Genomic DNA, 90,233 nt, shown 5'->3' on the forward strand with positions numbered 1-90,233 from the left:
TTTGTAAGAATTGTGGATTGATTTCAAATTCAGATAATAAAGGATTAACATCAATGATTCCGGACCAAGCTTCTTGAAAACTATCGAGAGCCCGATCAAATAGATTACTTAACAGTTTTGTTTCGATTTCCGTTAAACTTTCAATTTTATTGATGCTTTCTCCACGGCCGCCGAGTATACGGTCTAACATTGCATATGCTATATTGGGATTCACTTCCATAATGACACGCCCATCAAGCGGCGGCATTTCAATCACATTTAATACAGTCATCTTGGGAACAGACCGGATAAACTCTTCATATGGGATTTGATCGGCCGAAGCCACCGTTATTTGTACAACCGTACGCAGCCTTGCCGATAAAACGGTTGATAACATGCGCGCAAAGTTTTCATGAATGCGCGTTAAACTTCTAATTTGGTCTTTTGAAAAACGTAGTGCCCGCTTAAAATCGTAAGTCTTCACTTTTCGCTCTTGTTCTTCACTTTTCAGCTGTTCTGCATTCATTTCCCCTGTTGATAGTGCAGACAACAAAGCATCGATTTCACTTTGCGATAATACTTCGCCAGCCAACATCCTCACCTCCTCAAAGCATCATGATCATTACTGCAGCATTTTGGAGGTTGTATACACTTTTACAACTTGTCCTTCTTGCATGAGTTCATTAATTTTGATTTTCAGTCTTTCTTCCAATTCCATAATTCCTTTTTTACCCTGGAATTGCTCCGCTTTCATATCGGACAATTCTTTAATAATGATGTCACGAACTTGAAAGTCGCGCATTTCCAATTCTTTTTTCGCATCTTTGCTGTCCGTTTGGATCGTAAAGGACATGCGAATGAATTGGTTGCTAAGTAAATTCGTCGTGATTTCCTCTATTTTGACAGTTGACTCCACCACTTCTTTGGCACTTGGCTCTTTCGTCTCATCAACACTAGTAAATTTTAATACGACGATGACAGCCACAGCCCCGACAAGGGTTAGAGCCAATAACATAATGAGCATAATATTGACTAGCTTATTTTTAAACAAAAGACTACCCCTCCACGCTATCTTGCAATCCTAATACATTTATTTTGCGATAATAAGATGTAATAAGATTGTTCACTTCTTCTGTTGACTCGCGAACAACGAATTTTTTCCCGTTCGTTAACGTGATCGTCGTGTCGGGAAATGATTCAACTTGCTCAATATAAAGGGCATTTAACATAAACGGTTTTCCATTCAGTCGCGTCAATGTAACCATGTTTTATAGGAACTCAGGGAGATTCACTCTCCCTGAGCATTTACCTCCTTTAGCCTATTAAACTATCGTTTCAGGTTTACAAGTTCCTCTAAAATTTGATCGGACGTTGTAATGATGCGTGTATTGGCCTGAAAACCGCGCTGTGCCACAATCATTTCCGTAAATTCTTCCGAAAGGTCCACGTTGGACATTTCAAGTGTGCCGGCTACGATACTGCCCGCTCCGTCTGAACCCGGAATATCAAGCTCGGCTAATTCTAATCCATCACTATCCGTATCTGGAGAACCGGAGTTAGCGGTATTTTTAAACAGATTTTGTCCAATTTTCTCTAAACCATCATTATTTGAGAATTTAGCTACCCTTATAACACCGGCCGTTTTTAAATTGCCATCTTTGTCTACATAATTTACCGTACCGTCTGAACCAATGCTAAAACTCTTAGCATCTGTTGGAACTTTTATTTTACCAACCTTATTAGAAGCTGTGTTTGAAGAGTTATTATTGATAGTATAAGCTTCTCCCATCAAATAGTACCCATCGGCATTTACTATGTCACCATTTTTATCAAGATAGAAGTTTCCTGCACGAGTAAACATCGGATTATTTACGGTGGTGCCACTTCCAGGATCATTTCCAAGCACAAAAAAACCATCCCCCGAAATAGATAAATCCAATGTTCTGCCAGTCGTTTGCAAGCTCCCCTGCGTATGCACTGTATCAATCGTTCCCATTTGGGCTCCCAAACCAACTTGCTTCGGGTTCACACCGCCTCGTCCATTTCCCGGTGCACTTGCCCCTGAAATTTGTTGGCTCACCATATCTTTAAAAGTCGTTCTTCCTTTTTTGAATCCATATGTGTTGACATTTGAAATATTATTGCCGATAACATCCAGCTTCACCTGGAAGTTTTTCATTCCGCTGATTCCTGAATACATGGATCGTAACATAATCGCTTTCTCCCTTCGTTATGACGGCTGCTTCAGTCAGTCTGCAGCCTAAGCCTCCTTATATAAGGTCCGGCTTATTCAATGACTATTGTCCCATTGATATTTGTAAAAATTTGAGATTTTGTCTCATCTCGATTCATGGCTGTTACAATCGTGTTGTTTTTGGCACTTACAATGAGCGCCACATCTTTCATTAAAACGAGCGAGTCATTCACTCCCTTTTTTCTTGCTTCCATTACCTTTTCCTCAAGCTCATTCCATTCGTTATCCCCAATTTGTATATCACGTTCATTCATTCTCTCCCTGGCATGCTTGCTGATTTTCAGCTCTGTTTTTTGCATTTCGGAACAAAACTGGTCTTTGAACGAGTGGTTAGAGATTCCTACATTTTTCTTGATGGAAGGTCTGGGAATCGGAGTTGTGTGAAAGCTATGAGCAATTCGTCTATCCACCAACACACCACCTTTAGTGTCATTGACTAATTTTCATCACTTGGTCCACCGTAATGTTTGATTGATTATCGTCATTCATCACAAATGTCGCTTTCCCGTTTTTAAAGATGACAGAAGATACTGCAGCTTCGTGTTCTGCTCCATTCCCATCTTGCCAAGTAAGCTTTTTATTAATGAGCTGACTTGCTTGCACCATACAATTTTCAATCGGCATCTCATGGACTTCCGATATATTGGCAGGTGTTAAAGTTGTCCCGTCCGTCAAAGCAAATACAACAGAACCGTTTTCATATAAAAGTGATTGTACAACACCCGTGCCTGTTTCTATATTGGAATTTCCCTCTTCATCTTCTGCTGTTTTATGCCATTTGATCTCTTTTCCTATCATTTGTTGATATGTAACCAGATTCGTTTCATTTTGCCGCTGGACAAGGGCATCAAAAGATTGCGCCATGTTTGTAATCTGTTCAAGGGTAGAGAAAGTCGCCATTTGGGCAATAAAATCCTTATCCTGCAACGGATTCATAGGATCTTGATGTTGCAGCTGTGTCATTAAAATTTTCAGGAAGTCATCTTTTCCTAAATTACTGTCACCAGTTTTTCTCTCTTTCTTTTGATACGATGATAAAAATAAATCAGGGCTTATTTTACTCGTCATCTCATCACCTAGATATTCAAATTTAGCAATACTTCTTCAAAGGAAGCGGCAAAATTGGATTCACTTTGCTCTTCATCTTTTCTCTCATCTTCTTTTTGCTGCTTTTCCTGTTCGCGGGACCCGTCTTTAAGCAAGTGGTTTAAAGATTGATCGAGCGGCTGGATTTGCTGAATTTCGATTTTATCCACTTGAACATTTTGATGGATAAAGGCTTGTTTCAAAGAGGATAATTGTGATTCCAACAGCTCCTTCGCTTGTTGGGTGGACGCAACGAACTTGGCGGTCATGCCATGTTCGTTCTTTAATAATTCAATGTGTACGGCACCCAAATGCTCCGGATATAGCTTTATCGTTAATTTTGTTTGTTGACTGTTTTGGGTAAGCACACTTCGTGATAAAATTTGCTGAAAATCTTTCGTTAGCTTTTCTGCCTCTTGACCTTTTTCTCCTTGACCCAGGTGCAGAACATACTGTTCGACTTTACTCATCGGTGCGCCAATCGAAGAAGCCTGCTGATTGTTAACCATACTTGTTTCTTCTGTTTTTAGCGTTGTCTCATATGTATTCGTCAAGTTTTTCAAGTCCGGCGTCAGTTTCGAAAACAAAGGAGAAGACGACGGAGGCTTTGGTGTATCTTTTTGCACTCTCTCTTCCACGTTTTGAATAAGGTAGTCAAGCTCTGAAACACTAGGTAAGACGGATTGCTTGATGCTGCTTTCCATCAATTTGAACTGACGTCTAAACTGATCATCGACTTTCTCTAATCCATTCATCAATAGAAAGGTAGTTAAGAAAACCTTTTCCAAATCCGGATTTCCCGTCAATCCGGATATATCCTTGACGTTTTGCCATTGGTCCAACGGTATAAGTCCACTTGGCATCATCAATGATGAACGGTTTGTTATTTCCTTTATAGAACTAAGCATCTCTTTAATAGATTGATTGTTCCCTTTAGATACGGTCAGCTTTTCTACCCTGTCCGATAAAAAATCGAATAATGTGACAGCTTTATCATGTTCTTCTCCCTTATCAGTTCCATTCACATCAACAGAATGATCGGGGATTTGCTCAAACATTAGTCCGTTTAACAGAAGAAGGAATTCGGCCTCTCTGCCTTCCATCTCTCCGGATTCATCCTGCTTCTGTACCGGTGTTAAAAATTCTTCCGATTGAACTTGCTCCAAAACAGAACCAAAACCATTTGGGTTCTTCATCGACGACAGGCCCTGACTAAAAGGATTATTCACCTTTGCGGCACCTGGTGCCAATACTTGCAATATCATTTCATTCACCCCCTTTCAGCTTCTACTCAACCTCTTCACTCACTTTCTCTGATAACAATACTGTATAGCGAGCCGCAACAGCCGGTTCCATTTTTTCTAGAATCGCTGTGCGTTGGTCCGTTTTGAGTTTCTCCAGCAGGAGGACGGCTTTGTCTGCCTCTAGCTCCGAAAGGATAAGGGCCGCTTTTTTCGGCGTCATTTTCTCGTAAGTGTTGACCACTTCCTGCATTTTTATTTCTTGCTCTTGTTTATTTGCTTCTGCTTCCTTTAATTGCTCCTTTAGCTGCTGCACTTGAACTTGCAGTTGTTCAACCGCCATTTCTTTTTCATTTACAGTGTCCATCAAATTGTGCACTTTCTCATTTTTCTCCTGTAAGGCTTGTTCAAGCTGTTTGATTTCTTTTGATTTTTGAACTGCTTGCTCTTCTACATTTTTTTCTTCCTTACTAGAAGCAACAAAAGGAATATGTCCGCTTGCCGTTTTTATTTTTTCTGTGATGTTGATGTCGGCCACCGTTAAAATCGTATATATTAGAGCAATAGAGAATAGAGTCGGGATGAAAATGACAAAGAGAAAAACTTGACCTTTACTATGCTGACGTTCTTCCTCTATTCGTTCAGTTGTTTTACTCATGTTTCCACCTAATTCCCTCTAATCATATATTGCTGGATCGATACTTCATCCATCTGCCTTGACTCCATTTCGTTTTGCCACTCTCTATATCTTTGAAAATCTTTTACTTTCATTTTTTCGAACTTCTTCACTTCCATGTTCTTGTCGCGAAGTTTCACTTCGGCCATCTGCATCCTCTGGCGGGTGGTCGTCACTTTCTGCTGGCACATGCTGATCATTTTCTCCAGGTTTTCAATAAATAACTGAAATTGTTTAATTTCCGTAATAGACAGGCCTTTTCCCATTTTTTCAGCATGTTGGTCGATTAGCTGTTCTTTTTGCTTTAAATATTCGTACAATTGTTGCCCCGCTTTTTCAAACTTTTGAACCGCTTCGTTATATTCGGCTGTTAAGCGATCTTTCTCATTTTCTTTTATCGACATAACCCGAGCAAATTTATATTGGTAACTCATAAAAATCACTCACCTTCCTGAACAAGACGGTGAAGTATTTCGATGCTTTCATGAAAGGAAATCTTCTGATCTGTCCCTTGTTTCAAAAACGAGATAATTTTAGGATAGTAGCGAATGGCTTCGTCTATCTCAAGCGATGATCCTCTTTTATAAGCCCCGATGCTAATTAAGTCTTCCGAATTAATATAAGTCGATAATAAATCCCGCAATTTTTCAGCGGCCTGCCGATGTTCGGATGATACGATATTATTCATGACACGGCTGACACTTTTTAAAACATTAATGGCAGGATATTGCCCTTTATTAGCCAGATTTCGATCAAGCACAATATGTCCGTCTACAATCCCCCGGACTGTGTCTGCAATCGGTTCGTTCATATCATCTCCGTCTACGAGCACTGTATAGAAAGCCGTAATAGAACCGTATTGATTTGTACCTGTTCTTTCCAACAATCGGGGTAAAATCGCAAACACGGAAGGTGTATACCCTTTTGTTGTCGGCGGTTCACCGATCGCAAGCCCTATTTCACGCTGGGCCATCGCTACGCGGGTTACCGAGTCCATCATAAACATCACATTTAACCCTTGATCCCGAAAATATTCAGCAATGGCTGTAGCCGTATAGGCCCCCTTAATCCTCATTAGGGCCGGCTGGTCAGATGTGGCTACAATGACGACGGAACGATTTAATCCTTCAGGGCCTAAATCGTGTTCGATAAACTCACGCACCTCGCGTCCGCGTTCTCCGATTAAGGCAATGACATTTAAATCTGCTTTTGTGTTTCGTGCAATCATTCCCATCATGGTACTTTTACCAACACCACTTCCCGCAAAAATCCCGATTCGCTGTCCTTTTCCAACCGTCAAAAGACTGTCAATGGTACGAATACCTACTTCAATCGGCTCGGAGATCGGTGGACGTTCAAGCGGGTTAGGTGGATTTTGTTCTGTTAAAACCGGCGTTAATCCTCTCGACAAACCACTTCCATCCATTGGTGTACCTAAGGAATCGAGTACTTTTCCGATGAGCCCTTCCCCTACTTTAATTTGCAGCGGTTTGGCTGTCGTTTCCACTATACACCCTGGAGAGATATCACGAACAGAGGTATATGGCATTAAGATGACATGCTCTTCCTTAAACCCTACCACTTCAGCTTGAATTCGCTTGCGTTGATTGTGGTGACCGACGTAAATGTAACAAACATCTCCAATGGATGTAGCGGGTCCTCTTGATTCAATCATTAATCCCACAACTCTTGTTACTTTACCGTAACGTTTAAAGGAAGGAATCTGTTTGACCTCACTGATTAAATCTCTAACCTTCATGCCCACTCTCTTCCTTTAACAGCTCTAATAATTGTTTTTTTATTTCAGCAAGCTGAGAATCTACACTTGCATCAATGCGGCCAAACGACGATTCAATGATACAAGCCATTTCAGATAACTCTTCATCGGGATAAATGAACAAATTCATTTCCCCGTTTAGCAAAGACAACAATTCTTCTTTCTTTTCATGTACAACTGAGTAATAGCATGTAGAAACAAACAGGTGGATTTCTCTATGTTCTCTTACTTCCTTTATTGCCGTTTTGACAAGGGGCAAAAATTTCTCTCTATCTTGTTCTAGCTGCTGACCGATAATTTTTTCCGCTATCTCAAAGCCGAGATTTAAAATAACTTCTTCTGAAGACTGTATATAAGAGTGATAATCTCGTTTTGTCTGGTCGATCATTTCTTTCGCCTCGGCCAACAAAGCACGATAAGCCTGCATCCCTTCTTGTTTTCCCAGGCGAAGTCCTTCATCATACCCTTTTCGCTTGGCGTCTTGAGCCATTTTTTGCTTCTCTTCTTCCCACTGTTGCTTATCCGCATCCAGTTGACTTCTTGCCTGTTGCAACATAGATTGCGCTTGCTGCTTAATGGATTCTGCTTTCGCCAGTGCTTCCTGGATGATTTGTTCCGGGTGGGTCTGCTGTTCTTCAACTGTCTGTTCCTCCCGTTCAACGGATCCAGCAGAAGCGAAATGTTTAATTTGAATCGTTTTTTTCTGTACTACATGGTCTTTTGTATATTGAGACTTGATGATACTAGACAATAATATCGTCTCCTCCACCACGGGCTATGATAATTTCACCAGCTTCTTCTAAACGGCGAATTGTTCCCACAATTCTTGACTGTGCCTCTTCGACGTCCTTTAAGCGTACAGGTCCCATAAATTCCATCTCTTCTTTGAAGGTGTCGGCCATCCGCTTTGACATATTTCGAAAGACAATTTCTTTGACCTCTTCGCTCGCGACTTTCAGGCTTAGAAGCAGATCTTCATTGTTCACATCACGAATCACCCGCTGGATAGAGCGGTTATCTAGAGTCACGATATCTTCAAATACAAACATTCTCTTCTTAATTTCTTCTGCCAACTCCGGATCTTGAATTTCGAGAGCGTCTAGAATTGTACGCTCCGTCGCCCGGTCTACACCGTTCAACACTTCTACGACGGACTCGACCCCGCCCGTTTGTGTATAGTCTTGAGTTACGGTCGTAGAGAGCTTTCTCTCCAAAATTTGTTCGACTTCATTGATGACATCTGGTGAAGTGCTGTCCATTATGGCAATTCTTCGTGCTATATCTGCCTGCTGCTCTTGAGGAAGTGCTGACAGAATTTGTCCCGCTTGGATGGGCTCTAAATATGACAATATCAGCGCAATCGTTTGTGGATGCTCATTCTGAATAAAATTCAAAATTTGTTTTGGGTCCGCTTTACGGGCAAAATCAAACGGGCGCACTTGTAACGAAGAGGTTAGTCGATTAATGATCATCGCGGCCTGCTCAGAACCAAGCGCTTTTTCAAGAACGGTTTTGGCATACCCGATTCCCCCCTGCGCAATATAGTCTTGCGCAAGGGCAATTTGTTCAAACTCTTCCATGATTGTATCTTTAATGCTTGAATCAACTTTTCTCATTGCTGAAATCTCAAGAGTCAACCGTTCAATTTCCTCTTCTGATAGATGCTTATATACTTGTGCTGACACATCAGGTCCAAGTGAGATAAGTAGGACGGCAGCCTTTTGTCTTCCCGTCAATTCCTTTTTTTGATCTGCTTTTCCCAATGGTTTCCCCCCTCTTAATCTTCAGCAATCCAAGTACGCAATAACTTCGCGAATTCTTCCGGATGCTCTTTTGCCAGCTGTTCTAATTTTTGACGGCGCTGCTGCGACTCTGTCAACGGCTGTTCTTCTTCCTCAATCATGTCATCCAATGGAACGAATGCCTCTTCATACTCTTCCATTTCATCTTCTTTGCGCTTTCTTCTAAATAATAGGAATAATAAAATGAGAATAATAAGAACTAAACCTGCTCCTACTATATACATCCATACTGGAATTTTTGCTGTTTTGTTCGTTTCCATCTTCGGTTTGCCATTAAACGGCTGAACAGATACGACAACACGGTTTCCAATCTCTTCATCTGTCAATTTGTCTTCTGTTCCCTCTTGTTGAACGGTTGTGCGTACAATCGTGCCTAATATTTTGGTAATATCATCAACCCGTTCTTGTGATAAAGAATTTGGATTTTTCGGATTTGGCGGTTCGACCATTACTTGAATGCCCAAATCACGAACTTTGTACGGACTTTCCACAATTTCTTTTCGAATGCGGTTCACATCGTTATTAATTCGTTCTTCCACTCGTTCATAATCACCATTAGAGCCTGAGGTTGTGGATTGTTGATAATTCGGGATGTCCGTTTCACCCGTTCCTTGAACACCTCCTGCAGCTTGAGCCCCATCTCCCGTATAGGTTTCTGTAATACGCTCGACACTGACAGCAATGCCTTCCATGTTTTCTTTATCAACTGGTTCTACTAAATTCTCTTCACGATTTTCCTTTGTAAAGTCTACATCTGCCGTCACTGATACGACTACTTTGTCATACCCCATCATCGTTCCAAGCATTTGCTGCACTTGTCGTTGAACATCACGCTCTATTTCTTTTTTTATTTCATGTTGCGCAACAAAAGAACTAGATTCCAGAAAATCTCCTTCTTTTTTTAGGTCAAAATACTCAAAATACTGATTCATGATGACGACATTATCAGTAGGTAAATTAGGAACACTTTTCGACACTAAGTGGTAAAGAGATTTTACTTGCTGTTCATCGAATTGATACCCTGGTTTTGTATTTAAGACAATGGAAGCAGAGGCTTCCTGATCTTTTTCGTTCACCCAGATGCTTTTTTCCGGCAGTGTAATCATAACGTTCGCATCGTTTACACCATCGATATTTTTAATTAGGTTCGCAATTTCGGTTTGCATTGCCTCTACTTTTAACACATTGAATTCATTATCTGTCATACCGAAACCGGCATTTTTGCTAAAAAACGAGTAATCGATGCTCCCGCTTTTGGGAATACCTTCAGCAGCCAGCTCGACTTTTAACGTATCAACTACCTCTTGCGGCACAGAAATCGTTTTCCCATCATCAGAGATTTGGGATTTCACTCCCCTGCCGTCTAACTCTGCTTTAATTTGACCGGTTTCTTGAGGTGATAGATTACTATAAAGCGGAACAAAGGTATCTTTTGTCATGATATATGTAAGGATTGCCGCAATGGCTATCATTCCGATTGGGCCGCCTATCAATAACCCTTTTTGCCACTTTGTTCGATTACTCCAATAGGCTTTTATCTTTTCTTTGTAAGCTAACAGTTTCTCGTTCATCATAATCCCCCGGTTATTTGTTCTCTATCTAATAACCGCTCACAGGCTAGTCTAGTAAATGGAAAAGATTCATTATACTTGCATTCTCATCATTTCTTGATACGCTTCCACTGCTTTATTACGGACTTCTATTGCGGTTTGAAGCGTAATACTTGCCTTTTGTGATGCAATCATTACCTGGTGTAAATCAATCTGTTCCCCTTTTACCAGCTTCTCGGTCGCCACATCAGAAGCAACTTGTGACTTATTCAATTCGCTGATCGATTGCTTTAAAAATGAGCCAAAAGATTTTGTTGTTTCGTTGACCGACACAGCCGGTTTCATATTTATTGATGGAATAGATGCTGTGCTGCTGTTATTCATAACTGACTGAATCATTTATCTTCTCTCCTATTTACCAATTTCCAATGCTTTTATGAGCATCCCTTTTGTCGCATTCAGTACGGTTACATTTGCTTCATAAGAGCGTGTGGAACTCATCAAGTCGACCATTTCCTTTAATGGATCGACATTAGGCAATTTTACATATCCTTGTTCATCAGCATCCGGATGTTCAGGATTATATACTAGTTTGAATGGAGCTTGATCTTCTACAATTCCAGTAACTTTTACCCCGTTTCCTATACCACGTTCACCGCTGTCGAGTGCATGATTCAAAACGCTTGAAAAAGACTCATTAGGCTGTGTCACAACCATCTTCCGGCGATACGGTTCCCATTGACCGTTTACAAGCTTCCCTCGTGTTGTATCAACATTGGCCATATTTGAAGATATAACATCCATTCTCAACCGTTGTGCAGTTAAAGCAGAGGAAGTAATATTCATACTATGAAAAATTGACATGCTTATCTTCCTCCTCCAATGACGGTTTTTAATGAATTAAACTTGCCGTTTAAACGATCTGCCAAAGCTTGATAATAAATTTGATTTTCGGCCAATTCCGACATTTCGTGATCTATATCCACACCATTGCCATTATGCTGATATGAATTATTTTTTCGAATAATGACGGAATTGGAAGACGAAGAAGAAGTAAATTCATAATGTCTGGGATCAGTCCGATTCGCTCTCATTGAACTTTGTACAGCTTGTTGAAAAGCGTTTTTAAATGAAACATCTTTCGCTTTATAATTAGGCGTGTCCACATTGGCGATGTTTTGTGAAATCGTTTTTTGTTTTAACGCCGAATAATCTAATCCCTGTTCCAACGTCTGAAATGTATTTGAAAAAAGTTTCACTAAATTCTCCCCACTTATCGCCAAATTTTGTATTTTTTTTGACAAAATTCGACTTCTCGTTATTCCCTCATATTGTAAAGAAATTAGATGGAAATGTCTATGAGTTTTAGTGATTTTTTACACTATCGCCACAAATTTTAGGACTAAATTTACAATTCGATTCTACAAATAGTTCTTTTTCCTTAGTAAATAAATCCTTTTTCAAATTGAATTTTCTCATTATGGCCAAAAATCGTTCAGATGACCGTGATGTTTATCATCATTTCCTCTTAACAAAATGGAGATAACAGGAAATATATACTGGTAAAAATCCCCTAACTTCCCAATTGATCAAATTCCCGCACAAACATAAATAAGAGGCAATCCTGCATGTCAGTACCATACAAGGATTGCCTCTTTACGATTAGTTAGATTTTAATTTTGCGAGCTCTACCAGGAATTTATCGTTTAATACTTTGATATACGTACCTTTCATACCTAAAGAACGAGATTCGATTACACCCGCACTTTCTAATTTACGCAGAGCATTTACGATAACAGAACGTGTAATTCCCACACGGTCCGCGATTTTACTTGCCACAAGCAAACCTTCATTTCCATTTAGCTCTTCGAAGATGTGCTCAATTGCTTCTAGTTCACTATAAGAAAGTGAACTGATCGCCATTTGCACAACTGCTTTGCTGCGTGCTTCAACTTCGATTTCTTCCGCTTTTTCACGCAGGATTTCCATACCCACAACCGTTGCTCCGTATTCAGCTAGGATTAAATCATCATCTTCAAATCTTTGTTCAAGGCGGGCCAAGATTAAAGTACCAAGACGTTCACCACCGCCATTAATCGGAACAATTGTTGTTAATCCTGATTGGAACAGTTCTTTGTTTTCTACAGGGAACGCCGTGTATTCACTATTTACATCAAGGTTAGAAGATGTTTCGTTGATGTTAAATAAGTTTTTTGTATATTCCTCCGGAAATTGACGATCCTCAAGCATTTTTTTCATACGATCATTTTCAATTTGCTGTTTAATGGCGATGCCTAATAATTTCCCCCGGCGACTTACAACAAATACGTTTGCTTCAATAACTTCACGCAGTGTCTCAGCCATTTCCTTGAAGTTTACCGGCTTTCCTGCGGCTCTTTGTAACATTGCATTAATTTTTCTAGTTTTTGATAATAAGTCCATCTTTTCTGTTCCTCCTGAGATTCTTCCAATATAAAAATTTACGCATTATCCCGTTCTAACGGGCGGTATAGCTCCTGATTCTGCAAAAGGAGAAAACCGCTCCTAAGAACCCTTAGTTTAACTAACCACCAGAGAGCCAAACCCCACTGATGGAAATTTCATCTTATAAAATAAATTGGCTTAAGTCTTTATTTTTTGCAATCGTTCCTAGTTTCTCCTCAACATATTGCGGAGTAATCACGATTTTTTCCAGTGTCACATCCGGTGCTTCAAACGATAGATCTTCTAGTAGTCGTTCCATGATTGTATGTAAACGGCGTGCACCAATGTTATCTGTATCTTGGTTCACTTGAAATGCCACTTCGGCAATCTTACGTATAGCATCGTCAGAAAATTCAATTTGTATACCTTCTGTTTCCAATAATGCTTGATATTGCTTAAGAAGGGCATTATCGGGCTCAATTAAAATCCGTATAAAGTCTTCTACCGCCAATTTAGTAAGTTCGACCCGAATCGGGAAACGGCCTTGGAGCTCCGGAATTAAATCCGATGGCTTGGAAAGATGAAACGCTCCCGCAGCAATAAACAACACATGATCGGTTTTCACTGACCCATACTTTGTCACAACTGTGGAACCTTCTACAATCGGCAAGATATCGCGCTGTACCCCTTCGCGTGATACGTCAGCAGAGGAAGACTGCGTGTTTTTACCGGCTATTTTATCAATTTCATCAATGAAGATAATACCGTATTGTTCTGCACGATATACGGCCTCCTGCGTTACTTCATCCATATCGATCAACTTTTGGGCCTCTTCATTCGTCAGAACTTTACGGGCTTCTCGGACTGTCAGTTTTCGTTTTTTCTGTTTCTTAGGCATCAAGCTTCCTAAAGCATCTTGAATGTTCATGCCCATTTGTTCCATACCCGAACCTTGGAGCATGTCAAACATAGAAGGTTGTTGTTCTTCCACTTCAATCGTCACGTAATGATCCTCCAACTCTCCTAACGCAAGCTGATGAGCCAATTGTCTCTTCTTCATTTCAACTGTAGCATCTTCATTTGTTGAATCTTGTGTTTGTTGAGTCGTTTGATTTTGTCCGAATAACATTTCAAAAGGATTCTTAAAGTTTTGCTGCTTACGGTCACCCGGAACAAGCAGGTTAACGATTCGTCTATTCGCATTTTCTTCTGCTTTATCACGTACCGAGTGCATTTTTTCTTCCTTTATAAGACGCACAGACGTTTCTACAAGATCGCGAACCATCGATTCAACATCTCTTCCTACATACCCAACTTCCGTAAACTTTGTGGCCTCTACCTTTATAAAGGGCGCACCGACTAGTTTAGCGAGGCGGCGGGCAATTTCCGTTTTCCCTACCCCCGTGGGACCAATCATCAAAATATTTTTCGGGACGACCTCATCCCGCAAATGTTCAGCAAGCATACTGCGGCGATAACGATTGCGAAGAGCCACCGCCACGGCTTTTTTTGCTTTTGTTTGACCTACAATGTACTGATCTAGTTTTTCAACAATTTGTCGTGGAGTTAAATTTGTTTTCACAGCAAATCCTCCCTTCTTACAGTTCCTCTACAATAATGTGCTCATTTGTATATACGCAGATTTGACCGGCAATTTCAAGTGCGGCTTTTGCAATCTCTTTCGCTGATAAATGGTCACCTGCATATTGTTTTAAAGCACGGCCTGCCGATAAAGCATAATTGCCTCCGGAACCGATCGCTAAAATTCCATCATCTGGTTCGATGACTTCACCGGTGCCTGAAATAAGCAATAAATGCTCTTCGTTCATGACGATAAGCATGGCTTCCAATTTACGAAGGACTCTATCACTGCGCCATTCTTTCGCTAGTTCTACAGCAGCTCGCTGCAAGTTCCCATTATATTGTTCAAGCTTAGCTTCAAACATTTCAGATAATGTAAATGCATCGGCTACAGAACCCGCAAAACCTGCTAACACTTTTCCTTGAAACAAACGGCGTACTTTTTTGGCTGTATGTTTCATCACCACTGCATTCCCAAACGTAACCTGCCCATCACCGGACATAGCACATTTTCCATTATGGTGAATGGCAAAAATCGTTGTCGCATGAAAGGTTGACATAAAACGCCTCCTTTTGATTTATCCCGCTTTAGCGAACGGGAAATTTTCTGCATCTTCAAAAGAGAATGACCCGCCCTAAGAACCCGATCCGTTCAGCTAACCCATTCTATATTGCAGACCAAAACTAAAAACCTCAACTCTGAACGTCCTGCAAAAATGCTATTTCTACTATCTTCTATACGCTGAAACAACGTCTGAAGTTTCAAGTTATGCACGAGGATGATGATTCATATAAATCGTACGCAATCTCTCTTTTGTAACATGAGTATAGATCTGAGTAGTAGATAAATGCTCATGTCCTAACAGTTCCTGCACCGTACGTAAATCTGCACCCTCATTTAACATATGCGTGGCAAATGTATGCCTTAACACGTGTGGACTAATATGAACGGTCTCTGCCGTATTTTTAATTAAACGATCAATGATAAGACGGATCCCTCTTGTTGTTAATGGTCCTCCGCGATGATTCAAAAATAATGTTTTTGTATCGGAAGACGATATCTGCAACAATTCAGTCCGCCCATCCTCTATATACTTTTCTAAAGCACTTTTAGCATAGCTGCCAAACGGTACATAACGCTGCTTATTTCCTTTACCGTGAATAAGGATTGTTCGAAAGGAGAAGTCAATATCTGGTAAGTGAATCTTTGCACATTCGCTTACGCGGATTCCTGTTGCGTACATAAGCTCCAAAATTGCCTGATCCCGCTGTCCGAGAGGGGTAGACAAATCTGAAGCCTCAAAAAGCTTTTCTACTTCCTCTTCATAAAGAAACTTAGGGTTTTTATGTTCTTTTTTCGGTAGAGAAACAAGTGAAAACGGATTTTCTTTCACCATCTTTTCCCTTAGCATAAAACGATAAAAGCTTCTCAATGAAGAAATCTTTCTGGCGATTGAACGCTTTGAGTAACCCTTATCATATAATCTGGTCAAAAAAATTCGAACGTCCGAGTATGTAACATCTTGTAAACAATCAATACCTTCCTCTTTTAGAAATTCAATAAAAAAAGCAGTATCTTGCTCGTAACACACAATTGTATATTTTGAATAATTTTTTTCTATTTGTAAATATTCTAAAAAGGAATTTAAAAAAGTTTTAACATTATTAATTCTTCTCACCCCATAAGAGCTACTAAATATTATCACACTTTAGCAGCCCTTGCAAATGATTTTTCTTATTTTTTTACAAAATTCTGAATTGTCTGCAAGGCGCGTTCAGCATATTGAGCATATCGCTCTTGCTTATTTTTGATTCGAACGTCAAGCTCTTTAAAAATCCCGAAATTAGCGTTCATCGGCTGAAAATTATCCGGGTTTGCATTTGTAATATAATGGGCCATGCTTCCAATTGCCGTTTCTTGAGGGAGAACCACTAATTCCTGACCCAAAATTAGACGAGCTGCGTTCATCCCTGCGACCAATCCGCTTGCCGCTGATTCTACATACCCTTCAACACCTGTCATTTGGCCCGCAAAAAACAGATCATTGCGTTCACGGTATTGATAAGTGGGTTTTAACAATCGCGGCGAGTTAATAAACGTATTGCGGTGCATGACACCATACCGAACGATTTCTGCATTTTCCAGACCCGGGATTAAGCGAATGACTTCTTTTTGTGCTCCCCATTTCAAATGAGTTTGGAAGCCGACGATATTATAAAGTGTTCCTGCTGCATCATCTTGGCGAAGCTGCACAACGGCAAACGGGCGTTTACCCGTTTTGGGATCTTCCAATCCGACCGGTTTCATTGGCCCGAATAGCATTGTTTTCTTCCCTCTTGCACCCATTACTTCAATCGGCATACATCCTTCAAAATAAATCTCTTTTTCAAATTCTTTTAAAGGGACTGTCTCAGCAGAAATCAAAGCTTCATAGAAGCGGTCAAATTCTTCTTCCGTCATCGGGCAGTTTAAGTAAGCCGCTTCCCCTTTATCATAGCGGGACTTTAAGTATACTTTGTCCATATCGATGCTTTCTTTTTCAATGATCGGTGCCGCGGCATCATAAAAGTATAAATAGTCTTCTCCCGTTAGAGATCTCAGTTGTTCAGATAAAGCTTTTGACGTTAAAGGACCTGTGGCGATGACTGTCGGTCCATCCGGAATAGCAGTGATTTCTTCATTAAAAACCGTTACATTCGGATGGTTTTTTACCGCTTCGGTAACACGTGCTGCAAATTCATGGCGGTCTACGGCAAGGGCTCCGCCCGCAGGAACCGCGCACTCATCCGCGGAACGAACGATTATGGAATCGAGCTGACGCATTTCTTCTTTCAACACACCAACCGCGTTTGTTAATGTATTGGCACGCAATGAGTTACTGCATACCAGCTCAGCGAATTTATCTGTATGATGGGCAGGTGTTTGCTTAACCGGTCTCATTTCATATAAATGTACTTTGATTCCCCGTTTTGCAATTTGCCAGGCAGCTTCGCTTCCTGCAAGACCTGCTCCAATGACATTTACTACTTGTTCACTCATATAAAATCCTCCAACTATTTCGTCTATATATAAAATCCACCTAAGGGACATATAAAGAGGTGAGCAAAAGATGTGCTCACCACGTATGCTAACCTTGAGTTTCTTCTTTATAGTCACAGTTTGTACAAACGACCTGCATTCCATTCTTTTGCTTTTTCTCAACAAGCAGATGCTCGCACTTTGGACACTTTCGTGCAATCGGCTTATCCCAAGAAACAAAGTCACACCCAGGAAAACGATCACAGCCGTAGAAGGTTCTTTTCTTCTTCGATTTTCTCTCTACGATGTTTCCTTCTTTGCACTTCGGACATTCTACACCAACGTGTTTGATAATTGGTTTTGTGTTTCGGCATTCCGGGAAATTGGAACAAGCCATAAACTTGCCGTAGCGCCCCATTTTATAAACCATTTCCGAACCGCAAACTTCACAGTCCTCTCCGGCAGGCTCATCTTTTATTTCGACTTCTTTCATTTCTGCCTCAGCTTTTTTGAGGTTTCCTTCAAATCCTTTATAGAAGTCATCAATAACCTTCACCCATTGTACTTGACCATCTTCAATATTATCAAGACTTGTTTCCATTTTCGCGGTAAACTCCACATCAATAATCTCCGGGAAAAACTCTAAAATGAGTTCCAGTACAATTTCCCCCAGCTCTGTTGGAATAAACCGTTTGTTTTCTAATGCTACGTATCCCCGCTTTTGGATGGTATCAAGTGTCGGGGCATATGTAGACGGGCGTCCAATCCCTAACTCTTCCAGTGTCTTTACTAAGCGGGCTTCCGTATAGCGCGGAGGCGGCTGCGTATAATGCTGTTTTGATTCAATATCTTTGGAGTAAGCGGTTTCTCCTTCTTGCATATCCGGGAGCATATTTTCTTTCTCTTCTACTTGATCATCGCTTCCCTCAACATATACCTTCATAAACCCTGGAAACTTCACTTTAGAACCGTTGGCACGGAATACAACGCCTGAGTTCATCAAGTCAACAGCCATCGTATCCATTACGGCGGATGCCATTTGGCTTGCTAAAAAACGTTCCCAAATCAGTTTATATAGACGATATTGATCCCGTGATAAATATTCTTTGATATCACTTGGCTTTCTTAGAGTAGAAGTCGGGCGGATCGCTTCGTGCGCATCCTGGGTATTGGATTTTTTCTTCTCTTTTCGCTTTTCTTGACTCGCATATTCTTCACCAAATGCTTTGAAGATGTAATCGCGTGCTTCAGACTGTGCCGTTTCGGAAATACGTGTTGAATCTGTTCTCATGTAAGTAATTAAGCCGATTGTTCCTTCTTTCCCGAGATCGATTCCCTCATATAGCTGCTGAGCGATCATCATCGTCTTTTTAGCCCGGAAATTCAACTTTCTTGCTGCCTCCTGCTGTAAAGAAGAGGTTGTAAACGGCAAAGCTGGATTTCGCTTTCTTTCCTTTTTAGCAACCGCCGTAATTTTGAATTCATTTCCTGTGATGTTTGTTAAAACGGCTTTGACATCTTCTTCTTTGGACAGCTCTACTTTTTTACCATTGTACTCTATCAGACTAGCTTCAAACTGCTCTTTGTCTTTTTGGAAAGAGGCATTTACGGTCCAATACTCTTCAGGTTCAAATTCGTTAATTTCCTTTTCACGTTCAATAATTAAACGAACAGCAACAGATTGAACGCGCCCGGCGCTTAATCCCTTTTTGACTTTCTTCCATAAAAGAGGGCTAATATTATACCCGACCAAACGGTCTAAAATACGGCGGGCTTGCTGGGCATCGACTAAATCCATGTTAATGGCACGAGGATGTTTAAATGAGTCTTTGATCGCATCTTTCGTAATCTCATTAAAGACGACCCGGCAATCAGATGTAATATCAATGTCTAATGTATGGGCCAAATGCCAAGCAATTGCTTCTCCTTCACGATCGGGATCGGCTGCAAGATAAATCTTCTTTGCCTTTTTGGCTGCTGATTTTAATTCTTTTAAAACAGGACCTTTTCCTCGAATGGTAATATACTTTGGTTCATATTCATGTTCAATGTCAATCCCCATCTGACTTTTTGGTAAATCACGAACATGTCCCATAGAGGCTTTGACTTTATATTTTTTTCCTAAGTATCGTTCAATTGTTTTGGCCTTTGCAGGCGACTCTACTATTACTAGGTAGTCAGACATCAATGCTCCTCCTCAAGAGGTAAAATAAAATCTTCATTATTATTAAATATTCGTATACGGTTTGTCAAACAAGAATTCATAAAAATTTATTAAAATGTTCTATCGAGGAGCGGTTCGACAAAAAAAAAATTTCGCCTCCAAGATACGGTGCCTGCTCCTTATTCAACGCTTATATCCCTAATTCCTCTTTTCTTCATTATAAAGTCGAAACGTTTTTTCTATACATATTATTTTTCTCTCGACCCTTTTACTTTTAGCAGCCGTGTAACAAATTGCGCTTTAAATATATCCAATTGACATGAACGTTTTTTGTTCATGTCAATTGATTTACGTGGATTCAAGTACCACCTTATCATTAAATGAAACATTTCGACAACTTGTTTACTTGTTGTCATACTCCACATATACATGCAACTCGGATAAAACATCTTCAGCTGTCAAGACAAGCTTGGCTCCTTGCTGAATTAAACGGTTAGTACCAGCCGAACGCTCATCCAAAACAGGACCAGGGATAGCGAATACTTCTCTTCCTTGCTGAATGGCTTGTTCTGCGGTAATGAGCGACCCGCTTCGTTCTTTTGCTTGCACAATAATGGTTCCCCGAGTCAAACCGCTAATAATGCGATTTCTCATAGGAAAGGCCCAGCGGTTCGGTTTTTGATGGGGTGGATATTCAGAAAGCAGTAAATGATCCCTACTTATATCTTCTGCTAACTGTTCATTTTGCTTTGGGTAAATATGATAAAATCCGCTGCCTAATACAGCAATTGTTTTGCACTTTGACTCTATTGCCAGTCGGTGGGCTGCACTATCGATCCCAATAGCTAAACCGCTTACAATACACCAATCATCGACCAGAAGAGGCATTAAAATCTTTTGCAATGATTGGTAACCGTACAAGGAAGGGTCCCTCGTACCTACTACACTGATCTTCTTACCATGTTCTAAGATGCTTATATTTCCTTTGGCGTACAAAATCCACGGCGGATCATAGATTGTTTTCAATAATGAAGGATACTCTTCATCAAAATAAGATATACAATAAATTTGTTCTCTCGTATATTTATTTAGAATATCTTGGATTGGAATAGTTTGCAAATCTTTTTTAAATTCATTGAAATGATAGATAGGCAGTTGAAGAATATGTTGAAGTTTTTCAGAAGATAAAGAATAGAGGTTTTGTAAAAAGGGATCATACTTCAGCAACTTTAAAATTGATTTCCATCCAACTCCCCGGCAATGGGTCAAGTGGATGAGTCTCGTTTTAAATTCATCATTCATAAAAACAGAGACCTCCTTAAAACGATAAGAGTTTGGCCATATCATCCATTTTGTTCTGCCATGTATTGAATTTGAATTGAAATGGACCCCATCACTAAATGGTTGTCATGCCAACCAATTAACGATAAGGTCCATTTCATGAGGATATGCCAACAACCTTTTACTTAAGAGTTTGGCTGTTGGCGTATTCTCGTGTAATGATTAATGAGTTTTACATTTTTCGTAAAGACCTTTTTCTTTTAAAACAGAGATTAACGTTTCACCCATTACTGAAGGTGTATCCGCTACTTTAATGCCGCATTCATTCATTTTCTTAATTTTTTCGGCAGCTGTTCCTTTGCCGCCTGAAATAATGGCACCCGCATGGCCCATGCGTTTTCCAGGAGGTGCAGTTTGACCGCCGATAAATCCTACTACCGGCTTCGTCATGTTTGCTTTAACCCATTCAGCTGCTTCTTCTTCCGCTGTTCCGCCAATCTCACCAATCATAATAACCGCATACGTTTCTTCATCTTCATTAAATGCCTTTAATACATCAATGAAGTTTGTACCATTTACAGGGTCTCCGCCAATACCGACCGCTGTCGATTGACCGATTCCTGCCTGTGATAGTTGATGTACCGCTTCATATGTCAGCGTACCAGAACGCGAAACGACCCCTACATGGCCTTTTGTATGAATGTATCCTGGCATAATACCAATCTTACACTCTTCAGGTGTAATAACGCCCGGGCAGTTAGGCCCTACAAGACGAGTCTTCTTCCCTTCCATGTAACGTTTAACTTTGACCATATCCAATACCGGAATATGCTCTGTAATGCAAATAACAAGGTCTAATTCGGCATCTACCGCTTCCAAAATGGCATCTGCCGCAAACGGAGCTGGAACATAAATAACAGAAGCGTTGGCACCTGTTGCTTTAACTGCTTCTTGAACTGTGTTGAATACAGGCACCCCTTCAACTTCAGTACCGCCTTTTCCTGGAGATGTACCGCCGACAATTTTAGTACCGTATTCAAGCATTTGTTTTGTATGGAATAAAGCTGTTGAACCAGTGATCCCCTGAACAATAACTTTTGTATCTTTATTAATGAAAACGCTCATCAATAGTCCCCTGCCTTTCTTATCCTACGAGTGAAACGATTTTTTGTGCACCGTCTGCCATCGATTCAGCAGCTGTTATGTTTAAACCGGATTCTTGTAAAATTTTCTTTCCTAAATCAACGTTTGTTCCCTCTAAACGAACAACCAATGGAATCTCCAAGCCTACTTGTTTCGTAGCTTCAACAACACCTTGGGCAATCACATCACATTTCATGATTCCGCCGAAGATATTGACAAAAATTCCTTTTACGTTTTGATCTGAAAGAATAATTTTGAAAGCTTCCGTTACTTTTTCAGCCGTAGCACCGCCACCCACATCAAGGAAGTTAGCAGGTTCTCCGCCATAATGTTTAATGATGTCCATTGTTGCCATCGCAAGACCGGCACCATTGACCATACATCCAATATTTCCATCTAATGAAATATAACTTAAGTCGTATTTAGATGCTTCGATTTCTTTTGGATCCTCTTCCTCTAAATCGCGGTATTCCAACACATCTTTTTGACGGTATAAAGCGTTTGAATCAAAGTTCAGTTTTGCATCAAGCGCCATCACCTGGCCGTCACCAGTCGTAACAAGCGGGTTAATTTCAGCGATAGAGCAGTCTTTTTCGATAAACACTTGGTATAAGCCCATCATGAATTTAACAGCTTGTCCAACTAGTTCTTTTGGAATATTGATATTAAACGCTAATCTGCGAGCCTGGAAGGGCTGTAATCCTACTACCGGATCAATGACTTCTTTAAAGATTTTTTCAGGCGTTGCTGCCGCCACTTCTTCGATTTCTGTACCGCCTTCTTCAGATGCCATCATCACAACACGAGAAGTTGCACGATCCAGTACTAAGCCGATGTAATATTCTTTTTTAATATCGCAGCCTTCTTCGATAAGTAAACGCTTAACTTCTTTTCCTTCTGGACCCGTTTGATGAGTCACAAGCGTTTTACCTAAAATTTCACTGGCATATGTACGAACCTCATCCAAATTTTTCGCAACTTTAACGCCACCCGCTTTACCGCGGCCACCTGCGTGAATTTGTGCTTTTACAACGCAAACTTCAGAGCCTAGTTCCTTTGCAGCCTCTACTGCTTCTTCTACTGTAAAAGCTACACGACCGTTTGGAACCGTTACCCCATATTTTCTAAGGAGTTCTTTTCCTTGATACTCATGGATATTCATTTCCCATCCTCCTGACCATATGTAACCAAAATAATTCACTGCGCTTTCATTGTATAAGAATCTTCATCTAATTGTCTACTATTCTACGAAAAATTATGAATGTTTAACAAAAAAATCGCCCTCTTGTAAAGAAGGCGATTTTTTTTGTCAACGCCTCCAAGACCTGTCTTAGAGACATCTAAAATCTTTAAAAAGATTATACAAAAATAATTAAATAACAATAAAGGTAATAACTGCTTGTATTTCCTCTTTACGGAAAAACAGAAACAAATTGAATGATCGTATCCCAATAATACAAAAGCAGGACGAGCAGGGCGGTGACCAGGATTCCCGGAAGGAGATTGGCCACCCGAATTGCTGTGATTCCGATTAAATTAAGGCCGATGGCTATAATCATAATACCGCCCGTGGCGGTCATTTCCACAATAAAGGCATCCATTAACGCCGAAGGAATCCAGCGGCTGATTTGTGTGGCAAACAGCGCGATGAGCCCTTCATAAAGAAACACCGGTACAGCGGAAAAAAGAACGCCGATTCCTAGTGTTGTCGTTAAAATTAAACTAGTAAATCCATCAATGATGGATTTTGTATACAAGACTTTATGATCTGCGCGCAGACCGCTGTCTAATGCCCCTATAATGGCCATTGCTCCAATGACAAAAATCAATGTGGCCGTGACAAATCCCTTGGCTATCCCACCTTCCTCAGAAGCCCCTACTTTTATCTCGATCCATCTCCCAACTTTATTCAACTTGTCTTCTACTTTCCATAACTCGCCCAGTACTGCACCGAACACAAGACTAAAAATAACGATCAAAAATCGTTCACTCTTCAGCCCCATCTGAATGCCGAGCATTGTTACAGCAAGCCCGATTCCATGCATGACGGTCGATTTCATCTTTTCAGGAATGCGATGGAACAGCTTCCCTAAGAGCGTTCCGGTAATGATACATATCATATTCACAAAGGCTCCTAATAGTACCACAAACATCTCTTCTTTCTCTGGTATGTATATTTTTTCAATCCTTATCTTTTGCTTGCTGGTCCATCCGATAAATAAAGGCAAATATTTCGGCAACAGCCTGATATAACTCTTCTGGAATTTTTTCGTTAATTGTCAGCTGGCCTAAAAGCTCTACAAGGGAGCGGTCTTCTTGAATGGGAATGTGATGTTCATGAGCCCTTTCGATGATTTGCTCAGCAACAAAGCCTTTTCCCTTTGCCACCACTTTCGGGGCATCTTCTTTAGCGGCTTCATAAGATAAGGCGACAGCTTGTTTTTTTTCCTGGTTGAGACTCATACTTTTAAATCGACTCCTGAATATGGACTAGTTTGTTGGTAAACAGGCGCACGTTTTGTAAGAAAGCCACGATTTTTTTGTTCTTGAACCGATTTCACAACTTTTATATCTGATAAATGATAATGTATGGCTGAGAGGTTTTCTTTTAACGCAGCCCCCAGCTTTTTCGTTAAGGCAGATAAGCATGGATGGTCATTAATGATGGCAATGTTGACAATTCGATTTTGAACCGTCACATCGACAACGGTATCTTTTAGATGAGCAAGGTGTAAATAAAATAAAATTCGACAATAGCTTGGATCAATTTCACCATTCCCTTTTTGACGCCCTTCCCACTGCATAGAGACGTCATATACCTCTTTCCCTAATAACACGGGCAGTTGCATATACATACTTGTCACAGGACCATCCTCTCGTGTTAATAATTGATAACCCGTAATTTTGTGAATAAGAGGATCAACAAGCTCCCGCTCCTCCCCGGAACCATGCTGATGCTGAAATTGAAGCAAAAGCGCCTTCAAAGAGGGAAATTCTCCCTTTAACGCTTTGTCATCCCCGCTCTTAAAATACTGATTGATTTCTCTCTCATGCTCTAGTCCTAACGATTGTAAAATATACTTAAAAGCTTTTGTCAGTTCTTTTGCTTCGTTTACCTCTCCCAGCCCTTTTTCCCCTCTCAAAAGGGCGGGATTTTCTGCTGCCGCCTTTTCCTGATTGGTTAAGCCGGTGAGTCCAGAAAGAGTGCCGCCAACTTCTGTTCCCTTTTCCCATTGCAAAGGGAACAGAAGGCGGCTTATAGCCTCCTTCAACTGCAGCTCTTCCCCCGTTAATGCCTGTTTATTTTCCAAAAAGGAAAATAGTGTTTGCAGCTGCTGCGTAAATGACGATCCGTCATGCAAAGAACGAATCGATAAAAAAATTTCCTTTGTAAAAGGAAGTTTCATCTTAATTATTTGCTCAATGGCCTGAAAATCTGAATCGGCCTTTGAGCCGGAAGACAGCCAATCAGAAATCGCCGGCATTTCCTTTTTAGGTAAAGGAAGGCCTTTTTCTGTCAGGGATAGCACCAGCTTTTCATTGATCTTTGTTACCGGTAAATGCAGCTCTTTGAGCAAGGGCATGACGTTTTCTCCCTCCACTGCCAAGCTTTGAGGAGTTGTCAACACCTTCAGTTGCAGCTGGCCATTTACTTTTGGTCGTACTTCAAACCAGTAAGCGGTATGGTTCATAAGTGGAGCATGAAGCTTGGCAACTAAGGGGGATCCGTTAAACTCCACAACAGCTGTTTGATTAGGAAACAGCTTGATCACTTTCCCCCTTATGATATCTCCAGGAGCAAACTCCACTAATTTCGCTTGACTCCCATTCACATAATGAAATAACTTGTCAACAGAAGAGAGAATCACACTATATCCCTCCTTTTGGATATATCAATTTTCCACCATATTTTTAATAGGAGCAAAAGATTTTCGATGCTCCTTTAAAACCCCATACTGCTCTATAGCCTCTAAATGTTGTTTCGTTCCGTATCCCATATGTTTTTCAAAACCATATGGCGGATATTTCTCACCTAATTCTTTCATCATTCTATCACGGGTCACTTTCGCTACAATGGAACTTGCGGCAATCGAAATACTTGTTGCGTCCCCTTTTATGATGGATTGCTGTGGAATAGGCAGCGGCAAGGCCATTGCATCAATCAATAAATGTTCCGGAGTAACCGGAAGCTTAGAAACAGCGTTCATCATCGCTTTTTTTGTAGCTTCATAAATATTGATTTCATCAATAACTGCTGCCGATATAATTCCAACGCCTATCGCGACCGCTTGTTTTTTAATGGCTACATAGTATTCTTCACGCTTTTGTTCACTCAGCTTTTTGGAATCCGTAACACCCGGCAAGTAAAAATCTTTCGGCAAAATGACGGCTGCCGCTACAACAGGCCCTGCAAGCGGGCCTCTGCCCACTTCATCCACACCGGCAATAAATTGAACGTTTTGCTCATATAGGGCTTCTTCATATGTCCTCATTTCGTAAAACTGCTGTTTTAATTTTTCTTGTTCAACAAAAAATTTTAATTTTTGAGCGAGAAGCTTTTGAACACCTTTTCGCCCATCTTTTTCACACTCTTTAAAAAACGGATCTTCACATGTTTCAACATTTGCTAATAGCTGTTTTATTTCTTGAATCGTTTTTTCCATATGTTTCACTCTTTCTTAATGTAAATATCGGTCATTCCTAAAAAAAGATAATATCCAATCTTTTATCTTAAAAACGGGATTAAAGAAAATGAATCTGAAAAGGACCTTTTATGTTATCTCAGGCAAGCTAACATAAAAGGTCCTTTTTAAGCGGCATGAGTTCACGGCCTGGTATTAGGCCTCCGGCTCATCATCTTCTCTATAGTCTTCAGGGTGTTCGAATGACAAATGTCCCAGTTTTTCCGAGCGAATCTCTCTTAGCACGAGTTCGGCCGTCTTATCATAATCGGTCATCCCTCCTGACACTATGCACCCTCTTTTTTTGCCGATGGCATCAAAAAGCTCCACAATGTCTTCAGGAATCTCCGTTAAACTGTAACGTTCTTTTAAGTTGTCGGGATAATGGGCAGTCAAAAATCTTAACGCATATACAGCCACATCCTGGAGATTTAGGATTGTATCTTTAATCGCCCCTGTTGTGGCAAGCTTCAAACCGACAAGTTCATCTTCGAATTTTGGCCATAAAATCCCCGGCGTGTCGAGCAGTTCTAATTCCTTTCCGACCTTGATCCATTGCTGTGCTTGAGTAACCCCTGGACGATCGCCTGTTTTCGCAATATTTTTATTGGCTAATCGGTTAATTAACGTTGATTTTCCAACATTGGGAATTCCAACAATCATAGCACGAATAGCACGCGGATTCTTAATTCCTTTTGCCTGCATGCGATCAAACTTTTCCTTTAAAATCTCTTTGGACATAGAGACAATCTGCTTCATTCCTTTTCCGGCCTGAGAATCGATAGCAAGTGCCGGAATGCCTTTTGAACGGTAATATGCCAGCCATTTCTCCGTTATTTCTTTATCCGCTTTATCTGCTTTGTTCAGCAATACGAGTCTTGGTTTATTGGAGATAATCTCATCAATCATCGGATTTCTGGATGATTGAGGAATTCTCGCATCGACTAATTCATACACGATATCAATTAATTTTAGCTTTTCCGTTACTTGCCTTCTTGCTTTGGCCATATGTCCCGGAAACCATTGAATCGCCATTTTCATCACCTACTTTTCATCTGCAAGATCCTCTTAGTCTGCACGGAGGCGGTCCCAAAGGTGTAAACACCCACCTTTGGGACCGCCCCACGAAATGGAATATATCCGGTTTAGATACATGTAAACCTGCCCACTTTACCGAACCATCCATTTCACCTTTAAAAACTTCCGCTGTTTTTAAAGTGGCCTGTAAGTTCGTCCTTTATTCTGCTATACGCGCTTCAGAAAGCGGCCAGTACACAATGCTCGTCTCTCCTAATACTTCATCTATTGAAACAAAGCCGATTTGGCGGCTGTCTTTACTATAACGGCGGTTATCTCCCATGACGAATAAATGGCCTTCCGGTACCGTCGTTTGACCGCCTGTAATGTCCTCCAATTTAAAATCTTCCGTAAGAGGACCATCAATGACCTGTTTTTTATATTCGTCTAAATAAGGCTCTTTATAAGCTTTGCCATTCACATAAAGAACATCATTTTTATACTCGATGTGGTCGCCTGGAAGCCCAATAACACGTTTTATGTAATCTTTATGCGCCTCCGCGTGAAACACAACAATATCAAAACGCTCAGGTTTGCCAATTTTATAGGAAAATTTGTTTACAATCATTCGGTTTTGATCGTGCAATGTTGGCATCATTGACAGACCATCTACAACAATCGGTGCAAATAAGAAATAACGAATAACAGCTGCTAACAAAACAGCAATAACAATGGCTTTTACCCATTCAAAAAATTCACTTTTTCCTCGGGCCATCCTTGAGTCCCCCAACCATTATGAAGTCTAGCTATATTGTAACCGACGAGAATAACTTTTTAAACTCACATTTATCACAAAATGAACCTTCCATCAGCAGGATCTTCTCCATTCCCAATGATGGTTATTAGTCGAAAAATACGATCCTCATAGGCAGTAATTCCCCGCTTGGCTCTGCCTGAAGTAAAAATTCCACTCCCCGTTGGAGCAGGGCAATTTGAAAAAAGGAGCTTGTTTAACAAGCTCCCTTCTTATCATTATCGAATTTCTTTGATACGTGCCGCTTTACCGCGAAGGTTACGTAAGTAGTAAAGTTTCGCACGACGTACTTTACCGCGACGAATTACTTCTAACTTCGCAATTTTTGGCGTATGAACCGGGAATGTACGCTCAACACCTACACCGTAAGAGACCTTACGAACTGTGAATGTTTCGCTGATTCCACCACCACGACGCTTAATCACAACACCTTCAAAAATCTGAATACGCTCACGGTTACCCTCAACAACTTTTACGTGTACACGTACAGTGTCTCCAGGACGGAATTCAGGAAGATCTGTTCTTAATTGTTCTTTTGTGATTTCTGCAATTAATTGTTGCATCGCTTAATTCAACTCCTCCCACAGATGCTCATGTAGACTTGTGTCATTACAGCGGAACATCGTTTTACCGACATCAGCAAGAAAACCTGCCTCAGTCACAAGGAATATCTTATCATAACCTGAAACGAGATGCAATATCCTTGAATAAACTTTTCAATTCAGAAGTTCAAGGGTAAGCAAACGTTCTTTTTAGTGCAAAATGGATCGTTAACAAAAACCCCTGGTTTTATTTCAGTTAACATGGCGGTCCATTTTAAGAAGGCAGCTTAAAGGAGTGACTCCCCCTTCTTTAAGCCGCCCTCTTTCTTGAATTCCTCGATCCATTTACGCTGTTTATCATTAAGCTCTAACATTTTTAACATATCGGGACGGCGCATAAAAGTACGCTTCAATGATTCCCGTTCGCGCCATTCATCTATCTTTTTATGATCACCTGAAAGCAAAATATCAGGCACTTTTATCCCGCGAAAATCAGCTGGTCTTGTGTATTGAGGATGTTCCAGCAAACCTGTACTGTGAGAATCATGAAGGGCTGAAGTCTTGTTCCCCAATACATCTGGAAGCAAGCGTACAACACTGTCGATCACGACCATCGCTCCAAGCTCTCCCCCGGTCAACACATAATCCCCAATTGATATCTCATCTGTTACGACATGCTCTCGAATTCGTTCATCATATCCTTCATAATGACCGCAAATAAAGATAAGATGTTCTTCCTTTGCAAGTTCTTCTGCTTTTTTTTGCGTGTATCGTTCACCTTGAGGACACAGCAAAATAACACGCGCGTTGTCCGAATGAGTTTTCAAATCCGCCACTGCATCGAAAATTGGCTGTGGCTTTAATACCATGCCTGCTCCGCCGCCATACGGATAATCATCAACGGTTTGATGCTTGTTGTCAGCATAGTCTCGAAAATTTACGACATTAAATACAACTGCCTCTTTTTCTTGAGCCTTTTTTAAAATGGATTCACCCAATACTCCTGTAAACATTGAAGGAAATAAGGATAATACATCAATTCTCATTAGTCCAATAACCCTTCCATCACGTGGATTTTCACTAGTTTATCTTCTATATCGATCTCTTTTACCACATCTTCGATATACGGCAATAAAAGATCTTTTCCACCCTTTCGCTGAACGACCCACACATCGTTTGCACCAGTAGATAAAATTTCTTTGATTTTACCAATTTCTTCTCCTGCTTCTGTCACAACACGGCAGCCGATAATTTCGTGATAATAAAACTCACCTTCTTCAAGTTCCTCGAGCTGACTCTCGGGAATTTTAATGATGCCATCCTTAAACTGCTCTACTTGATTGATGTTGTTGTAACCTTCAAAGGTTAATAAATCAAATGATTTATGCTGACGATGACTGGCCACAATCACTTCGACCGGCTCTTCATGCTTTTCTTTAAATATGTATAATTTATTACCTGGTGTATAACGTTCCTCGACAAAATCCGTTTTCGAGATAACACGGACTTCTCCCCTTACGCCGTGAGTATTCACGATTTTTCCGACATTAAACCATTTTTCCATTTGCCATTCACCTCTAACGAATCTCCACAATTATTCCGTCTTTAACAATAATCGTTTTGGCAGCATTGACATCTTCCCAGCGATCGCCTACTTTAACGTCCGCAACGCCTTCCATTTCTTTTTCGACTAACTCACTGCCAACAGGCAGCTTCTGCAATTGATCCATTTGAAAATCCAAGATGCGGATTTTCTCAAGACGACTTTCCTGCTCTTTCTCAAAGCGTGATTCAAGTAAAGAGGAAGACCATTTCTTATTTTTCTCTATCTTTTTCATTTGAAACCGCAATTGATCAATTTCTTTATGCAATTGCTCTTTTTGCTCTTGAAAACGATTGAATAAAGCATCCTTGCTTTTCTCCGTCAATATTTGCTTGACAATAACCTTTTGAAGCAATCTCATTCTCTCTCCTCCTATACATTCAAGTATAGTAGAGAAAATTTGAAAACGCCAAGGTTTTAAAAAGGTTAATAAAAAAAGGGGAGGTTTCCCCCTCCCCTTTTTAGCCGCTAATTTCGACATATACTCTTTTGTCATGTTGAGATGCTGCTGAGCTGACAACAGTTCGAATAGCTGTTGCGACCCGGCCTTGTTTCCCGATCACTTTCCCTATGTCGTCAGGGTGAACAGTAAGCAAATATGTCACTTTTTGTTCATCCGCTTTTTCGATAATATGCACATGGTCTGGGTAATCAACCAGGGCCTTTGCAATCGTCTCAATTAATGATTTCATCTGAGTATGATTACTTGCTTAACTTTGCGTTATGGAATTTTTCCATAATGCCTTGTTTAGAGAAAAGGTTACGAACTGTGTCAGATGGTTTCGCCCCATCCTGTAACCATTTAAGAGCCAATTCTTCATTGATGTTAACTTCAGCCGGTTGAGCTACTGGATTGTAAGTACCAACTGTTTCAATGAAACGTCCATCACGTGGAGAACGAGAATCAGCAACTACGATACGATAGAAAGGAGATTTTTTAGCTCCCATACGTTTTAAGCGAATTTTAACTGCCATTTTAAAAAGCACCTCCGAATATATTTCACACAAGATAATATGATAGCAAAAACCTCAAATAGTTGTAAAGGTTTTTTTCTTAACAGTTTATTTTTTAAATGGATAAATTTCCATTAACTGCTTCCAATTTGAATATAATGCCTGACATTAAGACATAAACGGGAATTTGAATCCTTTTTTCTTACCTTTTGTCATGTTTGTCATTTGCTTCATCATCTTTTTCATGTCTTCAAATTGCTTTAACAAACGGTTGATCTCTTGAACTGGTCTTCCGCTTCCTTTCGCAATCCTTTTTTTACGGCTTCCATTAATGATTTCAGGACGAAGCTTTTCTTCTTTTGTCATTGAGCGAATGATGGCTTCTACATGGGCAATTTGTTTTTCGTCCACTTGAAGGTCCTTCAGCCCTTTGATTTTGTTCGCACCAGGCAGCATTCCAAGCAGCTCATCAAGCGGTCCCATTTTTCGGACTTGAGCCAACTGGTCTAAAAAATCCTCAAACGTAAATGAAAGTGTGCGAAGTTTTTGTTCCAGCTCTTTCGCTTTTTCTTCATCTACTGATGCCTGCGCCTTTTCAATGAGGGTTAATACGTCTCCCATGCCTAAAATACGGGATGCCATACGTTCCGGGTGAAATGGCTCTAAAGCGTCCATTTTTTCACCAAGACCGACGAACTTAATGGGTGTATTCGTTACGGCGCGAATCGATAAGGCTGCCCCGCCTCGCGTATCACCATCTAGCTTTGTTAACACAACACCCGTTAAGCCAAGTTGATTATTAAAGCTTTCGGCTACATTGACGGCATCTTGACCGGTCATGGCGTCTACTACAAGGAAAATTTCATGAGGTTTAGTGAGTTCTTTAATTTGCTGTAACTCGGCCATTAAATTTTCATCAACATGCAAACGACCGGCTGTATCAATCAATACGTAGTCGTAATGCTGTTCTTTTGCATGGGCGATAGCTTGTTTTGCAATCTCTACAGGATTGACTTGATCACCCAGGGAGAAAACAGGCATGCTGAGCTGTTTTCCTAGTGTTTCTAATTGCTTGATCGCGGCTGGACGATAAATGTCGGCTGCAACAAGCAAAGGATTGCGATTATATTTTTTACGTAAAAGATTGGCAAGCTTTCCTGTTGTCGTTGTTTTACCGGCCCCTTGCAAACCGACCATCATGATGACAGTCGGCGGCTTTGTCGCAGCAGCAATTTTGCTTTGCTCTCCACCCATTAGCGCCGTTAATTCTTCTTGTACCACTTTTACAACTTGCTGGCCAGGTGTTAAACTTTTTAACACTTCCTGTCCAACAGAGCGCTCATTGACACGCTTGACAAAGTCTTTTACGACTTTGAAGTTAACGTCCGCTTCCAATAAAGCAAGACGAACTTCGCGCATCATTTCTTTTACGTCTGCTTCCGTTACTTTACCTTTTCCTCGTAACCTTTGAATCGTACCTTGCAATCGGTCGGCTAATCCTTCAAATGCCATTTATGCCGCCCCCTACTCTAATTTCTCAAGCGAATCAATGAGGGAAAGTAATGTTTCATCTCCGCATTTACTCGTCTGAAGAGTCTCTTTTAACTGCCGTAAAATGCGTTGACGGTCCTGAAACCTTTGAAACAAAAGCAGTTTCTCCTCATATTGTTCGAGCATTTGCTCAGTTCGTTTGATGTTATCATAAACAGCTTGACGACTAACATCATACTCTTCGGCAATTTCACCAAGGGAATAATCGTCCAAATAATAAAGGGACATGTAGCTGCGCTGCTTTGGTGTTAACAACGATTGATAGAAGTCATATAAATAATTCATTCTTGTCGTTTTTTCAAGCATACACCGGCCCTCCCGTGTTAAGTGAATTGCCTTTACAAGTAATTAGTCTACATATTTTATTTTATGTTGTCAAGTTTTTTTCTTAACACTCACCTTAAATGGAGACATTAAGGGTCCGGTCCTAAGCATGCGAGCCCCCCTTTACGCGAACGGTCTCGCATGCTTAGAAAAACAAAAGGTTTATTCCGTTTGTTCTTCCGCTTCGACCATATTGGCAAACAAGCCGTACACATATTGTTCTGAATCGAATTGCTGCAGATCGTCCATTTTTTCGCCGAGCCCGACGAATTTAACAGGGAGGCGAAGCTCGTTGCGGATAGCAAGGACGATACCGCCTTTAGCTGTGCCATCAAGCTTTGTTAATACGATACCCGTTACGTTTGTCGCTTCGGAGAATGTCTTTGCTTGACTCATGGCATTTTGGCCGGTTGTGGCATCAAGAACGAGTAATACTTCATGTGGAGCTCCTGGAATTTCACGTTCAATGACACGTTTTACTTTTTCAAGCTCTTTCATTAAGTTGACCTTATTTTGAAGGCGTCCCGCAGTATCACATAGCAACACGTCCGCTTGGCGCGCTCTCGCTGCTTGAATAGCATCATACATAACCGCTGCCGGATCGGAACCAGCTGACTGTTTGACAACATTCACCCCTACTCGTTCTCCCCAAACTTCAAGCTGTTCAATCGCACCGGCACGGAATGTATCGCCCGCTGCCATAAGAACGGATTTTCCTTCTTGCTTAAATTTATGGGCAAGCTTGCCGATTGTCGTTGTTTTCCCAACGCCGTTTACGCCAACGAACAGGATAACGGTTAGATCGTCCTTTTGCATATTCAGCTCTGATAAATCTTCTTCTCCTGCTTCATAAATTTCAACGAGTTTCTCAGAAATGATAGCCTGTACTTCTTTTGGATCTTGAACGTTGCGGCGCTTTACTTCCATTTTTAATTCATCGATTAAATCCATAACTGTCGCAACGCCCACATCAGCGCCGATCAGAATTTCTTCGAGTTCCTCAAAAAAATCTTCGTCCACTTTGCGATAGCGCGCTACAAGGTCATTCATCTTTCCGGTAAATGAAGTACGTGTTTTTTCAAGCCCATTCTTGAATTTTTCTGTTACAGAATCGGTTTGCTGTGTGATTTTCTCTTTTAAACGTTTAAAAAAACTCATGCTATTCATCCTTTCTTACTGTGCATATTCTTTTGACTCTTCCATTCGAACAGACACCAGTTTGGATACACCAGACTCCTGCATTGTCACACCATATAAAACATCCGCTTCTTCCATTGTCCCTTTGCGATGGGTGATGACAATGAATTGTGTCTCATCGCTGAAGTTTCGCAAATACTTGGCAAAGCGCTGTACATTTGCTTCATCTAAAGCGGCTTCGACCTCATCCAGTACACAGAATGGTACAGGACGTACTTTTAAGATTGAAAACAATAGAGCAATGGCAGTCAATGATCGCTCACCGCCAGATAAAAGACTTAAGTTTTGAAGTTTCTTTCCAGGCGGCTGTGCGATTATATCAACACCTGTACGCAGCAAGTCTTTTGGATCGGTTAAAACTAAATCTGCTCTTCCGCCCCCGAACAACGATTTAAATACAAAGTCAAACTGTTCTTTAATACTATAAAATGTCTGAGAAAAGCGTTTTTTCATTTCCTCATCCATTTCTTCGATAATTTGATAAAGAGTATTTTTCGCTTCTTCCAAATCATCTTTTTGAGAGCTTAAAAAGTCGTATCGTTCTGAAATCCGATCATGCTCATCGATGGCCCCAATATTGACAGTGCCAAGCTCTTCAATCGCAAGCTTGACTAACTTCATTCGTTTGCGGGCTTCCTCAATACCGATTTCGAGTTTATGAGTTTGTTTGGCGCCTTCAAAACTTAATTGATATTCCGCACTTAATCTCTCAAGACGGTTGTCAAGCTCCACTTCAAGTCGGTTTATTTTCACTTCTTCATCTTGTAAGGCTTGGACCACTTGTTTGTGCTGTCTTTTTAGTTCCTTTGAATTATTATCAAGTATTTCAACTTGCTCTTGCAGCTTGACACGCTCTTCGCGGCGATTCGTTAATCTATCCGCTAATTCGTTTTTCTCCTGCAGCTTTTTCTTTGCCGCTGACTCAAGCTGGGATTCCCCGGAATCATTGTTAGTCATCTCACTTGTAAGCAATGATAAATCTTCCTGCACTTCTATTAAGCGCTTTTCTGTTTGTTCCAATTCAAATCGAAGCCTTTCAAATTTTTCGCGCTGGTTCTTCAATACTTCCTGCTTACTTGCAAGGACAACCTTTAATTCGGTCAATTCGTTTTGAACAGTTTCTTTTGAAGTCTGCTGCTCGCTTTTTTGTTTTGTAACCATTTCGATTTCATGCTCGATGGCGCCCAATTTCATTGAGCTGTCTTCAATCGTTGATTCCAGTTCTTTTAAACGGATGTGAATGCGCTGCTTATCCGAATCAAAACTTTCCATTTCATGATCATATAAAGAAAGACGATCATTCAATGTTTTTTCTTCCAATTCGATTTGACGCACTTCTGTTTTTAAGTCCTGATGTTTTGTGCGCAATTCTTCTCCCGCAGATTGGGATAGCTGAATATCTTGCTCCAGCGCTTCCATTTGCCCTTTCAGCTCTTTCACTTGTGTTTCAAGCTGTATCGTTTTTTCTTCCATCTCACCCAACTTTGCTGTCATGTTCTCAAGCTCCCGCTGACGCCCTAAAAGGGAGTTTGTTTTTTGTCTGACCGTACCGCCCGTCATTGAGCCGCCCGGATTTACCACATCTCCCTCAAGTGTGACAAAACGATAGCGGTGCTGAACATATTTAGCAAGTTCATTTGCTCCTTGCAAATCTTTGGCGATGATGACCGTCCCTAATAAACTGCCGATTACCTGCTGATATTTAGAGCTGAATGAAATCAACTGTGAAGCTACCCCAACGAATGAATCATGCTGCTGCAGCAAGTGAAGGTGGGAAGAGGAAAGCTGCTTTTCCCTGACGGTGGATAACGGCAAGAATGTCGCTCTGCCATAGGAATGACGTTTCAAAAATTGAATGGCAGAACGGGCGCTTTGCTCATCTTTTACCACAATATGCTGGGTTGCAGCACCAAGGGCAATTTCAATGGCCGTCTCATATTCTTTCGGGACTTGAATCAACTCAGCAACCGCTCCTTCAATGCCTTGAAGCCGTTCATCACGCGCTTTTAGTACTTCCTTTACACCCTGGAAATAACCGGCGTAATCCTCTTGCATTTCTTCCAACATTTCTTTCCTTGACTTCGTCTGCTGTACATATTGATATGCTTGATAAAGCGTTGACTCTTTTTTACGATACCGCTCTCGTAACGTCTCAAGCTGCTGTTGCTTTTGTCTAAAAGAATGGATAAACGTTTCTAATTCAGTTGTACAAGCTGTTAGTTCAGACGCTAACTTCTCTTTTCTTTCTGTTAGCTCCTGCCTCTCCTGCAGAAACTTTTGATTGGAAGCACCCAATCGCTGTTGTCTCTCCTCATTTTGGATGATTTGCTGCTCCAAAAATGCTTTTTCGTTTCGTGCAGATGTTTGTTCATTCAGCAGCTCAAAATAATCGCTTTTTAACTGCTCCAGCTTTCCCTCTAAATTTTCGCTGTATGTCGCAAATAAAGATTGTTTCTCTTGTAAAGCCTGTTTCATCTCTACAACTTCTGTTTCATAGATTTTCAGAAGTTGATATTCTCTTTCTTTTAATTCTGCCAACTCAATTGACTTTTGTTGGTACTCCCCGATCAACTGCTCTAGCTGTTGTTTATTTTGCGCAGCATTTTTCTTCCGCTCTTTTAACACTTCTTTACGGCCTTCCAGCTTCTCAAGCTCTTGACTTGTTAAAAGCAAACGCTGCTGTACGGCATGCAGATCTTCATCAATCACTTGAATTCGGGAGCGAAACTCTTCAATTTTCGATTCACGTTCTTGAATATTATTGGATAGAGACGACTCGAGGGATTGATGCTCTTCAAAAAGCCGCTTTAATTGTTCCCATTTTTGATGCAGCTCTTCAATCTCATACACCGTCACAGCTATATCGATTTTTTTGAGTTCCTCTTTTTTCTCTATGTAATCCCTCGCAATGGAAGCTTGAATTTTCAACGGTTCTAACTGCCCTTCGATTTCATGCAAAATATCCATCACACGGTTTAAGTTTTCCTGTGTTTCAATTAACTTAATCTCCGCTTTTCGTTTTCTCGTTTTATATTTTAACACACCAGCCGCTTCTTCAAAGATGCTTCTTCGTTCTTCTGCCTTATTGCTTAAAATCTCTTCAACTTTCCCCTGACTGATAATAGAAAAAGCTTCTTTTCCTAATCCGGAATCCATAAATAAATCGATAATATCTTTTAAGCGGCAAGGTTGTTTATTAATCAGAAATTCGCTGTCCCCTGATCGATAGACACGACGGGTAACACTGACTTCATGATAATCAATCGGTAGAAATTGATCTTCATTTTCTAATGTAAGGGTTACTTCTGCCATATTGAGCGGTTTACGGGTATCGCTGCCGGCAAAAATGATATCTTCCATTTTCGCACCGCGCAGTGATTTAGCGGACTGCTCCCCCAAAACCCATCGAATCGCATCCGTAATGTTACTTTTTCCGCTTCCGTTTGGACCGACAACGGCTGTGACGCCCTGTACAAAGTCGACGGAAATTTTCTCTGCAAACGATTTAAAACCTACAATGTCCAACCGTTTGAGGAACATATACATTCCTCCCTCAAGTTTTCATTCCTGACTGTTTGTTGCCAAACCAAATATATTCATCTGAAATATTCTAAAAGAAACCGCCCTTTCCTTTTATATCATTCACTACGAAGAAAGGTGCGGCTTCTCTTATTTCATTCTAATGGGCGGTCACGCACCGCTTCTTTAAGCGGGGCATCACCACCCATTAGCACCTGATTGGTTCAACTCAGCATCTATTTAAGCTTAAGAAGCATTCATTGATTTTAATTTAGCAATGGCTTCTTGCGCTGCCTTTTGTTCAGCTTCTTTTTTAGAGCGCCCTACTCCGGTTCCTAACACCTCGCCATTCAGTGATACGCGAGATACAAATTCCCGATTATGAGCAGGACCTTTTTCTTGCAATACTTTATATTCCAATTGACCAGCACCATCTCTTTGAACCATTTCCTGTAATTGGCTTTTGTAATCCATCACATGAGAAAAAGCACCTTCATTGATCTTCGGAAAGACAACCTTTGATAAAAAATCATTGACGGTCTCAAGACCTTTGTCAAGATAAAGCGCTCCTATGAAAGCTTCGAATACGTCAGCCAATAAAGCCGGACGCTCTCTTCCCCCTGTCATTTCTTCCCCTTTTCCGAGCAAGACAAGCTGTCCAAACAAAAGCTCATGGGCAAACGTAACAAGGGAAGGTTCACATACAATCGCAGCTCGCAGTTTCGTAAGCTCCCCCTCGCTCATAGTCGGATATTTTTTAAACAAAAATTGGGATACTGTAAGTTCCAACACAGCATCTCCCAAAAATTCCAGGCGTTCATTATCTTCATAAGGTCTTCTGCGATGCTCATTCACATAGGATGAATGTGTAAAAGCTTGGATTAGCAACGCTTCGTTATCAAACGTAATGCCAATCCGCTCTTGAAACTTTTTAAAATTTTGCTTTATTTTTCCACCTAAACGCCGCTCACGGCCAATGTAATTCTTAGGCATAAGTACCTCCACTTCTATCCTGCAACAAAAGTTCAACATCTATGTCTAGCTGCGGCTCCAAAAGCTACATTCTACGGTCACTTCACCGCCTCCCGCGAAGTCAAAAAGCGACTTCTCGTCGGCGGTTCCAGTTCCCTATGAGCATAAACGAGCTTGCTCCACTTTTCTTTACTTGTCCAGCTTCGCAAGCTATGCTCTACGGTCACTTCACCGCCTCCCGCGAAGTCAAAAAGCGACTTCTCGTCGGCGGTTCCAGTTCCCTATGAGCATAAACGAGCTTGCTCCACTTTTCTTTAACATATACCATTATAAAACGTCTTTGAAAAAAAGATACGGTTTGTTTATAAAAATAAAGGATTTTTTTCATTCCACCCACGTATGTTACCAACAAAAAATATAACAGACACGTTAGGCTGTTGAATAATAAACAGGTTCATTTGTACACTTTCTGTATCCTGACCTTTTAGGGTCGTGTTCAATATGCTAAGGAAATCACCTAATTGAAACATATCATTTCTCTTCCATGAAAAGCAAATACGGCCCATCAAAAAGCTTTTTAACAGCAGAGAAAGCCCCGTTGAATAACGGGGCTTCAAAGCAGATTATACAGCTTATTGTTTGCTCTGTATGTAATTAACAGCATCTCCAACTGTTGCAATTTTTTCTGCATCCTCATCAGAGATTTCCATGTCGAACTCATCTTCAAGTTCCATTACAAGCTCAACAACATCAAGGGAATCTGCACCAAGGTCATCTTTGAAGGAAGACTCAAGTTTCACTTCACCTGCGTCAACACCAAGACGGTCTACAATGATTTTTGTTACACGTTCTAAAACGTCTGCCATTATCCTTCACCTCCCCTCAAGCTATTATAGATGATTTCTGTTAAAAATACTAGGACAGGTCCAAAAGAGACCTTTGTTACATAACCATTCCACCGTCAACACGGAGCGTCTGCCCTGTCATATAGCGGCTGCCTTCAGAGGCTAAGAATGAAACGACATGCGCAATATCTTCCGGCTCGCCAAAGCGGGCAAGCGGAATCTGCTTCAGCATTTCCTGTCTTACATCTTCCGGTAACTTATCTGTCATATCCGTCGTAATGAATCCAGGGGCGACCGCATTGACCGTGATATTACGGCTCGCCAACTCTTTCGCTGTTGTTTTCGTCAAACCAATAACACCAGCTTTTGCTGCTACATAGTTGGCTTGGCCCGCATTGCCGCTCACCCCAACAATGGAAGCGATATTAATGATGCGGCCGTTTCGCTGTTTCATCATTTGGCGAGTAACAGCTTTCGTACAAAGGAAGACACCTTTTAAGTTGGTCGAAATAACATCGTCCCATTCATCTTCTTTCATACGCATTAATAAATTGTCACGTGTAATGCCTGCATTATTCACTAAAATGTCCAACGAGCCGAATGTCTCAACGACTTGCTTCACCATATTTTGTACAGAGTCTGCGTCGGCTACGTTTGCCTGAATGGCAATAGCCTCACTGCCCAATGCCTTGATCTCATCCACTACTTCTAACGCTTTCGCTTCACTTCCTGCATAGTTGACCGCCACTTTAGCGCCGAGTTTGCCGAGTTCAAGAGCAATGGCTCTGCCGATTCCGCGTGAAGCACCTGTCACAAGGGCCGTTTTTCCTGTTAACATGATTTCTCCTCCTTTATCGCTTCAATCGTTTGATTCATAGACTGTAAATCATAGACTGAAAAGACATTGGCACGGCGATTAATTTTTTTAATAAGTCCAGCCAATACTTTTCCCGGACCAATTTCAATAAACGTATCTACTCCGTTATCCAGCAAAGTTTGGATGGACTCTTCCCAACGTACAGGAGAATACAATTGCTCTACTAGTCGCTGCTTAATTTCACCCTTCGTTGTCATCGGCTCTGCCGTTACGTTCGAAATAACAGGGACCTCCGCATCAGTGACCGTCACCTCATTCAACACTTGTTCAAGTTTTTGAGCTGCCGGCTTCATTAAGCTGGAATGAAACGGTCCGCTCACAACAAGAGAAATGGCTCGCTTGGCCCCTCTTTCCTTCGCAAGGGCAGACGCTTTTTCAACTCCTGCCGTTGTTCCGGAAATCACGATTTGACCAGGACAGTTGATGTTTGCCAATTGAACAACATCACCTTGATTGGTAATTTCATCTGTTACTTCTTTTAACGCCTGTGCTTCCATCCCTAGAATGGCCGCCATCGTTCCTTCTCCTGCCGGAACTGCTTCATCCATAAACTTCCCGCGCAGATAAACAGCTTTCACTGCATCAGGGAAAGAAAGGGCACCTGCCGCTACAAGTGCACTATACTCTCCTAAACTATGACCTGCTGTATAGTCCGGGGCAATGCCTGATGTTTTAAATTGTTCCAACATCACCATGCTCGTTGCCAAAAGAGCAGGCTGCGCATGGTATGTAAGCGTCAATTTTTCTTGCGAACCGTTAAAAATAATGTCTGTCAGTTTAAAGCCAAGGACGTCGTCCACTTGGTTATACATGCTCCCAGCGACTTCATATTGGTCCGCAAAGTCTTTTCCCATCCCCACCGTTTGAGAACCTTGCCCTGGAAATACAAACGCTAACTTCCCCATCATTTTCGCTCCTTTATCCTGTTCTAACGGGCGATCTCCTGTTGATAGAGGCTTCACCCTATACAGTTTCAATTTGAAACTTTTCAATTGCTGCTTTAATCGTTTGCGGAACTTGTTGTTCTACCATATTGACCGCTTGCTTAACAGCATTGAAGACCGCTGTAGCATCTGACGATCCATGTGCCTTGATGACAGGTGCTTTTAAACCGAATAAGCCAGCCCCGCCGTATTCGCTGTAATCCATTTTCGATTTCAACCCTTTTAACTGAGGTTTTAAAACGGCTGCAGCCATTTTGCTTTTAAAGCTGCTTGTCAATTCTGCTTTTAACATGGAGAAGATCGATAAAGCCGTTCCTTCGATCGTTTTTAAAGCGATGTTACCTGTAAATCCATCGGTCACCACCACATCAGCTACTCCATTTAATAAGTCTCTTGATTCAACATTTCCAGCAAAATTCAAGTTAGCTTCTTTTAAAAGCTGGAAGGTTTGCTTCGTTAAATCATTCCCTTTTTTATCTTCTGTTCCAACATTTAAGAGACCAACACGCGGGTTGGTGATTCCTCTTACTTTTTCCGCATAGATTGCCCCCATAATGGCATATTGGAGCAAGTGTGTTGGTTTCGCATCAACATTTGCCCCTACATCCAGCATTAAAAATCCTTTTCCATCTAATGTTGGCAAAGTCGGAGCTAAAGCCGGCCTTTCGATGCCTTCAATTCGTCCGACCACAAACAGCCCTGCTGTCATTAAAGCTCCCGTGTTCCCAGCGGAAATACAAGCGTCTGCCCGACCTTCCTTTACTTCGTTTGCCATTAAAACCATTGACGCATTCTTCTTTCTTCTAACTGCACGAACGGGTTCATCGGTTGCTTCAATTACTTCTTCTGTATGTATAATATCCACTCGCTCCGATGATTGCAAATGTTGTTTGATTTGCTCTTCATGGCCAATAAGTGTAATGTGTAAATCAGGGAAATGTTGAATGGCTTTTGCTGCCCCGGCAATAATTTCTTTTGGAGCATTGTCGCCTCCCATTGCATCAATTGCGATTCTCATGCTGCATCTCATCCTTTTTTACATTTTTTGAACGGTACATTTTAAATCGGCCGGAAAATACCAATTCCTGTCCAACAAAACTATTAACTTCTACAATCGTACGACCGCTCTCTTCTTCCATCCCTTTCACTTTGGCCTTTGCTACTACACGCTCACCGAGTCTTACTTGTTGATGGAAATGGAGAGAGGCATCCGCAGTTAAAGCCAGTTCGTCATTAATCACAGCGACGGCAAGCGAATTCGCTTGCGCAAATAAATGATGTCCGCGCGCGATTTGATTTCGTCTGAAGACATGTTCTTCCCTTACATCAAAGATAGAAATTGCCGAATCATCTAATTCCAGGTCAATCACTTCCCCAATGACTTCTTCTAACGGCAATGAACGAACTTCCGTCTGAAGCTGCCTTGACGCTACATGTTTAATGCGTTCACGAAGTTCGGGAATGGATAATTCAAGACGATCTAACCGAATCGTTTGAACACTGACCGAAAAGCGTTCTGATAGTTCTTCGTCCGTAACAAAAGGATTTTCTTCAATCGTTGCTTTTAGGAGCCGCTGTCTCTCCTTTTTATTCCGTTTCATTATTCACCATCCGCACTTTTAATACTAGGTACTAATAGCAGTATATAATCATTAAAACTATTTTGCAACCATAATTTTTTAAATCACTGAAGTTTAGATGGATCATTTTAATTTTCTTAAGGGAACGTGCAAAAAGCCGACCGCCCCTTCTATTTAACGGGATAGTCGGCTTTTTATGAAATAGAAAATACTTATTTGCAAGTCGTTAATCGAGCTTTTCTCCATTTAGTGCTCCTGTGTCTTCCAAATAAGAACGCAGTAGTGCATACTGCTCTTCTTTCCAAAAAGACTCTGAGTTGACAAGAAGAGCCGCGTCATCACGCGCCACTTCCAATGCACGATAATCATGAACCATATCGGCTACTTTAAAATCGGGCAGTCCGCTCTGTTTTCTGCCAAAAAAGTCTCCTGGCCCGCGAAGCTCAAGGTCTTTTTCCGACAAAACAAACCCATCGTTCGTTTCAGTCATAATCCGCATTCGTTCTTTTCCATTTTCCGACTTCGGGTCTGCCATCAATACACAATAAGACTGCTCACTTCCGCGCCCTACGCGGCCGCGCAATTGATGAAGCTGGGAAAGACCGAAACGTTCCGCATCATAAATCAGCATGACTGTTGCATTTGGAACGTTGACTCCAACTTCAACAACAGTGGTAGAAACGAGAACCTGGACATCATTTCCACTAAACTGATGCATGACGGCTTCTTTCTCTTCGGCCGAGAGACGGCCATGCATCAGACCTATTTTCCACTTCCCATGGTAATGCTGGGTTAAGGTCGCATGAACGTCAATTGCATTTTGCACATCGAGTTTATCGGATTCTTCAATAAGAGGACAAATAACGTATGCCTGTCTACCATGCGAAAGCTCTTTATCAATGAATTGCAAGATTCTCTCGAGCATGTCGTGCTTCACCCAATAAGTCTCAATGACTTTACGGCCCGCCGGCATTTCATCAATGATCGAGACATCCATTTCGCCAAAGACGGTAATGGCGAGTGTTCTAGGAATTGGGGTAGCTGTCATAAATAACACATCAGGATTTTCTCCTTTTTCCCGCAGTACCCTTCGCTGCTCCACCCCAAAGCGATGCTGCTCATCCGTTATGACAAGGCCAAGCTTATGAAACTGGACTTCGTCTTGAATTAACGCATGTGTGCCGACAACGACGTGTACATCACCGGCCTGTACTTTTTCCAACAATTCCCTACGCGATTTTCCTTTCACCGAACTTGTTAATAAACCGACCCTCACCCCCACTTTTTCAAGCATGGTTTGCAAAGACTGAACATGCTGTTCCGCTAAGATTTCGGTTGGAACCATGAGCGCTCCTTGATATCCGGCTAAAACGGTCGCATACAACGCGATGGCAGCCACAACCGTTTTCCCTGATCCCACATCTCCCTGCAGTAATCGATTCATTCGATAAGGGGATTTCATATCCTTTGCAATTTCGGTCACTACACGTTTTTGTGCATTTGTAAGCGGAAACGGCAGCGTTTGAATAAATGCTGCAAGCTGACCGGAATCAAATCTTTGTTCAATCCCTGGAGCTTGCTCCCGTTCCATTTTTCTTAACGCCTGCATTTTTAGCTGAAATAATAAAAATTCTTCGTAAACAAAACGACGGCGTGCCTGTTTTAGCTGCTCATGGCTTTGCGGCAAATGGATGGCCTTTAAAGCTTCTTTGCGTTCCAGCAGCTTGTAGCGCATCCTTATAGCAGGAGGAATCATATCGTCAATATGTTCACTATATTGCTTTAAGGCAAGCGAAACGAAGCGCCTTAACCCTTTCACGGTCAAATCGCCTTTCGTCGAATAAATCGGGTCAATCTCTTGATTGCGCTTAAACGGAGAAAACTGCAATTCTTGAACCGTAATAGCCTGGCGATGCTGATCCCATTTACCGGTCACCGTGACCGTCTGCCCCATTTCCAATTTGGTCTTGTAATAAGGACGATTAAAACAAATGACGGTAATTAAATAACGTCCCACGAGCAAACGAAATGTTAATCTTGAACGTTTCTTCCCATAATAAGCGAGAGAAGGCTGACTATGAACCTTCCCTTCTACTGTTGCTTTCTCTTCATGCTTTACTTCAGCCAAGTCCTTTAGCTGATAGTCTTCATACCTAAACGGAAAATACTCTAGTAAATCTTGAACAGTATGAACCCCTGCCTGCTGCAAAGACTGAGCGGTTTCTTCACCAATCCCTTTTATAGACGTTACAGGAAACTGTTTTAAATTACTCACCTTTTGTTAACGGTATACCAAAGATCTTCGCTTCCAGCTCCCGACCTGTTGGTGTTGCCGCCAAACCTCCTTGTGCTGTTTCTTTTAATGCGACCGGCATCGTTTGGCCGATTTTAAACATCGCATCAATGACCTCATCGCACGGGATACGGCTCGTTATGCCCGCAAGCGCCATATCTGCTGCAACCATGGCGTTAGCGGCTCCCATTGCGTTTCGCTTTACGCACGGCACTTCCACTAATCCCGCTACCGGGTCACATACTAATCCTAACATATTTTTAAGTGTTATGGCCATTGCTTCGGCTGCTTGGGACGGCGTTCCGCCTGCCATTTCCACAATTGCCGCTGCCGCCATGCCGCTTGCCGATCCCACTTCGGCCTGACATCCTCCTGCCGCACCTGAAATGGAGGCGTTATTTGCCACGACAAATCCAAACGCACCTGACGTAAATAAAAACTCAATCATCTCCTGGCGTGTTGGATTTAGTTTATTTTTTACCGCAAACAAGGTCCCCGGAACCACTCCCGCCGAACCAGCCGTCGGTGTAGCACAAATCGTCCCCATTGCCGCGTTCACTTCATTTGTGGCTACCGCTTTGCTGACTGCATCCAAGACGAGTTCTCCAGAAAGCGATTTTCCACTTTTAATATAGTTTTGCAAAAGGACAGCGTCTCCGCCCGTTAAGCCTGAAACCGAGTGTACGCCTTTTAATCCGCGTTCAACCGCCTGTTCCATGACCGTTAAATTTTGGTCCATCTTCCGAATGATTTGTTCTCTTGAAAGACCCGTTACATCCATCTCTTGCTGAATCATAATCTCGGCAATTTTGACATTTTTACTTTCCGCCAGCTCTACCAATTCCGCCACATTACGAAACATACGCTTCTCCTCCCAGTTGCCTATTCAACCATTCTCATTACTTGTGAAATGTTTGGAAGCATTTTGATTTCTTCCATGACCGCTTCATCGATATTTTGATCGGTTTCAATAGCCATCAAGGCTATTTCCCCTTTTTCTTTACGCGACACTTCCATATGACCGATATTGATGCGATACTTTGTTAAAAGGTTGGTTACTGACGCAATCGCTCCATAACGGTCATTATGAACGACAAGGATAGCCGGATGTACACCTGACAGTTTTAAATCAAATCCGTTTAACTCCGTAATTTGAATTTTTCCGCCACCGATTGAAATCCCCACGACCTCGATTGTCTCATTTTCATCCGACATTCTGACTCTTGCTGTATTCGGGTGGTCCGTAATTGCATCCTCCTCAATGAAAACAACTTCGATTCCGGCTTCCTTTGCCAGTTTAAGAGACTGCGGAATTCGCGGATCATACGTGTCAAAGTCTAAAATACCGCCGATGATCGCTACATCCGTCCCATGCCCTTTGTACGTTTTGGCAAATGATCCGTATAACGATACAACAATTTTCTTTGGTTGTCGGCCAAACAGTGTTCTTGCAACCCGGCCAATGCGAGCTGCTCCGGCTGTATGCGAACTCGAAGGTCCAATCATAATTGGACCAATAATATCAAACACTGATTTATATTTCATTGCATTGTCTCCTCCGTTCTTGTATTACAAGCAACTTACAGTCTAATAGATTTTGGTCTAATCACCGCAACAATTGTGTCACCCATTTTAGAAAACGCTTTCTTTGCCGTTCAAAAAAACTCAAGATAGGATGATCTATTCACTTGTTCCCATTATATAATAAAAACTTCAAACCCTTTTCTTTTTTATATTTTTAAATTTTTCAAATAATACGAATGGACTTTCAGACAACAAAAAACTCTCTATCTAGAGGGAATAGAGAGTTTTCTTATTATTCAACAGCAAAGATGAAGGAATAGAGCGGTTGTTCGCCTTTATGAACTTCAACTTCCACATGGTCGAATTGTGATTCCGAATATTTTGTTAAAGCTTCCATCTCTTCGTCTGTAACATCTTCACCTTGTAAGATGGTTAAGATTTCAGCAGCTTCATCGATCATTGCCGCCAATAATTTTTTGGCAGCTTCAAGCTTATTCGTATCTTTCACGGTGATTTTCCCATCGAAGATTCCCATGAAATCGCCTGTTTCGATATCTAATCCATCAATGTGCGTGTCACGTACTGCATACGTAATTTGTCCTGTCTTTACATGACTTAATGCTTCGGTCATGTTCGCTTCATTCTGCGCTAAGTCTACCCCTGGATTAAACGCCAATAACGCTGCCATACCTTGAGGAACGGTTTTAGACGGAACAACGATTACTTCTTGATCCACAACATCGGCAGCTTGACGTGCTGCCATTACGATATTGCTGTTGTTTGGTAAAATGATCACTTTTTCAGCATTTACTTCCTGAATGGCCCTTACTATATCTTCCGTGCTTGGATTCATCGTTTGTCCGCCTTCGATCACAGCTTTTGCCCCGATACTTCTAAATAAGTCAGCGATTCCCGAACCCATCGCTACCGTGACAATCCCATACTCCTCTTTCTTTGTCACTGGCTCAGCAGGAACGGTTTTCATTTCAGCATGATCCTCCGCAACGATGCTGCTATGTTGTTCACGCATGTTTTCTACTTTAATTTTCATAAAGCTGCCGTATTTTTGGCCATAGTTCAATACTTCACCCGGATGCTCCGCGTGAATATGAACTTTTACAATCTCATCGTCCGACACTACAAGAAGAGAGTCTCCCCACTCACTTAAATCGTTGCGGAATTTCTCTTCGGAAAAGGGATTATCTTTCAGCTTATCTTTTTCAAATCGAACCATGAATTCCGTACAATAACCGAATTGAATATCTTCTGTGCTCATATGACTTTGCACACTTTTATGATGCTCGGCACTTACAAGCTCATCCATGGAAGGAAGGGCAGTCGATATCTGTGGAAGTTCCTCACCTTTTAGGACCGCTAAGAAGCCTTCATAAATAATGACAAGTCCTTGACCGCCGCTGTCCACTACTCCTACTTCCTTTAAAACAGGGAGAAGATCCGGTGTACGGTTTAAGGATGCTTTCGCTTCTGTTACGACTTCATCCATTAGCTTCACGATATCCGGTTGTTTTTTAGCCACAGCTGTTGCCTTTTGGGCAGCATCCCTCGCTACCGTCAGGATCGTTCCTTCTATAGGCTTCATAACCGCCTTATAAGCCGTTGCTACACCCGTTTCAAGAGCTTGGGCAAATTCGACGCTATTAATGACTTCTTTTTGTTCAATCGATTTCGCAAATCCGCGAAACAGCTGTGATAATATAACGCCCGAGTTACCGCGCGCACCCATTAACAATCCCTTTGCTAATGCCTGTCCGACTTTTCCAATATGGCCGGATACATTATTTTTCACTTCTTTGGCACCAGAAGTGATGGATAGATTCATATTTGTTCCTGTATCACCATCTGGAACTGGAAAAACATTTAGCGCGTCTACCATTTTGGCGTTATTCGTTAGATGCTGTGCTCCCTGTATCACCATCTCCGCGAAACGTTTTCCGTCTAAAGTTGTAACTGACACACATTTTCCTCCTTACTACAAGTTCGTTACACGAACTCCCTGCACATAAATATTTACGGAATCGACCGTTAAACCAACCGTTTGCTCGAGAGTATATTTTACTTTGGATTGAACATTATGTGCGATTTCAGATATTTTTGTTCCATAACTTACAATAATATACATGTCAATATGTATTTCGTCGTTTTCTTGACGAACAATTATGCCGCGTGTAAAGTTTTCTCTTCGAAGGATTTCTGTAATTCCATCTTTGATTTGTTTTTTGGAAGCCATCCCTACAATTCCATAGCAATCAATTGCTGCTCCACCTGCAATAGTTGCGATTACATCTGTAGAAATATCGATTTGGCCGTACTTTGTTTTCATTTCGATGGACATACTTCTACCCCTTTCTTTTTCAAAACATCAGAAATTAGATATGAACCCTTTTCTGTCATGTCCAGCTGCACGAGCCAGCTCCTACGGTCATTTTCGAAGAACAGGATGTTCAAGCGTCGACGTTGGTCACAGGACGTGACCGCTCTTAGTCGACAATCCTTTAAATGAAGCCAAAAGCGCTTCTTTGTCAGGAGTTCCAATGCCCTATGGAGGAGAGCCATGGATGGCGAGAGTTACAGCGTTGCTCACAGGACGTGAGCGTTCTTAGCTGTAACTTGGCTCGTTCCGCTTTTCTTATAGACTACAGACATTTTACTATAAGTAAAATATTTTTAAAAGAATATTCGTCTTTTGGCCCATTATGGATACTCCTTATTATACAACATGGTTTAAGTTTATATGTCAAGGGAAATTTCTTGAAAGCTTTTGTGAAGAACTATTGCATTCTCACAATGCCTGTGATAAATTAATATAGTATTTCTGAAAACAGAAGTTGATTAGTTTCGTTTGAGTTAGGAGGGAATTTGAACATGGCACGTAAATGTGTAGTAACCGGGAAAAAAACTCGTTCAGGTAACGCGCGTTCTCACGCTATGAACGCTACAAAGCGTACATGGGGTGCTAACCTTCAAAAAGTGCGTATTTTAGTTAATGGTAAACCAAAACGTGTATATGTATCAGCTCGAGCTCTTAAATCTGGTAAAGTAGAGCGCGTTTAATTACAGGAGAAAAGCACCATATTATGGTGCTTCTTTTATTTTAACGATATGTATGAATCATGATCTATAAAAACAGGACGCTCCCTTAAAAAGGGAGACGTCCTGTTTTATTCTTTTTTGAAAGAATTCAGCACTGCCCGCACAAGGCCGCCTAAAAATTTTGGGAGTTTAATCGTATAGAATTTCATACTTCCCCTCCTAACTATCTCTTCACGTTCCATTTTCATGAAATCGTTTCTATTCATCCCGTATATTATATTCAAGGCTTTTCAAAGAAGTACCAACAAACAATGAGTTAATCATTGCTTCTTATCATCATTAATATGCCTGCCGCAAATGAAAAAGTACCTCTTTGTTGAATAAGTTCATTACTTATGCAGAGCGTCGAACCCCACGTGATGATATGGTTAGTAAGAGGATATTTGAACCCTTCAAGCGTCAATCCCCGGATCTCTTCGGAAAATGGCACAAAAGAAATATAACCATAAGCGGCATCTTGTTCCACTTCATGGCACCCGGGTAAATGCATGGATACTATGTTCTGCCGATCAATCATTTGAATGGGTATATCGGCATTCAATCCTTTATACAACAACTGGACAGCACCAAACATATGGTCCATTCTACCGCCTGTGGCCCCAAAAATCCGAACGAGTGAAGGGTTTTGTTCAACCGCCCAATTCAAGGCAAGTTCCAGATCAACCTCGTCCTTCTCCGCTGGAGATATTTCTAAACTACGCAAGCGTTCTCTCACAAATGAAAGTTCATTTTGTGTAATAGAATCGAAATCGCCAAATGCTTTAGAAGGCTGAATATTTTGCTGCAATAAACGAAGAACTCCCCGATCCACCCCGACCCATACATCATCTTGCCATTTTTTATCTGTTAAAGAAGGTAATCGGGTTTCCGGCCCACCCGCTAAGATATTTATAATCATAGACATCCCTGCTTCCATTTCTATCTCTGGCTCCCTTCCACAAATAGAAGGAAAGGGGGCCGCTCAATCAAAAGGTCACCCCTCTATATGATAAAACTCTTTTAATCAAATGAATCGCCACGAAAACCCTTAACTTTACCGGATTCTCTGTGACGATTCACTTGACTCGATGTCTCAAAACCGCTATTGGCGCAGCATTAGACATACATCTTTAATAGGCACCGCGAATCTCTTGGATGGCGGCTTTTCGATCTGCTTGATTGTATATAGCTGAACCGGCTACAAGTACGGTTGCACCTGCTTCTACACATTGTTTTGCCGTTTCAGGGTTAATTCCCCCATCCACTTCTACATCAATGGAAAGGTGACGAATTTGAATCAATTGTGAGATTTGCTCGATTTTTTGCAACACATTCTGAATGAACACTTGCCCGCCAAATCCCGGGTTAACGGTCATTAGCAATACCAGGTCCAAATCTTCTAAAATATGTTTCACTTGATCGATCGGCGTTGCTGGATTCAAAGCCACTCCAGCTTTTACTCCATGCTGTTTAATCAATTGGATGGTGCGATGCAAATGCGGGCATGCCTCCACATGTACGGTGATAATATCCGCACCGGCCTTTGCAAATGCGGGAATATATTGATCAGGATTTTCAATCATGAGATGAACGTCCAGCGGTAATGCTGTCACTGGACGAATCGCTTCCACTATAAGCGGTCCGAAAGTTAAATTCGGTACAAAATGACCATCCATGACATCTACATGTATATAGTCAGCTCCTGCTGCTTCTACTTCTTGAATTTCTTCGGCCAACTTCGAAAAATTAGCGGACAAAATGGAAGGTCCAATCTTTACCATGTTTAATACCTCGGCTTTCTTTGCTTAATTTCTTCGATAAAACTTGTATAATGCTCATAACGATAAGGCGGAATGTCCCCTTCTTCCAAAGCGGACTTCACTGCGCACTTTGGTTCAGAAAGATGCAGACATCCCCGGAACTTGCAATTCTCGCTTAAGCGATCCATTTCCGGAAAACAAGTGGATAAGTCTTCAAGCTCTATATTGATAAATTCCAACGAGCTGAATCCCGGTGTATCCGCTACAAGCCCCGTCCCAACCGAAATGAGTTCAACATGTCTTGTCGTATGTTTCCCCCGACCGAGCGAGGCTGATATATCATTAGTTTTAAGCTCTAATTCCGGCTTGAGTGCGTTCAACAAAGATGATTTGCCCACACCCGATTGACCGGCTACAACTGTTACACATTCATTTAAATAAGGAAGTAAGTCTGATATACCGTCTTCAGTGATGGTGGACGTCAACAACACATCATACCCAATGTTTCGATAATCTTGCGCATATTTTTCAATGCCTGGCCTTTTTTCGTCGCTAACCAGGTCTATTTTCGAAATGCAAATAAGCGGCTTAATACCGTTTGCTTCAACTAACACTAAAAAACGATCCAGCAACAAAGGGCTGAATTCCGGCTCGATGGCCGAGAAAACGAGTACAGCCTGATCGACATTGGCAATAGGAGGACGAATCAATTCATTTTTCCGTTCTTCAATATCTAAAATATAGCCTTCTAACTCGTTTTCTGCTTGAAAAGTAACATAGTCCCCTACTAACGGGCTGACTTTTTGTTTGCGAAATACCCCTCTTCCTCGGCATTGAGTTATCTTCCCGTCACTTAAAACATAATAAAAACCGCTCAAGGCTTTAATGATTCTGCCTTTAAGCATATCCTCACTCCTTGTATGACACTATTGTTGTGAATATGGTACCTCTGTCTCTTCGATCACATTATTATCCCGCACAATTTTATATTTCGCTGTCCCATTATAAGGGATGACAAGCTGAATTTGTTTTTGGATTGTTTCCGTCAACGGCAATGTTTCAAAAGGCACTTGATAGTCATAATTCAAATCATCCACATAAATTTGCACTTGCTGCTGCTGCCCTGGCTGCACTGGTTCATAAGGAATGGTTACGTCTACTTTCACATTTTTAGGCGGTTGTTGTTCCGATCCTTTGGAAAGTGTAATAGTAAGAGTATCCCCTTTTTGTATGGCTGTTTTCGATGCAGGCTCCTGTGATATCACGAGACCTTTTGGTACAGTATCCGAATATTCTTCCTTCACTTTAACCACTAATTCATAATCTGAAACATAATCTCGCACACTTTTTTCCGTCCAACCCGACAAATCCTTCAATATAATGGCAGGCGGACCTTGACTTACCCAAAATGTGACATCCGTTTCCTCGGGAACCCTTTCTTCCCCTTCTGTCGGATTTTGATCGATGATTGTCCCTGCCACTTCATCACTGTCAACTTTCACGATGCCAACAGTCCGATATCCTTTTTGCTCTAATAACCGCTTGACAGCATTGATTTCTCTTCCTATATAGCTTTCAAACGGGATCTTTTCTTTACCTGAGCTTTGATAGATTTTAATTTTAGTTCCTTCTTTTACGACTTCCCCTGAATTTGGGATCGTTCGAACGACCTTCCCTTCTTCAATCTTCTCATCGGATATACGAACAGGGTCATCGACGGTAAATCCAAGAGAAACAAGTTTGGTAACGGCCGCTTCATAATCTTCATCGCGCAAATTAGGAACCGTTACATCTTTCGGTGCTAACAAAGAAGGCACAACGGTGACAGCAGCCACTCCTGCACTTGCCAATACAAAAAATAATATGAGCAATGATAACAACCATTTATTCTTTTTTCGCTTTTTCTTTTTTGGGGCCTTCTTTGAATTCTTTTTTGAAGCCTTTTTAGACGGCTCCTTAGCCATTACAGGGATTGGAACAGTTTTGGACATTGGTCTTATAATTGTTTCATCCGTTGCGTTATCTATGTAATCATCGGTTATGATCGGAATGGCTTTTGTTGCTTCATCATCATCCGGAACTTCAAACTTTTTCTCATTCAGACGTTCTGGATTCATAGCTGTTTCTAATGCAGCCTGCATTTCCTCTACAGAATCATAACGATAAAAAGGATCCTTCGCCGTGGATTTCAATACGATATTTTCCACACTCTGCGGAATGGACGGATTCCATCTTTTCGGCGATGGAGTTTCTGTTTGTAAATGCTTTAATGCAATGGAGACCGCTGACTCTCCAGAAAATGGTACTCTCCCCGTCAACAGTTCAAATAACACAATCCCCAACGAGTAGATATCAGACTTCTTATTTGCCAACCCCCCCCTTGCCTGCTCAGGAGATAAATAATGAACAGAGCCTAAGACAGAGTTAGTTTGTGTAATCGTTGTAGAACTTAGCGCAATGGCAATCCCGAAGTCCGTGACTTTTACCGTTCCGTTATCATCAATTAAAATGTTTTGAGGCTTTAAATCCCGGTGAATAATACCAAATTGATGAGCATGTGCAATGGCAGATGTAATTTGCGTCATAATATCTACTGCTTTTTCTACCGGAAGGGGGGCATGTTGTTGAATATATTGCTTTAATGTTTGCCCGGGAACGTATTCCATTACAATATAATAAATATCTTCCTGTTCTCCCACATCATAAATGCTCACGATATTCGGATGAGCGATGCTTGTTGCCGATTGTGCTTCACGATGGAACCGCTTAATAAACGATTCATCGTTTGCGAAATCTAGACGAAGAACTTTTATGGCTACGTCCCTGTCCAAGATAACATCCCTTGCCAGGTAAACGTTCGCCATCCCTCCACCACCGATGACTTTCAAAATTTTGTAGCGGTCATTCAAGCGTCTGCCAACTAGCACCGCTATCACCCACTTTCATTTGCAAAATCCACTATAATGAGTGTGATATTATCCTCTCCCCCAAGATCGTTCGCCAAATGGATAAGACGTCCGCCTTTTTCATTCAACGTATCGTCCGCTGAGAGAATTTCCTTTAATTTTTCATCTGATACTTTATTTGATAAACCATCGGAGCATAATAATAATATATCCCCCTGTTCCACTTCAATCGACTTAACATCAATGGCTACCCGCTCTTCTGTTCCAAGAGCGCGCAGCAAAATGTTTTTTCGTGGGTGGTTTTCTGCATCCTCTCTTGAAATCTGCCCGCTGCGGACCAGTTCATTGACAAGAGAATGATCTTCTGTAAGCTGGGAAAAACCATTTTCATTCAAAATATAGCCTCGACTATCCCCAATATGTCCAATTGTACAAAAACTATCTGTACAAATGGCTGCGACCAATGTCGTTCCCATTCCTTTGCACTCATCATGCTCGCTTGAATGATTATACAACACTTCATTAATTTTGTTCACTTGCTCGATCATCCACTTACGCGCAGCATCTGGGGATGAAATGTTTTCACTTTCCTCCCAATGTTTCTGCAATTGCTGAATGGTCATCGTGCTGGCTACATCACCCGCACGATGGCCTCCCATACCATCAGCTACAACAGCAAGCCTGCTGCCACTGCCATTATAAAATACCCCTCCGGAATCCTCATTATGCTGCCGGACCTTCCCGCGATCTGTCATAAAGACAGCTCCCATGCTATCACCTCGTCTCTTCTTTGCGCTCCTTTGCACGCAATTGACCACATGCAGCGTCAATATCATGGCCTTGTTCACGACGAATCGTGACATTGACCCCATGGTCTTTTAAAGTACGTTCGAATTTAAAGATTTGCTCTTTTGGTGTACGTACATAGTCCCGTTCTGGCACATAGTTGACAGGAATTAAGTTGATGTGACATTTCAATCCTTTCACCAGCTTGGCCAGCTCTTCGGCATGCTCGACTTGATCATTTACCCCGCCGAACAATCCGTACTCAAAGCTCACTCGTCTTCCCGTCTTTTCAATATAATACTTGACCGCTTTCATTAAATCAGGCAGTTTATATGCACGGTTAATCGGCATTAAGCGAGAACGCAGCTCTGTGTTCGGTGCATGCAAGGAAATTGCAAAATTAATTTGTAACTTTTCATCAGCAAACTGATAAATTTTTGGAATTATTCCACTTGTTGATACGGTAATATGGCGAGCTCCGATGTTTAAACCATCATCAGAATTAATGATTTTTAAAAATTGTATCATAGAGTCGTAATTGTCGAAAGGCTCACCTATTCCCATAATTACGACATGGCTGACACGTTCTCCTTGTTCATCCAAAGCCTTTTGCACTTTTACGACTTGAGCCACGATTTCGCCCGCTTCAAGGTTGCGTTTTAGCCCGCCTAACGTAGATGCACAAAACGTACAACCGATGCGGCACCCGACTTGTGTGGTCACACAAATGGAATTCCCGTACTCGTGTCTCATAAGGACCGTTTCAATCGTATATCCATCATGAAGTTCAAATAAAAATTTCATCGTCCCGTCTGATGATGTTTGCTGAACAGCTGTTTTTAATGTTGTAAGGACAAAATGATCTGCCAGCTTTTCTCGAAGATCTTTTGATAGGTTGGACATCTCCTCAAATGACGTCGCTCTTTTTTTGTAAAGCCAGTCATAAATCTGTTTGCCGCGGAATTTCTTTTCTCCGTTTTCTACGAGCCACTTTTCTAGTTCCTGTAATTCATATGAATAAATGGATGGCTTTTGAGTTATTTCTTTTGTTTCATTGTCTATTAATGTTTTTTCCATTATTGCACCTTCTTTCGTAAACAAGCGATGTAAAATCCGTCCGTCTGAAAATCATCCGGAAACAGTTGAATTTGTCCATCCTTTACTTTTTCTGAAACGGCTTGGGGCAAACGATTGGTTAATGTATCATCTGGCCCAAAGTCAGGATGATGCTTTAAAAACGCCTCAACAACTTCCTTATTTTCCTCCTGGTCAATGGTACATGTACTGTAGATCAATGTACCGCCCTTTTTCAGAAGCGGCTCTACCGCTTCCAAAATCTGCAGTTGAATGCGGGCGAGCTGTAAAATATCTTGTTCGGTTTTTGTATATTTCAAATCGGGCTTGCGTCTCATGACTCCAAAACCTGAACATGGCGCATCCACCAATATTTTGTCGAAGCTTTCTTTTCCAAAATGCCCATTCACCTGACGGCTGTCCATTGCAATAGCGGTTACATTTGGAAGCTGTAAGCGTTCCACTTGTTCATTGATCAATTTTACTTTGTGATCATGAATATCTAAAGATACTACAGCACCCGTATGGTAAAGCTTTTCGGCAATATGAGTTGTCTTGCCTCCGGGAGCAGCACAGCTATCTAACACCTTATCACCTTCAGCTGCTCCTACAGCATGCGCCACAAGCATGGAACTTTCGTCTTGAACAGTAAACATTCCGCGTCTAAATGCTTCTGTGTGAGCGGCGTTTCCTTTTTGAACTTCCAATGCCTCAGGAGCAAGCACGCCTCGCTTAACCTCGATTCCTTCTTCTGCCAGTTTCTCGATGACTTCTTCCAAAGTGAATCGGGATGTATTCACACGAATGGTTTGCTTAGGCGGCAAAAGACTCGCTTCACAAATTTGACGGGTTTTATCGAGTCCATATTGGTCAGCCCACCTTTGAACAAGCCATAATGGATGACTCGTCTCCACCGCTAATTTTTCAACAGGATCTTTAATGGAGCCAAGAGACGGTATCCCTTGTCTCTGAACATTTCGGAGTACCCCGTTTACCATAGAGGAAATTCCTCTATGCCCTCTTTTTTTCGCGATTTCAACCGCCTCATAAATCACGGCATGCTCCGGTACACGATCTAAATAAACGATTTGATAAAGGGATAAACGCAATAATACTTTTACCCATGCCTGCATTTTTACGGGATTTTTAAGAAAAGGCTGTAAATAGTAATCCAGCGTAATTTTGCGTTGAATCGTACCATATACAATTTCCGTTAACAATCCCGCATCTTTGCCTGCCAGCTTATGCTTCTGAATGTTCTTGTTCAGCAGCAAATTGCTGAATGCCTGATTCTTCTCAATGGATAATAAAATATCCAGCGCTATTTCTCTTACATTGTACTTACTCATGTTTATCTCCTAATTGTACACCTGGTTCCAAAGAGGTGCCGCGTAAAAATTGTCCGGCATCCATGCGTTTTTTACCTGATGGCTGCAGCTCTGTAATTTTAATCGCCGTCTCATTGCCAGTAGCTACAATAAATCCATCAGCTTCAAGGTCTAATACTGCACCAGGTGCTCCTTTTTTGGAAGAAACCACTTTTTCTCCCCACCAGATTTTCATCACTTGACCATTAAGAGTCGTATACGCAACAGGCCAAGGATTTAATCCACGTATATGATTGTATATTTCCTCCCCTGTTTTGCTCCAATCGATCTTCTCTTGCTCACGCTTAATGTTGTAAGCAAACGTTGCTTCCTCATCATTTTGTTTGATTGGCTTAATTTCTCCCCGAATAAGTGACGGAATGGTTTTCGATAACAGTGTTGAACCTGCAGCGCTTAGTTTGTCATGCAATGTTCCGACATTGTCTTTTTCGTCAATCGGTACTTCCACCTGTGTTAAAATGTCACCTGCATCTAGTTTCTCCACCATATACATAATTGTCACGCCCGTTTTTTCTTTTCCTTGTAAAATAGAATAGTGGATAGGCGCACCGCCGCGAAGCTCCGGCAATAATGAGGCATGAACATTGATGCATCCGTATTTCGGTGCCTCTAAAATTTCCTTCGGCAAAATTTGTCCGAACGCAGCTGTTACGATTAAATCCGGTTTGTATGCCAATACTTTTTCGTATTCTTCCTGAACACGAATTTTTTCCGGCTGCAATACTGGAATTCCATGTTTTTCTGCCTCTACCTTCACCGGGGGGGGAGTCAATACTTTTTTACGGCCTACAGGCCTGTCTGGTTGTGTAACAACAGCCGAAATATGATAGCCGTCTTTAATTAGTGTTTGTAACACCGGTACAGAAAAATCCGGGGTTCCCATAAATACGATATTTAACATCTTACCATTCACTACCCTTCTAATTCTCCTTCTTCATAATAGCGCGTTACTTTGGAAGTGAATAACACGCCGTGAAGATGATCGATCTCATGCTGGATGGCTCTCGCCAAGAAACCCTTGGCCTCAACGACATATACTTTTCCGCGTCTATTTTGTGCTTTTACTTTTACATACTGGGCACGTTCAACCTCACCAAAAAGGTCCGGAAAACTGAGACAGCCTTCTGGACCCGTTTGTTCACCGCGCTGTTCTAGAATGACAGGATTGATAAGCTCAATCTTGCCATGACGGTCACCCACATCTACAACCGCAACTTGTTGGGTCACCCCGACTTGAGGTGCTGCTAAGCCCACCCCATCTGCTTCGATCATTAAATCATACATTCCATTCAACAATTTTGCCAATTTATTATCAAACTCTGTGACACGTTCACATTCTTGTTCCAGAATAGGATCAGGATAATAAACGAGTGATAGTTTAGTCAATGTGTTTCCTCCTGAAAAGTTATCATTCATTTTTTTCAACTTGCTTGAACCCTAGTCTTTATTAAGAAACCTCTGTATGGACTCAGTGATGAAAAGCTATGTTAAAGCCTACCGTATAAAGAAAATCGGTATGGTTCTTTAACAAGGTCTCGCTCGAAATACCAGCCTTGCGTTCTCCATGTGCAAACATCACATCATGGAATATGGCTGCAGATCAACCGTAATGGAGAGCTGCTGTTGCTGCATTTCCCGCTGATAACGGTCCAATATAAACTTTAAAGATGGGATCAGTTCTGGTTCCAGCTTGTATTTTATCATGCATTGATAACGATATCTATCTTTTACCTTCGCAATCGGCGAGGCGACAGGACCGAGAACAACCGTATTGTTTGAAAGCTTTTGCCGTAAAAATTGGGCAATTTTATCGGTGACGGCCACGACCTTTGTCAGTTCTTCATGTGAAACCGTTACTAACGCTACATAATAAAAAGGGGGATACTGATGCATCTTTCTTGCCATCATTTCCTGCTGATAAAATGCATCAAAATCATGCTGGCCCGCCAGCTGAATGCTATAATGTTCCGGCGTATATGTTTGAATTACGACTTCTCCGGGAAGATGATGTCTTCCTGCACGGCCGCTCACCTGGGTCAACAGCTGAAATGTTTTTTCAGACGAGCGAAAATCAGGAAGATGAAGCATTGTATCAGCAGATAACACTCCAACTAATGTGACGTTTGGAAAATCAAGACCTTTTGCAATCATCTGTGTCCCTAACAAAATTTGTGCTTTCTGTTCTGCAAATTGATCCAGCAGCCGTTCATGCGCTCCTTTTCTGCTTGTCGTATCTACATCCATCCGAATAACGCTTGCCTCAGGCAATAATTTCGTTAATTCTTCTTCCACCTTTTGAGTGCCTGTGCCGAAATAACGAATATGTTCACTATTACACTCCGGACATGTGACAGCGGCAGGCTGTTCATATCCACAATAGTGACATTTCAATAAATGATTATACCGATGATACGTAAGCGATATTTCACAATGGGGGCATGTATGGACGTAACCGCAGTCGCGGCACATAACAAAAGATGAGTGACCCCGTTTATTTAAAAGCAGAACGATTTGCTCTCCCTTTTCAAGCCGATCCTGCATTTTCTCAAATAACAATGTCGAAAACATGGACCGATTACCGCCGCGCAGCTCTTCTCTCATATCTACGATATCAACGGCCGGGAGTGCGGAATCATTCATTCTTTTCCTTAGCGTTAATAACTTATATACACCTTTTTTTGCGCGTGCAAATGATTCTAATGTAGGAGTGGCACTTCCGAGAACAACCGGGCATTCGTGGTGTTTCCCCCTGTAAATGGCCACATCACGTGCATGATATCTCGGAGTTTCTTCCTGTTTATAGCTTGTTTCATGTTCTTCATCAATAATAATAATTCCGAGATTTTGAAACGGAGCAAATACTGCCGACCTTGCCCCTACAACCACCGACACTTCTTTTCGCTGGATTTTTCGCCATTCATCGTACTTTTCTCCCGATGACAGCCCACTGTGAAGAACGGCCACTTTGGAGCCGAATCTCCCTTTGAACCGTTTGACCATTTGCGGAGTTAACGAAATTTCAGGAACAAGGACAATGGCTTCTTTTCCTTCTTTTAATACTTGATCGATCGATTGAAGGTACACTTCTGTCTTCCCGCTTCCAGTCACTCCGTACATTAAGAAAACATCATGCTTAGCCTCTTCTATTGTTTGTAGAATAGGGGTGATGGCCTGTTCTTGTTCTTCCGTCAACGGAAAAGCACTCGTTTTCCCAAAGGCCTCTTCATCATACGGCTGGCGATACACCTCAATGTTTGTTTCTCCCAGCACCCCTTTATTAACGAGCGCCTTTACAGGGGCTTGTGTAACATTTAACTGTTCGCATAACTCCTTCAATGCAATTTCACCGGGATGTTTCAAGAAAAAGGCTAAAACGTTTTTTTGCTTTTCAGCCTGCTTCGGCATTTGTTCCGCCAGTTGTTGAAGTTGCACAGCCGCGTATAAGGGTTTGATCCCTTTTACCGTCTTTTTTCTGGCACGGTTTTTCACGATGTAAATGACTTCCAAATACCCCTTTTGAATATCCCGGTAAAAAGAAGAAAGATGATCTTGGTGGACACCGCTTAATAGGACGGCATCTTCTTGTTTAAAATACTGCTGCACATCCTCATGCAATAAGCTCATATCTTCTGGATAAAGAAGCCTGACTTCCTTATCATATGTCGCCTTCATGGCCGCAGGCAGCATCGCCTGGAAAGCAGAAATCGCATAACATAAGGTCTTTTCAGTCAGCCAATGTCCGAGCTGTAACAATTCTTCCGTTAACACAGGGTACGGATCAAGCAACTCGACAATCGGCTTTAGTTTTTTGAATTCCGAATGTTCTTTCAAACCGACCACAAATCCTTGAACTTTCCTCGGTCCAAAGGGCACGATCACACGCATGCCTTTTTGAAGCACATCGGCCCATTTTTCAGGAATGAGATAATCAAATGTACGATCTGTTTGTTTGGCAGCTACATCTACAATGACGCTGGCAATTTTCATACTTGTCAACCTTCTAACATATTCTGTATTTCTTCCAATATTTTTTGGGCAACTTCTCTTTTTGAAAGTAAAGGAAGTTCTTTGATTTCACCTGTCCGCTTGTACATCGTTACAATGTTTGTGTCTCCGCCAAAGCCCGCTCCTTTTTTACTGATGTTATTGGCAATGATCATATCGACATTTTTTTCGCGCAATTTCTTTTGGGCATATTCCGCCACCTTCTCGGTTTCGGCCGCGAAACCGATTAAAAGCTGCTTTTCTTTTTTCTCTCCTAAAGTTTTTAAAATATCCTTCGTCCGCTCAAGCTCGATTACTGCATCACCCGGCTGTTTTTTCATTTTTTGCTCATGAACGTTTTTCGGTCGATAATCGGCAACTGCCGCTGATTTGATGACAACGTCCATGTCAGGATAATGTTTTATGACTTGTTCATACATCTCTTGGGCGCTTTCAATCTGGATGACATGAACTCCTTTTGGATACGCCACATTCGTCGGTCCGGTTACGAGCGTTACATCAGCCCCTAATTCTCTCGCTTCTTCAGCAATCGCATAACCCATTTTTCCGGTGGAATGATTCGTAATAAATCGAACGGGATCAATCTTCTCTCTCGTTGGTCCGGCTGTAATAAGAATATTTTTTCCTTTTAGAGGCCGATTGGATTCCCGCTGAAAAAGCTGCTGGACAAGTGTCACTATATTTTCCGGTTCTTCCAACCTTCCTTTTCCCACATACCCGCAGGCAAGATATCCTTCCGACGGCTCTACAAATTCATAACCGTGCGAGGACAATGTTTCAATATTTCGTTTTACTGCAGGGTGATCATACATATGGACATTCATGGCAGGAGCAATCCATACTTTCGCCGTTGTCGCAAGAAGCGTGGTTGAAATCATGTCATCAGCAATTCCATTCGCCAATTTACCAATTATATTCGCTGTTGCCGGTGCCACCAGAACAAGATCCGCCCAATCGGCAAGATCGATATGGGCGATGACTGCCGGGTTTTTCTCGTCAAATGTATCTGTATAAACCGGGTTTCTCGACAGTGACTGAAATGTAAGAGGAGTGACAAATTCACTCGCAGACTTTGTCATCATCACTTTTACTTCAAAGCCGGCCTGCACAAGCTTACTTGTTAAAGCAGCTGCTTTATAAACAGCAATTCCTCCTGTTACACATAACAAAATCCGTTTTCCCTTTACCATTCTTCTCCCACCTATTCCATGTATCATGATGAAAAAAATAACAACCTGCAGTAGGTTGTTATTTTCTTAAAACAGCGATTATCTTTCTAAAGCAGAATCTTCATTGTCTTGCTTTTGTGCTTTTGTATAACTTAATAACTCAGCGTCAATCTCTTCTAAGGCCTTGCCCACATATTTACGGGAAACAGGCTTTCCAATCATTAAATCGTCATTTAGCTGAAGCTGACGGGCTCTTTTTGCCGCTACAGTTACAAGCGTATACTTAGAATCTAACTTTCTCATTAATGAGTCAATGGATGGATAAAGCATAAATTATTCTACCTCCAGCATTCTTTTATAACGGGCTGCTATTCTGTCACGACGGCAATGTTCAGCCGTGACGATGGCTTTGATTCGATCACAGGCATGTTCCACCTTGTCATTTTCAACGACATAATCGTAAGCATCCATCATATCGATTTCTTCTTTCGCTACTTTCATGCGGTTGTTGATCAAGTCTTCGCTTTCCGTTCCGCGGTTCACAATACGGTTTTTCAATTCCGAAAGGCTTGGCGGTGCCAGGAAAATGAACAAGCCTTCCGGAAAAGCATTTTTCACTTGAAGAGCGCCCTGTACTTCAATTTCAAGAAAAACGTCTTTGCCTTCCGATAAGGTTTTCTCTACATAATCAATCGGCGTGCCATAATAATTGCCTACATATTCCGCCCATTCAAGCAGCTTATTTTCTTTAATCATCGTTTCAAACTCTTCACGACTTTTAAAGAAATAATCAACACCGTTTACTTCACCTTCACGCGGCTTTCTCGTTGTGGCTGAAATGGAGTATTCAAAATTTGTATCTTCCTGCGAAAATAACGCTTTACGCACCGTTCCTTTCCCTACGCCTGACGGTCCTGAAAGAACGATTAATAAGCCTCTCTCTCTCATTGTGCCCAAATGACCTACCCTTCTGATAATTGTTCTTCTTTATTTGTAATTCGATGTGAAACCGTTTCTGGCTGAACAGGCGCTAAAATAACATGATCGCTGTCCATAATCACAACCGATCTCGTTTTCCTTCCCAACGTTGCATCAATCAATGTACCTCGTTCTTTCGCATCTTGAATCATACGCTTAATCGGAGCTGAATCAGGATGGACGACAGAAATAATGCGATGCGATGAAATAAAATTTCCAAATCCTATATTAATCAACTTGCCGCTCATCTACAAGCCTCCTAATGGGTTATATTGTAACCGTCTTGGCGGTAACCTAACCCCACTTCCATTATTCAATATTTTGAACTTGTTCTTTAACTCGTTCTACAGCGGTTTTCATCTCCACAACAAACTGAGCAATCTCCCCATTGTTTGCTTTCGCACCAATCGTGTTCATCTCACGATTCAACTCTTGAACAAGAAAATCAAGCTTCCGCCCCATCGCCTCTCCTTCCCGGATTGTTTGGATAAATTGGGAGAGGTGGCTTTCAATTCTTGTTAATTCTTCGTTAATATCCGCTTTATCAGCAAAGATGGCCGCTTCCGTCACTATCCGCTGTTCATCTATTGCGCCACCCGCCAAGTCTGCCAATCGTTTTTGCAAACGATGGCGGTATTGCTCAACCACTTGTGGAGCCAATAAGACAATCTGTTCACGAGCACGTTTAATCTGCTCTAGATGTGCAAGAACATCTTGTACTAACTGCTCTCCTTCCAATCGTCTCATTTCCACTAATTGTACAACGGCCTGCTCAGCCGCTTGAAGAACAAGATCATAAATCGGTGAATGGTCCGCCTCTTCTTCAAAAGTTGTAAGGACATCTGGCATCTTTAACAAATCATACACACGAATATCATCTTTCAAGTTATATTCATCTTTTGCCTTTTGCAAATTTTGCATATATTCTTGTAACAGCTGCCAATCCATCTGAACTTTTTTCTTTGTGATGTTCTCACCTGATATGGCAACAAAAACCTCTATCCGTCCACGTTTTATGTATGCTTGAATCAGTTTTTTTATTTTATCTTCCATTTGAAGTAATGGTCTTGGCATGCGAATCACCATCTCACAAAAACGATGATTGACAGATTTCATCTCCACTATCACCATGTATTGGGAAGATTCCGCTTTACCTCTGCCAAAACCTGTCATACTATAAACCATCTTATCACATCCACTATGTACATATCTTACACAAAATAATGACGAAAGGAAAGATAAAGAAAAGTTGGCTTGCACCAAGAAAGATGACACTTTCTAGTAAACCAAAAGAAAAGGTAATAGAAGCGTCTTCTATTACCTTTTGCATTATAACATAGTTTAAGACGATTTTCTTGTTAAAAGTGAACCTGCCAGTAAAAAAGTTGGTACACTTGCTAATCCCAGAATAACGAGCCACTCCCGCGGAGCAATTGCCATCGTATGGAAAATCGGCTGCAGCGGCGGATAGTAAATGACGATCAATATCAATAAAATGGAAGATAAAACAGCCCCGACTAAATAAATGTTTTCAAACGGATTGCGGTCAAAGATCGATTTGTCGCTGCGGCAATCAAACACGTGAATAAGCTGTGCCATTACAAGAGTGGCAAATGCGATTGTTTGGGCATATGCCAGTTTTTCAGGTGTATTATCATACACGATCATAAACGCGGCCAGCGTAACGGCTCCTATCAAGAAGCCGCGGCTAATGACTTTCCAGCCCAATCCGCGTGCAAATACGCCTTCTTTTGGATGACGCGGTTTGCGTTTCATCACATTTTCTTCCGGTTGATCGAGCCCTAACGCCATTGCCGGCAATCCGTCTGTCACGAGGTTGACCCACAAGATTTGAATCGGTACCAGCGGCAGCGGCAAGGCTAAAATCATCGCGAACAGCATCACTAAAATCTCCCCTACATTGGAAGCCAGTAAATAACGGATAAATTTGCGAATATTTTCGTAAATGTTTCGTCCTTCTTTGATGGCGGATTTAATGGTCGCGAAGTTATCATCAAGCAGCACAAGGGCCGATGCTTCCTTCGCTACATCCGTACCCGTAATCCCCATGGAGATTCCGATATCGGCTGCTTTGATGGCTGGCGCATCGTTGACGCCGTCTCCCGTCATGGCGACTATGTGGCCTTTTGCCTGAAGGGCTTTTACAATCTTCAATTTATGTTCGGGAGATACACGAGCATATACATATACATCGTCCACCATTTCCTCGAGCTCTTCGACACTCATTTTGGATAACGTATAACCGTCTAACACCTTTCCTCCCGGCTTCAAAATGCCTAGCTGTGAAGCAATCGCTTTCGCTGTAATAACATGGTCTCCTGTAATCATGACCGTTTTGATCCCCGCTTCACGACACTCCTTTACCGCTTCTTTTACTTCCGGTCTCGGCGGATCGATCATCCCTTGCAATCCGATAAAGACAAGTTCTTTCTCCGCTTCCCGTTCATGCCCGAACGTCTCGTCCATAAGAGGGCGGTAAGCGATGGCAATCGTCCGAAGTGCTTGGCTTGCAAGCTGATCAATGGCTGTTTTTACTTCGTTGCTCATTACAAGAGATAGTGATTGCAGCTTATTGTCCCATAATATTTTGGTGCTGTTTGTCAATAATACATCGGGTGCTCCTTTTGTTACGACATATCGTTTACCATCTTTTTTGTCTTTTACAACGACACTCATCATTTTCCTTGTCGAATCAAACGGAAACTCCTGCATAATTTCAAACTGCTGTACAAGGGATTCCCTCTTAAATCCGGCTTTCATTGCCGCTACAAGTAAAGCCGCCTCTGTCGGGTCACCGTCAACGGCATAATCCTTTTCTTGCCTGATCAAATCCGTTTGGTTACAAAGCATTCCAAACATTAATAACTGTTGCAACGGCTTTGCCTGATTAGGATTGACTTCTCTCTGACCTAAGTAAAATCGGCCTTCCGGATGATATCCTGTTCCGCTTACATTCCATGTGGTGCCACCTGACCAAATGTGGGTAACCGTCATTTTGTTTTGGGTCATCGTTCCGGTTTTATCGGAACAAATAACCGACGCACATCCAAGAGTCTCTACAGCCGGAAGCTTGCGCACAATGGCATTTTTCTTAATCATGCGCTGTACGCCAAGAGACAGTGCAACCGTCACAATAGCCGGCAGGCCTTCCGGAATGGCAGCCACAGCCAGCGACACACCGGCCAAAAACATTTCATATAACGCATGTCCTTGAATCACACCGATTGCCACTACCAACACGGTCAGCAATAATGCAACGCCAATCAGGATTTTCCCCAATTGTTCGAGCTTTCGCTGTAACGGCGTCATCATCGTTTCTGCATTTTGCAAAAGGTTCGCGATTTGCCCCATCGCTGTATTCATACCTGTTCCCACGACAATACCGATACCGTTGCCTCTTGTCACCAACGTTCCCATAAACGCCATATTGTCCTGATCGCCAAGAGGTATATCTTCACCCTTCAAAGGAGCGGTTTGTTTTTGAACCGGCAGGGATTCCCCCGTTAACGCCGATTCTTCGATTTCAAGACTCTTTGCTTCCAGTACACGAATGTCGGCTCCTATGCGGTCCCCGCTCGTGAATTTTAATACGTCCCCTATCACTAATTCCTTTGACGGAATTCGCTTCCACTCCCCATCCCTTAATACCATTACGTGAGGAGCCGACAGCTCTTTTAAGGCGTCCAGTGATTTTTCGGCCCGCCTTTCTTGAAAAAAACCTAAGAAACCGTTTATAATGACAATTGCAATAATCGCAATGGCGTCTATGTACTCTCCAAGCAGCCCGGAAATAAGCGTTGCTGCAAGCAGCACAAGCACCATAAAGTCTTTAAATTGCTCCAAAAACAAAAGCAAAGCCGATTGTTTTTCAGCTTCTTGGAGCTCATTCAGCCCATATTGCTTTTGCCTCGCCTTTGCCTCCTTACTTGCTAGACCTGTTTCTTTTGTCGATTTCGTCATTTGCAAGACGGCTTTTTCACTCAGTTCATACCACTTCATGCCATTTCTCCACACCCTTTGCCTTCATTCTCTATATCGTAAGCTTATTCAGACTCGTCCTAAAACATGCTATCTCAATCCACATAAATCATGTGACATGGATAAAGAACATCCATGTCACATGATTTACGTATAAGCGGGGGGCCATTTCCCCTGCGGTACCTGGCCCCCCGCTTATACGAAGACCCTTTTAGCTTATGCAGGCCGGGAAAACCAAAAGCATAAAATAAAGAGATTTAAGGAGAAGACCTTTTCGCTGATCCGAGGCAGAAAAACTAAAAGGACATGAAGATGGTCGCAAAACGAATTAATGTTGAAAAATTAAGTGGGACTTATATATACTTTTTTCAAAAGAATTTGATTAAAATGTTGTAAAATAGATTGAACAATTACGTTTAAAGAAATAAGGAAGTGGAAGATATGTCATTTGATGGAGTGTTTACATATGCGATGCTGCAGGAATTGAAGGCCAGCCTTGAGACAGGTCGTATTAACAAAATACATCAGCCCTTTTCAAACGAGTTGATTTTTCAGGTGCGGGCAAACGGAGTAAACCGAAAATTATTGATTTCCGCCCATCCAAGTTATGCGCGTGTCCACTTTACGAATGAAGCGTATGACAATCCCGCTGAGCCTCCGATGTTTTGCATGCTGCTGCGCAAACATTTGGAAGGAAGCATCATTGAAAAAGTACGCCAGCATGAACTGGACCGTATTTTAATTATCGAAACGAAAGGACGCAATGAAATCGGCGATGTCGTCGAAAAACAACTAATCATTGAAATCATGGGGCGTCATAGTAACATCGTCCTCATTGATAAAGATAAAAACGTCATTATTGACAGCATCAAACATATCCCGATCTCCTTGAACCGCTACCGTACTGTTCTTCCAGGGCATCCCTATGTTTTGCCTCCGGAACAAGGGAAAACGAATCCTATGGAAGCGACGGAAGAGACCGTCCTTAAAAAAATCGATTTTAACAGCGGCAAATTGTCGCAGCAACTCGTTCAGGCTTTTGAAGGACTTTCACCGCTGCTGGCAAATGAAATTGTCTATCGTGCAGGAATTGCAAACCGCACCTCCCTTCCGAAAGCGTTTGTAGAGACGATGAAAATCATCGAAACACATCAATTTTCCCCGTCTCTTATCACAAGCCGCGGCAAGGATCATTTTTACATCATGCCGCTTGAACATTTGGACGGCCAAACTCAAACGTTCGATACGATTAGTAAATTGCTTGACCGCTATTATTACGGCAAAGCGGAACGCGACCGGGTAAAGCAGCAGGCAAATGATTTGCTGCAGTTCATTTCTAATGAGAAAAAGAAAAATGAAAAGAAAATCAAGAAGCTTGAGCAAACATTAAAAGATGCAGAAAAGGCGCAGCAATATCAATTGTACGGGGAACTGTTGACAGCCAATATGTACAATATAAAACAAGGCGATAAGGAAATAGAGGTAATCAATTACTATGACGAAAATGGAACCACTGTGACCATCGCATTGGATCCGCAAAAATCCCCATCACAAAACGCGCAGAGTTATTTCCAAAAATACCAAAAAGCCAAAAATTCCGTTGCCTTTGTAAAAGAGCAAATCGAAAAGGCAAAAGAAGAAATCTCCTATTTCGAAGGCCTGATGCAACAAATGGAATCGGCTTCGTCTAAAGATATTGCGGAAATTCGGGAAGAACTGGTCGAAGAAGGATACTTGCGAAACCGTCTAGGAAAACAACAGCGAAAAAATAAACCGCAAAAACCAGTGTTAGAGCATTATCAATCGAGTGATGGAACGGAAATTTTAGTTGGTAAAAACAATAAACAAAATGAGTACTTAACAAATCGACTGGCAGGAAGGGACGAGATTTGGCTTCATACAAAAGATATACCGGGCTCTCATGTTGTGATCCGGAGCCATACACCTTCAGAAGAGACGATTCTAGAAGCGGCTCACTTAGCTGCTTATTTCAGTAAAGCGAAAAGCTCCAGCTCGGTTCCCGTCGATTATACAAAGGTTCGTCACGTTAAAAAACCAAGCGGCTCAAAGCCGGGTTTTGTCATTTACGAAAACCAGCAAACGGTGTACGTCACGCCGAACGAAGAACTTGTTTTAAAACTTCGAAGCCTAAAATAAGAAATTTGCTGACATTTAGTTTTGATTTCTGGTCCCATTCGCGCAAAATAGCTAGTGGAAAGAATCAACATCGCTAACACAATCAACATAAAAAAGAAGCCGGTATCCAGAAAGCCGGACAAAAAAAGGGAGGAGATCCTGCGTTTCACGCTATCTCCTCCTCTTTTCTCTCTTCCACACAATCCCTCCTGGCCGAAAGCCTTTCCTCTTGATGATAACGGTTTTCCGTGTGCAAGCTGTGTATTCCAAAGATGCCCTAAAAGCCTCTTGTTGGAGCCTTTAGGACATTCTCTCTTTATCCTTATCTGCATCTATATAGAAAGTTCATTTTCCTGGTTTAATTGATGAGCCCATTTCTTTTGCTGGCGCTTGTTTTTATATTTTGCTAGTACCATATATAAAGACGGTACAACCACTAATGTTAATACTGTAGAGAAGATTAAACCAGAGATAATGGTGACAGCCATCGGCTTAAAGAGCACATCCCCTTCAATCGCAATTGGCAAGAGGCCTGCAATAGCTGTCATAGTGGTCAAAAGGATCGGCCGGAAACGCGCTTCGCCTGATTTAATAATGGCCTCTGTTAGTTCTACCCCTTCATGTCTTGCCTCTTCAATAAATTCAATTAATACAATTCCGTTCCGAACAACAATTCCCGCTAATGAAATAATCCCCATTACCGTCATAAAACCAAGCGGCGTTCTTGTGATGAATAGCCCAATAATCGCCCCTGCCGCCGCAAGGTAAACAGTACTCATAATAATAACGGGAATAGACAGCGAGTAAAACTGCATCGTAATCAAAATAAGAATTAAGAACACAACAACAATGGATAATTTACCCATATTCACAAAAATTTCTACTTGGTCGGACGTTTCACCGCCCGCTTCCCATGTATAACCATCCGGTAAACTCATAGAATCCAGCTCCCGTTCAATTTCCTTCATTACTTCGGTAGCCGTGCGGTCTTTTACTTCAGCACTTACTGTAACCGTTCGAGCTAGATTATAGTGAGCAATTTTTTGAATAGAGAAGGATGGTTTCATTTGAGCAATTTGTGATAACGGAATTTGCTCTCCTCTTGCGTTTGTTACACTTAGCTTCTGGAATAGCAAAGCGGGATCTTCGTCCTCATTTTTTAAATAGAGTTTTATGTCGAGAAGATCTTTTCCTGTGTCAAATTCACTAACATTTACCCCCTCGCTAATAAGCCGAAGTGTACGCGATAAATCAGTGTAATTGACAAGGTTTTGATCCATAAATTCCTTGTTAACTGCAAATTCGAGTGTATATCGTTCAATACCAAAGTCATCTTGAATATCATATGTTCCGCTTGTATCAGCAACGATTCCTTTAATTTGTTCGGACACTCTTCGCAACTTCTCCAGGTCTTCCCCGTAAAGGCGAATGGAAACCGGTTTTCCGACAGGCGGTCCGCTCTGCAGTGTTTGTGGAACAACCGTAATTCCCGGATACCTCTCCTTAAAGGCTTCTGCCCACTCATCTGCAGTCTCTTTTACCTCGAACCCTTCCTCTGCAAAGACAGCCAATTGTCCGGAGGTCGGTCCGCTGTCTCCTGAGACGCCGCCGCCAAACATAGCAGGAGCTGCACCGCCGGTATAGGCGCCGACTGATTCAATTCCCGGCTGCTTTTGAACCCAATCAGATACATCTTTGACGACACGGTCTGTCTCTTCAATCGATGTTCCAAGCGGCAAACGGACATCGATTAAAAACTGAGGACTGTCATCCATCGGGAACAGCTCGATAGGCGTAAACGGAACTAATCCGTACGCGGAGGTCCCGATTAAAAGCCCAAGTAATCCGACTAACAGCGGACGTTTTAACACTTTTGGCATTAATTTTTTTGAATATGCCTGTGTTAATGCGTGTATTTGTTTTCCTAAGAAACCAGCCGTCTTGTTGTATCCCTCTTTATTTTTACGGGCCCGACTTTCATACCACTCCCGGAAAATAGGAATAATCGTAAGAGACATTATCATTGATGCCAGCATCGTTAACGTGATAATAGTCGGAATCGGCTTAATAAATTGTCCTGCATCCCCCTCTAAAAACATAAGGGGAGCAAATGCCGCAATTGTCGCAAAAGTCGCCGTAATAATGGATACCGACACCTCTTTCGCTCCATTTACTGCTGCTGCAGACGGTCCTTCCCCCAATACGGTTAATCGGCGCTCAATATTGTCATTCACGACAACAGCATCATCCACTAAAATTCCCAACACAATAATCAAGCCAATGACTGAAATAAAGTTCAGTGTAATTCCTAAATAAGGAAGGAAAAGTAACCCGACCGCAATGGAAATTGGGATCGCCAAGGCAACCACAGCAGAGGTGACAAAATTTAATCCCAATGTACAAATTAAAATAACCGCTGCAATCGCAATAAAAGTTTCTCTTGATAAATCGGCAAAGATTTCATCTACCTGCTCCTTTTGGGCATATAGTGATTCAAGCTTAGTCCCTTTTGGCAAGCTTTTCTCAAGCTTTTTCATCATTTTGTTTACATTCTTATGCACTGTCGGAACGTCACTGCCTGTTTCAGCACTGATGCTCAGTGAAACAGCGGGCTTGCCATTATAATATGTAATGTACTCAGGCTTCATGGTCGTAAGCTTAGCCTCACCTACATCTTGTAAATAAATAGGAAATCTATCTGCCGTTCTTGCAATAATCGTTTTGTTTAGTTCTTCTACATCCTCTATCTCATTCACTTTCAGCTGATATGTACGTGCTCCATGGTCCAAATTCCCGATTGGCACTTTTTCATTTTCCGTTTTAACGGCCTGCATCAGCTGTTCCCATGAAATGCCGTACTGCTGCATTTTTTGTGTATCAATATCAATCCGGACTTCCTGCTCAGGAATCCCCTCAATGGCTACTTCTGACACACTTGGAATCGTTCTTAGCTGATCCTTCCACGACTTCATTAAGTCATTTAATTTATAAACCTCTTCCTTGGAATCAGCAAAAATGGTGAAGGTCTGTATAAACGATTTAGTTAAATCATCATTGATATTGGGCTGGTTGGCATCCTCCGGCAGCTCCGCTTCCGCATCCTGCACTTTTTTGCGAAGCTCGTCCCATTTTTGCTTTGCGTTCTCTCCATCTTTTAACTCAACCATAACACTTGACGTTCCGCTACTCGAAGTGGAAGTAATTTTAGCGATTCCCTGCATTTCTTTAATCTTTTGTTCAATTTTCTTCGTGACCGTTTGTTCTACTTTCTCCGGTGTTGCTCCCGGATAAGTAGTAGTGACAATGGCTTGCGAGATAACAATATCAGGGTTTTCCTGCTGCGGCAGCTGAAAGAAACTCAAGCATCCGACAAGCACGATGAGCATAAAGAAAAGTAGAGTGATTTTCCGCTTCTTGACGATATATTCGATCATTCCTTTTTACCCCCAGCTGTCTTTACCGGATCGCCGTCAAACAACAAGTCCGCCCCTAGGGTTACAACTTTATCGCCTTCTTTTAAGCCGTTTATAATATGAATCTTGTTGTTAATTAATTCTCCCGTTTCTACCACCGTTTTGACAGCCTTTCCATTTACCGCTTTAAACACATAAGGCTTATCCCCATTGCTGATGACTGCTTCAACAGGGACAAGGATGCCGCTGTTATCAGAAGAAACCCGATTCGCTTTTACTACCTGGCCCGGGAACCAATCAAATTTGGTATTTGGAATTACTACTTCAACACTGATCGTTCCTGTGCTAGCATTTGTTAACGGATAGATTTTGTTCACTTTTCCTTCTTTCACTTGATCATATAACGCAACATTTACTTCCTGTCCAACTTTCCAATCCTTGATTTCCTTATCCAGCACAGGAAGAAGAACCTTCAGCTGGTCTGTACGGCCCAATCGGTAAACAGATGTTCCGGCATTGACCATTTGACCGTTAGAAACGAGCTTTTCTAATACAACACCCGAAATTGGAGCCTTCAATACCGTTTTAGAAAGAGTAAACTCCGTCAGTTCTTTCCCGACAAGGGCCTGTTCATAAGCCGCTTGCGATTGTCCTTTGGCAGCTACCGCTTGTTGTTTGGAAGCAATCGCCTGCTCCTTTGAAGCCATTGCTTGCTCCTTTGAAGCCATTGCTTGCCCCTTTGAAGCAACCGATTGTCCTTTGGCGGCTACTGACTGTCCCTTTCCTGCCTCAGCTTGTTCCTTTCCTGCTTGTGCTTCTTCCAATGATGCATACACTTGCTTGCGCTTCTCTTCAGTTGCTCCCTCTAAAAGCAATGATAATGACTGCTCGGCGTTTGCCACGTCTTTTTGGGCATTGGAAAGCTGGAGCTGCACCTCTTCATATTCTTTTTTCGATACAAGACCTTCTTCATATAAACCTTTCATACGCCCGGCGTCGGCACTTACTTTGTTGTAGGCATCTTTCGCTCTTTCAACCGCAAGTCTTGCTTGAGTCTTTTCTTGTTCGCGCGCTCCTTTATTCAACTCTTCCAAACTCGCTTGTACACTATGTATACATGAATTCGCCGCCTTTATATTTGCCTCTGCAGACTTGATGGCCTCATCCGCAGTTTGAATGCCTCCATCCGCAGTTTGAATGCCTGCATCCGCGGATTGAATGCCTGCATCCGCAGATTGAACTCCTGCATCCGCAGACTGGATCGCCGCATCCGAAGAATTTAGGGCTGCCTGAGCTTCAAGAATCGTTTTATTCGCTTTCTCTACTTGAAGCCGATATTCAGTTGGGTCCAATCTCGTTAGAACGCTCCCCTTCTTGATGGAATCGCCTATCTTAGCGCTCATGTCAATAATTCGACCTCCCACCTCAAATGAAACGACTGTTTCATCATAAGGCAGGAGCGTTCCTGAAAGATTAGAGATAACATCCAGCATTTCCTTATTTACAGTTGCTACTTCTACATTTTTTGCTTCTTTCTTTACTTCCTGAACACCGCTCGTTTCCTTTGCCGAACAAGCTGCCGACACAAAAGTCAAACTCACGGCTGTCATAATTAAAGGCCAACGTTTTCTCACCTTCTTTTGCTCCCCCTCTATTTTTCTATGAGTTAAAAAGCCTCCATTTTTCCCCTTAATCACTTGGAGATGAGTGTTTTAACAATCACCCATAATGCAAAACAGACCTGATGGTCATTTTATACCTACTAGTTCCCAAACTGAATTATAGATTTTCGGTTTTTATATGTAAATAAATTGTTAAAATACCATTTAATTACATATACTATCCTTTACGGACCGGGTATAAAGTAATGAAAATCCAGTTTAGGGAAAAGAATATGGGGAAGGGAGAAGCGGGCCGAGGGCACAGGTCATCTTAACAAGCCTTTCCATCGTTTCCGAGTAGAATCACAATGAAATAAACAAATCCATCAGAACGAGTCCCTGCCTAAAAAGACAAGGACTCGTTCTGATGTTTATGAAAATATAGATAAAGTCCCTTTCTGTTAAGATTTCTAGACAGAAAGGGACTTTTCAATGTCTCTGTAAGGCAGTTTTTTATGCCATCCAATCCTCTGATGATGGATTTTCACGCCATTTAATCAATTTTATATAATCTTTTTCTTGGATATATCCTTCCTCAATCGCTTTTTCGATTAAAGAAGAATAATCCGTGAGTGAAAAAGCTTTAATACCTTCCTGTTTAAATAGTTGATTTGCCCGTTCCATCTCGTAAGTAAAAATGGAGACGACACCAAGCACTTCACACCCAGCTTCTCTCAAGGCGTTCACGGCTGTCATCACGCTTCCGCCCGTGGAGATCAAATCTTCCACTACAACTACCTTTTGCCCCTCTTCTACTTTTCCTTCAATTTGATTGCCCCGTCCGTGCCCTTTCGCCTTGCTTCGCACGTAACACATGGGCAGCTCAAGCGCTTCACTTATCCAGGCAGCATGAGGGATACCTGCTGTTGCCGTACCCGCAATCACTTCAGCATTTCCAAAATACGTTCGAATTAAATGCTGCAATCCTTTGGCAATCTCCTTGCGAACAGCCGGATACGATAATGTTAAACGATTGTCGCAATAAATGGGGGATTTAATGCCTGATGCCCAAGTAAACGGTTCGTTTGGATTTAAACAAACAGCTTTGATGTCAATTAAATGTTTTGCGATTTCTTTTTTCATACTTGTACACCTTCCCATTCTTGTTTTACTTGCTTATATGCTTGCAGCGGCTGCTTTGCACCAGTAATGGCACGTCCCACGACAATGGCACTCGTCCCGTTCATTCTCGCCGTTTCCGGTGTCGCCACCCTTACTTGGTCATCCACTCCTTGATTCGCAAGGCGGATGCCTGGTGTAACTGTTAAAAACTTGTCTCCTACTTTCTGACGAATCATTGGAACTTCAAGCGTCGAGCATACGACGCCGTCCAATCCGCTTTTCTTCGTTAATGCCGCATAATGAAGAACAACTTCCTGGAGTTTATGCCCGATGAGTTGTTCTTGCTGCATCCGCTCTTCTGACGTACTCGTAAGCTGGGTAACCGCTATGCATGCCGGACGTTGCTGACCGGATGGCGTTCCTGCTTCCAGTCCTTCTAACGCCGCTTCCATCATCGCTTTTCCTCCAAGGGCATGGACATTGACCATATCCACTTCATAAGAGGCAAGTGACTTCATGCCGTTCTTCACCGTGTTCGGGATGTCATGAAGTTTTAAATCAAGGAAAATTTGATGCTGCTGCTCTTTTAAATACGTTAAAATTTGCGGCCCTTCTTTATAAAACAGCTCCATTCCGACTTTGACAAACAATTTTTCTCCATCGAATTCATTCAAGAAACCCTTGACCTCTTGCAGGCCCGGAAAATCAAGAGCAATGATTAATGGCTTGTTCACGTTGTTTCCAGCTCCTTCCGATACATTCTGAGATGTGTTCATAACCGTACGTTTCCAGTACACGAGGCAACTCTTCAATGATATTCGGACATACATATGGATCCACAAAGTTAGCCGTTCCAACCGCTACCGCACTTGCCCCTGCATAGAAAAATTCGAGTACGTCTTCTGCATTCGTAATTCCACCCATTCCAATAATCGGAATTTTGACTTGCTGACTAACCTCATGAATCATTCTAATCGCTACAGGTTTAATCGCAGGACCGGATAATCCTCCTGTACCATTCGCCAAAATCGGCTTGGCTGTTTTTAAATCCAGTCTCATGCCAAGCAATGTATTGATCATTGTTAAGCCGTCTGCACCCGCTTGCTCTATCGCTTTAGCCATCTCGACGATATTGGATACGTTTGGTGACAACTTCACATACACAGGAACGGCTGACACTTCTTTTATTTTTTTCGTTAAGTCCGCTGCAATTTGAGGATCAACCCCAAAGGTGATGCCGCCTTTTTTCACATTCGGGCAGGAAATGTTCAATTCAATGGCTTTCACATTCTCAATGGTTGAAATTTCTTTTGTCACATTGACGTACTCTTCTACAGATGAACCTGCTACATTTGCAATAATCGGCACATCGTACTGTGCAAGCCATGGTAATTCCTGGTTCATCACCTTATCTAATCCAGGATTTTGTAACCCGATGGCATTCAGCATTCCTGAAGGTGTTTCCGCTACCCTTGGTGTCGGATTACCGAAACGCGCCTCATGAGTTGTCGCTTTAATCATAATGGCACCGAGCACATCGAGGGGATAAAATTGCGCGTATTCCCGACCGAAACCAAAGCATCCTGATGCCGGCATGATGGGGTTTTTCAATGATAATCCCGGCAACTCCATCGCTAACATACTCATAATAATACCTCCCCGGCTTTAAATACTGGTCCATCACTGCACACTTTTTTATAATTGGCCGTTTCGTGATCGACACGGCATACACAGGCGAAGCAAGCTCCGATGCCGCATCCCATACGCTCCTCCAGCGATAAATACACCTTTTTATGAGGATATGCCTGCTCAAGTGCCTTCAACATCGGGGTCGGCCCGCATGAGAACAGCGTATCGAACTGAAGACCATACTGATTAATGACATCTGTCACAAACCCTTTTGTTCCGCACGTTCCATCGACCGTCGCGATATATGTTTCTCCTAATCTTGAAAACTTCTCTTCATAAAATGTATCCTCGCTTGATTGAAATCCTAAAACATGAATGACATTTACACCTTTTGCGGTTAACTGTTTAGATAGTTCATAAAGAGGCGGTACTCCGATTCCTCCGCCTACAAGCAAGGCAGTTTCATGTTTCTCCACCGCATCTGTCGGAAATCCGTTTCCTAAAGGACCCAGCACGTCCACTTTATCACCCGGCTTCTTTTCTGCCAGCTTTTTCGTGCCCGCTCCTTCAGCACGGTAAATCATCGTGAATTGATGTTTCTCACGATCGATTGCAGAAATGCTGATTGGACGCCTTAATGTCGGAAGGTAATCACCGTTTACGCGTAAATGTACAAATTGTCCAGGCTGCTCCATTTGCCCGACAAGCTGACCTGTTAAGGTCAACTCGTAAATATGGCGGGCAATGTTCTTTTGCTCGACGATCTCCATTAATTCCGTTTTCTTCATGAAGGCACCACCTCACGTGTCGTTTCGGCTTTACGCATTGGCGCTGTATGGAAGCCCATCGTTTCAAGCACTTGTAAAATCGCTACTGCTGTATCTAATGATGTTAAGCATGGAATACCATTTTCAACCGCTTCACGTCTGATTTTAAAACCATCTCGTGCAGGCTGTTTTCCTTTTGTTAATGTATTAATGACAAGCTGTGCTTCCCCTTGACGGATGGATTGAAGCAAGTTTTCTTCATCTTCGCCAATTTTGTTCACAACTTTTGTCGGAACGCCTTCTTTTTCAAACACGGCTGCTGTTCCTTCTGTGGCTAAAATGCGATAGCCGATATTGTTGAAGCGTTTTGCCAGCTTGATGGCTTCAGCTTTATCTTTATCTGCCACCGTGATAAGAACCGACCCATAAGGCTTGATAGAGATGCCGGAACCGATTAATGCTTTGTATAATGCTTTTTCAAGGGTTGTATCCTGTCCCATAACTTCCCCTGTGGATTTCATTTCAGGGCCTAATGTAATGTCCACTCTTCTTAATTTCGCAAATGAGAAGACCGGTGCTTTCACGTACACGCCTTCTTCTTCCGGATGAATACCTGTTTCATAGCCGAAGTCTGGTAATTTTGCCCCTAAAATGACTTTTGTTGCAATATTAGCCATCGGAACTCTTGTAATCTTGCTTAAGAACGGCACTGTACGGCTTGATCTTGGGTTGACTTCCAGCACATATACCTCACCTTTAGAAAGAACAAACTGGATGTTTAATAATCCGACAATTTTTAAGCCTTTTGCAAGACGAATTGTATAATCGACAATCTTTTCTTTAATTTCAGCTGATAACGTTTGAGGCGGATAGACCGCAATTGAATCCCCGGAGTGGACTCCTGCACGTTCGATATGCTCCATAATACCAGGGATATACACGTTTTCTCCGTCAGAAATTGCGTCTACCTCAATTTCTTTTCCTGTTAAATAGCGGTCAATTAAAACCGGGTGATCAGGGTTTGCTTCCACGGCATGTTCCATGTAGTGAAGAAGCTCTTCTGTTTTATAGACGATTTCCATCGCACGGCCGCCCAATACATAAGATGGTCGCACTAATACCGGATAGCCGATGCCTTCAGCAATTTTAACTGCTTGCTCTACAGAAGTAGCTGTCTTGCCAAGCGGCTGCGGAACACCGAGCTCCACAAGCATTTTCTCAAATTTATCGCGATCTTCCGCCGTATCGAGACTTTCTAAGGATGTACCAAGAATACGGACACCGCGGTTTGATAATTCTTCTGCCAAATTGATCGCTGTTTGACCGCCGAACTGTACAACTACACCGTATGGTTTTTCCAGTTCAATGATGTGCATCACATCTTCTACCGTTAATGGTTCGAAGTAAAGTTTGTCAGAGATACTAAAATCTGTCGAGACTGTTTCTGGATTGTTATTGATGATGATCGCTTCATATCCAGCTTCACGAATTGCCCAGACACTATGAACCGTCGCATAATCGAACTCGACGCCCTGACCGATGCGAATCGGACCGGATCCTAGGACAATCACACTTTGTTTGTCTGTCACGATGGACTCGTTTTCCTCTTCATATGTGCCGTAGAAATAAGGCGTCTCTGATTCGAATTCCGCTGCACATGTATCAACCGTCTTATAGACCGGTATAATGCCATGTTGTTTACGATAATCATAGACTTCACGTTCACTCATATTCCATAACTTGGCGATTGTTTTATCGGAGAAGCCCATTCTCTTTGCTTCTTGTAAAACTTCAACTTCACCAACAGCTTGTTTTAAAGATTCTTCAAGTTTCACGATATTTTCCATTTTCACTAAGAAGAAGAGATCGATTTTGCTCCATTCATGCAGTGTTTGGATGCTAATGCCGCGTCTGATTGCTTCTCCAAGGTAGAATAAGCGCTCATCTCCAGCCACTCGAATACGTTTTTCAAGTAATTCGTCATCGATTTGGTCAGCATCTTTTAATTCAAGGTGATATACTTTCGCTTCCAGCGAGCGAACAGCCTTTAACAATGATTCTTCCAATGTGCGGCCAATTGCCATGACTTCTCCTGTTGCTTTCATCTGCGTGCCTAACTTACGGTTGGCTGCTTCGAATTTATCAAACGGCCAGCGCGGGATTTTACTTACTACATAATCCAATGCCGGTTCAAATGATGCATATGTTTTACCTGTGACAGGGTTCATCATTTCATCAAGCGTTAATCCTACCGCAATTTTCGCTGCAAGCTTCGCAATCGGATAACCTGTCGCTTTGGACGCAAGCGCAGATGAACGGCTGACACGGGGATTCACTTCAATGATGTAATAGTTGAAGCTGTATGGATCCAACGCAAGCTGAACGTTACAGCCTCCTTCAATTTGTAAGGCACGAATGATTTTTAACGAAGCATTTCGAAGCATTTGGTATTCACGGTCACTTAACGTTTGGCTTGGAGCCACAACGATCGAGTCACCTGTATGAATTCCGACCGGATCGATGTTTTCCATGTTACAAACGACAATCGCGTTGTCGTTGCTGTCACGCATCACTTCGTATTCGATTTCCTTAAAGCCAGCGATGCTTTTTTCCAGTAAACATTGAGTAACCGGGCTGTGTTTCAATCCGCTTGTCACAATTTCAATCAATTCTTCTTCGTTCTGGCAAATTCCGCCCCCTGTTCCTCCGAGTGTGTATGCTGGACGAACGATAACCGGATAGCCAATTTCTTCAACGAAGGCATATGCTTCTTCTAATGTATGGATGATCGTGCTTGGCGGTACCGGTTCATTTAATTCGTTCATTAAAGAACGGAACAGTTCACGGTCTTCCGCTTGCTCAATTGCGCTTAGCTTTGTTCCTAAAATCTCTACTCCCAGCTCATCCAGCACACCGGATTTTGCCAGTTCTACAGCAAGGTTTAGCCCTGTCTGGCCTCCTAATGTCGGTAAAAGGGCATCCGGACGTTCTTTACGGATGATGGAAGTTAAAAACTCAGGTGTAAGCGGCTCTATATAAACTTTATCCGCGATTTCAGAGTCTGTCATGATAGTGGCAGGGTTCGAGTTGACAAGAATCACTTTGTATCCTTCTTCTTTAAGAGCGATACATGCCTGTGTACCCGCATAATCAAATTCTGCTGCTTGCCCGATGACGATTGGTCCTGATCCGATTACTAAAATGGTGTTAATGTCTAAGCGTTTTGGCATAACTCATTCCCCACTTTCTTGTTTGTTTCCATTAATTCGATAAAACGATCAAATAAGTAGTTCGCATCTTCCGGCCCTGGTGATGCTTCCGGATGGTACTGCACTGTGAATGCCGGATGTATACCATGCTTTAGGCCCTCTACCGTTCCGTCGTTCAAGGCTACGTGAGTGACAGATAACCCTGTTCCTGGCAGCGATTCTTCGCGTACTGTGTATCCATGGTTTTGCGATGTAAGAGAAACGCGGTTTGTTGCTAACTCCTTCACCGGATGATTGGATCCGCGGTGGCCGAACTTCATCTTTTCCGTGTCTGCTCCGCAAGCAAGCGCAAAGAGCTGGTGTCCTAAGCAAATGCCGAATAAAGGAACCTCCCCTAACACACCTTGGATCATTTCGATTGCCTCAGGAACATCTTTCGGATCTCCAGGTCCGTTGCTTAACATAATGCCGTCTGGATTTAACCGTAAAATTTCATCAGCTGTTGTGTTGTAAGGAACAACCAATACGTCGCAGTTGCGCATCGTTAGTTCTCGTAAGATGCCGTGCTTCATTCCAAAATCCACAAGGACAACTTTATGTCCGCGTCCCGGACTAGGATAAGCGCGTTTTGTGGAAACTTTTTTCACTTGATCCGTCGAGAGCTCCGTTTTCTTTAATGAATCAACGATTTCCTGTACATTGACATCCATACTGCACATTTTTCCTCTTAACGTTCCGTGCTGGCGAATCTTTCTTGTCAGCTTTCTCGTATCAATCCCGGCTAATCCCGGAATGTTCTTTTGCTTTAAAAACTCATCCAGTGCCATCGAACTGCGGAAATTGGATGGAGCATCACAATACTCTTTCACGATTAAGCCGTTTACAACAGGCTCAATGGATTCGAAATCATCGCGGTTGATTCCGTAGTTTCCGATTAACGGATATGTTAACGTCACGATTTGTTCACAATAAGAAGGGTCTGATAAAATCTCTTGATAACCAGTCATCCCTGTATTGAACACAACTTCACCAGTTAACCCGATTTCACTGCCAAATCCTTTTCCTACAAATACGGTACCATCTTCTAAAATGAGTTGACGTTTCATACCGTTACACTTCCTTTCTCCCATACGCATTTTCCATCTACAATTGTCATCACTGGCCAGCCTTTGCAAGTCCAATCCGTAAACGGTGTGTTTTTCCCTTTTGATACAAAGTTTGCTGGATCAATTTTTTCTTCATGATTTAAATCAATGATTGTAATGTCGGCGGGACTTCCGATTTTTAAACATCCGGCCGATAGCCCAAATGTGTTGGCTGGTTTGATTGCCATCCACTCAATGAGCTGTGCTAAGCTGCAAACGCCTTTTTGTACAAAGTTTGTGTACATGAGCGGAAAAGCCGTTTCCAACCCGACAATCCCAAACGGAGCCAGTTCCATTCCTTCCGCTTTTTCCTCTGCTGTGTGCGGGGCATGATCTGTGGCGATGAAATCGATCGTGCCGTCCAGTAGCCCTTCGATTAATGCTTGTTTATCCTCATTTGCCCTTAAAGGCGGATTCATTTTAAAGTTAGGATCCAATCCTGGAATATCATCTTCACTTAGCAATAAGTGGTGCGGCGTCACTTCTGCCGTTACACGGATGCCCGCTTTTTTCGCATCGCGGATGACACGGACGGATTCCTTCGTGCTCACATGGCAAACATGATAATGGCAATCAGCCGCTTCTGCCAGCAAGACATCTCTCGCAATTTGCAGTGACTCACATATAGATGGGATGCCTCTTACGCCATGTTTTTTCGCAAATTCCCCATCATGTACGCAGCCTTTGTTGATGAGTTCATTATCTTCACAGTGGGCAACGATTGCCATATCAAGCTTTGAAGCTTCCTTCATTGCTTCAAGCATCATTGCTGAAGACTGTACGCCTACCCCGTCATCTGTAAAAGCGAATGCTCCCGCTTCTTTTAACTGCTCGAAGTTTGTTCGTTCTTTTCCCGCTTGTCTCACGGTGATGGACGCATACGGCAGCACACGCACATGAGCAGTGTCGGCTATTCTCTTTTGCATCCATTCCATTTGTTCTTTCGTATCCGGCACCGGTCTTGTGTTCGGCATTGCTGCAATCGTCGTAAAGCCGCCTTTTGCCGCCGCCAGTGTTCCCGTTTCAATCGTTTCTTTATGTTCACCACCCGGTTCTCTCAGGTGGACGTGTACATCTACAAAACCAGGAGCGATGAACTTTCCTCTTGCATCAATCACTTTATCTGACACAGTTTCATCCAAGCTCGAACTGATTTCTGTGATTCGGTTTCCTGTGATTTTGATGTCTACTTTTTCAAGTTCTCCTTGTTTATTGAGCCACATGCCATTTTTGATAACGATTGTCATTGTTCATTCCCCCTTCAATTGTTTGCAAAGCTTTTGCTAATACGGCCATGCGAACAAACACACCGTTTTGCATTTGCTTGAAGATTCTTGAGCGTCCACATTCCACTAATTCATCCGCAATTTCTACTCCTCTGTTCACAGGGGCTGGATGAAGAATGATGCTTTCTTTTTTCATTTGTTTTTCCCGCTCTACTGTCAATCCGTATAAAGAGTGATAGTTCTTAGCAGCTTCTGTTTGCTGTCCATGGCGCTCGAATTGAATTCTTAAAAGCATGACGATATCAGCTTCTCGAATCGCATCATCCATCTCTACATATGTTCCATACGGAATGTTTTCATCGTGCCACTCTTTTGGGCCGGATAAATAAACTTCTGCGCCGAGTTTTGTCAGCATTTCCGCGTTCGAGCGGGCTACGCGGCTGTGGCGCAAATCCCCCACAATGGCCACCTTCAGCCCGCTGAAGGTGCCGTATTCCTGGCGGATGGTCATTAAATCCAACAAACATTGTGTAGGATGCTGTCCGCACCCGTCGCCTGCATTAATGATTGGAATGGATACTTTGCCCATCAAATTTTCATAATAAGCATCTTGCGGATGACGAATGACCACAGCGTTAACACCAATGGCAGCAAGCGTTTCAATCGTGTCATAAAGCGTCTCTCCCTTTTGGACGCTTGATGTCGACACCTCAAATGGTATCACGTCTAATCCGAGTTTTCGTTCAGCCACTTCAAAGCTGCATTTCGTTCTTGTGCTCGGTTCGAAAAACAAGTTAGAAATAAACATTTGTTGACGCGGCTCCCACACCATTCTTCCTTGTCGGTAATGCTCCGCTTGGTTTAATAAGTGCATGATTTCATCCGTTGTTAACGATGAAACGGTCAGTAAGTGGTTCATATCCATTCCTCCTATTAAGATTTAGGCACAAAAAAACCCTTTCCAGAGTTGGAAAGGGTGTGACAAAGCTGAGCCGACTAGTTCATCAGCTTTCCGCACACTCACCCTTCCAAGCCTCTCTGGACTTATTTAAAAGGTGCTTAACTATGAAGCGTATGTTTTTGGTGTTGTATTTTCAGAAGTGGTTGTCTCTTTTTGCTTCGCCCCTTTTTCATGCGGTAGTACTATGTTTAAGATGACTCCGACAATCGCCGCCAATGCCATACCGTGAATTTCAAGTTGATCTGAAACCCGGATGACTGCTCCTCCTATCCCCAGCACAAGGATGACAGAAGAGATTACAAGGTTTCTCTTATCGCCTAAATCAATTTTTGATTCAATCATCATGCGTAGTCCTGAAGATGCAATGATTCCGAATAACAGGATCGATACACCGCCCATGACCGCCGATGGCACACTGGAAATCAAAGCAGTGATTTTGCCGATGAAACCGAACGTGATGGCAATCACAGCGGCACCGCCGATTACAAACACGCTGAATACTTTCGTGATGGCAAGGACCCCGATGTTTTCACCGTAAGTGGTATTTGGAGGCCCGCCGATGAGCGCAGCAACCATTGTCGCCACACCATCTCCTAAAATCGTGCGATGCAATCCAGGATTTTTGATGTAATCTCGATCTACTACTTTATTGAGTACAAGCAAATGGCCAATGTGTTCTGACAGTGTTACAATTGCCACCGGAACCATGATCAAGACAATTCCCCAAGAAAATTCAGGTGTGTAGGAGACGAATGGGATATAAAAATCCGGTACTTCAAACCATGCGGCTTCTTTTACCTTAGAAAAATCCATGATGCCCTGTGTGTAAGCAAACAAGCTGCCGCCGACGATGCCGATTAAAACCGGGATCAGGTTCATAAACCCTTTGAGATAGATAGAACATATAATCACAATTCCCAGTGTCACTAAAGCCGTTAAAATGTGTGGCGTACTGTAATTTCCGTTTGTATCGTTTGTTGCCATTCCTACTGCTGTATTGGCCAGGCTAAGACCAATAACGATAATGACAGGTCCTACTACAACCGGCGGGAGCAGCTTCATCAGCCATTTGATTCCCGTTCTCTTTATGATTAAAGCGACAATCCCGTAAACAAGACCTGCCAGGAAGCTTCCCATCATCGCAGCAGCCGGACCTCCCGACGCTTTAGCAGCTAAAATCGGGGCAATGAAGGCGAATGATGAACCTAAGTAAGCTGGAACTCTTCCTTTCGTAATTAAAAGAAATGCTAGTGTTCCTAATCCGCTTGCAACTAAAGCGACAGCTGGATTCGTTTTCGTTAAGTATGGAACAAGAATCGTTGCTCCAAACATCGCAAACAGGTGCTGCAAACTTAAAATGAACCACTGTGATGCTTTTGGTTTATCTAAAACATCTAAGACAATATCTTGTTTTTTATTCATTTGTGTTTCTCCTCTCCCTGACATATTTTCAGCCATAAAAAAACCTCTTTATGCCTATGTAGGTGCACAAAGAGGGTAACATACACATGCACTCATCATACTTGCGCTGATTGCACAAGCTGACTCGCATTTGTATTGCTCCTTTTGCAGCCTCACAGGACCACCTTTAAAAGGATTTCTTATTCTTTTTCGTAAATGCTGACTTGATCTATTTCGTCTACTTCCGTTAATTGAACAACGATTTTTTCACTACTTGCCGTTGGAACGTTTTTCCCTACATAATCGGCGCGAATCGGTAATTCACGATGCCCGCGGTCCACTAATACGGCCAATTGAATTTGGCCAGGTCGGCCGATGTCCATGAGCGCATCCATTGCAGCCCGGACTGTTCGGCCTGTATATAATACATCATCGACTAAAATGACCTTTTTGTTGTTAATCTCCACCGGAATATCAGAACCTTTTACGAGCGGCTCATCATTATTCGTTACCTTTGTCAAATCATCACGGTATAATGTGATATCCAACTCTCCTACCGCAATGGATCTGCCTTCAATTTGTTCGATGCGTTCAGCCAATCGTTTTGCTAAATGAATGCCCCTCGTTTTAATTCCGACTAGCACACAACTATCGATTCCTTTGTTGCGCTCGATAATCTCGTGGGCAATACGTGTCAAAGCACGCCGAATGGCTTGTTGATCTAGAACCGTTGCTTTTATATTCACGACCATCACCTCGTTTACCTTCTTAGCTGCTAAAAAGCCCTCTCACCTAGAAGGCGAGAGGGCACAGTTATCTTCCTAGTGGACATACCTATAGTATATCCAAACCGTTTCCTTCTCAGCCTCACGGGACTGTTCTTAAAGGGTCATTTACTCAACTACATGTATTATTGCATGGATTTCATTTTACGTCAACTTCTTTTTTCCAGTAATTCAAGCATGTCTTGAAAATCTTTCGGAAGGGGAGCCTCAAATTCTTTGTATTCACCTGTGCGCGGATGCGTAAAACCTAGAATGCCTGCATGTAACGCTTGTCCATCTATCGGCAGCGTTTTTTTCGGACCGTATTTCGGGTCGCCCGCCAACGGATAACCGATATACTTCATATGCACACGGATTTGATGTGTACGCCCGGTTTCTAATTGACACTCTACAAAAGTGAAATCATTAAAACGCTTAAGAACATTAAAATGAGTAACGGCCTCTTTTCCGTTTTCATCTGTGACCGTCATGCTTTGACGGTCATGTCTATCTCGGCCGATCGGGGCGTCAATCGTTCCATGGTCATGGGGAATCACTCCATGAACAATGGCTTTATAACGTCTCGTAACGGTTTTGTTCACTAGCTGGTTAACGAGCGATTCATGAGCCATATCGTTTTTGGCAACCATCAATAAACCCGATGTATCTTTATCAATGCGATGGACAATTCCCGGTCTTAAGACTCCATTAATGCCGGATAAATCTTTGCAATGGGCCATCAACCCATTAACCAATGTCCCTGTCATATGACCGGGTGCTGGATGAACAACCATTCCTCTTGGTTTATTAACGACAAGCACATCCTGATCCTCATAATAAATATCCAAATCCATTTCTTCCGGTATGACATCTAACGGCTCCGGCTCGGGTATTTCAATGACGATCCGATCGTTAATCTTGCATTTATAGTTCCCTTTGACAGCATTTCCGTTTACTTTAACGACTTCATCTTTAATCCATTGTTGAACTTGTGTTCTCGACCATTCTGAATTTATGGTGGATAACACTTTGTCAAGACGTTCATTTTGCTGTTGTTCATCAATGGTTAGTTCAATTACTTCCATTAATTGTGCTCCTTTTTTGTTTTTCCTTCAAATAAAATAAGGACAAAAATAAGCCCTACTCCAATTACCAACGCGGAATCCGCCACATTAAAGATCGGGAAATCATACGTAAAAATGTATGTATTAATAAAATCTACTACCTCTTTACGCCATACTCGATCAATAAAGTTTCCAACTGCTCCTCCAAGCATCAATCCAAGAGCAATTCCGAGCCATCTCTCCTCTTTTTTCAGCCGTTGAATATAGATGACAAGAGCCACAATGACGAGGATGGTGATAATATAGAAAAACCACATTTTCCCTTGTAAAATGCCCCATGCAGCTCCGCGATTACGGTGAGAAGTAATGTAAAGGAAATTCGGAATAATTTCAATGCTCTCCCCTAGTTCCATCTGCTTTACAACCATCCATTTTGTGATTTGGTCAAGGGCAATAATCAAAACAGCAATCATATAATAAAGCACGCTCGTTCCCCCTATTAAAAAATGACGAATATGTCCTAATGCATTTTAGCATAATTGTTCTCTCTATTTAAAGGGATTGTTCTTTTAAAGCTATTTTTAATGTATAAAATAAACATCTTTTTCTGTTCTTGCTGTCGGCAGCACTTTTAATTTCTTTAAAGGGATTTTATCTCCTGTTGCTTCATCTATTCCAAACAAACCGATTTGAAACTTAAATAAAGCCCTCTCTACATCATCTAAATCATCTTTAATATATTGGACAACATCCGGCCGCTTGCCATGTTCATTCCATAAAATTTCCGTTTCGTGCCTTCTTAAAGAAGCGGTAAGTTCTTGCTTCATCGTTTCAAGCTCTGTTTTAAGCAGTGAATATGGATGATTTTGCATGATCGATTGTACCTCCTTCTTTGCTGTGCACGTTCGATGAACGAGGGAAAAATAAGTTCATGTTAACTTAGTTAACTTAACTGCTTTATCAAGATAGTATCTATATTGTATCCGTGCTTTTTCTTTGCCTCACTCACAACTTTTACCTAATGAAAAAGAAGGCGCTTGTAAAGGTGTTTGCCAATTTACTGCAGCATTTCTAATGCATAATGAATTCACGTAAATAATGGCACACGGAAAAAATATCCGTGTGCCATTATTTACGTATAAGCGACTGACAAGCTCCCTTACAGGTTCTTGTCAGCCGCTTATGTAAGAACCTTTGTAAGTTTATTCAAGTCGAGAGAACAGAATGACCATGAAGAAGATCGAAGCCAAGAGATAGCGTTAAAAAATGAACATAATTTGTTAAGAGTCTCCATTGTTTTTCAACAAAAATACTGGACAGTAAAAGGGGGTGACTCAAAAGGAGAAAAATCGCCCCTTTTGAGTCACCCCACGCAAAATGGACCGTTATATAAATCCAGTAATACCAAGGGTTTTGATTAACGGT

88 protein-coding genes (1 of these 88 only partly in view) are annotated in these 90,233 nt (G+C 42.0%); 2 read left to right on the top strand and 86 right to left on the bottom strand.

The features are described 5' to 3' along the window. The 53 genes from fliM to ACFOU2_RS03545 form a co-directional block, all read right to left on the bottom strand. On the bottom strand, positions 1 to 571 hold the 5' portion of the coding sequence (gene fliM, locus ACFOU2_RS03285; protein WP_377912156.1) for a flagellar motor switch protein FliM. Its footprint begins 428 nt before the window's first position; only the first 571 of its 999 coding nucleotides appear in the window; the start codon lies at positions 569 to 571; its stop codon lies beyond the left edge, outside the window. A gap of 30 nt (positions 572 to 601) precedes the next feature. After that, positions 602 to 1,030: a flagellar basal body-associated protein FliL gene (fliL, locus tag ACFOU2_RS03290; RefSeq protein ID WP_377912158.1), complete on the bottom strand. Its 429-nt coding sequence runs from the start codon at positions 1,028 to 1,030 to the stop codon at positions 602 to 604. A 4-nt stretch (positions 1,031 to 1,034) separates the two neighbouring features. Beyond that, positions 1,035 to 1,244, bottom strand: a complete 210-nt coding sequence (locus tag ACFOU2_RS03295; protein ID WP_377912160.1) for a flagellar FlbD family protein — start codon at positions 1,242 to 1,244, stop codon at positions 1,035 to 1,037. Positions 1,245 to 1,306: 62 nt separating this feature from the next. Beyond that, a complete protein-coding gene (gene flgG, locus ACFOU2_RS03300; RefSeq protein ID WP_377912162.1) occupies positions 1,307 to 2,191 on the bottom strand; it encodes a flagellar basal body rod protein FlgG in 885 nt (294 codons plus the stop codon). A 74-nt stretch (positions 2,192 to 2,265) separates the two neighbouring features. Further along, positions 2,266 to 2,643, bottom strand: coding sequence for a TIGR02530 family flagellar biosynthesis protein (locus tag ACFOU2_RS03305; protein ID WP_377912164.1), 378 nt, complete (start codon positions 2,641 to 2,643; stop codon positions 2,266 to 2,268). Between the two features lie 19 nt (positions 2,644 to 2,662). Next, on the bottom strand, positions 2,663 to 3,301 hold the full coding sequence (gene flgD, locus ACFOU2_RS03310) for a flagellar hook assembly protein FlgD (RefSeq protein WP_377912166.1): 639 nt from the start codon (positions 3,299 to 3,301) through the stop codon (positions 2,663 to 2,665). A gap of 8 nt (positions 3,302 to 3,309) precedes the next feature. Next, positions 3,310 to 4,584 carry a flagellar hook-length control protein FliK gene (locus ACFOU2_RS03315; protein WP_377912168.1) on the bottom strand — a complete coding sequence of 425 codons (1,275 nt, stop codon included), beginning with the start codon at positions 4,582 to 4,584 and terminating at the stop codon, positions 3,310 to 3,312. A gap of 22 nt (positions 4,585 to 4,606) precedes the next feature. Continuing rightward, positions 4,607 to 5,218, bottom strand: coding sequence for a MotE family protein (locus tag ACFOU2_RS03320; RefSeq protein ID WP_377912170.1), 612 nt, complete (start codon positions 5,216 to 5,218; stop codon positions 4,607 to 4,609). Positions 5,219 to 5,226: 8 nt separating this feature from the next. Continuing rightward, on the bottom strand, positions 5,227 to 5,670 hold the full coding sequence (fliJ, locus tag ACFOU2_RS03325; protein ID WP_377912172.1) for a flagellar export protein FliJ: 444 nt from the start codon (positions 5,668 to 5,670) through the stop codon (positions 5,227 to 5,229). A gap of 5 nt (positions 5,671 to 5,675) precedes the next feature. Then, positions 5,676 to 6,995: a flagellar protein export ATPase FliI gene (gene fliI, locus ACFOU2_RS03330; protein WP_377912174.1), complete on the bottom strand. Its 1,320-nt coding sequence runs from the start codon at positions 6,993 to 6,995 to the stop codon at positions 5,676 to 5,678. Next, positions 6,985 to 7,764, bottom strand: a complete 780-nt coding sequence (fliH, locus tag ACFOU2_RS03335; RefSeq protein ID WP_377912176.1) for a flagellar assembly protein FliH — start codon at positions 7,762 to 7,764, stop codon at positions 6,985 to 6,987. The genes fliI and fliH overlap by 11 nt, the downstream gene beginning before the upstream one ends. Next, a complete protein-coding gene (fliG, locus tag ACFOU2_RS03340; protein WP_377912178.1) occupies positions 7,757 to 8,776 on the bottom strand; it encodes a flagellar motor switch protein FliG in 1,020 nt (339 codons plus the stop codon). The genes fliH and fliG overlap by 8 nt, the downstream gene beginning before the upstream one ends. A gap of 14 nt (positions 8,777 to 8,790) precedes the next feature. Further along, complete coding sequence (gene fliF / locus ACFOU2_RS03345; RefSeq protein ID WP_377912180.1) at positions 8,791 to 10,386, bottom strand: flagellar basal-body MS-ring/collar protein FliF; 1,596 nt, start codon at positions 10,384 to 10,386, stop codon at positions 8,791 to 8,793. Positions 10,387 to 10,458: 72 nt separating this feature from the next. Beyond that, the gene (fliE, locus tag ACFOU2_RS03350) at positions 10,459 to 10,710 is read right to left on the bottom strand and encodes a flagellar hook-basal body complex protein FliE (RefSeq protein WP_377913554.1); all 252 of its coding nucleotides are present in this window, start codon (positions 10,708 to 10,710) and stop codon (positions 10,459 to 10,461) included. Positions 10,711 to 10,776: 66 nt separating this feature from the next. Then, positions 10,777 to 11,229, bottom strand: coding sequence for a flagellar basal body rod protein FlgC (flgC, locus tag ACFOU2_RS03355; RefSeq protein WP_377912182.1), 453 nt, complete (start codon positions 11,227 to 11,229; stop codon positions 10,777 to 10,779). Positions 11,230 to 11,231: 2 nt separating this feature from the next. Further along, positions 11,232 to 11,624, bottom strand: a complete 393-nt coding sequence (flgB, locus tag ACFOU2_RS03360; protein ID WP_377912184.1) for a flagellar basal body rod protein FlgB — start codon at positions 11,622 to 11,624, stop codon at positions 11,232 to 11,234. Positions 11,625 to 12,027: 403 nt separating this feature from the next. After that, positions 12,028 to 12,807, bottom strand: a complete 780-nt coding sequence (gene codY / locus ACFOU2_RS03365) for a GTP-sensing pleiotropic transcriptional regulator CodY (protein ID WP_377912186.1) — start codon at positions 12,805 to 12,807, stop codon at positions 12,028 to 12,030. 163 nt (positions 12,808 to 12,970) lie between these two features. Further along, positions 12,971 to 14,371 carry an HslU--HslV peptidase ATPase subunit gene (gene hslU, locus ACFOU2_RS03370; protein ID WP_377912188.1) on the bottom strand — a complete coding sequence of 467 codons (1,401 nt, stop codon included), beginning with the start codon at positions 14,369 to 14,371 and terminating at the stop codon, positions 12,971 to 12,973. A gap of 16 nt (positions 14,372 to 14,387) precedes the next feature. Further along, a complete protein-coding gene (hslV, locus tag ACFOU2_RS03375; RefSeq protein WP_377912190.1) occupies positions 14,388 to 14,930 on the bottom strand; it encodes an ATP-dependent protease subunit HslV in 543 nt (180 codons plus the stop codon). Between the two features lie 207 nt (positions 14,931 to 15,137). Beyond that, positions 15,138 to 16,040: a tyrosine recombinase XerC gene (gene xerC, locus ACFOU2_RS03380; RefSeq protein ID WP_377913556.1), complete on the bottom strand. Its 903-nt coding sequence runs from the start codon at positions 16,038 to 16,040 to the stop codon at positions 15,138 to 15,140. Positions 16,041 to 16,105: 65 nt separating this feature from the next. Continuing rightward, the gene (trmFO, locus tag ACFOU2_RS03385; protein WP_377912192.1) at positions 16,106 to 17,410 is read right to left on the bottom strand and encodes an FADH(2)-oxidizing methylenetetrahydrofolate--tRNA-(uracil(54)-C(5))-methyltransferase TrmFO; all 1,305 of its coding nucleotides are present in this window, start codon (positions 17,408 to 17,410) and stop codon (positions 16,106 to 16,108) included. A gap of 88 nt (positions 17,411 to 17,498) precedes the next feature. Further along, positions 17,499 to 19,574, bottom strand: coding sequence for a type I DNA topoisomerase (topA, locus tag ACFOU2_RS03390; RefSeq protein ID WP_377912194.1), 2,076 nt, complete (start codon positions 19,572 to 19,574; stop codon positions 17,499 to 17,501). A 381-nt stretch (positions 19,575 to 19,955) separates the two neighbouring features. After that, positions 19,956 to 20,855 (bottom strand): DNA-processing protein DprA, encoded by a 900-nt coding sequence (gene dprA / locus ACFOU2_RS03395; RefSeq protein ID WP_377912196.1) that lies wholly within the window; start codon positions 20,853 to 20,855, stop codon positions 19,956 to 19,958. A 201-nt stretch (positions 20,856 to 21,056) separates the two neighbouring features. Then, a complete protein-coding gene (sucD, locus tag ACFOU2_RS03400; RefSeq protein ID WP_377912198.1) occupies positions 21,057 to 21,959 on the bottom strand; it encodes a succinate--CoA ligase subunit alpha in 903 nt (300 codons plus the stop codon). A 19-nt stretch (positions 21,960 to 21,978) separates the two neighbouring features. Next, a complete protein-coding gene (gene sucC / locus ACFOU2_RS03405; RefSeq protein ID WP_377912200.1) occupies positions 21,979 to 23,139 on the bottom strand; it encodes an ADP-forming succinate--CoA ligase subunit beta in 1,161 nt (386 codons plus the stop codon). A 250-nt stretch (positions 23,140 to 23,389) separates the two neighbouring features. Next, on the bottom strand, positions 23,390 to 24,124 hold the full coding sequence (locus ACFOU2_RS03410) for a DUF554 domain-containing protein (RefSeq protein ID WP_377912202.1): 735 nt from the start codon (positions 24,122 to 24,124) through the stop codon (positions 23,390 to 23,392). Positions 24,125 to 24,158: 34 nt separating this feature from the next. Beyond that, the gene (locus tag ACFOU2_RS03415; RefSeq protein WP_377912204.1) at positions 24,159 to 24,440 is read right to left on the bottom strand and encodes an EscU/YscU/HrcU family type III secretion system export apparatus switch protein; all 282 of its coding nucleotides are present in this window, start codon (positions 24,438 to 24,440) and stop codon (positions 24,159 to 24,161) included. After that, entirely contained in the window at positions 24,437 to 25,846 is a 1,410-nt protein-coding gene (locus ACFOU2_RS03420) for a hypothetical protein (protein WP_377912206.1), read from the bottom strand. Before ACFOU2_RS03420 ends, ACFOU2_RS03415 begins: the two co-directional genes overlap by 4 nt. Before the next feature lie 24 nt (positions 25,847 to 25,870). Next, positions 25,871 to 26,641 (bottom strand): ribonuclease HII, encoded by a 771-nt coding sequence (locus ACFOU2_RS03425; RefSeq protein WP_377912208.1) that lies wholly within the window; start codon positions 26,639 to 26,641, stop codon positions 25,871 to 25,873. A 174-nt stretch (positions 26,642 to 26,815) separates the two neighbouring features. Continuing rightward, positions 26,816 to 27,694 (bottom strand): ribosome biogenesis GTPase YlqF, encoded by an 879-nt coding sequence (gene ylqF / locus ACFOU2_RS03430; RefSeq protein ID WP_377912210.1) that lies wholly within the window; start codon positions 27,692 to 27,694, stop codon positions 26,816 to 26,818. 202 nt (positions 27,695 to 27,896) lie between these two features. Continuing rightward, complete coding sequence (gene lepB / locus ACFOU2_RS03435; protein ID WP_377912212.1) at positions 27,897 to 28,451, bottom strand: signal peptidase I; 555 nt, start codon at positions 28,449 to 28,451, stop codon at positions 27,897 to 27,899. Between the two features lie 257 nt (positions 28,452 to 28,708). Then, positions 28,709 to 29,053, bottom strand: a complete 345-nt coding sequence (gene rplS / locus ACFOU2_RS03440; RefSeq protein WP_377912214.1) for a 50S ribosomal protein L19 — start codon at positions 29,051 to 29,053, stop codon at positions 28,709 to 28,711. Positions 29,054 to 29,319: 266 nt separating this feature from the next. Next, positions 29,320 to 30,078: a tRNA (guanosine(37)-N1)-methyltransferase TrmD gene (trmD, locus tag ACFOU2_RS03445; RefSeq protein WP_377912216.1), complete on the bottom strand. Its 759-nt coding sequence runs from the start codon at positions 30,076 to 30,078 to the stop codon at positions 29,320 to 29,322. Continuing rightward, positions 30,078 to 30,596, bottom strand: coding sequence for a ribosome maturation factor RimM (gene rimM / locus ACFOU2_RS03450; RefSeq protein ID WP_377912218.1), 519 nt, complete (start codon positions 30,594 to 30,596; stop codon positions 30,078 to 30,080). Before rimM ends, trmD begins: the two co-directional genes overlap by 1 nt. Before the next feature lie 13 nt (positions 30,597 to 30,609). Next, positions 30,610 to 30,996 carry a YlqD family protein gene (locus tag ACFOU2_RS03455; protein ID WP_377912220.1) on the bottom strand — a complete coding sequence of 129 codons (387 nt, stop codon included), beginning with the start codon at positions 30,994 to 30,996 and terminating at the stop codon, positions 30,610 to 30,612. Positions 30,997 to 31,096: 100 nt separating this feature from the next. Beyond that, on the bottom strand, positions 31,097 to 31,327 hold the full coding sequence (locus tag ACFOU2_RS03460; RefSeq protein ID WP_377912222.1) for a KH domain-containing protein: 231 nt from the start codon (positions 31,325 to 31,327) through the stop codon (positions 31,097 to 31,099). Positions 31,328 to 31,337: 10 nt separating this feature from the next. Then, complete coding sequence (gene rpsP / locus ACFOU2_RS03465) at positions 31,338 to 31,610, bottom strand: 30S ribosomal protein S16 (protein ID WP_377912224.1); 273 nt, start codon at positions 31,608 to 31,610, stop codon at positions 31,338 to 31,340. Between the two features lie 147 nt (positions 31,611 to 31,757). Further along, the gene (ffh, locus tag ACFOU2_RS03470) at positions 31,758 to 33,101 is read right to left on the bottom strand and encodes a signal recognition particle protein (RefSeq protein WP_377912226.1); all 1,344 of its coding nucleotides are present in this window, start codon (positions 33,099 to 33,101) and stop codon (positions 31,758 to 31,760) included. Between the two features lie 12 nt (positions 33,102 to 33,113). Then, entirely contained in the window at positions 33,114 to 33,446 is a 333-nt protein-coding gene (locus ACFOU2_RS03475; RefSeq protein ID WP_377912228.1) for a putative DNA-binding protein, read from the bottom strand. Between the two features lie 180 nt (positions 33,447 to 33,626). Further along, entirely contained in the window at positions 33,627 to 34,622 is a 996-nt protein-coding gene (gene ftsY, locus ACFOU2_RS03480) for a signal recognition particle-docking protein FtsY (protein WP_377912230.1), read from the bottom strand. Between the two features lie 15 nt (positions 34,623 to 34,637). Beyond that, positions 34,638 to 38,201 carry a chromosome segregation protein SMC gene (gene smc / locus ACFOU2_RS03485; protein WP_377912232.1) on the bottom strand — a complete coding sequence of 1,188 codons (3,564 nt, stop codon included), beginning with the start codon at positions 38,199 to 38,201 and terminating at the stop codon, positions 34,638 to 34,640. 225 nt (positions 38,202 to 38,426) lie between these two features. After that, positions 38,427 to 39,173, bottom strand: a complete 747-nt coding sequence (rnc, locus tag ACFOU2_RS03490) for a ribonuclease III (protein WP_377912234.1) — start codon at positions 39,171 to 39,173, stop codon at positions 38,427 to 38,429. A gap of 77 nt (positions 39,174 to 39,250) precedes the next feature. Beyond that, positions 39,251 to 39,379 carry a hypothetical protein gene (locus ACFOU2_RS03495; protein ID WP_377912236.1) on the bottom strand — a complete coding sequence of 43 codons (129 nt, stop codon included), beginning with the start codon at positions 39,377 to 39,379 and terminating at the stop codon, positions 39,251 to 39,253. 405 nt (positions 39,380 to 39,784) lie between these two features. Beyond that, positions 39,785 to 40,018: an acyl carrier protein gene (gene acpP, locus ACFOU2_RS03500; protein ID WP_377912238.1), complete on the bottom strand. Its 234-nt coding sequence runs from the start codon at positions 40,016 to 40,018 to the stop codon at positions 39,785 to 39,787. 76 nt (positions 40,019 to 40,094) lie between these two features. After that, a complete protein-coding gene (fabG, locus tag ACFOU2_RS03505) occupies positions 40,095 to 40,835 on the bottom strand; it encodes a 3-oxoacyl-[acyl-carrier-protein] reductase (RefSeq protein WP_377912240.1) in 741 nt (246 codons plus the stop codon). Further along, positions 40,829 to 41,779: an ACP S-malonyltransferase gene (gene fabD, locus ACFOU2_RS03510; protein WP_377912242.1), complete on the bottom strand. Its 951-nt coding sequence runs from the start codon at positions 41,777 to 41,779 to the stop codon at positions 40,829 to 40,831. The genes fabG and fabD overlap by 7 nt, the downstream gene beginning before the upstream one ends. A 58-nt stretch (positions 41,780 to 41,837) precedes the next feature. Beyond that, on the bottom strand, positions 41,838 to 42,836 hold the full coding sequence (plsX, locus tag ACFOU2_RS03515) for a phosphate acyltransferase PlsX (RefSeq protein WP_377912244.1): 999 nt from the start codon (positions 42,834 to 42,836) through the stop codon (positions 41,838 to 41,840). After that, positions 42,820 to 43,419: a transcription factor FapR gene (gene fapR / locus ACFOU2_RS03520; protein WP_377912246.1), complete on the bottom strand. Its 600-nt coding sequence runs from the start codon at positions 43,417 to 43,419 to the stop codon at positions 42,820 to 42,822. Before fapR ends, plsX begins: the two co-directional genes overlap by 17 nt. A gap of 205 nt (positions 43,420 to 43,624) precedes the next feature. Then, a complete protein-coding gene (recG, locus tag ACFOU2_RS03525; RefSeq protein ID WP_377912248.1) occupies positions 43,625 to 45,673 on the bottom strand; it encodes an ATP-dependent DNA helicase RecG in 2,049 nt (682 codons plus the stop codon). Further along, positions 45,666 to 46,553 carry an L-serine ammonia-lyase, iron-sulfur-dependent, subunit alpha gene (gene sdaAA / locus ACFOU2_RS03530; protein ID WP_377912250.1) on the bottom strand — a complete coding sequence of 296 codons (888 nt, stop codon included), beginning with the start codon at positions 46,551 to 46,553 and terminating at the stop codon, positions 45,666 to 45,668. Before sdaAA ends, recG begins: the two co-directional genes overlap by 8 nt. 20 nt (positions 46,554 to 46,573) lie before the next feature. Next, positions 46,574 to 47,236 (bottom strand): L-serine ammonia-lyase, iron-sulfur-dependent subunit beta, encoded by a 663-nt coding sequence (sdaAB, locus tag ACFOU2_RS03535; protein WP_377912252.1) that lies wholly within the window; start codon positions 47,234 to 47,236, stop codon positions 46,574 to 46,576. Positions 47,237 to 47,507: 271 nt separating this feature from the next. Next, on the bottom strand, positions 47,508 to 49,190 hold the full coding sequence (locus ACFOU2_RS03540) for a DAK2 domain-containing protein (protein ID WP_377912253.1): 1,683 nt from the start codon (positions 49,188 to 49,190) through the stop codon (positions 47,508 to 47,510). A 15-nt stretch (positions 49,191 to 49,205) separates the two neighbouring features. Further along, positions 49,206 to 49,568 (bottom strand): Asp23/Gls24 family envelope stress response protein, encoded by a 363-nt coding sequence (locus ACFOU2_RS03545; RefSeq protein WP_377912255.1) that lies wholly within the window; start codon positions 49,566 to 49,568, stop codon positions 49,206 to 49,208. Positions 49,569 to 50,098: 530 nt separating this feature from the next. On the opposite strand from ACFOU2_RS03545, the gene rpmB reads away from it, so the two are divergent. Next, positions 50,099 to 50,287 (top strand): 50S ribosomal protein L28, encoded by a 189-nt coding sequence (gene rpmB / locus ACFOU2_RS03550; RefSeq protein ID WP_377912257.1) that lies wholly within the window; start codon positions 50,099 to 50,101, stop codon positions 50,285 to 50,287. Positions 50,288 to 50,394: 107 nt separating this feature from the next. On the opposite strand, the gene spoVM is transcribed toward rpmB, so the two are convergent. The 17 genes from spoVM to ACFOU2_RS03635 all read right to left on the bottom strand — a co-directional run bounded on the left by spoVM (position 50,395) and on the right by ACFOU2_RS03635 (position 68,391). Then, positions 50,395 to 50,475 carry a stage V sporulation protein SpoVM gene (spoVM, locus tag ACFOU2_RS03555; RefSeq protein WP_377913558.1) on the bottom strand — a complete coding sequence of 27 codons (81 nt, stop codon included), beginning with the start codon at positions 50,473 to 50,475 and terminating at the stop codon, positions 50,395 to 50,397. A 107-nt stretch (positions 50,476 to 50,582) separates the two neighbouring features. Further along, entirely contained in the window at positions 50,583 to 51,224 is a 642-nt protein-coding gene (locus tag ACFOU2_RS03560) for a thiamine diphosphokinase (protein ID WP_377912259.1), read from the bottom strand. Positions 51,225 to 51,435: 211 nt separating this feature from the next. Beyond that, on the bottom strand, positions 51,436 to 52,086 hold the full coding sequence (gene rpe / locus ACFOU2_RS03565; protein ID WP_377912261.1) for a ribulose-phosphate 3-epimerase: 651 nt from the start codon (positions 52,084 to 52,086) through the stop codon (positions 51,436 to 51,438). Between the two features lie 2 nt (positions 52,087 to 52,088). Further along, a complete protein-coding gene (rsgA, locus tag ACFOU2_RS03570) occupies positions 52,089 to 52,970 on the bottom strand; it encodes a ribosome small subunit-dependent GTPase A (RefSeq protein ID WP_377912263.1) in 882 nt (293 codons plus the stop codon). A 21-nt stretch (positions 52,971 to 52,991) separates the two neighbouring features. Continuing rightward, complete coding sequence (gene pknB, locus ACFOU2_RS03575; RefSeq protein WP_377912265.1) at positions 52,992 to 54,992, bottom strand: Stk1 family PASTA domain-containing Ser/Thr kinase; 2,001 nt, start codon at positions 54,990 to 54,992, stop codon at positions 52,992 to 52,994. A gap of 5 nt (positions 54,993 to 54,997) precedes the next feature. Then, positions 54,998 to 55,741 carry a Stp1/IreP family PP2C-type Ser/Thr phosphatase gene (locus ACFOU2_RS03580; protein ID WP_377912267.1) on the bottom strand — a complete coding sequence of 248 codons (744 nt, stop codon included), beginning with the start codon at positions 55,739 to 55,741 and terminating at the stop codon, positions 54,998 to 55,000. Between the two features lie 4 nt (positions 55,742 to 55,745). After that, a complete protein-coding gene (rlmN, locus tag ACFOU2_RS03585; protein WP_377912269.1) occupies positions 55,746 to 56,834 on the bottom strand; it encodes a 23S rRNA (adenine(2503)-C(2))-methyltransferase RlmN in 1,089 nt (362 codons plus the stop codon). Next, entirely contained in the window at positions 56,834 to 58,180 is a 1,347-nt protein-coding gene (rsmB, locus tag ACFOU2_RS03590) for a 16S rRNA (cytosine(967)-C(5))-methyltransferase RsmB (RefSeq protein ID WP_377912271.1), read from the bottom strand. The genes rlmN and rsmB overlap by 1 nt, the downstream gene beginning before the upstream one ends. Next, on the bottom strand, positions 58,173 to 59,120 hold the full coding sequence (fmt, locus tag ACFOU2_RS03595; protein WP_377913560.1) for a methionyl-tRNA formyltransferase: 948 nt from the start codon (positions 59,118 to 59,120) through the stop codon (positions 58,173 to 58,175). Before fmt ends, rsmB begins: the two co-directional genes overlap by 8 nt. Before the next feature lie 11 nt (positions 59,121 to 59,131). After that, a complete protein-coding gene (gene def, locus ACFOU2_RS03600) occupies positions 59,132 to 59,605 on the bottom strand; it encodes a peptide deformylase (RefSeq protein WP_377912273.1) in 474 nt (157 codons plus the stop codon). A gap of 189 nt (positions 59,606 to 59,794) precedes the next feature. Then, complete coding sequence (gene priA, locus ACFOU2_RS03605) at positions 59,795 to 62,206, bottom strand: primosomal protein N' (RefSeq protein ID WP_377912275.1); 2,412 nt, start codon at positions 62,204 to 62,206, stop codon at positions 59,795 to 59,797. A 5-nt stretch (positions 62,207 to 62,211) separates the two neighbouring features. Continuing rightward, complete coding sequence (gene coaBC, locus ACFOU2_RS03610; RefSeq protein WP_377912277.1) at positions 62,212 to 63,414, bottom strand: bifunctional phosphopantothenoylcysteine decarboxylase/phosphopantothenate--cysteine ligase CoaBC; 1,203 nt, start codon at positions 63,412 to 63,414, stop codon at positions 62,212 to 62,214. A gap of 78 nt (positions 63,415 to 63,492) precedes the next feature. Next, entirely contained in the window at positions 63,493 to 63,723 is a 231-nt protein-coding gene (rpoZ, locus tag ACFOU2_RS03615; RefSeq protein ID WP_377912279.1) for a DNA-directed RNA polymerase subunit omega, read from the bottom strand. Positions 63,724 to 63,726: 3 nt separating this feature from the next. Then, entirely contained in the window at positions 63,727 to 64,341 is a 615-nt protein-coding gene (gene gmk / locus ACFOU2_RS03620) for a guanylate kinase (protein WP_377913562.1), read from the bottom strand. A 14-nt stretch (positions 64,342 to 64,355) separates the two neighbouring features. Then, positions 64,356 to 64,619 (bottom strand): DUF370 domain-containing protein, encoded by a 264-nt coding sequence (locus ACFOU2_RS03625; RefSeq protein WP_377912281.1) that lies wholly within the window; start codon positions 64,617 to 64,619, stop codon positions 64,356 to 64,358. A 61-nt stretch (positions 64,620 to 64,680) separates the two neighbouring features. Continuing rightward, positions 64,681 to 65,556 (bottom strand): YicC/YloC family endoribonuclease, encoded by an 876-nt coding sequence (locus ACFOU2_RS03630; protein ID WP_377912283.1) that lies wholly within the window; start codon positions 65,554 to 65,556, stop codon positions 64,681 to 64,683. Between the two features lie 156 nt (positions 65,557 to 65,712). Next, a complete protein-coding gene (locus ACFOU2_RS03635) occupies positions 65,713 to 68,391 on the bottom strand; it encodes a calcium-translocating P-type ATPase, SERCA-type (RefSeq protein WP_377912285.1) in 2,679 nt (892 codons plus the stop codon). A 420-nt stretch (positions 68,392 to 68,811) separates the two neighbouring features. On the opposite strand from ACFOU2_RS03635, the gene ACFOU2_RS03640 reads away from it, so the two are divergent. Continuing rightward, positions 68,812 to 70,527 (top strand): Rqc2 family fibronectin-binding protein, encoded by a 1,716-nt coding sequence (locus ACFOU2_RS03640; RefSeq protein WP_377912287.1) that lies wholly within the window; start codon positions 68,812 to 68,814, stop codon positions 70,525 to 70,527. A 311-nt stretch (positions 70,528 to 70,838) separates the two neighbouring features. Here ACFOU2_RS03640 and ACFOU2_RS03645 read toward each other — a convergent pair whose 3' ends face one another. The 16 genes from ACFOU2_RS03645 to ACFOU2_RS03720 all read right to left on the bottom strand — a co-directional run. Further along, entirely contained in the window at positions 70,839 to 73,940 is a 3,102-nt protein-coding gene (locus ACFOU2_RS03645; protein WP_377912289.1) for an efflux RND transporter permease subunit, read from the bottom strand. Then, entirely contained in the window at positions 73,937 to 75,553 is a 1,617-nt protein-coding gene (locus tag ACFOU2_RS03650; protein WP_377912291.1) for an efflux RND transporter periplasmic adaptor subunit, read from the bottom strand. The genes ACFOU2_RS03645 and ACFOU2_RS03650 overlap by 4 nt, the downstream gene beginning before the upstream one ends. 480 nt (positions 75,554 to 76,033) lie before the next feature. Continuing rightward, positions 76,034 to 76,663, bottom strand: coding sequence for an orotate phosphoribosyltransferase (gene pyrE, locus ACFOU2_RS03655; protein ID WP_377912293.1), 630 nt, complete (start codon positions 76,661 to 76,663; stop codon positions 76,034 to 76,036). Further along, entirely contained in the window at positions 76,660 to 77,418 is a 759-nt protein-coding gene (gene pyrF / locus ACFOU2_RS03660) for an orotidine-5'-phosphate decarboxylase (protein WP_377912295.1), read from the bottom strand. The genes pyrE and pyrF overlap by 4 nt, the downstream gene beginning before the upstream one ends. Beyond that, positions 77,348 to 78,289: a dihydroorotate dehydrogenase gene (locus ACFOU2_RS03665; RefSeq protein ID WP_377912297.1), complete on the bottom strand. Its 942-nt coding sequence runs from the start codon at positions 78,287 to 78,289 to the stop codon at positions 77,348 to 77,350. The genes pyrF and ACFOU2_RS03665 overlap by 71 nt, the downstream gene beginning before the upstream one ends. Next, positions 78,286 to 79,059, bottom strand: coding sequence for a dihydroorotate dehydrogenase electron transfer subunit (locus tag ACFOU2_RS03670; RefSeq protein WP_377912299.1), 774 nt, complete (start codon positions 79,057 to 79,059; stop codon positions 78,286 to 78,288). Before ACFOU2_RS03670 ends, ACFOU2_RS03665 begins: the two co-directional genes overlap by 4 nt. Then, positions 79,056 to 82,268, bottom strand: coding sequence for a carbamoyl-phosphate synthase large subunit (carB, locus tag ACFOU2_RS03675; protein ID WP_377912301.1), 3,213 nt, complete (start codon positions 82,266 to 82,268; stop codon positions 79,056 to 79,058). Before carB ends, ACFOU2_RS03670 begins: the two co-directional genes overlap by 4 nt. Beyond that, the gene (locus tag ACFOU2_RS03680; protein ID WP_377912303.1) at positions 82,253 to 83,353 is read right to left on the bottom strand and encodes a carbamoyl phosphate synthase small subunit; all 1,101 of its coding nucleotides are present in this window, start codon (positions 83,351 to 83,353) and stop codon (positions 82,253 to 82,255) included. The genes carB and ACFOU2_RS03680 overlap by 16 nt, the downstream gene beginning before the upstream one ends. Then, a complete protein-coding gene (locus tag ACFOU2_RS03685; protein ID WP_377912305.1) occupies positions 83,350 to 84,639 on the bottom strand; it encodes a dihydroorotase in 1,290 nt (429 codons plus the stop codon). The genes ACFOU2_RS03680 and ACFOU2_RS03685 overlap by 4 nt, the downstream gene beginning before the upstream one ends. Continuing rightward, the gene (locus tag ACFOU2_RS03690; RefSeq protein ID WP_377912307.1) at positions 84,602 to 85,537 is read right to left on the bottom strand and encodes an aspartate carbamoyltransferase catalytic subunit; all 936 of its coding nucleotides are present in this window, start codon (positions 85,535 to 85,537) and stop codon (positions 84,602 to 84,604) included. The genes ACFOU2_RS03685 and ACFOU2_RS03690 overlap by 38 nt, the downstream gene beginning before the upstream one ends. A gap of 144 nt (positions 85,538 to 85,681) precedes the next feature. After that, positions 85,682 to 87,001, bottom strand: a complete 1,320-nt coding sequence (locus tag ACFOU2_RS03695) for a solute carrier family 23 protein (protein ID WP_377912309.1) — start codon at positions 86,999 to 87,001, stop codon at positions 85,682 to 85,684. A 179-nt stretch (positions 87,002 to 87,180) separates the two neighbouring features. After that, positions 87,181 to 87,726 carry a bifunctional pyr operon transcriptional regulator/uracil phosphoribosyltransferase PyrR gene (gene pyrR, locus ACFOU2_RS03700; RefSeq protein WP_377913564.1) on the bottom strand — a complete coding sequence of 182 codons (546 nt, stop codon included), beginning with the start codon at positions 87,724 to 87,726 and terminating at the stop codon, positions 87,181 to 87,183. A gap of 188 nt (positions 87,727 to 87,914) precedes the next feature. Beyond that, positions 87,915 to 88,829, bottom strand: a complete 915-nt coding sequence (locus tag ACFOU2_RS03705) for an RluA family pseudouridine synthase (protein WP_377912311.1) — start codon at positions 88,827 to 88,829, stop codon at positions 87,915 to 87,917. Beyond that, a complete protein-coding gene (gene lspA, locus ACFOU2_RS03710) occupies positions 88,829 to 89,293 on the bottom strand; it encodes a signal peptidase II (protein WP_377912313.1) in 465 nt (154 codons plus the stop codon). Before lspA ends, ACFOU2_RS03705 begins: the two co-directional genes overlap by 1 nt. Positions 89,294 to 89,389: 96 nt before the next feature. Then, positions 89,390 to 89,680, bottom strand: coding sequence for a TraR/DksA family transcriptional regulator (locus tag ACFOU2_RS03715; RefSeq protein ID WP_377912315.1), 291 nt, complete (start codon positions 89,678 to 89,680; stop codon positions 89,390 to 89,392). A 334-nt stretch (positions 89,681 to 90,014) separates the two neighbouring features. Further along, the coding region (locus tag ACFOU2_RS03720) for a hypothetical protein (protein WP_377912317.1) at positions 90,015 to 90,233 on the bottom strand (219 nt) is incomplete at its 5' end.

Source organism: Bacillus songklensis (assembly GCF_042649685.1).
GTDB lineage: Bacteria > Bacillota > Bacilli > Bacillales > Bacillaceae_H > Bacillus_BA > Bacillus_BA songklensis.

Excerpts from the sequence above, each read along its gene's own strand:
- fabD (WP_377912242.1), bottom strand. The coding sequence starts at position 41,779 with ATGGGGAAGTTAGCGTTTGTATTTCCAGGGCAAGGTTCTCAAACGGTG.
- flgG (WP_377912162.1), bottom strand. The coding sequence starts at position 2,191 with ATGTTACGATCCATGTATTCAGGAATCAGCGGAATGAAAAACTTCCAG.
- rnc (WP_377912234.1), bottom strand. The coding sequence starts at position 39,173 with ATGCCTAAGAATTACATTGGCCGTGAGCGGCGTTTAGGTGGAAAAATA.
- ACFOU2_RS03645 (WP_377912289.1), bottom strand. The coding sequence starts at position 73,940 with ATGATCGAATATATCGTCAAGAAGCGGAAAATCACTCTACTTTTCTTT.
- trmD (WP_377912216.1), bottom strand. The coding sequence starts at position 30,078 with ATGAGAATTGATGTATTATCCTTATTTCCTTCAATGTTTACAGGAGTA.
- acpP (WP_377912238.1), bottom strand. The coding sequence starts at position 40,018 with ATGGCAGACGTTTTAGAACGTGTAACAAAAATCATTGTAGACCGTCTT.
- pyrE (WP_377912293.1), bottom strand. The coding sequence starts at position 76,663 with ATGAAAAAAGAAATCGCAAAACATTTAATTGACATCAAAGCTGTTTGT.
- priA (WP_377912275.1), bottom strand. The coding sequence starts at position 62,206 with ATGAAAATTGCCAGCGTCATTGTAGATGTAGCTGCCAAACAAACAGAT.
- sdaAA (WP_377912250.1), bottom strand. The coding sequence starts at position 46,553 with ATGTTTCGTAATGTGGCGGAATTGGTAGAGCTGGCGGAAAGTAAAAAT.
- rpoZ (WP_377912279.1), bottom strand. The coding sequence starts at position 63,723 with ATGCTTTATCCATCCATTGACTCATTAATGAGAAAGTTAGATTCTAAG.
- ACFOU2_RS03665 (WP_377912297.1), bottom strand. The coding sequence starts at position 78,289 with ATGAGTATGTTAGCGATGGAGTTGCCGGGATTATCATTGAAAAACCCC.
- ACFOU2_RS03685 (WP_377912305.1), bottom strand. The coding sequence starts at position 84,639 with ATGACAATCGTTATCAAAAATGGCATGTGGCTCAATAAACAAGGAGAA.
- fliI (WP_377912174.1), bottom strand. The coding sequence starts at position 6,995 with ATGAAGGTTAGAGATTTAATCAGTGAGGTCAAACAGATTCCTTCCTTT.
- codY (WP_377912186.1), bottom strand. The coding sequence starts at position 12,807 with ATGGACTTATTATCAAAAACTAGAAAAATTAATGCAATGTTACAAAGA.
- spoVM (WP_377913558.1), bottom strand. The coding sequence starts at position 50,475 with ATGAAATTCTATACGATTAAACTCCCAAAATTTTTAGGCGGCCTTGTG.
- ACFOU2_RS03715 (WP_377912315.1), bottom strand. The coding sequence starts at position 89,680 with ATGCAAAATCATCCATATTCACTGCTTAAAACAGAGCTTGAAACGATG.
- pyrF (WP_377912295.1), bottom strand. The coding sequence starts at position 77,418 with ATGAACACATCTCAGAATGTATCGGAAGGAGCTGGAAACAACGTGAAC.
- coaBC (WP_377912277.1), bottom strand. The coding sequence starts at position 63,414 with ATGGTAAAGGGAAAACGGATTTTGTTATGTGTAACAGGAGGAATTGCT.
- ACFOU2_RS03680 (WP_377912303.1), bottom strand. The coding sequence starts at position 83,353 with ATGAAACGTCAACTCATTTTAGAAGATGGTACCGTATTTGTAGGAAAA.
- ACFOU2_RS03695 (WP_377912309.1), bottom strand. The coding sequence starts at position 87,001 with ATGAATAAAAAACAAGATATTGTCTTAGATGTTTTAGATAAACCAAAA.
- ACFOU2_RS03640 (WP_377912287.1), top strand. The coding sequence starts at position 68,812 with ATGTCATTTGATGGAGTGTTTACATATGCGATGCTGCAGGAATTGAAG.
- fliJ (WP_377912172.1), bottom strand. The coding sequence starts at position 5,670 with ATGAGTTACCAATATAAATTTGCTCGGGTTATGTCGATAAAAGAAAAT.
- ylqF (WP_377912210.1), bottom strand. The coding sequence starts at position 27,694 with ATGGCGATTCAATGGTTTCCGGGACATATGGCCAAAGCAAGAAGGCAA.
- lepB (WP_377912212.1), bottom strand. The coding sequence starts at position 28,451 with ATGGCCCGAGGAAAAAGTGAATTTTTTGAATGGGTAAAAGCCATTGTT.
- ftsY (WP_377912230.1), bottom strand. The coding sequence starts at position 34,622 with ATGAGTTTTTTTAAACGTTTAAAAGAGAAAATCACACAGCAAACCGAT.
- ACFOU2_RS03455 (WP_377912220.1), bottom strand. The coding sequence starts at position 30,996 with ATGAGATTGCTTCAAAAGGTTATTGTCAAGCAAATATTGACGGAGAAA.
- sucC (WP_377912200.1), bottom strand. The coding sequence starts at position 23,139 with ATGAATATCCATGAGTATCAAGGAAAAGAACTCCTTAGAAAATATGGG.
- fabG (WP_377912240.1), bottom strand. The coding sequence starts at position 40,835 with ATGTTAACAGGAAAAACGGCCCTTGTGACAGGTGCTTCACGCGGAATC.
- rpsP (WP_377912224.1), bottom strand. The coding sequence starts at position 31,610 with ATGGCAGTTAAAATTCGCTTAAAACGTATGGGAGCTAAAAAATCTCCT.
- rsgA (WP_377912263.1), bottom strand. The coding sequence starts at position 52,970 with ATGCTTAAAGGCAGAATCATTAAAGCCTTGAGCGGTTTTTATTATGTT.
- ACFOU2_RS03475 (WP_377912228.1), bottom strand. The coding sequence starts at position 33,446 with ATGCTTGAAAAAACGACAAGAATGAATTATTTATATGACTTCTATCAA.
- sdaAB (WP_377912252.1), bottom strand. The coding sequence starts at position 47,236 with ATGAAATATAAATCAGTGTTTGATATTATTGGTCCAATTATGATTGGA.
- sucD (WP_377912198.1), bottom strand. The coding sequence starts at position 21,959 with ATGAGCGTTTTCATTAATAAAGATACAAAAGTTATTGTTCAGGGGATC.
- rpe (WP_377912261.1), bottom strand. The coding sequence starts at position 52,086 with ATGGTAAAGATTGGACCTTCCATTTTGTCCGCTAATTTTTCGAAGTTG.
- fapR (WP_377912246.1), bottom strand. The coding sequence starts at position 43,419 with ATGAAACGGAATAAAAAGGAGAGACAGCGGCTCCTAAAAGCAACGATT.
- carB (WP_377912301.1), bottom strand. The coding sequence starts at position 82,268 with ATGCCAAAACGCTTAGACATTAACACCATTTTAGTAATCGGATCAGGA.
- fliF (WP_377912180.1), bottom strand. The coding sequence starts at position 10,386 with ATGAACGAGAAACTGTTAGCTTACAAAGAAAAGATAAAAGCCTATTGG.
- fmt (WP_377913560.1), bottom strand. The coding sequence starts at position 59,120 with ATGTTAAATATCGTATTTATGGGAACCCCGGATTTTTCTGTACCGGTG.
- ACFOU2_RS03320 (WP_377912170.1), bottom strand. The coding sequence starts at position 5,218 with ATGAGTAAAACAACTGAACGAATAGAGGAAGAACGTCAGCATAGTAAA.
- ACFOU2_RS03690 (WP_377912307.1), bottom strand. The coding sequence starts at position 85,537 with ATGAACCACTTACTGACCGTTTCATCGTTAACAACGGATGAAATCATG.
- fliE (WP_377913554.1), bottom strand. The coding sequence starts at position 10,710 with ATGAAACCGGCTGTGTCGGTCAACGAAACAACAAAATCTTTTGGCTCA.
- ACFOU2_RS03295 (WP_377912160.1), bottom strand. The coding sequence starts at position 1,244 with ATGGTTACATTGACGCGACTGAATGGAAAACCGTTTATGTTAAATGCC.
- ACFOU2_RS03560 (WP_377912259.1), bottom strand. The coding sequence starts at position 51,224 with ATGATTATAAATATCTTAGCGGGTGGGCCGGAAACCCGATTACCTTCT.
- ACFOU2_RS03460 (WP_377912222.1), bottom strand. The coding sequence starts at position 31,327 with ATGAAATCATTAATTGAGACGATTGCAAAGGCCCTGGTTGATTACCCA.
- ACFOU2_RS03580 (WP_377912267.1), bottom strand. The coding sequence starts at position 55,741 with ATGGGAGCTGTCTTTATGACAGATCGCGGGAAGGTCCGGCAGCATAAT.
- ACFOU2_RS03630 (WP_377912283.1), bottom strand. The coding sequence starts at position 65,556 with ATGGTTTATAGTATGACAGGTTTTGGCAGAGGTAAAGCGGAATCTTCC.
- trmFO (WP_377912192.1), bottom strand. The coding sequence starts at position 17,410 with ATGAGTGAACAAGTAGTAAATGTCATTGGAGCAGGTCTTGCAGGAAGC.
- ACFOU2_RS03545 (WP_377912255.1), bottom strand. The coding sequence starts at position 49,568 with ATGTCCATCGAAATGAAAACAAAGTACGGCCAAATCGATATTTCTACA.
- rlmN (WP_377912269.1), bottom strand. The coding sequence starts at position 56,834 with ATGGAAAAAACATTAATAGACAATGAAACAAAAGAAATAACTCAAAAG.
- flgC (WP_377912182.1), bottom strand. The coding sequence starts at position 11,229 with ATGTCAATTTTTCATAGTATGAATATTACTTCCTCTGCTTTAACTGCA.
- ACFOU2_RS03415 (WP_377912204.1), bottom strand. The coding sequence starts at position 24,440 with ATGAGTCTCAACCAGGAAAAAAAACAAGCTGTCGCCTTATCTTATGAA.
- dprA (WP_377912196.1), bottom strand. The coding sequence starts at position 20,855 with ATGAATGATGAATTTAAAACGAGACTCATCCACTTGACCCATTGCCGG.
- ACFOU2_RS03425 (WP_377912208.1), bottom strand. The coding sequence starts at position 26,641 with ATGGAAAAAACGATTCAAGAAATAAAACAGCTATTAGCAAATGTTGAA.
- ACFOU2_RS03635 (WP_377912285.1), bottom strand. The coding sequence starts at position 68,391 with ATGAAGTGGTATGAACTGAGTGAAAAAGCCGTCTTGCAAATGACGAAA.
- topA (WP_377912194.1), bottom strand. The coding sequence starts at position 19,574 with ATGTCTGACTACCTAGTAATAGTAGAGTCGCCTGCAAAGGCCAAAACA.
- ffh (WP_377912226.1), bottom strand. The coding sequence starts at position 33,101 with ATGGCATTTGAAGGATTAGCCGACCGATTGCAAGGTACGATTCAAAGG.
- hslV (WP_377912190.1), bottom strand. The coding sequence starts at position 14,930 with ATGTCAACCTTTCATGCGACAACGATTTTTGCCATTCACCATAATGGA.
- flgD (WP_377912166.1), bottom strand. The coding sequence starts at position 3,301 with ATGACGAGTAAAATAAGCCCTGATTTATTTTTATCATCGTATCAAAAG.
- rplS (WP_377912214.1), bottom strand. The coding sequence starts at position 29,053 with ATGCAACAATTAATTGCAGAAATCACAAAAGAACAATTAAGAACAGAT.
- ACFOU2_RS03625 (WP_377912281.1), bottom strand. The coding sequence starts at position 64,619 with ATGAGCGGCAAGTTGATTAATATAGGATTTGGAAATTTTATTTCATCG.
- rimM (WP_377912218.1), bottom strand. The coding sequence starts at position 30,596 with ATGGAAAAATGGTTTAATGTCGGAAAAATCGTGAATACTCACGGCGTA.
- smc (WP_377912232.1), bottom strand. The coding sequence starts at position 38,201 with ATGTTCCTCAAACGGTTGGACATTGTAGGTTTTAAATCGTTTGCAGAG.
- rpmB (WP_377912257.1), top strand. The coding sequence starts at position 50,099 with ATGGCACGTAAATGTGTAGTAACCGGGAAAAAAACTCGTTCAGGTAAC.
- rsmB (WP_377912271.1), bottom strand. The coding sequence starts at position 58,180 with ATGAGTAAGTACAATGTAAGAGAAATAGCGCTGGATATTTTATTATCC.
- plsX (WP_377912244.1), bottom strand. The coding sequence starts at position 42,836 with ATGAGAATCGCAATTGATGCAATGGGAGGCGACAATGCTCCAAAAGAA.
- ACFOU2_RS03670 (WP_377912299.1), bottom strand. The coding sequence starts at position 79,059 with ATGAAGAAAACGGAATTAATGGAGATCGTCGAGCAAAAGAACATTGCC.
- ACFOU2_RS03315 (WP_377912168.1), bottom strand. The coding sequence starts at position 4,584 with ATGATATTGCAAGTATTGGCACCAGGTGCCGCAAAGGTGAATAATCCT.
- ACFOU2_RS03705 (WP_377912311.1), bottom strand. The coding sequence starts at position 88,829 with ATGGAAGTAATTGAACTAACCATTGATGAACAACAGCAAAATGAACGT.
- gmk (WP_377913562.1), bottom strand. The coding sequence starts at position 64,341 with ATGAGAGAGAGAGGCTTATTAATCGTTCTTTCAGGACCGTCAGGCGTA.